Here is a 114,091-nt window from a genome sequence, read left to right on the forward strand (position 1 = left end):
CGGGTTGCTCGCGCAGTTCCCCGCGCCCCTGAGAGGGACTCTGAGCCGAGGAACCACGCGCGGGAGGGGGTGACTGCGCGTTGAAGGAGCGCTGCGGGGGTGCCGGGTTGCTCGCGCAGTTCCCCGCGCCCCTGAGAGGGACTCTGAGCCGAGGAACCACGCGCGGGAGGGGGTGACTGCGCGTTGAAGGAGCGCTGCGGAGGTGCGGGGTTGCTCGCGCAGTTCCCCGCGCCCCCGCAGGGGGCCCAGGGCCGAGAAGCCACGCGGAGAGGGGGTGACTGCGCGTCGAAGGGGTGCCACGGGGGTGCGGGGTTGCTCGCGCAGTTCCCCGCGCCCCTGAAGGGGACTCTGAGCCGGGGAGCCACGCGCGGGAGGGGGTGACTGCGCGTTGAAGGAGCGCTGCGGAGGTGCGGGGTTGCTCGCGCAGTTCCCCGCGCCCCCGGACGGGGAGCCCAGGGCCGAGGAACCACGCGCGGGAGGGGGTGACTGCCCGTCGAAGGGGCGCCACGGGGGTGCGGGGTTGCTCGCGCAGTTCCCCGCGCCCCTGAAGGGGACTCTGAGCCGAGGAACCACGCGTGAGAGGGGGTGACTGGCCGTCGATGGGGCGCTGCGGAGGTGCGGGGTTGCTCGCGCAGTTCCCCGCGCCCCTGAGAGGGACTCTGAGCCGGGGAGCCACGCGCGGGAGGGGGTGACTGCCCGTCGAAGGAGCGCTGCGGGGGTGCCGGGTTGCTCGCGCAGTTCCCCGCGCCCCTGAGGGGGTGCCGGATTTGCGGGACCTGAATGGTGGTCGGGTCGGGGATTCACTCGTTAGAGCGGGGGCCCGGTGGGGTGGGGCCCGGGTGGGAGCTGAGGGGGCGTCGGGGACTCAGCCGATCGGACGCCGCAGCGGGAACCCGGACGGCTCCCTGCGGATGCGGGCCCTTCAGGACCCGGCCTAGCGTCAGACATGTCGGGGGAATTTCCGAACAACACATGAGGTGACTAAAAGTGTCCAAGCGCATCGCGCGGGCTGCCGCCATCGTGACCCTTGCCGTGGCGTCGTCCGTGGTCTCGCTCGCCGGCACCGCGTCGGCCAACCCCGAGTCCTCCTACTCCTACCGTGGCGGCGGCCACGACGACTGCAACGAGGGCCACGGCCGCCACGAGGAAGGCCGTCGTCACGAGGAGCGCCGCGACATTCGGCGTTTCGACTCGCGTCGTGAGAACTTCCTCCTGGGCAACTTCGCCAGCTTCGGTGACCACGCGGTCATCGTCTTCTGACGGTTCGCCCATGCAGGGGCCCGGAGGCAGCCGCCTCCGGGCCTCTCTCACACCCCGGTGCCTGAAGGTGTCTCACCCACGAGCACCGGCGGACACCCGAGCACACCCGAGCACACGCGACGGCCGCCCGGCAGGTGCCGGGCGGCCGTCGGGGCAGCGGGGTCACATGGTCTCGATCTTGATGTACCGCCAGGTGTCGGGGGTCTGCACGATCAGCACCGCCACGGTGACGGCGGCCAGTACGCCCACCGTGAGGCGCACCGCCAGCGGCGGGATGTAAAGGTGGATGCCGTTCTTCATCGGATGCTTCCTTCCGCTGGGGCGGGCCGCGCCGCCGTTCGGTTGCGCAGTTCGGCGAGGAGGTCGCTGACGACCGCCTCCACCAGGGGTACGGCCTTGGCGACCGCCTCCCGTACCGGGGCGCTCAGGCCGGGGGTGACCTCGGGTTCCTCGCCGCTGGGGCAGGACTCCGGCTCGCAGCCGACGATCAGCACCCGGGGCAGTGCGCCGTCGGAGAGGCGGCGGGCCAGGGCGAGCACCTTGACCGGGTCCATGCCGTGCGCCTCGGGGGCGGCCCCGGCGGCCTCGCCGAGGTCGGGTTCGATGACGTGCAGGGTGCCTGGCGGTCGGCCGCGCGGGGCGGCGTCCACCAGTACGGCGGCGTCGTAGCCGTCAACCAGGGCGTACGCCAGGTCCATGCCCCGGATGCCGAAGTCCGCGACGTGCACGCCGGGCGGCAGCGGGCGGTCCAGCAGCGCGGCGGCGACCTCGGGCCCGAAGGCGTCGTCGCCCAGGAAGATGTTGCCGACCCCCGCCACCAGGACGCGCGGCTCGGGCCGGCCGCCACCGTCCGGCGAGCCGAGCGGTTCCAGCTCGTCGGGGGCGAAGAAGAAGCGGTGCGCGATCTGGGTGCCGCTGCCCAGGTCGCGGCCGGGGTCGCCGTCCAGCAGCACCGCGACGTGGGTGCGGCCCTCCAGGTCCTCCTCCACGGTGGCGACCTCGGCGGTCCGCCCGGTGAGGGCCAGGTCGAAGATGTCGGAGCGGTGGTGCGGCCTGAGCCGCACCCGGCTGCCCCGGCGGACCGGGACGCCGTCCACGGTGACCGCGCGATCGGCGGGGCCGGTGGGCTGCTGCCCGGTCGTCATGCGTCCTCCAGCGGTCGCTGCGAGCGGATGGCACCGTGCAGCGCCATCAGGTCGTCGGGGGTCAGGGCGGCGCAGCGCTCCAGGATCTCGCGGCCCCGGGGGTCGCTGGCCGCCATCTCCTGCTGCTCCTCCTCGGACATGCTGAGCACGCTGAGGATGAGCAGCTGGTCGATCTCGGTGCCGTCGAAGAGGTCACCGGGGCTCTCCGGGGCGATCCGGGGGTGGTCGTACAGGGTGATCGGTGAGGAGAGCACGGTGTGGCCGAAGGTGCCGCCGCCGGGCGGCCGGTCGCCGTCGTCGTCGCCCGCCAGGACCGGCCAGGCGCCCTGGTTGCGGCAGGCGGCGGCGGCTTCGCGCAGCCGCTCGGGCGGGTCGGCCAGCGAGGCGAAGCGGCCGTGTGCGGTGTGCAGCACGGTGTGGCTGGAGAGGAAGGCGTACCGGGACGCCTCCTCGCGGGCCCGGCCGGTGCCCGGGTCGGCGGGGGTCGGGCAGCGGGTGGTGTTGGCGATCCGTACCGTCAGCCGCAGGGTGGTGTCGCCGATCCGCTCGGCGGTGGTCGTGACGGTGCCGGTCAGCGGCTGCCAGCTGCGCTCCAGTACGCCGGCGGGCCGGCCGTCCCGGTCGGTGAGCTGTTCGCGGTCGGTGCCGCCGGGGAGGTCGAGCGGGGTGGTGCGGTGGCCGGCCAGCAGTGCGGCGGCGGTGGTGGGCGGCAGGTCGGTGCGGCGCTCGGTGGCCTCCTGCCAGCTGACGTGGCGGCGGCCGTCGACGGTGAGGGAGTCGACCGGTTCCAGGCCGTGCGGGCCGGGGCGCAGCACGGTGCGGTCGACCAGGTGCAGGAAGCGGACGCTGACGGCCAGGTCGAGGCCGGCCCAGGGGTCGGCCCTGCGGTCGGCCCTGCGGTCGGTGCCGGGGTCGGTGCCGGGGTCGGCCTCCAGCAGGACCTGGGTCCGCATCACCGCGTCCTCGCCCAGCGCGTCGGCGCAGGAGCGGGGGTAGACGCCGCCGAAGGTCCAGCGCTGGCGGTTCTTCAGGGTGGAGCGGCGGTAGGGCCAGAGCAGGTAGCCCTCGTACAGGCAGGTGCGGACGATCTTCTCGACGGTGTCCATCAGGCTCCTGCCGTGTCGGTGCGGATGCCGGCCCGGTCCAGGTCGAGCAGGGCGCGGGCGGTCTCGTCCCAGCCGCTGAGGGCGTGCTGGGCGCGGTAGGCGTCCAGGCGGTCGTAGCAGTCGCGGGAGAGCCGGACCCAGCCGCCGTCCGCGCCGTGGCAGCGGGTGGTCTCCTGCCAGAGCGCGGCGGGCAGCCGGTAGGTGGTGTCCTTGGCCCAGGAGATCTGCGCGGTGCGCAGCCGGCCGTCGGCGGCGCTGTGGAAGACGGTGCCGCTGAACAGGAAGTCCAGCGGCACGTCGCCTTCCTGTACGGCGCGGAAGTACTTGGTGACGGCGAGTTCGATGTCATGGCCGCACGGCACCGGGAGCACCACCGTGGTCCGCTCGTCGAAGGGCGGCACGACGGTGGTGGTCTGCGCCCAGCTGAGCGGGCGGATGCCTTGGGCCCAGCGCTCGGGGGTGCCGAAGACCTCGGCCAGGCGCTCCTGGGTGGCGCGGTCGTGGCGGCGGCGGGCCGGTGCGATCCGTACGACGGTGGTGAGCAGCACGGATCGGACCGGCCCGCCGCCGGTTCTGGCGATGGCCAGCTGGAAGTCCAGGGTGGGGACGGCCGTGAAGGGCGCGGGTCGGGCGCCGGTGACGGTGAAGGTGAGGTCGGGACTGCGGTGCCCGGGGGTCACCGGGGTCGCGGCGTGCGGCTCGGTCACGGTTCGTCTTCCCTGGGTGCGGTGCTGGAGCCTGGGTGCGGTGCTGGACTCTGCTTGCTGCGGTGCCGGGTCAGGCCGGGGAGAGGTTGGGCATGCCCGGCAGGATCGGGTTCTTGTGCCGGTCGCCGATGCCGGTGGAGCGCCGGGCGGTGGAGGTGCCGTCGGGGTGGTGGCCGGGCTGCCGCTTGGAGTTGCCCTCGTGGTTGCCCTGCCGGATGCCGGAGATGTGCGCGGGGAAGTCCACGCGGACGTCGGGCTTGCCGACCTTGATGTCGCTCATGTCTGCTGCTCCTTGCCGTCGAGCCGGTCGAAGAAGTCGTCGAGGTGCGGATGGACGTCGGGGCCGCCGCCGAGGCCCTTCCAGTGGGTGCGGACGATCGCGGCGAGCCGGTAGCAGTCGTCCAGCGGCAGCAGCCAGTGGCGGCGGGCGCCGCCGGTGCGGTCGACCAGCAGCGCCTCCACGTCGTCGGCCAGCTCCCGCAGGACCGGGTTGGCCCGCTCCAGTTCGGCCCAGGTCTGCGGCTCGACACTGGAGCGCAGGGTGCCCAGCGGACTGGGGTAGCGGGCGGTGATCCCCCCTTCGCCCGCTTCCCCGCCGGTCGAGGAGCGGACGAAGAACGCCAGGTCGACCGGGACGCCGAGTGCGGCCCAGAGCAGGTCGTCCAGCGCCAGGCCGTCGAGCCGGACCCTGCGGTCGGGCAGCAGCCGGTAGTGGCCGCCGCCCGCCGCCTCGCGGTCGAAGAGCAGGGCGCAGGCCCGGCAGGCGCAGGAGACCTCGTCGGCGGAGACGTCCAGCAGGTGCCCATGGGCGGGTGGCAGCGGTTCCGCGCACAGGTCGCAGCGCTCCTGCGCGTCGCGGGCGCCGCCGGGTCGCGGCGGCGGGTCGGGCGGGTCGGGGCGCCGGGCGATCCGGCGCAGCCCGGGGGTGGTGTACGCGGTGATCATCGCGGTCACCCGGTTCCGGCGACTTCGGCGCGGCGTACCCCGCTGAACAGGGCGTCCACCGTGATCAGCGGCTGCGGCGCGGCGTCCTGGACGGTCTCGACCCGGTCGATCTCGGGGGCGAGCCGGAGCACGGCGGCCTCCACGGCGGCGGTGAGGGCGGCCCTGGTGGAGCCGCAGCCGCCCTGGGTGCCGGGCAGCCGTACCCGGGCGGTGCCGCCGTCCACGCCGAGCAGTTCGGGGGCTTCGCCGCCCCGGCCCTGGGGGGCGGCGGCCTCGGCCAGGGCCCGGCGGACCCGCTGGTCGACCGGCTGCGGGTGCAGGTCGTGGACCAGCAGCAGGTGGCCGACCAGTTCGTCGTCGGCCAGCCGGTCGGCCAGCTCCGCCGCCGTGCTCTCCGGGTGTCCGGTGATCCGCTCCATGATGCGGGCCAGGCATTCGCCGTACAGGTCGACCAGTGCCTCGGCCGTCTCGGCGGCCCGGGTGCGGGCCGCCTCGTGCGGCAGCTGGTCCAGGGTGCTGAGCAGGGTCTCGACCCGGCTGACATGCTCGCGGGTCCGGTCGTCGTCCCAGGTCATCGCTGCCGCCTCAGGCCCGAGCGCCGAAGGTCGGGGAGTGGAAGCGTTCCAGGGTGCGGCCGCCGCCCAGGTACATGTGGACGCCGCAGGGCAGGCAGGGGTCGAAGCTGCGGACGGTGCGCATGATGTCGATGCCCTTGAAGTCCTCCGGCCCGTTCTCCTCGAAGATGGGCGTGCCCTGGACGGCGTCCTCGTACGGTCCGGGGGTGCCGTAGGAGTCGCGGGGGCTGGCGTTCCACGGGGTGGGCGGGTAGGGCTGGTAGTTGGCGATCTTGCCGCCCTTGATCACCAGGTGGTGGGAGAGCACGCCGCGCACCGCCTCGTGGAAGCCCACGCCGATGGCCTCCTCGGGCACCTTGAAGTCCTCGAAGACCTGGGTGCGGCCGGCCCGGACCTCGCCGAGCGCCTGCTCGCAGAAGTACAGCGCCATGGCGGCGGCGTAGGCGACGAAGTACATCCGGGCGCGGTTGCGCTCGATGGTGTTGGGGAACGGCGGCGGGGTCCACTCCAGGTTTGCCTCCGCCGTGGCGGGGGTCTTGGGGAGGTCGATCCTGACCGAGTGGCCGGTGGAGCGGACGTACGGGGTGTGGACCCGGTCGGCCAGCGCGGTGGCCCACAGCCGGGCGATCGGTCCGCCGCCGGTGTCCAGCGCCAGGTGGTCGCCGGACCGCTTGTCGTACCAGCGGGGGCTGACCACCCAGCTGTACTTGCCGCCGTCCAGGTCGCGCCGCTGCGGGGCGGGCAGGGTGGTCTGGTTCCACGGGTGGCGCTGGTCGATCGGGTTGCCGAGCGGGTCCTCCTTGACGAAGGTGTGCTCGTCGGCCCAGTCCTTGTAGTAGGAGCTGCCGAGCAGGATGCGCATGCCGAGGTTGATGTCGACCAGGTCGGTGGTGACCAGTTGGTTGTCCACGATGATGCCGGGGGTCACGAACATGGCGTTCCCCCACTCGTTCATGTGCCGGTAGTCGTAGTCGACGACCGCCGGGTCCTGGAAGGAGCCCCAGCAGGCGAGCAGGGTGCGGCGCCGGCCGACCTCCTCGTAGCCGGGCAGCGCCTCGTAGAAGAAGTCGAAGACGTCGTCGTTCATGGCGACGGCCTTCTTCACGAAGTCGACGCAGCGCATCAGCCGCACCAGGTAGTCGGTGAACAGCTGCGGGGTGGCCACCGTGCCGACGCCGCCGGGGTAGAGGGTGGAGGGGTGGACGTGCCGGCCCTCCATCAGACAGCACATCTCCCGGGTGAGGCGGCTCATCTGGAGCGCGGCCTTGTACATCTCCCCCTCGAAGGGGTTGAAGGACCGCATGATGTCGGCGACGGTCTTGTAGCCGTGCAGATGGCCGCGCGGCGCGGCGGTGGTCTCGGCGCGGGCCAGCACGCCGGGGTTGGTCTCCTTGACCATGCGTTCGCAGTAGTCGACGAAGACCATGTTGTCCTGGAAGATCGTGTGGTCGAACATGAACTCGGCGGCTTCACCGAGGTTGATGATCCAGTCGGCCAGCGGCGGCGGCTTGACGCCGTACGCCATGTTCTGCGCGTACACCGAGCAGGTGGCGTGGTTGTCGCCGCAGATGCCGCAGATGCGGCTGGTGATGAAGTGCGAGTCCCGGGGGTCCTTGCCCTTCATGAAGACGCTGTAGCCGCGGAAGACTGACGAGGTGCTGCGGCACTCCACGACCTCGCGGTTGGCGAAGTCGACCTTGGTGTAGATGCCGAGGTTGCCGATGATCCGGGTGATCGGGTCGAAGGCGACCTCGGTCAGCTCACGTGCGCCCGGCTGGGTCGTTGTCACAGGTGGGTCCTCTCTCCCGGCCCAGCACTCAGCCGACCGGCCAGCGCGGCGCGTAGCCGCTGGTGAGCTCGGAGCGGTTGTGCCGCCACTTGGGTTCCTTGTTGACACTGCGGTTGGTGATGGAGCGCATGGCGCGGATGAACGGCCCGTAGGCGGTCATCAGCGCCGAGGAGAGCGAGCCGCCGGGCGGCTCGTCCATGAACGGCATGAACTTGTCGGGGAAGCCGGGCATGGTGCAGCCGATGCAGATGCCGCCGACGTTGGGGCAGCCGCCGACGCCGTCCATCCAGCCGCGCTTGGTGACGTTGCAGTTGACCACCGGCCCCCAGCACCCCACCTTCACCTGGCACTTGGGCGAGTTGTAGTCCTTGGCGAAGTCGCCCTGCTCGTAGTACGCGGCGCGGTCGCACCCCTCGTGGACGGTCTTGCCGAACAGCCAGGTCGGGCGCAGCTGCTCGTCCAGCGGGATGGTCGGGGCCAGCCCGGCGGCCTGGTGGAGGACCCAGAGCAGGGTCTCCATGAAGTTGTCAGGCTGGACGGGACAGCCGGGCACATTGACGATCGGCAGCCCGCCGGCCGAGCGGAAGTCCCAGCCGAGGTAGTCGGCGAGCCCCATGCAGCCGGTGGGGTTGCCGGCCATCGCGTGGATGCCGCCGTAGGTGGCGCAGGTGCCGATCGCGACCACCGCCCAGGCGCGGGGGGCCAGCCGGTCGAGCCAGTCGTTGAGGGTGATCGGCTCGCCGGTCTCCGGGTCGTTGCCCATGGAGGTCCAGTAGCCGTCGCCGTTGATGTTCTCGTTGGGGATGGAGCCCTCCACCACCAGGATGAACGGCTCGGCCAGCTCGCCGCGTGCGGCCCGGTGGAAGATCTCCAGGTAGCGGTCGCCGGTCTCGTACGCGAGCACCTTGTTGTGCAGGTTCACCTTGGGCAGGCCGGGGATCGCCCCCAGCACCACGTCCTCCAGGCTGGGCAGTGACGCGGCCGTCACCGACACCGTGTCGCCGTCGCAGCTCATCCCCTCGGAGGTCCACAGGATGTGGACCTCGTCGAAGGGCGGCGTCTTCAGTTCAGAACTCACGGGCAAGTCCCTTCTGCGGCCGCCGTCGGGCGGGCCGCCGCCGATGGGCCTCGGCGGCGGTGGCGCCCGTGGATGCACCCGGCGCCACCTGGAGCACTTCTGCCCGCCGTACCGCGTTGATGCGGTGGCGGCCGGCGGTTCACCCGGTCGGACGTGCGGACCGGCCGGCCCGTGGGGCCTTCCGGTCCGCAGATCCTCCGGCCCGCAGATCCTCCGGCCGGCAGATCCGGCCGGTCAGCAGATCCGGGGCAGCTGCTCGCCCAGCGGCAGGTCCACGATCCGGGTGCCGCCCAACGCGGTGCGGGCCACCACCATCCCCGGGTGGTCCGCGACGCACTCCCCGATCAGCGCCGCGCCCCGGCCCTGCGGGTGGGCGTGCATGGCGGCGAGGACGGCGTCGGCCTGCTCGCGGGGGACGAAGGCCACCAGGCGGCCCTCGTTGGCGACGTACAGCGGGTCCAGGCCGAGCAGGGCGCAGGCCGCGGCGACCGGGTCGGGCACCGGCAGCCGGCGCTCCTCCAGCACCACCCCGGTGCCCGAGGCGGCGGCGATCTCGTTGAGCACCGCCGCGACCCCGCCCCGGGTGGCGTCGCGCAGGGCGTGCAACTGCGGGGCGGCGGCCAGCATCGCCTGGACCAGGCCGCTCAGCGGCGCGGTGTCGCTCTCCACCTCGGCGCCGAACTCCAGCCCCTCGCGGACGCTCATGATGGCCACGCCGTGCCGGCCGATCGGACCGCTGACGATCACCGCGTCGCCGGGTGCGGCGCGCTGCGGGCGGATGTCGACGCCCGGCGGCACCAGGCCGATGCCCGCCGTGTTGACGTACACGCCGTCGCCGTGCCCGGCGTCCACCACCTTGGTGTCCCCGGTGACGACGGTGACGCCCGCCGCGCTGGCGGCCGCGCCGATCGCCTCGGCCACCCGGCCGACCACGGCCAGCTCGGTGCCCTCCTCCAGGATGAAGGCGCAGGAGAGGTACGCCGGGACGGCGCCGCTCATGGCCAGGTCGTTGACGGTGCCGTTGACGGCCAGGTCACCGATGGAGCCGCCGGGGAAGAACAGCGGCCGCACCACATAGGAGTCGGTGGAGAAGGCGATCCGGGCGCCGCCCAGGCTCACCGTCGCGGAGTCGGTGAGGGCCGCCAGCTCGGGGCTGCCGTACGCGGGCGCGAACAGGTGCCGGACCAGCTCGGCGGAGAGCGCCCCGCCGCCGCCGTGCCCCATCACCACCACCGGGTGGTCGCGCAGCGGCAGCGGGCAGCTCCAGGCGGTGAGATCCGGCTGCGGTGCCGGTTCGGGCTTGGGGGTCAGGTCGAGGGTGTCAGCCAACGGGGGTCGCCTCCTGGGCGGGCCGCGCCGCGTGGTCCAGGCGGCGGTAGAGGTAGTAGGCGGCGCAGGCGCCCTCGCTGGAGACCATGGTGGCGCCCAGCGGGGTGCGCGGGGTGCACTGGGCGCCGAAGGCGGCGCACTCGTGCGGCTTGAGCAGCCCCTGCAGCACCTCGCCGCTGCGGCAGAGCGCGGACTCCCGGGTGGTGATGCCGCTGACGCCGAAGCGGTGCTCGGCGTCGAAGTCCCGGTACGCGTCGGAGAGCCGCCAGCCGCTGCCGGGGATGACGCCGATGCCGCGCCAGGCGCGGTCGGTGACGGTGAAGACCTCCGCCAGCATCCGCAGCGCCGCCGGGTTGCCGGCCGCCTGGACGGCCCGGGGGTAGGCGTTCTCCACCCGGTGCTCGCCGCGCTCCAGCTGGTGGACGGTGCGGCGGATGCCCTCCAGGATGTCCAGCGGCTCGAAGCCGGTGACCACGATCGGCACCCGGTACCGCTCGGCCAGCGCCGGGTACTCCCCGGTGCCCATCACGCTGCACACATGCCCGGCGGCCAGGAACGCCTGCACCCGGCAGCGCGGCGACTGCATGATCGCCTCGATGGCGGGCGGCACCAGGACGTGCGAGACCAGCAGGCTGAAGTTGTCCACGCCCAGCCGCCGGGCCTCGTGCACGGCCATCGCGTTGGCCGGCGCGGTGGTCTCGAAGCCGATGCCGAAGAAGACCACCTGCCGCCCGGGGTGCTGCCGGGCGATGGCCAGCGCGTCCAGCGGCGAGTACACCACCCGTACGTCGCCGCCCGCGCTCTTGACCCGGAAGAGGTCCCGGTCGGTGCCGGGCACCCGCAGCATGTCGCCGAAGGAGCAGAAGACCACGCCGGGCCGGGAGGCGATCTCCAGCGCCTTGTCGATCACCTCCAGCGGGGTGACGCAGACCGGGCAGCCGGGGCCGTGGATCAGCTCGATGCCCTCGGGGAGCAGCTGGTCGATGCCGTGCCGGATGATCGAGTGGGTCTGGCCGCCGCAGACCTCCATCATCGCCCAGGGGCGGGTGGCGGTGGCGTGGATGTCGTCCAGCAGCCGCCTGGCCAGGTCGGGGTTGTTGAACTCCTCCAGGTACTTCATCGTGCGCCCTCCTCGGCCGCCACCGCTCGGCCCGCCTCGGCCGCCGCGCGGCCCCAGGCGTCACCGAACTCCTCCTCCAACACGCCGAGCTGCTCGAACAGCTCCAGCGTGGCGCGGGCCGACTCCTCGTCCAGCCGTTGCAGGGCGAACCCCACGTGCACGATGGCGTAGTCGCCCACCTCGATCTCGGGCAGGTAGGCGAGGCAGACGTCCTTCACCACGCCGCCGAAGTCGACCTGGGCCATCCGGGTACCGTCGCGCTCCTCAATGCCGACCACTCTGCCGGGCACTGCCAGGCACATGGCTGTCCTCCTTCGTTCGTCTGGGTACGTCTGCTGTTCGCCCGCTGTCCGTCCGCTGTCCGTCCGCTGTCCGCCTGCTGTCCGTCCGGGTCCGCCCGGGTCCGCCCGGGTCCGCCGGCGGCGGCGGTCAGGGCGCCGCGATCCGGGCCGCCACCACCGCCTGGCCGAGCGCCAGCCCGCCGTCACCGGCCGGGACGACGCGGTGCCGCAGCACGGTGAAGCCGTCCTCGGCCAGCGCGGCGGCGCACGCCTGGTCCAGCAGGGCGTTGCCGAAGACGCCGCCGGAGAGCGCCGCCGTGCCCACCCCGGTCTCCCGGCGGGCGGCCCGGCAGACCGCGCGCACCGCCGCCGCGACACCCCGGTGGAACCGGGCGGCGACCACCGCCGCCCCGGCCCCGGCCCGCAGGTCGTCCACGGCCGCCCGGAGCACCGGCGCCGGGTCGAGCAGCATCGGCTGCCCGCCGGCGGGCGGCGTCGGCCGCAGGCCGAAGGCGTAGCCCGGCCCGGGGTCCCCGGCGGTCAGCGCGGCCGCCTCCAGCTCCACGGCGGCCTGCGCCTCGTACTGCGAGCGGTGGCAGACCCCCGCCAGCGAGGAGACCGCGTCGAACAGCCGGCCCATGCTGGACGTCGGCGCGCAGCCGATCCCCCGCTCCAGCTGGCGGCCGAGCACCCGCAGCTCGTCGGCGGTGCAGGCGGCGACGCAGGGCAGATCGCCGTCCCACGGCAGTCCGGCGGCCCGCAGGTGCGACAGCGCCATCCGGCACGGGTTGCGGACGGCCGCGTCACCGCCGGGCAGCGGTACGTAGCGCAGCTGGGCCAGGCGGCGGTAGCCCGCGTAGTCCGCGAGCAGCACCTCGCCGCCCCAGACCGCGCCGTCGTCGCCGTAGCCGGTGCCGTCGAACGCCACCCCGATGACCGGGGCGGTGCCGTCGCAGCCGTTCTCCGCCATGGCGGCGGCGACATGGGCGTGGTGGTGCTGCACCAGGGCGAGCGGGTGGCGGTCGGCGGCGCGGCGGCGGGCCCACTGGGCGGAGCGGTAGCCGGGGTGGCGGTCGGCGGCCAGCACGGCGGGGGTGACGCCGGTGAGCATCCGCAGATGGCGCTCGGCCCGTTCGAACGCCTTGAGGGTGTCCAGGTCGCCCATGTCGCCGATGTGCGCGGAGAGCCAGGCGGAGCGCCCCTCGGCCAGGCAGAGGGTGTTCTTCAGATCGCCGCCGACGGCGAGCACCGGCCGCACCGGCACCGGCAGCTCGATCCGGCCGGGGGCGTAGCCGCGCGAGCGGCGGATCGGCATCGGGCGGCCGTCGGCCCCGGCGCGGACCACGGAGTCGTCGCAGGAGACCCGGATGGCCCGGTCGTGCCAGAGCCAGGCGTCGGCCAGGCCCGCCAGCCGGTCGCGGGCCTCCCGGTCGTCGATGACCAGCGGCTCGCCGGAGCGGTTGCCGCTGGTGACGACGAGGACGCGGGGGCCGGGCGGGTCGCCGGGCAGGCCGAACAGCAGCCGGTGGACGGGGGTGTACGGCAGCATCACGCCCATGTCCGGGCTGCCGGGGCAGACGGCGGCGGCCAGGCCGTCGGGGGTGCGGCGGCGCAGCAGCACGATGGGGCGGCGGCGGCCGGTGAGCAGGTCGTGCTCGGCGGGGCCGATCCGGCCCAGGGTGGCGGCGGTCTCCAGGTCGGCGGCCATCACGGCGAACGGCTTGCCGCCGCGTGCCTTGCGGCGGCGCAGCTCGGTGACGGCGGCCTGGTCGGCGGCGTCGCAGACCAGGTGGTAGCCGCCCAGGCCCTTGACCGCCAGCACCGCGCCCGTGGTGAGCAGCCGCCGGGCGTGGGCGAGTGCCTGGTCGCCCTCGCGCTGCGGGGCGCCGCCGGGCGGGTGGCTGAGCGTCAGCCGGGGGCCGCAGGAGCGGCAGGCCAGTGGCTGGGCGTGGAAGCGGCGGTCGGCGGGGTCGGTGTACTCGGCCGCGCAGCGGGGGCACATCGGGAAGGCGGCCATGGTGGTGGTGGCGCGGTCGTACGGCAGTGCGGTGACGATGGTGAAGCGGGGTCCGCAGTGGGTGCAGGAGATGAACGGGTGCCGGTGGCGGCGGTCGCCGGGGGCGGCCAGCTCGGCCAGGCAGGCGTCGCAGGTGGCGATGTCCGGCGGTACCAGGGTGCGGCCCTCGCCCGGCTGCGAGGCGAGGATGGCGAAGCCGGTGGCGCCGCGTACCGGCTGCGGCTCATGGCTGACGGAGGTGATCTCGGCGAGCGGCGGGGCCTGGGTGGCCAGGCGGCGGCAGAAGTCCTCGACGGCGGGCAGCGGGCCCTCGACCTCGGTGACCACTCCGGTCGGGCCGTTGGCGACCTGCCCGGCCAGTCCGAGTTCGGCGGCCAGGGCGTGGACGAAGGGGCGGAAGCCGACGCCCTGGACGACGCCGCGTACGGTCACCCGGCGCCGGACCGGGCCGGCCGGCGGCCGGGCGGCGGTGGCCAGGGCCGCGCTGCGCACCGTGTCCACGGCCGGGCTACCGGGCCGCTGCGGCGGGCGCGGGGGTGGGGTGGGTGTGGCCGTGCCCGGCGTCGTGCGCGTGGGTGTGGCCGTGCCCGGCGTCGTGCCCGTGGTCGTGGTCGTGCCCGTGCCCGTGGTCGTGGGTGTGCCCGTGGTCGTGGGTGTGCCCATGGGCGGCGTGCTCACCGGCCAGCGGCGGGCGGTGCACCGGGGCTCCGTCGCAGACGGCGTGCACCCGGTCCCACAGCTCGGCCACGCCCTCGCCGGTGCGGGCGGAGGTGCGCAGCACCTGGACGCCCGGGTTGACCCGGCCGACGTTCCGGGTGAAGGCGTCGTCGTCGAAGCCCACCGGCTGCGCCAGGTCGGCCTTGGTGAGGACGACCAGGTTGGCCAGGCCGAACGCGGCCGGGTACTTCACCGGCTTGTCCTCACCCTCGGTCACCGACATCAGCGCGATGCGCAGGGTCTCCCCCAGGTCGTAGGAGGCCGGGCAGACCAGGTTGCCGACGTTCTCCACGAACAGCGCCCTGGTGTCCTCGGGCAGCCAGCCGTCGAGGTGGGCGCGCATCCGGTCGGCCTCCAGGTGGCAGAGGCCGCCGGTGAGCACCTGCTTGACCGGCACCCCGGAGCGGGCGAGCCGGCGGGCGTCGTTCTCGGTGGCGAGGTCGGCGGTGATCGCGGCGACCGGTACGCCGAGTGACCGGGCGTGGCCGAGGACGAGTTCCAGCAGCGCGGTCTTGCCGCTGCCGGGGCTGGAGAGCAGGTTGACGGCGATGGTGCCGCGTGCTGCCAGGTCGGCGCGGAGTGCGGCGGCCAGGTCGTCGTTCTTCGCCAGGACGGACTGCTGTAGGTCAACGACGCGGCACATCGGCGGCCGCCTCCTCTTCGTGGGGGGACTGCGGGTCGGCGAAGCGGACGCCGGTCAGCTCCAGCTCCCGGCCGGCGAGCACCTCCACGGCGGCACCGTCGCAGTGCGGGCAGTACAGGGACGGCGGCGAACCCACCGGAAAGCCGCTGTCGCACCGGGTGCAGCGGGCCCTGGCGGGCACCTCCTCGACCACCAGCCGGGCGCCGTGCAGCACGGTGCCCTCCTGGGCCACGGTGAAGGAGAACCGCAGGGCTTCCGGCTCGACCCCGGCCAGTGACCCGATCCGCAGCCGCACCTCTTCGGCGCGGTCCGCCCCGTGCTCGCGGGCCAGCTCCTCGACCGCCTCCACGACCGCCACCGCGATGGACAACTCGTGCATGGCGTTGTTCCCGTCCGTGGAGGTCGCTACCTGGTGACGCTACGCAATACTTCTCCCGCAAACCGTCACAGATACGGACGAACTACAGCATCCCACTCGGACAGCGCACACCTTTCCCACCGAGAGCCGCACCCACCCCCCTCCGCACCCGCGAACGCACGATCGAGACCCACCGCTACGCCGGCGGCCGGTCACTCGCGCAGTTCCGCGCGCCCCCGGCCGGGCCGCCCCCCAGCGGCGCCCCGGCCGCCGGAGCCGGTGGGCATCGTCGGGTGGCGGCCCAGGACGAAGACACCGGTCACCACGGCGATGAGCCCGATCACCTGACCGGCCAGCGCCGCCGGGGTGACCCGCAGCCGGTCACCGAGGAAGCCGATGCCGCAGGCGATCCCGGCCAGCGGCTCGGCGGCGGTCAGCGCGGGCAGCGACATCCGCAGCGGCCCCACCTCGAACGCGCTCTGCACCAGCAGCAGCCCGGTGACGGCCACCGCGACGATGGCGTACGGCTCCCAGCTGGTCACCAGCCCGGTGAACCCGGAGTCGCTCCAGATGCCGCTGGAGGTACGGGTCAGCGCGTCCTGCAACCCGTACAGCAGCCCGGCGGCGGCGGCCAGCAGCGGCGGCTCCTTGACGATCTGGAGGTGCCTGGCGACCGCGACCAGGACCAGGGCGGCGCCCACCACCGAGCCGAACACCAGCCAGTGCCGCAGGGCGCTGATCTCCGCGGCCGAGCCGCCCTCCGGGCGGCCCGCGACGATGAAGGCGGCCACACCCCCGCTGAGCAGCAGGACGCCGGTCCAGCCGGACAGGCCGAGCCGCTGGCCGCCGCGCCACCGGGCCAGGGCCATGGCGAAGAGCAGGTTGGTGGCGAGCAGCGGCTCGACATGGGAGAGGTCGCCCCTGGCCAGCGCCAGGACGCTGAAGATCTGGCCCGCCACCATGCAGCCCATGCCCCAGAGCCAGACCGGGATGCGGACCAGGTCGAGCAGCAGCCGGTAGCTGAGCATGTCCGCTTGCGGCGCCTGCTCGGCGGCATGCTGCTGGAGGACGAAGCCCAGGCCGATCAGGCACGCCGCGATCAGGGCGTATGTGTAGAGCACTCCGGAAACACCCCTGTCCGGTACCGGTGTCGAGTGGCATGGGTACCCCGTGGCGGCCGCCGGATACCGCCCGTACCGGTCACCGCCGCGCGCCGCCCGTTCGGCCGCTCTCCGGCTGCCCGGCGTCGGCGGGGCGGCCGGCGCCGCCCTGCTCGGCAAAGGCCGGGGCCCGGGTGAGGACCAGTACGGAGGCCGCCATCAGCACCCCGCCCGCCACCGCCGGCACCAGGTGCGGCAGACCGGTGCGGACCTGCTCGTCGAAGGCGAGGACGCCCCAGAGGATGGACACCAGCGGGTCCGAGAGGGTGAGCCCCGGCTGCGCGGCGACCAGGGTGCCCGCGTGCATCGCGGACTGGAGCAGGAACATCCCCAGCAGCCCGGAGGCGACCATGGCATACAGCGGCCAGCCGGTGAGGACCGCGCCGATCCCCTGGGCGTACCGGTCGGCCATCCCCTTGATGAGCGCAGCGGTGAGGCCGAACTGGCACCCCGCCGCCACCCCGAACGCGGCGGCCCGCCGCCCCGGGCGGCCCAGGCGGCCCCACTGGACGGCCGCCGCCACCACGGCGAGGTTGACCGTGCCGCCGATCGCCCACGCCTGCCAGGCCACGCCGTGCGGGCCGCCCGGCGAGGGCGCGAGGAAGTACAGCAGCGCGGCCAGCCCGGCGGTCATGCCCAGCGACGCCGCCCATTCGCGCCCGTGCAGCCGGGTGCGGAAGACCCGGGAGGCCAGCATCAGGGTCAGCGGCAGCTCGATGACCAGGATCGGCTCCACCACGGAGAGCTGCCCGGCGGCCAGCGCGGCGGCCTGGAGCACGAACCCGGCCGTCACCGCGGCCACCCCGGCGAACCAGACCGGCCGGTGCAGCAGGTCCGCGATCAGCCGCAGCCGCAGGCTGTCCTCGCCCGGCAGGTCCCGGTTGGCCTTGCGCTGGAGCACCGACGCCAGCGCGTTGGCGCAGGCCGCGAGCACGGCGAGGACGTAGACCAGCACTCCCCCCGCCTGCCCGGCCCGGTCGGCGGCATGCGGCACCCGGGAGCACTCGGCCCGCTCGGGCCCCGGTCTCAGCCGGAGCGGCCGTTGAACTCGAAGACGAAGCCGGCCACCCCCGCCGCCACCACCCCGATGCCGAGGACCAGCAGCCAGATGGCGAGCACGATGCCGAGCGCCGTCAGGACGGTGCCGGCGGCGGCCAGCACCGGGTAGGCACTGCGGGGCGGGAAGAAGTCCAGCGGTCCCGCGGTCTCCGCCACCTCGGCGCCCCGGCGGTCCTGCGGGCGCTGCCCGCGCCGCTGGTACTGCACCCAGAAGAAGAAGGCGACCAGGCTGGACATCAGGAAGGAGACCAGCAGCGTCACCGTCCCGGCGGTCTCGTGGGAGAGCCAGCCGTAGACCGAGGCGGTGACGGCGAAGAAGACCGCCACCCCCGTGAAGAGCACCGCCTCGCCCCTCATGAGCCGGACTCCAGCGGCTGCACGGTCGCCACGGCCTCGGGCGTGCCGACCTCGGGGTGGTGCAGGTCGAACGCCGGGGATTCGGAGCGGATGCGCGGCAGCGCGTGGAAGTTGTGGCGCGGCGGCGGGCAGGAGGTGGCCCACTCCAGCGAGCGGCCGTAGCCCCACGGGTCGTCCTCGGTGACCCGGGCGCCGTGCCGGGCGGTGCGCCAGACGTTGTAGAGGAACGGCAGCGTGGAGAGCCCCAGCAGGAAGGCGCCGATGGAGGAGACGGTGTTGAGCGTGGTGAAGCCGTCGGACGCCAGGTAGTCGGCGTACCGGCGGGGCATGCCCTCGGCGCCCAGCCAGTGCTGGACCAGGAAGGTGGTGTGGAAGCCGGCGAAGAGCGTCCAGAAGTGGATCTTCCCCAGCCGCTCGTCCAGCATCTTGCCGGTCATCTTCGGCCACCAGAAGTAGAAGCCGCCGAAGGTCGCGAAGACCACCGTGCCGAAGACCACGTAGTGGAAGTGGGCCACCACGAAGTAGGTGTCCGAGACATGGAAGTCGACCGGCGGCGAGGCCAGCAGCACCCCGGTGAGGCCACCGAAGAGGAAGGTCACCAGGAAGCCCACCGCCCAGAGCATCGGCGTCTCGAAGCTCAGCGAGCCGTGCCACATGGTGCCGATCCAGTTGAAGAACTTCACCCCGGTGGGCACCGCGATCAGGAACGACATCAGGGAGAAGAACGGCAGCAGCACCTGCCCGGTGACGAACATGTGGTGTGCCCAGACCGTCATGGACAGCCCGGTGATGCTGACGGTGGCGCCGATCAGCCCGTAGTAGCCGAAGGTCGGTTTGCGGCTGAAGACCGGCAGGATCTCGGTGACGATGCCGAAGAACGGCAGCGCGATGATGTACACCTCCGGATGGCCGAAGAACCAGAAGAGGTGCTGCCACAGCATGGCGCCGCCGTTGGACGGGTCGAAGACATGGGCGCCGAGCTTGCGGTCCGCCTCCAGACCCAGCAGGGCGGCGGTGAGGACCGGGAACGCCAGCACGCCCATCACCGAGGTGAACAGCACGTTCCAGGTGAAGATCGGCATCCGGAAGAGGGTCATCCCCGGCGCCCGCAGGCAGGTGATGGTGGTGATGAAGTTGACCGAGCCGAGGATGGTGCTCAAGCCCGCGACCACCAGGCCCATCACCCACAGGTCGCCGCCCAGCCCCGGGCTGCGGATCGGCCCGCTGAGCGGCGTGTAGGCGAACCAGCCGAAGTCGGCCGCGCCGCCCGGGGCGAGGAAGCCGCTGAGCACCATCAGCCCGCCGAACAGGAACACCCAGTAGGTGAAGGCGTTGAGCCGGGGGAAGGCCACATCGGGGGCGCCGATCTGGAGCGGCATAATGGCGTTGCCGAAGCCGGTGAAGGTCGGCGTGGCGAACAGCAGCAGCATGATTGTGCCGTGGATGGTGAACAGCTGGTTGTACTGCTCGGCGGTGATCAGCTGGAGGCCGGGCCTGGCCAGCTCGGCGCGCATCAGCATCGCCATCACCCCGGCGGCCAGGAAGAACCCGAACGCGGTCACCAGGTAGAGGTTGCCGATCACCTTGTGGTCGGTGGTCGTCAGCCAGCGTACGACGGCCGAGCCCTGGCGGATGTGCGGCTCCCCCGGGTCCGGCCGGTCCCGCTCCGGCCGGTCGGACGCCTTCTCCACCACCGCCACGGCAGACCCTCCCTCCGCTGCCGGGGCCGCCGCCCCGGACCCCGCGATCCGCCCGTGACCGGGCGGGGAACGGGCAATGCGTTCCCGACCCGGCCGATGTCAAACACGCTCCGTATCAGGGCCGGGCACTCGCCGTCACGGGCAGCCGGTGGCCGACGCCGTGTTCGACCAGCGGGCCCGGCTGCCAGCCCTGGCGGCGGCAGTGCGCGACCAGCGCCGGCAGGGCGCCGAGCGCGGCCCGCCAGGAGTCCGGTGCGCTGGTCCGGTCGGAGTCGTGCAGCAGTACGGTGCCGCCGCCGCGCAGGTCGCGCAGCAGCGCGGCCAGGACGGAGTCCGGCGTGGCGGCGGCGGTCCAGTCCCGCCCCCAGGCCGACCAGAGGACCGGCCGCAGCCCCGCCCGCCGGGCGGCGGCCCACCGGCCGCCGGTGAGGATGCCGTACGGCGGCCGGTACCAGCGGCAGTCCGCCCCGGCCGCCGCCCGGACCGCGTCGGCCGCGCGGGCGATCTCGCGGCGGTCCCGCAGCGGCGCGGGCAGCCACGGCCGGGTGTGGGTCCAGCCGTGTACGGCCAGTTCATGGCCGTGGTCGGCGATGGCGGCGCACAGTCCCGGGTACCGCCGGACGGCGTCCCCGAGGACGAAGAAGGTGGCCCGTACCGCCAGCCGGTCCAGGGCGGCCAGGAACTGCGGCGTGGAGCGCGGGTCCGGGCCGTCGTCGAAGGTGAGCGCCACATGGTCGGGCCGGCCCTGGCCGGACAGCCCCGGCAGCAGCCGCCGTACGGGGGGCAGCCAGCTGCCCGCCGGGCCGAGGTGCCCGGCCGCCGCCAGCAGCGGCAGCGCGGCGGGCAGCACGGCGCGGGCCGGTACGGGTGCCATCAGCCGAACCGGGCGGCCAGCCGGTGGTACAGCCCGGGGGCCGCGCCGCGCAGCCGGGCCGGCAGCCGCAGCCAGCCGGGGACGAACACCTCCGGGGTGCCGTGCAGCACCGCCGCCCGGACCGCGTCGGCCACCCGGGCCGGCGGGATCGGGCGCGGCCGGGAGCGCCGGTAGGGGGCGCCGCGCCGGGCGAAGAACGGGGTGTCCACCACGCCCGGGACGACCAGGGAGATCCGGACGCCCGTCCCGGCCAGCTCATAGCGCAGGCTCTCCGCGAAGACGCCGACGGCTGCCTTGGCGGCCGAGTACACCGCCTCCTCCCGTACCGCCACCGCGCCGGCGATCGAACCCACCAGCACCACCTGGCCGCTGCCGCGCGCCACCATCTGCGGCAGCACCAGCCGGACCAGCTGGACGACGGACGCCAGGTCGACGGTGAGCACCTGGTGGATCGCGGCGGCGGGCATCGCGGTGAACGGCCCGGCCCAGCCGACCCCGGCGCCGGCCACCAGCAGGTCCACCCGGCCGACGGCCGCCAGCGCCTGGTCGGCCAGCAGGGCGCAGCCGCCGGGCGCGGCGAGGTCGGCGGGCAGCGGGAGGCCGCCGGTGGCGGCGGCGACCCGGTCGAGCCGGGGGCGGTCGCGGCCGCTGAGCAGCAGCCGCCAGCCGCCGTCGGCGGCGAACCGGGCGGCGACGGCGGCGCCGATGCCCGAGGAGGCGCCGGTGATCAGGGCGACCGGCTGCCGGGCGGGCGGGGGGCCGGTGGGCGGCCGGGAGCCGCCGCCCGGGTCGGGTGCGGGGGCCGTGGCGGTGCCCGTGCCGTGGCGGGCCGGGGTGTTCCAGGACGGGTCAGCCCCCACGCGGCGGCCTCCTTGTCTCGGGCGGGTGCGGGTCTCGGGCGGGTGCGGGTCTCGGACGGGTGCGGTCCGGCCCGGGTCTCGGTCCGGCCCGGGTCTCGGGCGGGTCCGCAGGGGTATCCGCTGCGTGGCGGGTTAAACCCGCACGGCCACGGCGGGCGGTCCCGGGTTTCGGGGCCGCCGGGGTGGACACCCGGGTCCGATCGGTCCGCCGCCCGTCCGCGCCGGCGGCCGGTGCCGTACGCCCGCCTTGTCGAGAGGGGAGAGCCGGCCGTGGGACAGCGATTCCTGATCCTGAGCGCCCGCATGGGGGCCGGCCATGACGCGGTCGCGGCGGAGCTGGCCGGGCGGCTGGTGCGGCAGGGCCACCGGGTGCAGCGGGCGGACGTCCTCGACCTGCTGCCGGCCGGGCTCGGCGGCGCGCTGGAGGCCGGCTACCGGACGGCGGTCAGCCGGCTGCCGTGGGCCTATGCGGCGGTGTACGCGGCGTTCTTCCGCTCCGGCGGCGGCCGCCGGCCCGGCAGCGCCCCGCTGGCCGCGCTGGCGGAGGAGCGGCTGCTGGCGCTGGTGCGGCAGCAGCGGCCGGACGCCGTGGTGCCGGTCTTCCACCTCGCCGCACAGCTCACCGGCCGGCTGCGGGTCCAGGGCAGGCTGGCGGTGCCCAGTACGGTGCTGGTCACCGACTTCGCCGTGCACCGGCAGTGGCTGCACCCCGGCAACGACCGCCATCTGTGCGTCTGCCCGCAGGCCGCCGCCGAGGCGGGGCGGGCGACCGGCCGCCCGGTGGCGGCGCCGGGGCCGGTGGTACCGGCCGGGTTCGGGGGGCGGGCGGCCGGGGCCGACCGGTGGCGCTGGCTGCTGCGGGAGCGGGGGGCGGGCCGGGTGCCGGTGCTGCTCTCCGCCGGGCTGTGGGGCACCGGGTCACGGCTGCCGGGCACCTCCGTGCTGCTGCGGCGGGCCGGGTATCTGCCGGTGGTGCTGTGCGGCCGCAACGACGGGCTGCGGGCCAGGCTGGACCGGCTGCCGGGGGTGTGGGCGCTGGGCTGGGTGGCGGACCTGCCCGGGTTGATGGCCGCCTGCGGGGCGCTGGTGGACAACGCGGCCGGTCAGACGGCGGTGCAGGCGCTGGCGGCGGGCCTGCCGGTGGTCGGCTACCGGCCGATCCCGGGCCATGGCGCCGAGGGGGTGCGCCGGATGGCGGAGATCGGCGTGGCCGAGCAGCCGCGCGACCCGTGGGAGTTGGTGGCCGCCCTGGACGCCCTCTCCCCCGCCGGGGCCGTCCGCGACGCCCGGATCGGCAACGGCCGCGCGCTGTTCACCGGCGACGCGGCCGAGCTGCTCGCCGTCCCGCCGGGCGGCCTCGCCGCCGCCCGTGAGGGCGGTACGACCGGTACCGGCGGCCGGTGGCGCTGAGCGGGCGGCACGGCGCTCCCGGCCGCCGCCGGTGGTCACCCCTCCGGATACAGCGGGTGGGGGTGCGGAGGCTCCAGGTGGCTGATGATCTGGACCAGGGCGGCGCGCTGGTCGGGGTGCAGATCGCGGACCTGGTCGTGCTCCTTGATGTGGGCGCTCCTCAGCAGTTCGTGCGCGGTCAGCGCGCCCATCCCGGGCAGGGCCCGCAGCAGCGAGGAGACCGGCGCGGTGGCCGCCGTCTCGTCGCCGAGGTCGGCGTCGCGCAGTGCCCGGGTCAGGGCGAGCACCCCGTCGGTGGAGATGGCGCTGAGCAGCGCCCCACGGGTGTGCGGGTGGACGGCCGCCAGGGCGGAGGCCGCTTCGGAGTCGCCAGGATTGCGGTGGTTCATACCTTGCCTCCTTGTCGACTCAGCCCTACCCGGCTTCACCCGCCGCAAAGGTGCCACGCCGCACGCTCGGCACCCCTGCGGCGGGAGTGCGGGGCCGGTCAGAGCGCCCCGGCCTCGGAGGTGGCGGCGGGCACCTCGAACCGGGCGAGGCCACGGCCGGCGACCAGCCGGGCGCTGCCGTCGTCCAGCCGGTAGGAGAGCCCGACCACCGCTGTCCGGCCCGCTGCGACCTGCTCGGCCAGCACCCGGGAGCGCTCCAGCAGCAGGTCGACGGTGCAGCGGATGTGCTCGTCCACGATGTCGTCCCGGCGGGTGATCCCGGCCGCGCGCGCGGACAGCACGCTGGGGGTGACCCGCTCCACCACGTCCCGGACGTACCCGGGCGCCGGCAGCCCGCCCTCCAGCGCGTCGCACGCCGCACCGACCGCGCCGCAGGAGTCATGGCCGAGCACCACGACCAGGCGGCATTCCAGCAGGCTCACCCCGTACTCGACGCTGCCGAGCACCTCCGGGCCGAGGACGTGCCCCGCCGTACGGACCACGAAGAGGTCACCGAGCCCCCGGTCGAAGATGATCTCGGCGGCGAGCCGGGAGTCGGAGCAGCCGAAGAGGACCGCGAAGGGGTTCTGCACGGGCGCGAGCGAGGCCCGGCGCTCAGCGTCCTGGTTGGGGTGCTCCGGAGCGCCCGACACGAATCGCCGGTTGCCCGCGAGCAGCATCTCCAGTACGTCGTCCGGTACGGGAGTTCGAGAGATCGCCATACCCGCAGAATACGCAGGTCGGCGCCGGTTTGCCGGACATTCTCACTCTTCGAAGTCGGCGCCCTCGGCCTGCGAGGTGTCCTGGGCGTGGGCGGTCTGCTCCGAGGTGGTGTCCTCGACGGCCGGTTCGGTCGGCTGGTCGGGGGCGGATTCCGGCGCCTCGGCGGGCTGTTCACCTGGCTGCTGCTGGGTCATCACGCCTCCCGGGGGAGGTAAGAGGGACGGACTGACCCTTCCAGCATGCCTCTGCCGATCCGGTGGCCGCCACAGCCGCCGCCCGCGCCCGACGTGGAGGGTCGGCTCAGAAGTCGAAGGCGTCGCCCCGGGCGGTGAGCAGCGCGCAGCGGTTGTGGAAGGTCTCCCGGTAGGAGACCCGCCTGCCCTGCCACACGCCGTCGGCGGTGGCCGTCACCGGGTCGACCAGGGCCGGGCAGCGGCGCTGGCGCCCGTGCAGCGCGGCGGGGTCGCCGGCGGCGGCCCGCAGCGCGGTGCAGGCCCGCTGCGGCGCCGGGTGGGTGCCGGACGGGGTGGGGGCGCAGCTGAGCGTCACGGCGCGGGAGACCGGGGCGGCCGCGTCGCGGCCGTCGCCGGGTCCGACGGCCAGCACCAGGGCGGACGGCGGGTAGAGGGCGGTCGGGGCGGCGGCGGCCCCGGCGGTGCCCAGCAGGGGGGTGGTCGCCAGCAGGGCGGCGGTCAGGATCGTGGTGCGTACGCGGTCGCGCATGTCGGCCCCTTGTCGGCGGAAGGCTGCCAGTCTTCCGCCGGGCGGGGTGAGCGGCCGTCAGCCGGGGCCGCGCCGACCGGTGTTGACCGATGACGGTCGAAGCCGATCGGAGCCGACACCGGACGACCGTTCACGGGCGAGTGGGCGGGGCCTGGTCAGCCGGGCGCCCCCAGCGGGACCGTCCCGCGGGACTCGCTGTCGTAACTGCGGGCCGCGTCCAGCCCGCCGAGCAGGTCGGGGAGCCGGCCCAGTACCTCCAGCGCGGTGACCAGCTGCTCCGGCTCCAGCCGCCGGGTGAGGCCGAGGTGCGGCATCCAGCGGCCGGGCAGGTACAGCGGGTTGGGTTCGGTGGCCCCGTCCAGCGCCTCCCAGACCGCGCCGTGCAGCGCCAGCAGCTCCGCCGTGGGCACCAGGCCCCAGCTGAGCACCCGGCGGCGGCTGCGCGCGCTGAAGGACAGCAGCCCGGAGAGCCGCACCCGCAGCGGGAGCGCGGCCCCGGCGAGCAGCGCGTCGATCCGCTCGTGCGCCCCGGGCGGGAAGTCCACCGCCGCCGCCAGGGTGAGGTGCGGGCGGTGCGTCGGATGGGTGTTGTACGTGAGGCTGGGCAGCCCGGCTTCCGCGAGCCGGCCCCACACCGCCCGTACCGCACTGTCGAAGGCCGGGTCGCAGGTCAGCTCAACGGTACGCACGGAACCACGGTATCGGCGGGGTGACGGCTGCCGGTTCCGGGGGCGCGGCGCCCGGCGGCGGGGCAGGATGCAGGAGCAGGACGCGCCGCGATCAGCAGGAGGGAACCACCGTGAAGTTCGGGATCTCGACCTTCATCACCGACGAGGGCATCGCACCGACCGCGCTGGGCCGGGCCGTGGAGGAGCGCGGGTTCGACTCGCTGTTCATCGCCGAGCACACCCACATCCCGGTCCGCCGGGAGACGCCCTACCCCGGCGGCGGCGAGCTGCCGCGCATCTACTACCGCACGCTGGACCCGCTGGTGGCGCTGAGCGCGGCCGCCGCCGTCACCGAGCGGGTGCTGCTGGGCACCGGCATCGCGCTGGTCTCCCAGCGGGACCCGATCATCACGGCCAAGGAGTTCGCCTCGCTGGACCTGGTCTCGGGCGGCCGCGCGGTGTTCGGCATCGGCATCGGCTGGAACCGGGAGGAGATGCGCAACCACGGCACGGAGCCGCGCACCCGGGGCCGGCTGGTGGACGAGCGGGTCCGGGCGATCCGCGAGCTGTGGACCAAGGACGAGGCGGAGTTCCACGGCGAGTTCGTGGACTTCGACCCGGTGTTCAGCTGGCCCAAGCCGGTGCAGCGCCCGCACCCGCCGATCTACGTCGGCGGCGGCGAGGCGGCCTTCCCCCGGTTGGCGGAGTACGGGGACGCCTGGCTGGCCAACGGCGTACCGCCGCAGGAGCTGGCGCCGCAGCTGAAGCGGCTGCGGGACACCGCCGGGCGCGACGTCCCGGTCACCGTGTACGCGGTGTCGCAGCGGCCGGAGGCCGTCGAGGGCTATGCCGAACTGGGCGTCGAGCGGGTGCTGTTCTACCTGCCGACGCTGCCCGAGGGCGAGACCCTGGAGCGCCTGGACCGGCTGGCCGCGACCGCCGGCTTCCGCTGACGCCCGGCCGATGCCCACCATCGACGGGTCCGACGCGCGGGCCCGCTTCGCGGCCTGCCGGATCGCCCGGCTGGCCACGGCGGACGCGGAGGGGCACCCGCATCTGGTGCCGGTGGTCTTCGCGGTGGACGGCGACACCGTCCTGACCGCCGTCGACCACAAGCCCAAGCGGACCACCCACCTGCGGCGGCTCGCCGACATCGCCGTCAACCCCGCCGTCTGCCTGCTGGCGGACGGCGGGTACGAGGACGACTGGGCCCGTCTGTGGTGGGCCCGCGCCGACGGCCGGGCCCTGGTCGTCCCCGCCGACGGCGACCCGCAGCTGCGCGGCCGGGCGACGGCACTGCTGACCGCCCGCTACCCGCAGTACCGGGACCGGCCGCCGCAGGGGGCGGTCATCGCGGTCACCGTCACCCGCTGGCACGGCTGGCGGGCGTCCTGACGCCACGGACGAGCTGAGCCCAGGGGCGCGGGCAACCACCCACCGGCCCGCAGCCCGCGCCCGCCCCTGCCGGGGCAGGTGGACGGCTGAGCAACGAGAAGCGAGCACCCGGCAGCAGCGGGCTGAGCACGCGGTTCCCCGCGCCCCTCCCGGCGCACAGCACCCCCCAAGGGGCGCGAGGAACCGCGCGACCAACCACCCACCGGCCCGCGCCGCCGAAGACCGCGCCGCCCGCCGGGAGGGGCGCCCGCACGGGTGGGGGGCGCCCAATCGGGTCGTACCCGCCGGGGTCCGGCCGTGGCGCGCGCCGGCGGGCGGTCCGGTCGGCGACGGTGGAGGCGCGGCGGACAGCCCCGCCCCACCGTCAGCAGAAAGGGGTCCCCATGGACAGCCCGGCGCCCGCTCCCCCCACCGCGGCCATGCGACTGCGCGAACTGGCCTTCGGCGCCGCCTGCGCGGCGGCCGTCCGCGCCGCCGTGCGGCTCGGCCTGCCCGACGCCCTCGGCGACACTCCCACCACGGCCGGCGAGCTGGCCGCCGCGGTGGACGCCGAACCGCAGGCGCTCCGCCGCCTGCTGCGCGCGCTGACCTGCAACGGCGTCTTCGCGGAGGACGAGGACGGCCGCTATGTGCACACCGAGATGTCCCGGATGCTGCGCGAGGACACCCCCCGCTCGATGCGCTACGTCTCGCTGTGGACCACCGAGCCGTGGACCTGGGAGGCGTGGCCCCGGCTGGACGAGGCGGTGCGCAGCGGCGGCCAGGTCTTCGACGACCTGTACGGCAAGGGCTTCTTCGCGTACCTGCACGAGGACGCCCCGGAGTCGGCCGAGGTCTTCAACCGCGCCATGACCCACTCCAGCCGGCAGTCCGCGCAGGACATCGCCGAGATGCTGGACCTCAGGGGCGTCTCCAAGGTCGCCGACATCGGCGGCGGCCAGGGCCATGTGCTGGCGGGCCTGCTGGAGCGCAACCCGGATCTGCACGGGGCGCTGCTGGACCTGCCCGACGTGGTGGCGAAGGCCGACCCCCGGCTGCGGGAGGGCGGCGCGCTGGCGTCCCGGGTGGAGCTGGTGCCGGGCGACTGCCGGCGGGAGATCCCGGTCAGCGCGGACCTCTACATCATCAAGAACATCCTGGAGTGGGACGACGAGAGCACCCGCGCGACCCTGGCCAACGCGGTCGCGGCCGCGCGGCCGGGCGCACGGGTGCTGGTCATCGAGAACCTGGTGGACGACAGCGCCTCGATGCGCTTCACCACCGCGATGGACCTGCTGCTGCTGCTGAACGTCGGCGGGCGCAAGCACACCCAGGGCAGCCTGGTGGCGCTGATGGAAGAGGCGGGGCTGAAGGTCGGTGACGTCCGGCCCGTCAACCCCTACCTGCACGCCTTCGACAGCGTCGTACCGCAGTAGCGGCGTCGTACCGCAGGAGCGGCGTCGTACCGCAGGAGCGGAGCCGTACCGCAGGAGCGGAGCCGGCCCGGGGTGGCTCAGGCCGAGCCGTCCCGCTCCCAGCGGTAGAACTCGTGGGCCATGGCGTCCTTGGGCTCGCGCCAGGTCGCCGGGTCGTAGGCGGAGACGAACGGCTGGAGCCGTTCGCTGACGTCGCGGAACTCGGGGTGGCGGACGTGCTTGGCCACCTCGGGGCCCGGCGGGCGGTCGGCCTCGATCAGGTGCAGGTAGAGCTCGCCGAACTGGTACAGGCTGCGGCCGCGCACCCCGATCAGGTGCGGCAGCTCGCCCCGGTCGGAGGCGGCGAAGACCCCGGCGATGTCGGGGGCGGAGTCGGGCTTCATACGGGCGACGATCAGTGAGCGGTACACGGTGGGTGCCTCCTGGGGTGCGGGGGTGTCCGGACGGGCCCGGCCGACGGCGTGGTGCCGCCGTCGGCCGGGCCCGGCACACGGGCGGTGGGGGTCCGGTCAGCCGGTCACGGCCGCGGCCGGGCCCACGCCCAGCTCGTGGGCCCGCTGCTGGACCTTGTCGCGGATCAGCTCCATCTGGACGCGCGAGTTGCGGTTGATGTGCTCGGTCATGCTGCGGTCGTCGACCGGCGCCTCCGGCTTCATCGCGAAGTCCTGGACCCAGCGCATCCGGGTGCCGCCGGGAACCTCCTCGTACTCCCAGCGGATGTCCATGAAGCGGAACGGGCCGGTCTCCACCCGGCGGGCGGTGACGGTGCGGGTGCGGGGGTCGGGCTCGCGCTCGCTGACCCAGCTCCAGACCTGGTCGTTCTCGTCCGGGTGCATGGTCAGCCGGAAGGTGGTCTTGGCGCCCTGCCGCTCCAGCACCTCCACGGCGGCGTACTCGCTGAACAGCTGCGGCCACTTCTCCAGGTCGTTGGTGATCTCCCAGGTGAGGGCGAGCGGGGCGGCGATGACGATCTCGTTGTCGGTGTGTCCGACGGTTGCGGTCATGTTCACACTCCTGAGGTGAGCCGGTCGTTGGCCAGGGCCAGGAACTCGTGCGGGGTCTTGCAGGACTCGGCGCCCGGTCCGATCGGGGCGCTGTGGCGGTTCTCCAGGGCGGCGACGACGCCGAGCAGGCCGAGCGAGTCGAGCCCGAACTCCTCGAAGGTCGTGCCGGCCCGGGTCTCCAGCTCCAGGGCGTCGACGGTGACGCCCGCGCAGGACTTCATCAGCGAGGCCAGCTCGTCGAAGGTCAGCGGATCGTTCATCTGGGGTTCTCCTTCGGGTGGCGGCCGCGCGGCGGGTGGGCCCCGCTCACGGCCGGTCGGTGCCGCTGCCGCGCCGCAGGACGAGCGCGGCGTTGCAGCCCATCAGTCCCCGGCCGAGCACCAGCGCCGTGCGCAGCTCGGCGGGACGGGCGGTGCCGGTCACCAGGTCGAGGTCGTGGCAGACGTCCACGACGTTCGGGGTGGGCGGCACCACGCCGTGCTCCATGGCGAGGACGGCGGCGGCGGTGTCCAGGATCGGCCCGCCGCAGTACGCCCTGCCGATACCGGTCTTGGGCGCGGTGACCGGGAGTACGGCGGTGCGCGGGCCGAACACGTCGGCCAGCGCCAGCGCCTCGGCGCGGTCCGCGTCCAGGACGCCGAGGGCGTCCGCGAAGACCACGTCGACCTCTTCCGGCGCGCAGCCGGCCTCCGCCAGCGCGCCCCGGATCGCGTGCGTCAGCCCCTCCCGGGAGCGCTGCCAGCCGTCGGTGCCGGTGAAGGTGGCGGCATGCCCGGCGACCAGGGCGCGGACGGTCGCGCCGCGCTCGCGGGCGGCGTCCTCCTCCTCCAGGACGAGCATCCCGCCGCCCTCGGCGGGCGCGAACCCGCAGGCGTCGGCGGTGAACGGCAGGTAGGCGCGGTCCGGGTCGGCGGATCGGCTCAGCTCCTGGTAGCCGAGCTGGCAGACTGCCGAGTACGGGGCCAGCGGCGCTTCGGCGGCGCCGACGACGACCGCCCGAGCGCCGCGCCGGATGCCCCGGCGGGCGTGCGCGATGGCGTCCAGGCCGCCGGCCTCGTCGTCGGCGAGCACTCCGCAGGGCCCCTTGAAGCCGCCGCGGATGGAGATCTGGCCGGTGCTCGCCGCGTAGAACCAGGCGATCGACTGGTACGGGCCGACGAACCGGGGGCCGCTGCCCCACAGCTGCTGCAACTCGCGCTGGCCGAACTCGCCGCCGCCCGAGCCCGCCGCGGTGACCACCCCGATGTCGAAGGGCGAGCCGGCGGACGGGTCGAGCCGGGCGTCGGCCAGTGCCAGGTCGGCCGCCGCCATCGCGAAGTGGGTGAACCGGTCGGTCTGTACGACGAACCGGGGCTCCACCGCCTCCTGCGGCTGGAAGCCGCGGACCTCGCCCGCGACCCGCAGCGGCAGTTCCTCGCAGCCCTCGCGGGAGACCCGGTCCAGGACGGCGAAGCCCTCCCGGGTGGCCTTCCAGAAGGCGTCGGCGCCGATCCCGTTGGGGGCGACCACGCCGAGCCCGGTCACCACCGCGCGGCGGCCCGCGCCGGTCGGCGGGGTGTGCTGGGTGCTGCTCATGGCGTCCTCCCGTTGGCGTGCTGCAGGACCACCGCCGACTGGAAGCCGCCGAACCCGCTGCCGACCGAGAGCACGGTGCGCAGCGGCATCTCGCGGGCCGTGCGGGGCACGTAGTCCAGGTCGCACTCCGGGTCCGGGGTCTCGTAGTTGGCGGTGGGCGGGACCACACCCCGGGCCAGGGCCAGGGTGCAGGCGGCGAGTTCGATCGCGCCGATCGCGCCGAGCGAGTGGCCCACCATGGACTTGATGGAGCTCATCGGGGTCTCGTACGCGTGGGCGCCGAGCGACCGCTTCACGGCGGCGGTCTCATGGCGGTCGTTCTGCTGGGTGCCCGAGCCGTGGGCGTTGACGTAGTCGATGTCGCGGGGGTCGATCCGGGCGTGCCCGAGCGCGGTGTCGATGGCGTGCGACATCTCCAGGCCCTCCCGGGTGAGCCCGGTCATGTGGTAGGCGTTGCCGAAGGTGGCGAACCCCCGGATCTCGCAGAGGATGCGGGCGCCGCGCCGCCGGGCGTGCTCCAGCTCCTCCAGGACCAGCACCGCCGCGCCCTCCCCGAGCACGAAGCCGTCCCGTTCCGCGTCGAACGGCCGGGAGGCGTGCGCCGGGTCGTCGTTGCGGGTGGAGGTGGCCTTGATGGCGTCGAAGCACGCCACGGTGATCGGGGAGATCGGGGAGTCGGCGGCGCCCGCCACGATCACGTCCGCCTTGCCCTCCTCGATGGCGTGAAAGGCGTAGCCGACGGCGTCCAGTCCGGAGGTGCAGCCGGTGGAGACGGTCTGCACCGGGCCGTGGGCGCCGATGTCCTCGGCGACCTCGGAGGCCAGCGCGCTGGGCGAGAACGCCCGGTGCAGATGGGGCTCTGCCCGCCGGTGGTCCACCGCCCAGCGCTGTCCGGACCCGCTGACCGCCACGTAGTCGTGCTCCAGCCGGGTGGTGCCGCCGACCGCCGTGCCCAGCGAGACGCCGATCCGCCAGGGGTCCTCCGCCTCCCGGTCGAGCCCGGCGTCGCGGACGGCCTCACCGGCGGCCGCCAGGGCGAACTGCACATAGCGGTCGGCGCGCCTGGCCCGCTGCTGGTCCACGCCGCTCGCCGCCGCGTCGAAGTCGCACTCGGCGGCGATCCGGGAGCGGAAGCCCTCGGGGTCGAAGAGGGTGATGCCGCGGGTCGCGGTACGACCGGCGGTGAGCAGGTCCCAGAACGCCGGCACGCCCACGCCCCCGGGGGCGACGACACCCAGTCCGGTGACCGCAACCCGCCGGGTCACGCTCGGGCCTCCATGGGTCGGGCCGCGCTCGCGGGCGCGGCGGCGGTCTCCTCGGTGTCCACATGGCCCAGCTCGGGGCGGGGTGCCAGCGGCCCCAGGTGGAAGACCATCCGGGCCTCCACCCGTCCGACGTTGCGGAAGCGGTGCCGCATGTCGCGCGGGATCATCAGGCCCTGGTCGGGGCGGAGCGGGTGGGTGACCCCGTCGAGGTCCACCTCCAGGGCGCCGCAGACGACGTAGACGAACTCCTCGGAGTAGGGGTGGTAGTGCTCCCCGATCCGCTCGCCGGGCTGCACGATGGCCACGCCCATGAAGCCGCTGGTCGCGCCGGCGGTGGTGGGGGTGAGCATGGCGCGCAGGTCTCCGCCGCGCCGGCGGTTGGGCTCGATCTCGTGCAGGTCCACGATGCGTGGGGGTGTGCTGGTGGTGGTCATGGCCGTTGCCTCCGGATGGCGTACTGGCAGTGGGTGACGGAGCGTCAGGAACCCTGCGAGCTGCGGTCGGTGATCGGGCTCAGCTCGTACTCGGCGAGGAAGCGGCGCAGGCCGTCGACGGTCGACAGCAGCAGGTCCTCGCCCGGCTCCAGCAGGTGGGTGAGCTCGGCCGCGGCCGGGCCGCGCCCCACGCCCGCCGTGACGGCCGGGTCCTCGGGCGCGTCGCTGGACAGGTCGACCATCCGCACCAGCACGTCCTCGCGCTGGAAGACGGTGCTGCGCACCAGCGGGTTGGCGGAGTCCCGCACGGCCAGCTCGTCGTGCCCGGCGAGCAGCTTGGCCGCCACCTGGGCGCAGCCGCGCCGGACCGGGTAGAGCAGCGCCCGGCGCTGGAGCTCGCCCCGGGGCAGGTCGGCGGCCTCGGTGTGGTGGACGGCGGGCAGTGCGGCGCGGGCGAAGAACGACCGGGCGGAGGCCGGGTCGGCGAGGTCGCGCTCCTCCTCCAGGTACGGGTTGATGGCCTCCTCGACGGCGCGCACCTCGGGCTGCTGGGCGACGTGGCGCAGCGCGGCGGCGAGGTCGCCCTCGACCTCGACGGCGCGGACCACGCGGTTGCCGCGCATGAACAGCGAGGTGCGGCGCAGCCGGGTGGTGGCGTCGACCCGGGCGCGCGGCGAGCTGTAGCCGGCCAGGATCTCGGCGACGGTCTGCTCGCTGCCGGGCTGCACGGTGAAGGTGAGGGCGTGCCGGACCACGCCGCCGGGCTGGGCGGGGCCGCCGGGCCGCTGCGGTGCGCCGGCCGGCCGCTGGGCGCCGGCGGGGCGGCCCTGCGGGGCGCCGTTGCGGACGGCGACCGGCTCGGCGGCGGGCTCGGAGCCGGGGCGGGTCTCGGGGGTCTCGCGGGTGATGGAGAAGCGCAGCGAGCGGGTGTCGCGTACGCAGCCGTGCAGCGGCTTGACCAGCTCGCGGTGCTCGGCGCTGTCCACCCAGGTGAGGAAGCGCGCGGCGCTCTCCCACTCGCTGGTGATCAGCCACCGGGTGGGCTCCTCGATGGACTGGCACAGCTGGTCGCTGATGTGGCCGGGCACCGAGGCGACCTGGTGCCGGATCTGCTCGTACGCGTCGAGGAAGCGCTGCTGCTGGCCCTCGTGGACGTCGCAGAGCAGGACCACCCGGAGCCGGGCGTGGTCGCGGGCGGCGGTGGGGGGCGATTCGGACAGGACGGTCATGGTGCGGGTTCCCTTCGGGGCGTCCGGTCTGGAGGGCGGGCTGCGGGCCCGGCCCGGCTTCGATCGTGACCCCGCGTCGCGGATGCGGCGACGCTCGCGGTCCATATGGGCGAACACCGTGACCAACCCTCGGGAAACGGGCATGGAAGATCCAGGCGTCGCCGACGGCGGCGATGCGCCCCGGGACCGGAGCACGCGGCCCGGACCTCCGCACGCGCGCTGGAGATGATGATGAAACCGAAGATCGACGACCGGGTGCCGGTGCTGATCGTGGGCGGTTCCCTGGTGGGGCTGTCCGCCTCGCTCTTCCTGGGCCGACTGGGGGTGCGGCACCTGGTGGTGGAGCGGCACGCGGCCACCTCGGTGCACCCCCGGGGGCGCGGCAACAACGTCCGCACCATGGAGCTGTTCCGTACGGCCGGCGTCGAGCAGCGCATCCGCGAGGCCGCGTCGGTGCTGGCCGGGAACCACGGCATCCTCCAGGCGGGGACGCTCACCGGCGGACCCGAGGAGTGGCTGTTCCGGGAGATCGACCCGGGCGGCGCGCTGGCCCGCTTCAGCCCGAGCGGCTGGTGCCTGTGCAGCCAGAACGACCTGGAGCCGGTGTTGCTGCGCTCCGCCCGGGACCTGGGCGGCGAGCTGCGGTTCAACACCGAGCTGCTCAGCTTCGAACAGGACCACGAAGGGGTGACGGCGGTCGTCCAGGACCGGGCGAGCGGGGAGCGGCGCACGGTGCGGGCGGACTACCTGGTGGCCGCCGACGGGCCGCGCAGCCCGGTGCGGGAGCGGCTGGGCATCGGGCAGGTCGGGCCCGGCGACCTCTTCCACAACGTCAGCATCACCTTCCGGGCCAAGCGGATGGCGGACGCGGTCGGGGACCGGCGGTTCATCGTCTGCTACCTGACGGACCCGGAGGGCGCCGGGGCGCTGCTGCCGGTGGACAACGAGGCCGAGTGGGTGTTCCACGCGCCGTGGCACCCGGACCGGGGCGAGACCCTGGAGGACTTCACCGACGAGCGGTGCGCCCGCCACATCAGGGCGGCGGCCGGCATCCCCGACATGGAGGTGGAGATCACCGGGCGGGCGCCCTGGCACGCCGCCGAGCGGGTGGCGGAGCGGTACGGCTCGGGGCGGGTGCTGCTCGCCGGGGACTCGGCCCACGAGATGTCACCGACCGGCGCGTTCGGCTCCAACACCGGCATCCAGGACGCGCACAACCTGGCCTGGAAGCTGGCCGCCCTGCTGGGCGGCTGGGCGGGTCCCGGGCTGCTGGACAGCTACGAGGCCGAGCGGCGGCCGGTGGCGCTGGCCACCAGCGCGCGGGCGTCCGAGCGGTCGGCCGAGCACCAGCACCCCGGGTACGACGTCACACCGGGCAGCGGGCGGCGGGGCAATGTGCTGGGCGTGGTGCTGGGATACCGGTACCGGGCGGGGGCGGTGTGCGGCGCGGACCCGGCGGAGCCGACGCTGCCCGAGCGGTTCCGGCAGAGCGGTGATCCGGGGACCCGGGCGCCGCACCTGTGGTGTTACCGGTACGGGCGGCGGCTGTCCACGCTCGACCTGTACGAGCGGTCCATGGTGCTGCTCAGCGGGCCGACCGGGCGGGGCTGGCACGAGGCGGGGGCGCGGGTGGCGCAGCAGACCGGGGTCCCGCTGGACCGCTACCTGGTCGGCGACGGGCCGGACCACGACCTGGCCCCCGAGCGGGGCGCCCAGTGGGCCGAGCTGCACGGCACCGCCGAGGACGGCGCGGTCCTGGTCCGCCCGGACGGCTTCGTGGCCTGGCGGTCCGTCGCGGGCGCGGCCGACCCCGACCAGGAGTTGACGGCGGCCCTGCGCTCCGTCCTCAGCCTGGCCTGACACCCACCCAGCGGCGCGGGGAACTGCGCGAACACCGGCCCCTCCCCCGCGCCGGTTCCCTCGCGCAGTTCCCCGCGCCCCTGCCGGACGCCCACGCACGAGACCGACCGGCGCCCTCCCCCGCGCCGCACGCGGCCACCGTCCGACTTCGGCCACAGGCGGTGCCGGGTTCCTCGCGCAGTTCCCCGCGCCCCTGCCGGACGCCCCGGCAACAGACCGACCGGCACCCCCGCGCCCCACCCGGTATGCAGCTCCGACCTGCCGGTCCCCGGGGCGGGTCAGGGCGTGCGGGGCGGGGTGAAGTGGGCCAGCAGGAGGGTGCGGTCGTCGGCGGGGAGGCGGTCGGCGGTGGTGTGCAGAAGGGTGTCGCAGATGGCCTGGGGGGTGCCCTGGGTGGCCTGGAAGCGGTGGGCCAGGCGGAGGATGCCGAGGTCGATGTCCTCGTGCCTGCTCTCCACCAGCCCGTCGGTGTAGAGCAGCAGCATGGTGGGCTCCTCGATCCGCAGCACCGTCGGCTCGGCGGCCCAGGAGCCCAGCCCCAGCGGCAGTCCGGCGCCCAGCGGGGCCACCGAGGTGCGGCCGCGGGTGCGGACCAGCGGCGGCGGGTGGCCCGCGCCGACCAGGGTGCAGGTGCCCGCGACCGGGTCCCACTCCGCGTACAGGCAGGTGGCGAAGGAGGCGTCGGGGGTGTCGGCGGCCAGCGCGTCCAGGTGGCGGAGCAGTTCCTGCGGGGCGGTGTCCAGCGCGGCCAGGGTACGGACGGCGGTCCGTAACTGGATCATGGCGACGGCGGCCTCCGGCCCGTGGCCCATGGCGTCGCCCACGATCAGCCCGACCCGGCCGGAGGGGCGGGTCATGACGTCGAACCAGTCGCCGCCGACCACGCCGGTCGGCCCGGCCGGCTGGTAGGCGTGCGCCACCCGGCAGCCGGGCGGCGCCACCGTGGCGGCGGGCAGCAGGCTGCTGCGGATGGCCAGCGCGGTGCGCCGCTCGCGCTCGTACAGCCGGGCGTTCTCCAGCGAGATGGCGGCCCGCGCGGCGAGCGTCTCGGCGGCGACGGTGTCGGCCCGGTCGAAGGGGCGGCTGCCGGCGTGGCGGGTGCAGGCGAGGAAGCCCAGCGCGACGCCGCGCAGCATCAGCGGGACGACCAGGAAGGACGCGGCGTTCAGCAGCCCGTCGATCCGGGCGTCGCCCCGGCCGGCCTGGGTGAGGCGGTCGGCGGTGTGCGGGTCGACGGCGCCGAGCAGTTGCGGGCGGCCGTCGGCCAGGGCGCGGGCGCACGGGGTGTCGCGGGGGAAGACCACCACCTCGTCGACGGGGAGGATGCCGCCCCAGTCCTCCGGGGCGTCCGCGCCGACCCGGACGGCGAGCCGGCGGGCCTCGAAGGAGGGCGCGTCGGGGGCGGGCGGGGTCGCGTCCTCGGCGAGCCAGCGCTCCAGCAGGTAGAGCGAGGCGGCGTCGCAGAACTCGGGCGCCACCGCCCCGACCAGGTGGTTGCCGGTGAGGTGGAGGTCGAGTACGGACCCGAGCGCGGCGGTCGCGGCAGCCGTCGGCCGCCGATGGTGGGGCCGCGGGGCGGCGGCGGTGCCGACCGGGGCCGCGGCGCACTGGCGCACCTGGGGGTCGGGCGGATCGGCGAGCAGGGCGTTGCCTTTCGACAGGCCGTACGGGCGGGGGTGCGACGAATCGGGTGCCCCCGCGATCCCGCGGTGACCCGGCTCCGCCCCCCGTGCCGCTTCGGTCAGTAATTCTATGATAGACCGTCAATCCGCTTGTGGGCGAAGGGAGAGGCTGTGGAGGCCATCGACACGCTGCCGGAGGGCGTTGACCCGGACAAGGCCAGCGTCGCGCGCATCTATGACGCGATGCTCGGGGGCGAGCACAACTTCGCCATCGACCGGGAGGCGCTGGCGGCGTTCACCGCGATCGACCCGCAGGTGCGCTCGCTCGCCCGCGCCAACCGCGCGTTCCTCGGGCGGGCGGTGCGCTTCCTGGTGGACGCGGGGGTGCGGCAGTTCCTGGACCTGGGCTCGGGCATCCCCACCCAGGGCAATGTGCACGAGGTGGCGCAGGCCGCGGCGCCGGACGCCCGGGTGGTGTACGTGGACAACGACCCGGTGGCGGTGGCGCACAGCGCCTCCATCCTGGCCGACCGGCCGGGCACCGGGATCGTCAACGGGGACATCCGCCGGCCGGCCGAGGTGCTGGCGTCGCCGGGCGTGCGCACGCTGATCGACTTCGACCAGCCGGTGGCGGTGCTGATGATCACCATCCTGCACTTCATCACCGAGGAGGAGCGCCCCGCCGACCTGGTGGCGGCGTACCGCGACGCGCTGGCGCCGGGCAGCTGGCTGGCGCTCACCCACGCCACCAACGAGGACCGGCCGGACACCGCCGCCGCCGTGGGCAAGCTGTACCGCTCCAAGGCGACCTCGCCGGTCACCGCCCGCTCGCGGGAGGGCATCGCGGGCCTGTTCGACGGGTTCGAGCTGGCGGAGCCGGGTCTGGTGCATGTGCCGCTGTGGCGCCCGGACTCGGCCGCGGAGGTCCCGGAGAACCCCCGCGAGTACTGGGTCTACGCGGGGGTGGGCCGGACGGCCGGCTGAGCGGCGGCCGGGCCCGTCCGGCGGCTACGGCTGGTCCGCCCGCATCTCGACCTGGTCGGCCAGCCGGTCCAGGCTCTGGCCGAGGGCGGCCTCGACCTGGGCGCCGGGCGGGGCGGTGTCCGGGTCGAAGAACGACAGGTGGACGGTCACCTCGCTGGCCCCGGCGCCGATCCCGGCCACCTGGAGCCAGCCCGCGTAGTGCCCGTTGTCGCGGGTGCCCCATTCGACGCGCAGCTGGTCGTGCTCGGCCCGCACCAGGGCGCGTTCCCGCTCCGCCTCGGCGCCGTGGCTGACGGTCACGGCGGGCGGCTCCTGCGGTTCGATGTGCAGGTCGCGGGGCAGCCAGCGCTCCATGGTCCGCAGGTCGGCCGCCTCGTCGTAGACCAGTTCGGGCAGCGCTGCCATCGTCCTGGACGCTTCGTACTCGGTCACGGTGTCGGTCCTTCCCCAGCGGAGCGGTGGCGGCCGGCCGGGCCGCCAGCGGTCGGGTACCCGCCGGGCGTCCCGCGACACCCGTCCGGGGGTGTCGCGGGTGGGGGTGTCGCGGGCGGGGGTGTCGCGGGCGGGGGTGTCGCGGGCGGGGCGGTCCGGCCGCCGCGACGGGCGGGCACCATCGGAAGACGGGGGTCGCATGATGGGGGGTAGGAGAAGTTCGTCCCCCTCCCCGTACCGACAAGGAGTCGCCGTGGAGACCGAACGGTATGAGTTGACCTTTCACCACGCCGGAACGGACCCCGACCCCTCGGAGGACGACGTGGTCGTGGTCCACCGGACCAGCGCGACCGGACCGGGCGGCAACCCGGTCTACAGCGACGACACCGGGATCGTGCAGGCCGAGATCAGCAGCGGCGGCGAGATCCGGATGCTGGCCACCGGCAGCCACCAGGCACTGCGCCGCCCGACCGCGACCCGGCTGCTGGACTGACCCGGCCGCCGGACCGATCCGGCCGCTGGACTGACCCGGCCACTGGACTGGCCCGGCCACTGGACCGAGCGGTCCGATCCCCGCCCCGCACGCATCACCCGGCGCAGACCGGGGCAGGCGGAAGTCAGCCCGGCCGGGGCGGTGTTCCCCCCTCAGCGCCCCGGTCGGGTCCCGCCGCCGCCCCCGGCGGCGGCATCGAAACCAGGACGGTCGCTGAACCGTCTACTACTGCACACCGTACGTCGGCAGCGTCCGCGCCCACCGGTCCCACCGGTGGGCGCGGACGACTGCTCCGGCCCATCCGGCTCCGGCTCACCAGAAGGAGGAGGCACCGCCCCCCGCGTGGCGGCGCCGTGCAGCAGATGACGTGTCCCAACTGCGGTTCGATGATGCGCCAGGGCCCGGCGGGCGGCTGGGCCTGCGGCAACTGCGGTGCGGTGCGCCGCTTCCGGGCGGCGGTGGCGCGCTCGGTTGGCAGCCAAACCGATACCAAAGCCGTATCCACCGACAAAGCGGGCAGACATATCCTGGCAAGAGGGGCGCTCCGGTCACGCAGGCCAACTCCTGCGAGCCATCGGCGCCCGACGTACGACCCTGTGTCTTCCCTCAGCAGGAGGTGGTACTGGTGTCCACTCCGACGAGCATGGAGCACCATCCCGACATCATGGAGATGCGCGCACGGTACGAGCGGGCGGCCTCCACGCCCCGCGCGCAGATGATCGAGGCCCTGGGCCTGATCACCGGTCTGTACCTCGCACTCTCGCCGTGGATCGTGGGCTTCAGCGGCTTCACCGCGCTGGCGATCTGCAACCTGGTCACCGGCATCGCGTTCGCGCTGCTGATGGCGGGCTTCGGCTCGGCCTACGAACGCACCCACGGCATGGCCTGGGCGGCGGCCTTGATCGGTGTCTGGACGATCATCGCGCCCTGGGTGATCGCCGGACACTTCCAGACCACCCGGACGATCACCAGCAATGTGATCGTCGGAGCGGTGGCCCTGCTGCTCGGACTGGCCGCGGCCGCGGTCGCGAGCGCCGGGCGCCGGCGGTCCGGCAGGGAGCACGGACGGGAGCACGGACGCCAGGGGCGGATGCGCCACGGGTCCGAAGGGTCGCCGGGTTCCGGGGCACGACTCTGAGGCACCCCGGCCTCTCCACGAGGCACCCGGCCGCTCCCGGTCGCCGCACGGCGGCCGGGAGCGGTGCGTTTGCGCCGGTGGCGCGCCTCGGGCGGGCACGATGGGTCCATGGCCCTGCGACTGCTGATCGTCTCCGACACCCACCTGCCCCGGCGGGCCCGCGACCTGCCGCCGGAGGTCTGGCAGGCGGTGGCCGAGGCGGATGTGGTGCTGCATGCGGGCGACTGGGTGGACCCGGCGCTGCTGGACCGGCTGGAGGAGCGCAGCCGCCGGCTGGTGGGGGTGTACGGCAACAACGACGGGCCCGCGCTGCGCGCCCGGCTGCCGGAGGTGGCCCGGGTCGAGCTGGACGGGCTGCGGACGGCGGTGGTGCACGACAGCGGACCGGCCGGCGGGCGGGAGGAGCGGTGCGCGGCCCGCTTCCCCGACACCGACCTGCTGGTCTTCGGGCACAGCCACATCCCCTGGGACAGCACCGCCGCCGGCGGGCTGCGGCTGCTCAACCCCGGCTCCCCCACCGACCGCCGCCGCCAGCCGTACCGCACCTATCTGACCGCGCGGGCGGACGGCGGCGCGCTCACGGACGTCGTACTGCACCGCCTGCCGCCGCGCACCGGGCCCGGCGCGTGACACTACCGGGCGGCCCTCAGCGCGGCGGGTCCGCAGCCGGCTCGGGCCGCAGCAGCAGCACGGCCATGTCGTCGTCGCGGCGGCCGGACTGCTCGGCGTGGCCGACCAGCAGGTCGGCCAGGTCCTCCAGCGGCCGCTCCCCGGCCCGGTCCACCTGGTCCGCCAGCGTGGCGACCGCGTCGTCCAGGTCGACGCCCGGCCGCTCGACCAGGCCGTCGGTGTAGAGCACCAGCAGGCTGCCCGGCGCCAGCGGCAGCCTGACCAGCGGATAGCGCACGGCGGGCTCGATGCCGAGCAGCAGCCCGCCCGGCACGTCCAGCACCCTGGTCCGCCCGTCCGGCGCGCGCAGCAGCGGCTGGGTGTGGCCCGCGCTGGCCAGCAGCACCCGGCGGGCGCGCAGGTCCAGATGCAGATAGAGGCAACTGGCGAACAGGCCCGGGTCCAGGTCGGTGAGCAGCCGGTTGGTACGGGCCAGCACCTCGGCCGGGTCGGCGCCCGCCGTGGCGTAGGCGTGCACCGCCGTACGCACCTGGCCCATCAGCGCGGCGGCGGTGACGTTGTGGCCCTGCACATCGCCGATGACGGCGCCCACGGTGTCCCGGCCGAGCCGGATCAGGTCGTAGAAGTCGCCGCCGATGTCCATGCCCCGGGTGCCGGGCAGATAGCGGGCGGCGGCGGCGAGCCCCCGGGTCAGCGGCAGTTCGTGCGGCAGCAGGCTCTCCTGGAGGCCGTGGGCGAGCTCCAGCTTGGCGTCGTACAGGTGGGCGCGCTCCAGCGCCTGGGCGATCAGACCGCCGAGCGAGGTGAGGACGGTCCGCTCCTCGGCGTCGAAGCGGTGCGGGCGGGCGAAGGCCAGGACGCAGCTGCCGACCGCGCGGCCGTAGGCGACCAGCGGCAGGAACGCCCAGGCGCCCATCCCCTCCCAGAGGCCGGTGCGGGCCGGGAAGGCGTGCTCCAGCTCCTGGCGGCAGGCGAAGAAGGCGGGCGCGCCGGAGGTCGCGGTCCGGGCCTCGGGCGCGGGCGCCGACAGCTCGCTGCGGTGCAGCCGCTCGATGGTCGTCTCCGGGCAGCCGTGGTGGCCGACCACCCGCAGCCGGCCGTCCTCGGCGGCCAGCAGCGCGAGGCCCTGGCCGCCGAAGGCCGGCACGATCTGGCCGGCCAGCAGGTCCACCACGTCCTGGACCCCGGTGGCCTCGGTCAGGGCGGTGGCCAGGTGCAGGATGTGGTGCAGCGCCCCGGCCCGGATCGGCGCCGGGGGCGGTACGGCCACCGCCGGGGCGTCGCCGTGCGCGACCCGGGCGCGGGTGATCCGCACGCTCAGGCCGGAGGCGTCCGGGTGCAGGTCGAAGGCGAGCCAGCGGTCGGGCGGGCAGAGCGCCACGAAGGACGCGGGCTGCCTGCTGAGCATCGCGGCCCGGTAGCGGCCCTCGTACACCGGGTCGCGCAGCCACGGCAGCACCGTCCACGGCAGCTCCCCGAGCAGCCGGTCGACGGGCTCTCCGAGCAGTTCGGCCGCGGTCGGGGAGACGAAGGTCAGCCGGCCGCCGGTGTCCAGCGCGCACAGGCCCTCCGGCAGCCGGTGCAGCAGCGCGGCCAGCACCTCGGGCGGCTCGGTCCCGCCGGGCCGCCCGCTCACCACCCGGGGCTCCTCGCCGGCCCGCAGCGGGGCGCCCGCGCGGCGGGCGGCGCGGGCCAGTTCGCCCGCCAGCCGGTCCGCGAGGCCGGTGAGGCCCCGGGTCTCCTCGGGTGAGAGCCGCGTCGAGTGGGTCCCGGGCCAGAGCAGCATCACGGCGCCGCTTCCGGCGGGGGTGGCCACCGGCGCCGCGGCCATCCCGAACGGGTACGGCACCGCGACGGCGACCCGGGGATAGCGGCGGGCCATCTCCTCCTCGCCGCCCACCCATACCAGCCGCCCGGTGCGGACGGCCTCGGCCGACGGCACCGGCGCGGAGAAGCCGACCCGCTCCCAGGGCCGGGCGAAGTCGCGCGGCAGGCCGACCAGCACGGCCAGCTCCATCACGGGTTCGCCCGGCAGGGGGAGGTAGAGCGCGCCGACGTGCGCCCCGAGCCGCTCCACCTCGCGGGAGAGCAGTTCGGCCAGGGCGTCCAGCGGGTCGCGGGCCGCCGCGTCGGCGGCGCCGGGGCGGGCGTCGGCGGCGGCGGACCTCCGACCTGCCACTGCGACCACCCCGTTCTCGGCGGCGGGCGGCGATCCGCCACCCGCCGGACCGGCCGGCTCGTTGCTGTCCCGCCCCGCTTCCGCGAACTCCTCCTCGGGGTTCCGGGGGCGCTGCTCGGCGCCGGTCCTGCCGCCGGTTCGGCGGCGGGGCGCGGCGCCGTGAGGTTCTTCGGCGTCTGCCCGAGCGGCACCGTTCCAAACCCGCTGTGACCAACCACACCCACGGCGGCCGACACTGCGGTGACCTGCGCAATCGCGGCTGCGGGCGGCTCCGCTCCGGGGACGGGAGCCCCGCCGGGCGGGGTCGGCTTGGCAGACTTGTCCGGGCCGCTGCGGAACCGTCCGAGGACGCCGCGCCGCCTGTCCGACGCCCCCGTACCGCCCTCAGGACGCTCCCCCGTGCCCTTTCCCACCCTGCCCGCCCGTCGCACCGCCCGCCCCGACCGGTCGCCCTGGCGCTGCCTGCGCCACCCCTCGATGCGCTGGTGGTCGCTGGCCAACCTGGTCTCCAACGCGGGCACCTGGATGCAGCTGACCGCGCAGAACCTGCTGGTGCTCCAGCTCACCGGGTCGGCCGCGCTGACCGGCGCCTGCCTGGCCGTACAGGCCGCTCCCGGTCTGCTGCTCGGACCGGCGGGCGGTGCGCTGGTCGACTCCTGGCCGCGCCGCCGCACGGCGGCGGTCAGCCAGGGCCTGCTGGCCGTGGTCGCGCTGGTGACCGCCGTGCTGCTGGCCACCGGGCTGCTCGGGGTGCCGGCGCTGCTGGTGCTGGCCGCGCTCACCGGCTTCATCGCCACCGTCGACGGGCCCGCCTGCGCCCTGCTGGGCAACGACCTGGTCCCGCGCCGCGACCTGCCGTCGGCCATCGCGCTGGGCTCGGTGGTGCACAGCGCGGGCCGGCTGGGCGGGGTGGCGCTCGCCGGGGTGGCCACCGCCGCGCTGGGGGCGGCCGCCGCGTACGCCGCCAACGGGCTGTCCTTCCTCTTCGTCGCCGCCGTGGTCCCCTTCCTGCGCATGCACCCGGCGGAGTCGGCCGAACCGGCCGCTCCCCCGGCGGCCGGGGCCAAGCGGCGGTCCGGCACCCGGGAGGGGCTGGCGTTCTTCGTCGGGCGGCCCCGGCTGGTCGCGCTGGCCGTCATCTCGGCGGTGAGCGCCGTGCTCGGCCGCAACTACGCGCTGACGCTCGCCTCCCTGGTCACCGGCCCGCTGCACGGCGGCGCCGGGGCGTACGGCGCCATCTCGACGGTGCTGGCGGTCGGCGGCATCGCGGGCGCGGTGCTGGCCGGGCGGCTACAGCGGCCCTCGGTGCGGCTGATCGCCGCGCTGGCGGCGGCGGGTGCGGTGCTCCAGGCCGTGGCGGCGTTCTCCCCCACGCTGTTCCTGCTGGCGCTGCTGGTGGTGCCGATGGCGGTGGTGGAGACGGTCAGCGACACCGCCGCCACCACGGTGCTGCAGACCGACCCGCCCGCGCACATGCGGGGCCGGGTGCTGGGGACGTGGCGCAGCATCAGTACGGCGTGGGGGCTGGCCGGGCCGCCGCTGCTGGGGCTGCTGCTCCAGACGGCCGGGCCGCGCGGTGCGCTGGCGCTCGGCGGGCTGGTCATCGCGGCGGTGATCGGTGCCGGGGCGCTCGTCCACCGGCGGCGGGCCGGGCGCGCGCTCCCCGGTGCGTCGGGCGCATCGGCGGGGGCTCCGGTGGGGGCTCCGGTGGGGGCTTCGGCGGGGGCCGAGGTCGCGGTGGCGGCCTGACGGCAGCGGTCCGGCCCGCTCCGGGGTCTCCCGGGGCGGGCCGGAGCGGGTGGCGGTCAGCTGGTGATGCTGTAGCTGTCGCCGTACACCTTCCACTTGAGCGGCGGGTCGAGGTCCAGGTTGCCCGCCTGGAGGAAGACCCGCTGCTCGGTGTCGACCCTGGTGGTGTCGCTGTGCGCCTCCTCCCGCTTCATGGCGGCCTTGCGGGCGTCCAGGAAGGCGCCCAGGTACGCGGTCTCGTCGCCGCCCTGGGCGGGGGTCTTGGCCTTGCCCAGCGCGGTCTTGCGGATGCCGCCGAAGCTGTCCTTGTCGTTGCCTGGGCCGTGCATCACGATGGCGTCGTAGTAGATGAACTGGCCGAGCGCCCGCAGGCCGTCCGCCTTGGCCTGCTGGACGGCGGGGTCGAAGTAGACCCGGTCGCGCTCGTCGTTCTGCGCCTGCTGGAAGACCGGGTCGGCGGCGGCCGTGCGCCAGTCCTTGGTGAAGTTGGGGTCGAGGCCGCTGTGCGAGTCGCTGCCGTCGACCTTGCGCAGCGCCGGGAGGTACTTGGCCAGCACATTGCCGGGCGCGCGGTCGGTGTAGAGCTGGACCAGGTCGAGCATGTCGCCGGTGCCGGAGCAGAAGCCGATGATCCCGGCGGTGTAGCCGCGGCCGTCGTCGATGTCCTCGATGTACTTGTACTGGGCCTTCCAGTCCAGCGAGGAGTTCTCCGCGCTGGAGACCAGCTGCATCGCGATGTCCTTCTTGTGCGCGTCGGTGAGGTCCACCGACGCCGCCGCGGCCGCCGCGCTCCGCGCCCCCTGGACGGGCGTGGCGTGCCCGGTCCCGGCGAGGGCGAAGGAAGCGGTGCAGGCGGCGACGGACGCCGCCACCAGAACGCGGACGACCCGGCCGGAGGGGCGGATCGCGGGGCTGACCCTCATGTGCTTCTCCCGTCGTGCGACGCTGCCATGGGCAGCAGCCTTGTTAGGAAGCTTTCCTAACTGATTGAAGCACCCGCGCCCGTCGCCCCTCAAGGGTCCCGGCGAAGTGATCATGACAAATCTCACCGTCGAATCCCGCCCGCCGGGTTCGCCTCGGCCGCCGTCGGCCGGGTAGCCTGCCGCGGTGCTGACTGTCTCCACTGTGAATGTCAATGGGCTGCGAGCCGCCGCCAAGAAGGGCTTCAGCGCCTGGCTGGCCGCGACCGAAGCCCAGGTGGTGTGCCTCCAGGAGGTGCGCGCCGAGCCCGACCAGCTGCCCGCCGAGATCCGCGACCCGGAGGGCTGGCACACCCTGTGGGCGCCCGCCGCCGCCAAGGGCCGGGCGGGGGTGGCGCTGCTGTCCCGGCAGCGGCCCGAGCGGCAGCAGATCGGATTCGGCTCGGCCGAGTTCGACACCTCGGGGCGGTACGCCGAGATCGACCTGCCCGGCCTCACCGTGGTCAGCCTGTACCTGCCCTCGGGCGAGGTCGGCACCGAGCGGCAGGACGAGAAGGAACGGTTCATGAAGGAGTTCATGGTCCACCTGATCGACCTGCGGACCCGGGCCGAGGCAGCCGGCCGCGAGGTGCTGGTGTGCGGCGACTGGAACATCGCCCACCGGGAGGCGGACCTGAAGAACTGGCGGGCCAACCAGAAGTCGTCCGGCTTCCTACCCGAGGAACGGGCCTGGCTCACCCAGGTCTTCGACCAGGCCGGCTACGTGGACGTCGTCCGCCGCCTCCACCCGGACCGCCCCGGACCGTACTCCTGGTGGTCCTACCGGGGCCGCGCCTTCGACAACGACACCGGCTGGCGGATCGACTACCAGATCGCCACCCCGGGCCTCGCGGACACCTGCGTCGAGGCCCACGTCGAGCGCGCCCCCTCCCACGCCGAACGCTGGTCCGACCACGCCCCCGTCACCGTGACCTACACCGACCACGCCTAGCGAAGCCGCGGCAGCACCTCCTGCCGGCACGCCCGGACGCGATCCCCAGCTGCTCGGCGCACTCGCTACCGAGGACGGCCTCACCCTCCGGGGTGTCGCCCGGGAGGTCGGGGTCGCGCCGGCCAGTGTCCACGGGCACTTCCGTGACGAGTCCGAGTTGATCGACGCGGTGCTCGACCATGAGTACGACCAGCTGATCACCCTGATCCGGGAGTCCCGGGCCACCGTCGACGCCACCGATCCACTGGGGCGGCTGCGGGTGCAACTGCACGCGTTCTGCCGCTACCCGATGGCCAAGGGTGATGTTCGGGGTGCGCCACGGAGAAGGAGGCCGCGCGCACCTCGGGAGGGTGATCGGGGAGTTGACGGCTGTGCTGACGCAGGTTCCTGGGCCGTGACGATCGGGCGGCCTTGTCGCCGTCTGGGCCAGGCTTCGGTCGGCCGGGACCGCCCGTCACTTTCCTGCGGCCAGGTCGCGATCCACGACCACCGCCACCTTGCCTGGTGTGCCACGGCCGGCCTTGAGCGACTGCAGTCCCGTATTGATCGCGTCAACGGTGCTGTCGATGGTCTGGCTGATGTGCGGGACCACAAGCCCCTGTGTCGCCCACTCCATCGCCAGAGCCATCCCGCGCTGGAGAAGGGCACGCGCCTCGCCGTCGAGCGTGGCCGGTTCGGAGAAGTAGCGCAGCAGATTGACGTTGACCTGGTCGGCGCCGCGCTCGGCCAGGATGGCGTCCACCGGGCTGCGGGTTTCGACCAGGCGTGTCGTCTTGCCGGGGCCGACCCCGAGCACGGTCCACCTGCCGCCCCGCCTGACGGTCCTCGCGCTCTCGGCGAAGCCCCGCTCGCTGTAGGTGGCGTCGAAGACGAGGTCGACGCCCCGGCCACTTGTCAGCCCGGCGACTGCGGCCGGGATGTCGTCGCGCTTGTAGTCGAAGACGTGGTGGGCGCCGGACTGCCGGGCCAGTGCGATCGATTGCGGCGTGCTGCCGCTGCTGATGACCAGACCGGCCCCCAGGGCCCGCGCCGCCATCTGCACGGCGAGATGGCCGACGCCGCCCCCACCGCCCGGGATGTAGACCGTGTCGCCGTCCTGGACGGCCCGGTAGAGACCCGCGAAAGCGGACAGGAAGGCCATCGGCAGCGCCGCCGCATCGCGGAAGCCCAGGGACGGCGGCTTGCCGGCGGTGAGGAAGCGGTAGGCGACGGCATAGCCGCCTTCGCTTCCGCTCCCGCCCGTTGCGGCCCAGCCGCCGTCACCGTTCAGATCGGCCATGGCGGCCACCGCGTCGCCGACGGCTACGCCGCTCACCCCATGGCCGACGGCGACCACCACGCCCGCGAGGTCAAAACCGAGAACGACCGGGGGCGTCCGTCCCATGAAGTTGAGGTCGGCCAGCTTGTACTCCAGCGGATTGAGCGACGAGGCGGCGACGCGGATCAGAACCTGGTCGGCAGCCGGCTGCGGGACGGGGACACGCACCGCCTCCAGCGGCAGCCCAGCCCGGTCGCTGGTGTAACCGACGCCGAGAAACGCCTTCGGAGTCGTCTGAGTCTGCTGCATGTTCCGCTCCCATCTGATGACAGGTCCGGCCGCGACGGCGCCGACAGGACGGGCGCGATTTCGCGAGAGGTCTTCGAGGAGCACCCGACCGAACAGCCGGCCCGCCATGAGGTGCTTCAGGGCCTCCGCCGCGCACTCGAACGGGAATGTCTTCGCGACAATCGGCGGAACCTCCCGCGCGGGAAGCCGGACAAAACGGGCGAACCTCAACATCACCACACCACGCACCGGGAGAGGCCATCGGCGCGCCCAGCGGACATCGCCCATCGCCCGTTCGTGCGCACCCACTGGTCTTCGTCGTCGCCTACCGGCTCTGCCGCACTTGCCCGCCGGCTCCGTGGGGTCTCCGGGCAGGCGTCTGTGGACAGGTCGGTGGTCGATTTCGACCAGTGGGGGGAGCCCTCCCGGGTGCGCGGAGGAGAGGGGGCCGCCGTGCACCCGGGAGGGCCCCGTTATCGGGGGCTGGTGACTCAGCCGCCGCTCTTGCGGCGGAAGGAACGCTGGCTCGACGCGGGACCGTGGGCGCCGTGGATCTTCGACTGGTCCGCGCCGGGGCCTCCCTTGTCGGAGGCGGTGCGCAGGCCGCGCTTGCGTGCCAGCGCTTCCTCGAACCTGCGCTTCACATCGTCGATGCCGGCTTCCCCCACCTGCCCGGGGGCCTCGGCAGGGGTCGGCTCAGGGGTTTCCTGCGACGCGGGCTCGACGGCCATGATGACCTCCAGGGATCGGGGTGGTTGCAGGGCAAGCCTGTCATGCCCGGCGCCCTGCCTTCCCCCCGCCGCCGCCGGCTTCCGCCAACCGTCCCGATCCGGGTGCCACTTCGGCAGGATCGGAGGGTCGCCGGGCCGGTCCCGTCGGCGGAGTGCGGGGGTCCGATACCGCGTGGCCGGCGTGCCCGTCCGGTGTCGGCCGACGCATCGCACTGTCCCCGGCGGGGAGGTCTCCCGAACCGCTCGTGGGTGCGGCGTCGCGTCGCGCTCGATGAGACGGGACGACTCGGTCGGGGGTCAGGCAGGGGTGAGGGGTGCCAGCTGCCGGCTGAGCCTGAGGACGTCGTCGACCAGGTGCCTGTCGGTGCTCTTGCGCAGGGGAGGGACCGGGCGGGCCTGGGGTCCGATGAGCAGACCGGTCCGGCCGTCGAGGGAGGCGTCGGTGGCGGCGAAGACGGACGGCCGGGCGGCCACTGACGCGGGGCCGGAGGTGGAGCGTTCGAAGGTCCGCCGGACCAGCGGCCACAAGAGGCGCAGCCCCGGGGAGACGATCTCGGGTGAGCGAAGGGTGCCGTTGGTCATCTCGGTGGCGGCGCCGCCGGGGTCGGCCGCGAAGACCGAGACGCCGGTGTCCCGCAGGCGCTCTGCCAGGTCGAGGGTGTAGGCGAGGTTGGCGAGCTTCGCCCGCCCGTACCAGTGGAAGCCGTAGTAGCCGCCTGGCGGCTCGACGGCTTCGAACCTGGGCTTGGCGGTCCGGACCGCCCCGGAGCTGACGTTCACGATCCGGCTCGGTGCTGCGGCTCGCAGCGGTTCGAGCAGGAGTTCGGTCAGTAGGTACGGCGAGAGGTGGTTGACGGCGAACGACGCCTCGATGCCGTCGACGGTCTGCCGGCGGTCCGCGAACATCGCGCCGACGTTGTTGACCAGAACCTTCAATGGCCCCTCGGCTGCGAGCCGTGCGGCGAGCGCTCGTACGTTGTCGAGCGATGCGAGGTCGGCCGCCAGGAACACCGGCTCCGTTTCGGTGGCGACCGCTTTGATCCGCTCCAGCGCGTGGGCGCCGCGCTGGGGGTCGCGGCCGACCACGGTGACGGTGTAGCCGGCTGCCGCCAGTCCCATCGCGGTCTCCAGACCGATTCCTCCGGTGCCGGCCGTCACTACTGCCCGTCGGTCCACGGGTCTGCCCTCCGTCGCACTCTCAAGCGGATATGTATCCGGTTACGAGCGGAGACGCTAGCACAGTCGGATAGTCATCCGGTTAATGAGTCGGGCATGTGCGGGCCGGGGCGGCCGGCCGCCGGGTTCAAGCGCTGCCGACTCAGCGCGGGGGGCGCAGGCCCGCAAGAAGGACGTCGAGGTAGACCTCGACACACCTGGGACCGCTGTCCCCGGAACGCACGGCGTGCTCGATGCCGCACAGCAGGCGGCGTACGTCGTCCGCCTCGATGTCACGCCGGATGGCGCCGACGTGGCGGGCGCGATCGAGCAACTCCGCGACCGCGCGGTCGAGTTCGGCCTTCATCGCCGAGGTCTGCGCCTCGGCGTCGCTGGCGGATTCGAGCACGGCCGCGAATCCGGGGTCCTCCAGGGAGCGTGCGAGAGTGAACCGCAGCAAGCGGTGCAGACCTGCGAGGGCGTCCTCTTCCGCAGCCGCCGCCTGCGCCTCGCCGACAAGCTCCCGGAAGCGCTCCACCGACAGGGCTTCCACCAGTGCGTGACGGTTGGGGAAATGCCGGTACACGGTCCCCACGCCGACCCCTGCGAGCCGGGCAATGGCGTTCAACTGGAGGGAGTCGTCACCTGCGGCCATCTGCTCACGGGCGACCTGCAACACCCGAGCGCGATTGCGCGCGGCATCCGCGCGCAACGCTGTTCCCCGCTCGGCTCTCGGTGTCACAAGACCCAGCATAATGACGAGCTGCCACGGCTACGGCACGCGGTTCCGGCGGACGACCCGCTCGCAGCGGCGGTGCCGCCCGCGCCCCGGGAGCGCCCCTGCCGGTACTACCGCACGACACACCCCCCGGGCTGCCGGGCCGGTCGACCGGCGCCGTTCGACCGGAAGGGCGGTGATACCGGACGTGTCCATCAACCCGCCGGTACGGGATGAGAGTTGCCCTGAACTGATGACATTCGCCGGGACACGCCCGGCCGGCGGTCCCGGTGCTGCCAGGATCGCCGCACCGACCACGACGACACGTTCGAACACCTCGGGAGAGCCATGTCCTCAGGCACGTCCCACTCCGGCCCGCCGGGCGTTCACCGCGCACCGCCGGGGGAACGGGTGAGCGACGGCTGGTTGCCGCCCGAGCAGTACGCCGAGACGGTCCTCAAGGCAACCGCGTTCGCCTGCGTCTACTTCACCGACGAAGACGACCGGCCGCTCCAGTTGCACTCCGTCTACTCCCCCGCCCATCCCTGGCAGATGGTCGGCGGAACGATGGACCCGGGTGAGCGGCCCTGGGAGACGGCCGTGCGCGAGTGCCGGGAGGAGACCGGCCTCGCGCCGCCCGGACCGCCCCGGCTCCTGGCCACCGTGTACGGGCTGCCCGGCGCCGAGTGGCCCTACAGCACGATCGGCTGCGTCTTCGACGGCGGCCGGCTCACCACCGCGCAGATCCGCGGCATCACCCTGGCCCCGCAGGAGCACGACGAGGTCCGCGTCCTGCCCCTGGCCGAGTGGAAGGCGCTGATGCCGCCTCGCGACTTCGCTCGCCTGAGCGCGGTGGAAGAGGCCCGCCGTACCGGCGAGGCCGCGTACTTCGGCACCTGGGACTGGGGGGACGAATGAGCGGCAGCATCGATACCCGCAAGCGCGCTGCGGAGCCGGGGCCTGCGCCCACGTGCGGCACGGGCTCCTCGACCGGCTGCTGTTCGTGGCGGGCTGCCGACCGCCTTCCGGCCCAGGTCGTACGGCGACCGCTACCGGGCGCGTGCCGCCCCGTACGGGCCCGTCGCACCGCCGTCGCCGCACCGTACCCGCCCGCCTTTCACGCATGAGGAGCGATCTGTGGCCTACACCCGGGCCGAGTGGTCCGAGCACTACGCCGGCGGCCGTGGCTTCCAGCGGCTCGGGGACGAGGAGAAGGGCCTGCTCAGCGAGCATGCTCCGGCGCCCGTGGGCGGCCGCGCGCTGGACGTCTGCTGCGGCACCGGCGAGATGGCGGCCTTCTTGGCCTCACTCGGGTACACCGTCGACGGCGTCGACTTCGCCGAGGGCGCCCTCGCGCGGGCCCGCACGGAGCACGCCGAGGCGGACGGGGTGCGCTGGCTGTGCCTGGACGTGGAGCACGACGACCTGGCCGACCTCGCCGCGGACGGCTACGACCTGATCACCCTCCGGCTCGGCATCGCCTTCATCCGCGATCGCGCCCGCGTCCTGCGCCGCCTGGCAGCGCGGCTGCGCAAGGGCGGGGCGCTCGTCGTCATCACCCCCGTCGTGGACACGCCCGAGGAGCGGCGTCACATCGCGCTGGACGAGGACGAACTCGCCCTGCTCACCGACGGGTTCGAGGTGGGCGAGCGGTTCGACGCGGGGGGCCTGGCGATGCTGGTCCTGCGCGGCCCGGGAGGGTCGTTCAGCGCGGAGGAGAAAGCGCGACCCGATCCGCAGGCCGTGTTCGGTGCCGCGGTGGTGGTCACCGACGCGTGCGGGCGGGTCCTGCTGGGCCGCTCGACCCGGGGCGCGGGACCTGCTCGCGGCGGACGAACGGCGTGCCTGACTCAGCCGAGCCGATCCCCGCGTCCGTACCGGCCCGGCCGGCCGGGGCGCACCGCGCGTCGAGCCGAGCTGCCGCACCCTCACCTGGGCCGGAGCCCCCTCGCCCACGGTTCGTGGTGCTGCGCAGTGCGTTTGTCGCGGGTCGGGCGGCGGGTAGTTGACCGGGATGTAGGCCGGGCGCTGTGGGCCGGCGGTGGCCCGGTGGGAGAGTTGGTGCGGTCGTGCTGAGCGAGACGGTGTTCCGGAGCGAGGACTTCGCGGTGGGTGACCGGTTCGACGCCTGGCAGGAGTGCACGAGCCGGATGCACGCGCCGTTGGAGCTGAGTCGCGACCACACGGGCGACTTCCGGGCGGACGCGCGGCTCATCCGGCTCGGTGCGGTGTCGGTGTGGCCGGCGGCGTTCGAGCAGCATGTCTGGCGGCGGACGCCGAAGCTGATCCGGCAGTCCGACCCCGAGCTCTACCACCTCTCCCTCGTCCTGCGCGGGGAGGCACGGGTCTCGTGGGGCACGCGGAACGTCACCCACCGGGCGTACGACTTCCACACGAACGATTCCGCCCGGCCGTGGGAGATCCGGACCAGCGACGGGCTGATCAAGTCCGTGGGCATCGAGGTCCCCAAGGCGCTGCTGCCATTGCCCCGGCACCAGGTCGACCGGGTGATCGGACAGCGGATGTCGGGGAGGGAGGGGATCGGCTCGCTGCTGGCGCAGTTCGTCACCCGGCTGGTGGCGGACACCGACTCGTACCAGCCCGCGGACGCACCCCGCATCGGGACGGTCCTGAGTGACCTGGTCACCGCGTTGTTCGCCCAGATCCTGGACGCGGACGCCTCCCTGCCGCCGGAGACTCACAGCCGGGCCCTGACGCTGCGCATCAAGGCGTTCATCCGCCGGCATCTGCACGACCCCGAACTGACGCCGGGCGCCATCGCCACCGCGCACCACATCTCGCGCAGCTACCTCCACCGCCTCTTCCAGGCGGAGTCCGAGACGGTGGCCGCGTACATCCGCCGCCTGCGCCTGGAGGCCGCTCGCCGCGACCTCACCGATCCGGCCTGGCGGACCGCGCCCATCCACGCCATCGCGGCCCGCTGGGGGTTCTGCCGCCCGGCCGACTTCAGCCGCGCCTTCCGCATCGCCTACGGCATCTCGCCCAAGGACCACCGCCACCAGGCGTTCCAAGCCCAGCCGGGGTGACCGGGGAGCTGCGGGCGCTGTGGACGCATTGCGCGGGGAGTTGTGGACTCTGCGCTGATGACGTGGATCGCAGGGCAGGGCAGTCTTGGGTCCGGACGAAGGCCAGGGTCACCATCGCGGAGCAGCCGGACCGCACCACGACGGCCCCGGCGCAACCGACAGGGTCTGCCTCTGCGCCGGAAGCGCGCCGGAAGTGCGGACCGAGCAACGGACCACCCTGGACGGAACGTCCGCCGAGCCGGACAACCGGACGTCGGCGGTTGAGCGATGGGGAGACGGCGGCGACAGGGGAGCCGCCGTCTCCCCGTCCCCCGCCGCGGGGTAGGCACCGAGCAGCGCGGCCTCAGCCACCGGAGCTTCGATCGTCGGCAGCGACCGCCCTTGCAGCGGCGCATCCACACGGTGGTGCCGAGTCCTGGTGGCCGCGCCGAAGGAGGGCTAGAGGAAGTCGGCCAGCCGGGTGCCGAGGGCGAGGGTGTCGGCCCTGCGGCAGGCGAGCGCGGCGACGGCGAGGTCCAGGATGCCCAGTCCGAACGGGGAGTAGATGGTGACGCGCTCCTCGTCGCGCTTCCGGGGATGGTCACCGAGCAGCAGGTCACCGATCTCGGCGCTGATGAAGTCGCGGTTGCAGCGGAGCTGTTCCGCGAGGTGCAGCGAGGTCGCCTCGCGGCAGACGTGGTCGGCGTCGTCGACCACGTTGACCCCGGCGAGGACGGTCCTCGGGGTCAGGTCGCGCAGCGAGAGGTGCAGCAGCAGGGTGCCAGGGCGGCAGGCCGAGGTGGTCAGGTGCGGTACGGCGGCGGTGGTGGCGAGGCAGACCAGCCGGTGCGCGGCGAGCGCGTCCTCGACGGTGTCCGCGACGAGGAGCTTGAGTTCGGGCCAGAGTTCGGCGCAGCGCTCGGTGAAGGATGCGGCGCGTGCCCGGTCGAGGTCGAAGAGGGTGACCGTGCCGAGCTCGGGCAGGGCGGCGCGGAGGAAGCGCAGCACCTCGAAGTTGATGACTCCGCAGCCGATCAGCGAGGCCCCGGTCTCCGAGGTCTCCGAGACGAGGGTGGTCGCGGCGAGGGCGGCGCTAGCGGCGGTGCGCCGGGCGGAGATGGTGGAGGATTCGAGCAGGGCCTGCGGCCGGCCGGTGGCCATGGAGTTGAGGATCAGGGCCGCCGAGGCCCGCTCCAGGCCTTCCGTGACGTTGCCGGGGAAGGAGGCGATCCACTTCACCCCGGCCACGGGGGTGTCGTCGCCGAGGTATGCGGGCAGGGCGATGATCCGGTTGCGCTGGTCGTCGGGGAAGCGCAGGAAGACGGAGTGGGGTACGGCTGTCCGCCCCTGCGCGTGCAGCAGGTAGGCGCGGCGGACCGCTTCGATGATCTCGTGCTCGGCGCCGGCCAGGGCCTGGCGGACGTCCTCGGCTCCCAGGATCAGCATGGTGTCGCCTTCATCGCGGTCTCCGGCTGCTTCCACAGGTGGGCCACGTCACCGAAGTGCCGGGTGACCCAGTCGTCGTCGTAGATCGTGTCGAGGTAGCGCTCTCCCCGGTCGGGCAGGACCAGCACGCAGGTGGCGCCCGCCGGGATACGGTCGGCCATCAGCTCGACGGCGGCGACCAGTGCTCCGGAGGAGCCGCCGGCCAGGATGGCCTCGCGGGCGGCGAGGCGCCGGCAGCCGACCACGCAGTCGAGGTCCGGGACATGGACGACCTGCTCGGCGAGGCCGTCGCGGTACAGAGCCGGCCGGACGGCGGCGCCGTGGCCGGGGATCAGCCTGGGGCCGGGTGGCCGGCCGAAGATGGCGCTGCCCTCGGCGTCCACCGCGACGACGGTCACGGGCAGCCCTTCTTCCCGTGCGTACTCCGCGCAGCCGCGCAGGGTCCCGCATGAACTGGTCGCGCAGAACAGGTAGTCGAGGCCGTCGGGCAGGCTCTCGACGATCTCCCGCATGGTGCGCCGGTGGGCCTGCGGGTTGAGCGGGTTGGCGTACTGGTTGGGCCAGTAGGCTCCGGGTATCCGGGCGGCGAGTTCATGGATGCGGCGAATCCGGACGGGCAGGTACTCGCCCGTCGCCGGGTCGGTCTCCCGGACGACCTCCACCTCGGCGCCCAGGGCCCGCATGATGGCGATGTTCTGCCGGTTGGTGCGCGGGTCGACCACGCAGATGAACCGCATCCCGTAGTAGGCGCACACCTGGGCGAGGCCGATGCCCAGGTTGCCGGAGCTGGACTCGACGACGACCGACCGGCCGGGGACGAGTCGGCCGGAGCTGATCCGCTCGCGGAGCATCTCCAGCGCGGACCGGTCCTTCATGCTGCCGCCGGGGTTGTACGCCTCCAGCTTGGCGTAGGTCTTGAAGTGCCTGGCCGGGGCCAGCCTGGTCAGTTCGACGAACGGCGTCCCGCCGATGGTGCCGAGCACCCCGGCCGGGACATCGTCAGATGCCGGCATGGTGGCTTCTCTCCGTACGGTCGGGGCGCGGCCCGAGCATGGTGCGGAACACGCTTGTTCCTCCTTGGTCGTGCACCGGCTTGGTTGGGCACCGGCCTGGCTGTGCCCGGCTTGGCTGTGCCCGGCTTGGTTGGGCACCGGTTGAGCGTTCGCGTAGCTGGGGCCTGGCCGGTCAGCCGTCGGCCGGGGCGGCGGTGGTGCCGCGTACCGAGGGCGCGAGGGTGGCGGCACCGGCCAGCAGCACCATCCAGACCGCCAGCGCCGTGGCGGCGGGCCGGGGTCCGGCGGTCGAGAGCAGCACGCCGCCGGCCAGCGAGCCCAGCGGCAGCGCCCCGCTGGAGAGGGTGCTCATCGCCGCGAGGACCCGGCCCCGCAGCTCGTCCGGGGTGATGCTCAGCTGGTAGCTGCCCAGCGCGACGTTCCACACCGGGCCGACGAACCACATCGCCGCGTAGGCGGCGGCGAGCGAGTAGGGGTCGTGGACGAGGGCGATCACGGCCATCAGCACGGCCCAGGCCCAGTTGGCCGCGATCACCAGGGTGGCGAGCGGGAAGCGGTTCCTGAACCAGGGGGCGGCCAGTGAGCCCAGCACCCCGCCGCCGCCCGCGACGCCGACCATCACGCCGATGCCGGTCGATGAGGCGCCGACCTCGCCGGCCAGCACGATGGCGACCAGGAAGAGGGCGCGGAACATCAGGTTGCTGCCGGCCACCAGCAGGGTGGTGGTCCGCAGGAAGGGGCGGTGCCAGAGCCAGCGCAGCCCCTCCCTGACCTGGTCGGTGAGCCGGCCGGCGCGGGCCGCCGCCGGGTCGGCCTGGAACTCCTTGCGGATCAGCAGCAGCCCGGCCATCGACGCCAGGTAGGACAGGGCGTCGGTCAGGAACGGGATCGCGCGGCCCAGTCCGAACAGCAGGCCGCCCAGCGGTGTGCCGAGCATGACCGCCGCCCGCCCGCGTGCCTCGTTGCGGGACAGCGCCAGGGAGACCTGGCTCTTGGGGACGACGTTCGGCACGGCCGCGTGGGCGGCCAGCCCGTAGAAGACCGTCAGAGCGCCCTCGGCGAAGCTGACGGCCAGGATCTGCGCGAGGCCGAGCCCGCCGAGGGCCGCGGCCAGCGCGATGCTCCCGACCCCGAGGCAGCGCAGGGCGTCGCACCAGATCATCAGCCGTCTGCGGTCCCAGCGGTCGACCAGCGCACCGGCCGGCAGTTGGAGCAGCAGGCCGGGCAGCAGGGCGACGGACCCCGCCAGTCCGGCGGAGAAGGCCGAACCGGTCAGGGCCAGCACCAGCAGCGGATAGGCGATGGTGGACGCGGTCGAGCCGATCAGGGAGACGGCCGATCCGCTCCACAGCAGCACGAAGTCGCGGTTGCGGTGGAGCGGGGTGACCGGCTCTGCCTCGGCCGTCACCACGGTGGCGGCCTCCACCGCGTCCTTCGGGTCCGGCTCCGGGCCTGACCGGGTCGTTTCCAGGGTCGTCATCAGTCATGCACCTCGGTGAGTCGGCCCGTCCGGGTGGCGGCTAGCCGCGCGCCGCCCGCTCCATCTGGCGGCGCAGGCCGGCCGGACGCATGTCGGTCCAGACCGTGCCGATGTGGGTCAGGCAGTCCTCCCGGCTGCCCTCGGTGCCCTCGGCGTACCAGCCGAGCGGCAGCGCGCGGTCCACGGGCCAGACGGAGTACTGCTCCTCGTCGTTCACGACCACCCGGTAGGCGCGTTCGTCGGTGTGTTCCTCGGCCATGGCGTGCCCTCCCTGGGCTCCTGCCGCGTCACGAGCGTCACGTGATCGGTGGCGGCAGAGGCGAGCCTGCCGGGTGGCCGGGGCTGACTGAAGAGAAGAACGCGCAGTAAGCCGGGCACGGGTGCTGCCGACAGCGCTGCCGGTTGTTCTCTCGCCGCGCGCGGATGGTGGCGCGAGCCTGAGGCGCATGACTGCGAACCCCTGCGACCCGGCCCCGCGCGCGGTCTCCACCGCGGACAGCGCGCTCCCCTTCATCCTGTCGGCCCCCACGCCCGGCCTGCCCGTGGCCGAGTACCTGCCGGCCACCCGTCCCCTGATCCGCCGGCGCCTGCGCGAGCACGGCGCCGTCCTGCTGCGCGGGTTCGACATCGGCGGGGTGGACGGGTTCGAGGGCGTGGTGCGCGCGGTGTCCGGCGAACCGCTGGCCTACGCCGAGCGCTCCTCACCGCGCAGCACCATCAAGGGGCAGGTGTACACCTCGACCGACTATCCGCCCGCGGAGGAGATCTTCCTCCACAACGAGAACTCCTACCAGGCGGCTTGGCCGCTCACGCTGTTCTTCCACTGCGTACAGCCGCCGGAGACCCTCGGCGCCACGCCGCTGGCCGACACCCGGCGGGTCCTCGCCGCGATCGACCCCGTGGTGCGCGCGGAGTTCGCCGCCCGGGGCTGGATGGTGGTGCGCAACTTCACCGACGGCTTCGGGGTGCCCTGGCAGCAGGCGTTCAACACCGAGAACCGGGCGGAGGTCGTGGCGTACTGCGCGCGCAACGGCGTCGAGGCCGAGTGGACGGCCGGCGGCCTGCGGACCCGCGCGCGCCGCGAGGCCGTGCACCGGCACCCGGTCACCGGGGAGACGGTCTGGTTCAACCACCTCACCTTCTTCCACGTGACCACGCTCGCCGCGGACGTGTGCGCCGCGCTGCGCGAGATGTTCGACGACGAGGACCTGCCGACCAACACCTACTACGGCGACGGGAAGCCCATCCCGGACGAGGTCGTCGCCCACCTGCGCGCGTGCTACCGCGCCGAGCAGCGGCGCTTCGACTGGCAGCTCGACGACGTGCTGCTGGTCGACAACATGCTGGCGGCGCACGCCCGCGAGCCGTTCACCGGCCCGCGCAGGATCGCCGTGGCCATGGCCGAGCCCTCCTCGGCCGTCCGGAACTCCGACGCCCTCGTGGAGGCGACCGATGCCGACCGGTGACAGCGGCTACCCGCTCTCCTTCGCCCAGGAGCAGCTCTGGTTCGTCGAGCAGCTCCGCTCCGGCGGCTCGACCGAGTACCTGATGTCCGAGGCCTACCGCGTCCGGGGGCCGCTCGACCGCGAGGCCCTGTCGGCCGCCCTGACCGAGATCGCCGCGCGGCACGAGGTGCTGCGCACCCGCTACGGCACGGTGGACGGCGCCGGGGTGCAGATCATCGACGACCCCGCGCCGGTGGACCTCACCCTGGTGGACCTCACCGGGGTGCCGGCCGCCGAGCGGGAGCCGCGCCTGCGCGAGCTCCGCGCCGCCGAGTCCCGGACCCCGGTCGACCTGCGCGGGCAGGGCCCGTGGCGGCTGACCCTGGTGCGGCTCGGGCACCAGGACGCGGCGCTGCTGGTGACGGTGCACCACATCGCGTTCGACGGCTGGTCCTGGGGCATCCTGGCCCGTGAGCTGCACGATCTGTACGGCGCTCTGGCCTCCGGCGCGCCCTCGTCCCTGGAGCCCGTTCCGCTGCAGTACCTGGACTTCAGCCAGTGGCAGCGTGAGAGCTGGGACGCGGCCGCCGAGACGATGGAGCGCAGGCGCGGCTTCTGGCGGGAGCGGCTGGCGGGCCTGGAGCCGCTGGAGCTCCCCACCGACCGCCGGCGCCCGGCGCGGTGGGAGGCGGCCGGGGACAGTGTGGCCTTCACCGTGCCGGCCGGCCTCGCCGGGCGGCTGGCGGCGGTGGGGCAGCGCCGCGCCGCGACGCCGTTCATGGTCTACCTCGCCGCGTTCCAACTGCTGCTCGCCCGCTACTCCGGCCAGCGCGACGTGGCGGTCGGGGTGTCGGTCGCCGGCCGCGACGAGGCCGAGTTGGAGCAGCTGATCGGCATGTTCCTCAATACCGTGGTGCTGCGGACGGACCTCTCCGGCGACCCCGCCTTCCTCGACCTGCTGGCCCGCGTCCGGGAGACCACCCTTGACGCGTACGAGCACCAGGACGTGCCGTTCGAGCGGGTGGTGGCCGACCTCTCCCCCGAGCGGGACCTGTCGCGCAACCCCGTCTTCCAGGTCGGCTTCGGATTCCACAACGCCGAGCGCCGCCCGATCCGGCTGCCGGGCCTGGAGGTCACCAAGTACGAGACGGCCAGCCGGAGTTCGGCCTTCGACCTGTCGCTGCACCTGGCCGAGCTGGCGGACGGCTCGCTCGGCGCCACGCTCGTCTACCCGGTCGCGCTCTTCGACCGGGCGCGGATCGAGCGGATGGCCGGCAACCTGCTGCGACTGCTGACAGAGCTCGCGGACCGGCCGGAAGCGCCGGTGCACGGGCTGGAGTTCGCCGCCGAGGCGGAGCTGGAGCGGTTCGCGGAGTGGAACCGCACCGAGCACCCGCGCCCCGAGCAGTCGCTCACCGAGCTGTTTTTCGCCCAGGCGCGGGCCACCCCCGACGCGGTCGCCGTGGTCTCCGACGCCGGGCCCACCCGGTACGGCGAACTCGCCGGCCGGGTACGGGCCCTCGCCCTCCGCCTGCGCGCCGAGGGCGTCAGCCGGGAGACGCCGGTCGGCGTGGCCCTGCACCGCGGCACCGACCTGGTCACCGCGCTGCTCGCCGTGCCGGCGGCGGGCGGCGTGTATGTGCCGCTGGCCCCCGAGCACCCGGCGGAGCGCCTGGCGTTCATGGTCGAGGACGCCGGGGTGGGCCTGGTGCTCACCGAGGAGTCCCTGCGCGACCGGCTGCCCGCACACCCGCGCACGCTGCTGCTCGACTCCGACGGCGAGGCGCCCGGACCGGCTTCCCCGGAGAGCGGCTTGCCGTCGGTCGGCGGCACCGACGCCGCCTATGTGATGTACACCTCCGGCTCGACCGGGCGGCCCAAGGGCGTCGTCGTCCCGCAGGCGGCGATCCGCAACCGGGTGCTCTGGTCGGTGGAGCGGTACGGGCTCGGCCCCGGCGACCGGCTGCTTCAGAAGACCACCATCGGCTTCGACGCCGCCGTGTGGGAGTTCCTCTCGCCGCTGGTGTCGGGCGCGACCGTCGTCATGGCCCCGCCGGAGGCGCACCGCGACCCGGGGGTGATGGCCCGCGCGGTCGCCGAGCACCGGGTCACCGTGCTACAGCTGGTGCCGTCCGTGCTGCGGCTGCTGCTGGCCGAGCCGGGCCTGGCCGCCTGCACCTCGCTGCGGCTGGTCTGCTCCGCGGGTGAACCCCTTCCGGCGGACCTCTGCGCCAGGCTGCGTGAGACCGTCGACGCGGAGGTGTTCAACACCTACGGCCCCACCGAGTGCGCCATCGACTCCACCGCGTGGCGGTACGACCCGGACGAGGCCGGCGAGCTGGTGCCGATCGGCCTGCCGCTGCCCAATGTCCGCACCTACGTGGTGGACCCCGAGGACCGGCGGGTGCCCCTCGGGGTGACCGGTGAGCTGTGCGTCGGCGGCGTCCAGCTGGCGCGCGGCTACCTCGGGCGCGGCGACCTCACCGCCGACCGCTTCACCCCCGACCCGTACGCCACCGAGCCGGGCGCCCGCTGGTACCGCACCGGCGACCTGGTCCGACGCCGGGAGGACGGCGCGCTGGAGTACGTCGGGCGGATCGACGACCAGGTCAAGCTGCGCGGCGTCCGGATCGAGCCCGGCGAGATCGAGGCCCGGCTCACCGCCCACCCCGCAGTCGCCGCCGCCGTGGTCGCCGTCCACCGCCCCGAAGCCGGCGAACCGGAGCTGGTCGCCTACACCGTGGCGGCCGACGGTCCGGGCATCGCCCCGGAGCAGCTGCGGGAGTACCTTGCGGCCCGGCTGCCGGAGGCGATGGTCCCCTCCGTCTTCGTCGAGCTGGACGCCGTCCCGCTGACCGCCAACGGCAAGGTCGACCGCAGGCGGCTGCCGGCCCCCGGGGAGCGCGAGCAGCCCGCCGCCGAGCGCTGGGTCGCCCCGCGCACCGCCGTCGAGCGGACCGTCGCCGAGCTGATGGCCGAGATCCTCGGGCTGGAGCGGGTCGGCGCCGAGGACGACTTCTTCCTGCTCGGCGGGCACTCGCTGCTCGCCATCAAGCTGGTGCTGCGGTTGCGCCGCACCTTCGGCATCGAGCTGACCGTCGGGGAGCTGTTCACCGCGCGGACCGTCGCCGCGCTGGCCGCCCTGATCGACACCGCCGACGACGACGGCCAGGACGGTATCCGGCCGGTGGGCCGCGATCGTGAGCTGCCGCTCTCCTTCGGCCAGCAGCGGATGTGGTTCCTCGACCAGTTGGAGCCCGGCAGCGCCGAGTACATCGTCCCGATCGCGCTGCGGCTGCTCGGCCCGCTGGACGTCGACGCGCTGCGCCGCGCGGTCGACGAGACCGCCGCCAAGCACGAGGTGCTGCGCACCCGCTACCGCCCGAACGGCGGGGACCCGGTGCAGCTCGTCGACCCGCCCGCGCCGGTCGCGTTCACCCTCACCGACCTGACCGACGTGGCCGGTGAGGTCGGTGAGGAGCGGGCGCGTGAACTGCTCCACGAGCTGGCGCGGCGCCCCTTCGACCTGGAGCGTGAGCACCCGCTGCGCGCCACCGTGATCCGCACCGCGCCAGAGGATCACCTCCTGGTGCTGACGATGCATCACATCACCTTCGATGCCTGGTCGATGGGCATCTACCTGCGTGATCTGGACGCCGCCTACCGCGCCTTCGCCGCCGGTGCGCCCTCGCCGCTGCACCGGCAGCCCGTCCAGTACGCGGACTTCGCCGTCTGGCAGCGGGAGCAGGAGTCCGCCGGTGCGACCGGGCAGCAGCTCGCCTACTGGCGCGACCGGCTCGCCGGCCTCACCCCGGTCGAACTGCCCGCCGACCGGCTGCGCGGCGCGGTGCGCGACACCCACGGCGACAATGTGATCGTGGACGTGCCGCCGGCGGTCGGGCAGGCCCTGGCGGGCCTGGCCGGGCGGCACGGCGCGACCCCGTTCATGCTGCTGCTGGCCGCCTTCCAGGTGCTGCTGGGCCGCTACACCGGACGCGAGGACCTCACGGTCGGCACCCCGGTCGCCGGGCGGACCCGGCAGGAGACCGAGGAGCTGGTCGGCTTCTTCAGCAACAACCTGGTGATCCGCAACGACCTCGGCGGCAACCCGGTCTTCACCGACTTCCTCGACCAGGTGCGCCGGGTCACGCTGGAGGCCTTCGCCCACCAGGACGTGCCGTTCGAGCGCCTGGTCGACGCCTTGCGGCCGGAGCGCGACCTCTCCCGCAACCCGCTGTTCCAGGTGATGTTCGAGCACCAGCACCTGGCGGGCGTGCCGGGCCGGCTCGGTGAGGCCGTGATCGAGCCCGTGCGGGCCGGCCTGGAGGTGGCCAAGTTCGACCTCACGGTGACCGTCAAGGAACGGCCCGACGGGCGGCTGCACTGCTGGTTCGAGTACGCCACGGCGCTGTTCGACCGCGCCACGGTCGAGCGGATGGCCGGGCACTACCTGACCCTGCTCGGCGCCATCGCCGCCGAGCCCGGCGCGCGGATCACCGAACTCGGCATGCTCACCGAGGCCGAGCAGCGGGACATCCTCACCGTGTGGCCCGACCCGGAGTCCGCCCGCGCCGCGGTGCTCGACCCGGCCGAGGAGCACGAGCTGACCGTCCCCGCGCTGTTCGAGCGGCAGGTCGAGCGGACGCCCGACGCCGTCGCCGTGGTCTTCGGTGGGCAGCAGCTCACCTACGCCGAACTCGACGCCCGCGCCGACCGGTTCGCCCGGCATCTCGGGTCGCTCGGCGTCACCGCCGAGACCGTCGTCGGGTCCTGCCTGGAGCGCGGTGTCGAGGCGGTCGTGGTGCTGCTCGGTGTGCTCAAGGCGGGCGGCGTCTATGTACCGTTCGACCCGCAGCACCCCGCCGAGCGGCTGGACTTCATGCTCACCGACGCCGGCGCCGAGGTCGTGGTGACCACCGGGGCGTTCACCGACCGGCTCACCGGCCCGTACCGGGTGCTCCGGGTCGACGGGGAGTGGGAGCGGGCCACGCCGGCCGACGCGGCGCCCGTCCGGGTGCGGCCGGGCAACCTCGCCTACGTCATCTACACCTCGGGCTCGACCGGCCGCCCCAAGGGCGTGATGATCGAGCACCGCTCGTACGCCCACCACTGCCGGGTGATCGCCGACGCCTACGGCATCGCGCCCGGCGAGCGGGTGGTGCTGCTGTCCGCGCTCACCTTCGACGTCGCCATGGACCAGATCGCCGCCACCCTGGTGGCCGGCGCCACCGTCGTGGTCGGCGCCCCGGAGTTCTGGACGCCCGCCGAACTGCCCACCCGGCTCGACGAACTCGGGGTGACGATCGTCGAGATCACCCCGTCCTACTACCGGGCGATGCTGGAGTCGCCCGACCTGCACCGGCTGACCTCGCTCCGGCTGATGAACGTCGGCAGCGACGTGGTGACCGGCCTCGACGCGCAGCGGTGGGCCGCGACCGGCCTGCCCGGACGGTTCCTGTGCAACTACGGGCCCACCGAGGCGACCGTCACCTGCCTGCTGCACCCGGTGGACAAGGCGCCGGAGGCGGCCCGCGAGGCCGCCGCGCTGCCCCTCGGCCGGCCCGTCGCCGGCACCCGGGCGCACATCCTGGACGCCGACCTGCGGCCCGTCCCGGTCGGCGTCCCCGGCGAACTCTGCCTCGGCGGCGTCCGGTTGGCCCGTGGCTACCACCGCAGGCCCGAGCTGACCGCCGACCGGTTCGTCCCGGACCCGCTGGCCACCGAGCCCGGACAGCGGCTCTACCGGACCGGCGACCTGGTCCGCTACCGGCCCGACGGCACCATAGAGTTCCTCGGCCGGATCGACACCCAGGTCAAGGTGCGCGGACTGCGCATCGAGCTGGGCGAGATCGAAGCGGCCCTGGCCCGGCACCCCGCCGTCCAGGAGGCCATCGCGGTCGCCGCCGAGACCGCGCCCGGCGAACGGCGGCTGGCCGCCTACCTGGTGGCCCGGCCGGGGGCCGCCGTGCCCGGCGTCGAGGAGCTGCGCGGCCATCTGCGCGCGCTGCTGCCCGAGTACATGATCCCCTCCCTCTGGGTGCCCCTGGACGCCTTCCCGCTCACCGCCAGCAAGAAGGTCGACCGCAAGGCGCTGCCCGACCCGGTGCTCGCCCGCACCGACGGCGCCCGCGAGTACCTGGCCCCGCGCGACCCCGCCGAGGAGCTGGTCGCCGCCGTCTGGGCGGAGGTCCTCGGCCTCGAACGCGTCGGCGCCCACGATGACTTCTTCCTGCTGGGCGGCCACTCGCTGCTCGCCACCAGGGTGCTGGCCCGGCTGCGCGAGGCGTTCGCGGTCGAGCTGCCGCTGCGTCGGCTCTTCGAGGCCACGACCGTGGCCCTGCTCGCCGAGGCGGTGTCCGAAGCCGTCGAGGCCGACATCGCCCGACTCTCCGACGACGAGGTGGCGAGCCTGCTCGCCGAGGAAGGTGTCCGATGACCGACAGCGTCGACCGCGCGGAACTGCGGAACGAGCTGCTCCGCCGCCGCCTCGCCGGCCGGACCGCGCCCCGGCCGGCCAAGGGCCTCACCCGGGCCCCGCGCACCGGCCCGCTGCCGCTCTCCTTCGCCCAGCGGCGGCTGTGGATCCTCGACCGGCTCCGCCCCGACACCACCGAGTACCTGCTCACGGCGGCGCTGCGGCTGCGCGGTGACCTCGACCGGCAGGCGCTGCACACCGCACTGGACGGGATCGTCCGACAGCACGAGGTGCTGCGCACCAGGTACCCCGTCGTCGACGGCGAGCCGGTGCAAGCCGTCGACCGGCCCGGCCCGGTGGCCCTCACCGAACTGGACCTGAGCGCCCTGGACCGCGCGGCGGCCGACGCCAGGCTGGCCGCCCTGGTCACCTCCGAGCGGCGCCCGGTCGACCTCGCCGAGGGCCCGGTGTTCGCACCGACCCTGGTCCGGCTCTCCGACGACGAGCACGCCATCCTCCTGACCGTCCACCACATCGCCTTCGACGGCTGGTCCGAGGAGATCCTGATCCGCGAGCTGACGGAGCGGTACTCCGCGGCCACCGCCGGACGGGCCGCCGCCTCGGACCGCGAACTCCCCGTCCAGTACGCCGACTACGCCGTCTGGCAGCGCGACCGGCTCTCCGGTGAGCTGCTGGAACGGCAGCTCGACTACTGGCGCGAGCAGCTCGCCGGACTCCCCGCCCTGGAGCTGCCCACCGACCGGCCGCGCCCGCCGGTGCGCGACGCGGCCGGCGGTCAGGTGCCGCTCACGGTGCCCGCCGAGACCGCGGGCCGGCTGACCGCGCTCGCCCGCGAACACGGCGCCACGCCGTTCATGGCGCTGCTCGCCGCCTACGCCCTGCTGCTCGGCCGGTGGAGCGGCCAGCAGGACGTGGCGGTCGGCACCCCGGCTGCGGGGCGGCACCGGCCGGAGGTGCAGGACCTGGTCGGCCTCTTCCTCAACACCGTGGTGCTGCGCACCGACCTCAGCGGCTCCCCGTCCTTCGCGGAACTCCTGCGGCAGGTCCGGGAGTCCGCCCTGGACGCCTACACCCACCAGGAGCTGCCCTTCGAGCAGCTGGTGGACGAGCTGGCGCCGCAGCGCGACCCCTCCCGCAACCCGCTGTTCTCGGCGATGCTGCTGTGGGAGGACGGCAACGGCTCGGCCGCCCCGGCGGCGATGGGCGGCCTCGGGGTCGAGCGGCTGCCGGTCGGTGAGAGCACCGCCAAGTTCGACCTGACCCTCGGCCTGGCCGAGCGGGCCGACGGCTCGCTGGCGGGCGCCGTCAACTACGCCTCGGCCCTGTTCGACCGGAGCACCGTGGAGCGGTTCGCCGCCCGGTTCACCCGGCTGCTGGAGATGGCCGTCGCCGCGCCGGACACGCCGGTCGAGCAGTTGGAGATCCTCCCCGCCGAGGAGCAGCACCTCCTGCTGCGGCAGTGGAACGCGACCGGTCGGAAGTACCGGCCGGGCACCCTGCCGCTGTTCTTCGAGGACCAGACCGCCCGTACCCCGGACGCCACCGCCGTGCGGTTCGAGGGCGCCGAGCTCTCCTACGCCGAACTCAACCTGCGCGCCAACCGCCTCGCCCACCACCTGCGGTCGTACGGGGTCGGCCCGGAGTCCGTGGTCGGCGTCTGCCTGAACCGCAGCCTCGATCTGGTGGTCGCCCTCCTCGCGGTGCTCAAGGCCGGCGGCGCCTACCTCCCGCTGGACCCGGACTACCCGGCGGACCGGCTCGGCTTCATGCTCACCGACTCCGGCGCCGACGTCGTGATCACCGACGCCGGGCTGGCGCCGCTGGTCGCCGGCCACGCGCGGTTCCTGGTCGACATCACCGAGGAACTGCCCGACCGCTGGACCCATGACCCCGTGTTCGCCGCGGCCCCCGAGCACACGGCGTACGTCATCTACACCTCCGGATCGACCGGCCGCCCCAAGGGCGTGCTGATCGAGCACCGGGCCATCGTCAACCGCCTGCACTGGATGCAGGAGGCCTACCGGCTGGACGCGACGGACCGGGTGCTCCAGAAGACGCCGTACAGCTTCGACGTCTCGGTCTGGGAGTTCTTCTGGCCGCTGATCTCCGGCGCCACCCTGGTCCTCGCCCGTCCGGGCGGCCACCGCGACCCGGCCTACCTGGCCGAGCTGATCGCCACCGAGCGGATCACCACCCTGCACTTCGTCCCCTCCATGCTCCGCGCGTTCCTGGCCGAGCCGCTGCCGCAGCTCCCCTCGCTGCGCCGGATGGTCTGCAGCGGCGAGGCGCTGACCGCCGACCTGGTCACGGCCGTGGCGGAGCGGATCGGCTGCGAGTTGCACAACCTGTACGGCCCGACCGAGGCCGCGGTCGACGTCACCACCACCCGCTGCGAGCCCGGACTCCCCGTCACCATCGGACGGCCGATCGCCAACACCCGCACCTACATCGTCGACGGCGGGCTGCGGCCGCTGCCGATCGGCGCACCGGGCGAACTGCTGCTCGGCGGCGTCCAGCTGGCCCGCGGCTACCTGAACCGGCCCGAGCTGACCGCCGACCGCTTCGTCCCCGACCCCTTCGCCACCGAGCCCGGCGGGCGGCTCTACCGGACCGGCGACCTCGCCCGGTACCGGGCGGACGGCAGCATCGAGTACCTGGGCCGGCTCGACCAGCAGGTGAAGATCCGGGGCCAGCGCGTCGAACTCGGCGAGATCGAGGCGGTGCTGACCGAGTCCGCCGAGGTGGAGGCCGCCGCCGTCACCGTCCACGACCAGCAGCTCGTCGCCCACCTGGTGCCCGCCGACGCGGACGTCGAGCGCGTCCTGCGGCGGGTGCGCGACCGCCTCCCCGAGCACATGCACCCGGTGCACTGGATGCTCCTGGACGCGCTGCCCCTGACGCCCAGCGGCAAGGTGGACCGCAAGGCCCTGCCGGTGCCCGACGGCAGCCGGTCGGCGCTGGCCGGCGAGTACGTCGCGCCCCGCAGCGACCTCGAACGGACCATCGCGGACGCCTTCGCGACGGCGCTCGGCACCGACAAGGTGGGCGTGCACGACAGCTTCTTCCAGCTCGGCGGCGACTCCATGCGCGCCATCCGGGCGGTCGGTGCCCTGCGCGGCCTGGGCCTGGCCCTGGCGGTCCAGGACGTGTTCGCCCAGCAGACCGTGGCCCGGCTGGCCGAGGTCGCGGCCACCGCCCCGGCCGCCGCCCCGCAGACCGCCACGATCGGCCGCTTCGAGCTGCTGGCCCCGGCCGACCGCGCGCGGCTGCCCGAGGGCCTGGTCGACGCCTACCCGATGGGGCAGGTCCAGGCCGGCATGGTCTACGAGATGCTCGCCGACCCCGAGCGCAACACCTATCTCAACGTCTCCAGCTTCCAGATCGTCGACGACGGGCCGTTCTCCGCGGAGGCGCTGGACGAGGCGGTCCGGCTGCTGCTGGCCCGCCATGAGATCCTGCGCACCTCCTTCGACCTGTCCGGGTACTCCGAACCCCTCCAGCTGGTGCACGCCGAGGTCGAGCTGGACATCACCGTGGCGGACCTGCGCGGTCTGACCGCCGAGGAGCAGCAGGAGGCCGTCCGCCGCTTCCGGGCCGAGGCCCAGCGGACCCCGTTCGACGTGGGCCGCGCCCCGCTGCTGCGGTACCACGTCCACCTCACCGGCGAGCGGGAGTGGCTGCTGACCCACGTCGAGTGCCACGCGATCCTGGACGGCTGGAGCCACCACTCCGTCATCGCCGAGCTGCGGGCCTCCTACCGGGCGCTTCGCGACGGTGCGGAGACCGGGCTCTCGGCGCCGCCGCAGGTCCGCTACGCCGACTTCATCGCCCTGGAGAAGCAGTCCCTCGACTCCGCCGCCGACCAGGAGTTCTGGCGGCAGCGGCTCACCGGCTTCGACCGGCTGCGGCTGCCCGCCGACACCGCCCCGGCCGAGGCCCGGCTGCCCGCCACCGAGGTGCGGCTGCCCTGGCGGCACCTGGAGGCGGGGCTGCGCACACTGGCCGCCGACACCGGCACCTCGCTCAAGACGGTCCTGTACACCGCGCACCTCAAGGTGCTGGGCCTGATCTCCGGCCAGCACCGTTTCCTGGCGGGCGCGGTGGCCAACGGGCGCCCGGAGCTGCCCGGCGGCGACCAGGTGCGCGGCATGTACCTCAACACCGTGCCGTTCGCCGTCGACCTGCGCCGGCCGAGCTGGCGCGAGCTGCTGCGGTCGGTCTTCGCGGAGGAGCTGGCCCTCTGGCCGCACCGGCGCTACCCGCTGCCCGCCATGCAGCGTGCCTGGGGCGACGGCACCCCGCTGGTCGAGGTCGTCTTCGGCTACCTCGACTTCCATGTGCTCGACGACCTGAAGTCGGACATCGGGACGATCACCGACGACAGCCCCAACGAGTTCACCTTCGACGTGTGGACCTTCCCCGGCGAGCTGCGGATGACCTGCCGGCCGGGCTGGGTCGGCCGGGACCGGCTCGCCGCGATCGCGGCGGCCTACCTGGACGTGCTCACCGCGATGGCCACCGACGCCGACGCCGACCCGCGTGCCTTCCGGGCGCCCGAGCTGGACCGGCCCACCGTGCCGCAGCGGACCGCGACCCGGCTGCCGGACGTCTCCGTACCCGAGCTGGTCGCGGCGCGGGGCCGGCCCGACGCGGTGGCCCTGGCGTACGGCGACAGTCAGCTGACCTACCGGGAGCTGACCTACCGGGAGCTGGACGAACGGGCCAACCGGCTGGCCTGGCTGCTCCGGTCCCACGGGGTCGGCCCGGAGACACCGGTCGCCGTCTGCCTGGAGCGCGGGATCGAGGCGGTGGTGAGCCTGCTCGGGGTGCTCAAGTCGGGCGGGTACTACGTACCGCTGGACCCGGAGTACCCCGACGAGCGGATCGCCTACGTGCTGGAGGACACCCGGGCCCCGGTCCTGGTGACCGGGCCCCGGCACGCGCACCGCTTCGCCGGGCGCCCCGGGCTGGAGACGGTCGCGGTGGACGAGGCGTGGTCGGCGCCGGCCGACCAGCCGGCCACTGCGCCGGACCTGCGGATCGGCCCCGACAACCTGGCCTGCCTCATCTACACCTCGGGCTCCACGGGCCGGCCGAAGGGCGTCCAGCTGAGCCACCGCGCGCTCGTCCGGCTGGTCGAGGACCCGAACTACGCCGACCTCGGCGCGGACCAGGTGCTGCTGCTGCACTCCCCGTTGGCCTTCGACGCCTCGACCTTCGAGCTGTGGGGCGCGCTCTGCCACGGTTCCCGGCTGGCGATCAGCCCGCCCGGCGTCACCCCGGCGGCCGAGCTGGCGGAGCTGCTGGACCGGCACAAGGTGACCACCCTGTTCGCCACCACCCTGCTGTTCCAGCACATGGTGGAGAACCGGCCGGACGCGCTCGCCGGAATGCACCAGGTGCTCACCGGCGGCGATGTGCTCTCACCGGTCCAGCTCCGCACCGCGCTGGAGCACGGCGTCACGGTCAGCAACCTCTACGGCCCCACGGAGTGCACCACCTTCGCCACCGTACGGCGGGGCCTGACCGCCGAGGACGCCGACCGGGGCGTCCCGATCGGCGGGCCGGTCTCCAACACCTACGTCCTGGTGGTCGACGAGGAGCTGCTGCCGGTGCCGTTCGGCGTGCCCGGCGAGCTGCTGCTCGGCGGTCCTGGACTGGCCCGGGGCTATCTGGGCCGCCCGGAGCTGACGGCGGAGCGGTTCGTCCCGGACCCGACCGGGACGCGGCCCGGCGCCCGGCTCTACCGCACCGGTGACATGGTGCGGCAGGACCCCGACGGCACCCTGCACTTCCTCGGGCGGCGCGACCACCAGGTCAAGATCCGGGGGCACCGCGTCGAACTCGGTGAGGTGGAGGCCGCGCTCAGCGGCCTTCCGCCGGTCCGCGCCGCGGCCGCCGGCGTCGAGCGCGGGACGGACGGGTACAAGCAGCTGGTCGGCTATGTCGTGCTGGACCCGGAGAACCGGGTCGGGACGGGCGCCCTGCGCGGCCTGCTGCGGCAGCGCGTGCCCGACTACCTGGTGCCGACGCACTGGGTGGTGCTGGAGGAGCTGCCGCTCAACGGCAGCGGCAAGATCGACCGGGCGGCCCTCCCGGCGCCGTCCGCGGTCGGAGCCGAGCGGGAGTCCACCGCGCCGCGCACCCCCGGTGAGCGGGCCATGGCGGAGATCTGGGCCGAGGTGCTGGGCCTTGAGCAGGTCGGCGTGCACGACGACTTCTTCCTGATCGGCGGGCACTCGCTGGTGATCCTGCGGATCATCGCCCTGCTGCGCGAGCGCTACGGCATCGAGCTGACCGTGCGCTCCTTCATGGAACACCACACGGTCGCGGAACTGGCCTCCGCTGTGGAGTCCGGCCTGCCCGCCGCCGCGGCCCTGACCTGGCTGCGGCGGGCCGGGACCAGGCCGGTGCTGTTCTGCGTCCACCCCGGCGGCGGCAGCGCCCACTGGTACCGGCCGCTGGTCGAGGAGCTCGACCCCGATCAGCCGGTCGCCGCCTTCGCCTGGCCGGGTCTCCAGGCCGAGGACGGCGGCCCGGCGCCCTCGACCGAGCAGATGGCCGCCCGCTACCTCACCGAGCTGCGGGCCGCCGCGCCCGAGGGCCCGTACCGGCTGTTCAGCTGGTGCGGTGGCAGCGGCATCGTCAGCGAGATGGCGCACCGGCTGGCGGCGGAGGGCGAGGAGGTGACCTTCCTGCTGCTCGACCCCGGCCTGGACAGCCACGACCGCCCGGGGCTGTGGAGCGAGTACCGGCTGATCGAGCGGTGTGTCCAGAAGCTGGAGGCGCTGGCCGCCGCACGGCCCGACGAGGACACCTCCGCGCTCCGCCAGGAGACGCTGGACCTGCTCGACCACCTGGTGGACGACGTCGATCCGGCGGTCGGGATCACCCTGCCCGAGCACGGGGCCGGCGAGGTCTGGCTGCCGTCCGCACGGATGTGGCGCGAGGTCATGGAGATGTGCCTGACCTACCGGCACCGGCGCTACGCCGGACGCCTCCAGCTCATCATCAGCGACGAGCTGGCCCAGGGCGAGCACGAGGTCGCCTCCGGGCAGTCGTTCCCGGACTACCTCGCCCGGTGGCGGGAGCTGACCGCGGAGCTGGAGGTGCACCGGGTGCCCGGGGACCACTTCGGGGTGATGAAGGCCCCGAACCTCGGCGTACTGGCCCAGGTCATCACCAGGCTGATCGACGCGGGCTGACCCCGGCCCGGCACCACGGGTGGTGGGACGCCGACGGCGGCCCACCACCTCGGCGTTCCCCGGAGGCCACGGCGGCCGCACCGCCGAACGGGCCGGGTCCTGCTGGTCGGGACCCGGCCCGTTCGGCGGTGCGGTGTGTGCAGCTCCTCCGGCTCGGGCCAGGTCGCTGCCGGGACTCGTTACCGGGACTCGCTGTCGGGACTCGCTGTCGGGGCGGGAACGGGCCCGCTGCCGGATGAGCTGGCCGGCGGGCGGGCCGCGCGCACGAAAGCACCGCCCAGGGAGTCGACTCCCTGAGCGGTGCCCGCAGCCTTGCGGTCAGTCGGTGACGGCGACGATCCGCAGCTCCGAGGTGTAGGTCTCGCCCTGGTCGTCGGTGAGCCAGGACTGCTCGGGGGTGGGAAGCATCTCGGTGATCGTCATCCGCGCCGCCGGGTCCTTGCGGACGAGGCGCCGGACGGCCTTGGCCAGGATGTTCACATACACCGGGCTGTCGAAGTCGACGAAGAACGGCCGGGGCTCGGCCGGCGAGACCACGAAGACATAGCGCGGCAGCTCCTGCGTGTCCCGCCAGCGGCGGGCCCGGACGAACCGGCGGGCCTCGCTCTTCTCGTCCGCGAAGTCCAGCGCCGCACCGGTGAACCGCCAGGTCTCCCGCGCCACCACCAGGCGGTCGAGCGTCACCCTCGGGGTGTGGTCGCCCGGCGGGGCGATCAGGAAGCGGTCCATCACCAAGGTGGTCAGCACATGCGAGAAGACCTCGACCGCATCGAACACCGCTCCGTCGGGCAGCACCACCACCAGCCGGCCCGACCGCTCCTCCACCGTGGCGTCGGCGCTGAGCGCGGTGCGCGGGCGGTGCGGGTCGGCGGTGTTGTCCAGCAGGGCGACGTGGTAGTCCTGCGGCCGGACCAGCGAGTGCCTGATCCGGGTGGAGAGCCGGGACTTGTGCTCCTTGGGCAGCAGCGGCATCAGCCGGGGCCCGGGGTGGTCGTCGTCGGTCCGGGCGAAGAGCTGCTCCGGAGCCGGGTGCTGGCTGACGAAGAGCGAGTTGCCCAGGGTGTTGGCGGCGAGGTGCAGTTCGCCGAGCACCAGCGTGAACTCGCCGCGTGCCACGGCCTCCGGGCCCTCGGCGGCGATCATCAGATCGGGGCAGATGTAGCGGGCCGCCGTCCAGCCGGCCCGCTCGGCGCCGAAGGCCTCGGCCACCCGGTCCTCGAGCAGGGCCCGGTCGAGCCGGACCCGGGTCGCCCCCTCCGGCAGGCGCAGGATCTCCCGCCAGCGCCGCTGGAACTCCTCCTGGATGCCCTCCACCTCGGCCACCGCGGAGCCGTGCAGCACGGGCATGCAGGCGAACCAGAAGGTGGCGAGGTCCACCCGGTCCCCCGCTGCCGCCGCCGCCCGCAGCCGGTCGTAGACCTCCCGGGCCCGGCGCATCACCCCGGCGGCCAGCTCCGAGGTCAGCCACTTCGCGCTGGTCAGCAACAGGTCCAGCGGCTCCAGGGCGGCCAGCACCGTGCCACCGATCCGGGCCTGCGCGGAGCGCCGGCAGTCGGAGTAGACCACGGACCGGCAGGGCGCGGTGGTGGCGCTCTTCTCCCGCTTCGCCGCCTCGTCGGTCAGCGCCTCGAACGCCGCCTCCAGGTCCGCCAGCGCGGCCACCAGCCGCTCCGGATCGTCCGCCGCCGCGCGGACGGCGTCCCGGCCGCGCTCCAGGGCGTCCAGCCGTTCGAGCGCCTGCTCGCGTACGGCATCGTCACCGATCCGCTCCAGCCACTCGCGCAGCCGCCGCTCGGGGCGGGTGTCGGCGGGGACGTCGAGCCGCCAGGTGACCCACCGCAGCCGTACCAGCTCCCGCAGGGTCGCGGTCACATCGGTCTGCGGCCCGACCTCCTGCTGGATGGCGCGGGCGGAACGCGTACCGTCGCACAGCCGCAGGACGTGCAGCAGCGCCGGCGCGGCCGCTCGGACCGGGCGGCCCGGCAGCCGCACCGCCTCGGCCTCGACGCGGACGAAGGGCACCCGGCGCGGTGGGATCCACTCGCGCACCCGGGGGTCGGCCTCGACCACCTTGGCCAGCACGTCGATCGACCAGCTGGAGAAGAACACCTCGGAGGCGGACACCAGGCCGGTGCCCGGGGTGATCTCCACCCCGGGCACCGAGGGGTCCAGCCGGCCCCAGCCGACCGGGCCGAAGAAGCCGATGGTGTCGTTCTTGACGCAGAACCGCTGCCAGTAGTGCGCCATCAGCTCCTCACGCTGGCGCGCTTTGTAGGTGCGCCCCTCGGTGGCGGGGCTCCAGTTGAGGAACGGCCGGACCGCCGAGTCGAGGAGGCCCCGGTTCTGCCAGGCCACCGCGGCCCGGAACCGCCCGGACGCCGCGATCTCCTGGGCGGCCTCGGAGGTGCGGACGGCCGCCTCCTCGAACACCCCCTCGAATTCCTTCCACTGCGCTCCCGAGAGCGCGTCCCGGGGGCCGAACTTGTCGGCGGCCGCCGCCAGGCCCTCCGGTGCCAGCCGGAGCACGCCGGCCGCCGGGAAGCCGGGGCCGCGCACGGCGATCTGGTCCCACAGCCGCCAACGCGGGCTCAGAGGTAGGGAGTTGTCGCTCATGGCACTCCGCTCCTAGGCCAGCGCGGCGGCTTCGGCGGCCAGGTCATCGATGATGACCGCCGCGAGCTCCGACGGGGACGGGTAGGTGAAGACCAGCGCGACGGCGAGTTCGACGCCGACCAGCTCCTGTAGCCGGTCGATGATCTGGAAGGCGGAGAGCGAGTCGCCGCCCGCCTCGAAGAAGTCGCTCTCGGCGTCGAGACCGTCGTCGCCGAGCGTCTCCCGGTAGAAACCGGCGACGCGCTCGGTGAGTTCGGCGGCGTCGATGGTGATCATGTCGTTTCCCTTCGATGGTGAGTGATGGACGACCCGGGGCCCGCTCCGTCGGACCGCGCCGGGCGCTGATCCGCTGTGCTCCGCAAGAGCGGCCCTAGTGGGCGGCCAGCGCCGCCGTGGTGTTGCCGCCGGAGACGATGACGGCGGCGGTGCCGGTGGCTTCGGTCTGGAGGGCTCCGGCGAGGGCGACGCTGCCGCTCGGCTCCGCCTCGATCCCGGCGCGGCGCAGCAGCTCCATGGCGCGGACGACCGCCTCGTCCGAGACGGCGATCAGTGCGTCCACCCTCCGCCGGACGATCGGGAAGGTCACCTCGCCGGGGCGCTGGCCGCGCAGCCCGTCCGCGACGGTGTCGCACGGCGGCAGCTCGACGGGGCGCCCGGCGGCGATCGAGCGGGCGTAGCGGGGGACGCGGTCCGGCTCGACGCCGACGATCCGTACCGGGCCGGGCAGTCGGGCCGCCGCGAGGCACACGCCCGCGAGCAGACCGCCGCCGCCGGCCGGGACATAGATCGTGTCGGTCTCCGGAGCGTCCTGGAGGATCTCCAGGCCGACCGTGCCCTGTCCGGCGACGACCAGCTCATGGTCCGAGGAGGGGATGAACTCCGCGCCGGTCCGGACCGCCAGCTCCTGGGCGCACCGCTCGCGTTCGGCGACACCGCCGGGCACCCGGACGACCTGGCCGCCCAGCCGGCGGATGGCGTGCTCCTTGGCCTCGCTGGCTCCGGCGGCCATCACCACGGTGACCCGCACGCCGAGGGTGCGGCTGAGCGCGGCCACCGCGATGCCGTGGTTCCCGGACGAGCCGGTGACGATCTCCCGGGCTCCCAGGGCGAGCATCGCGTTGGCGGCGCCGCGCAGCTTGAACGAGCCGCTGCGCTGGAGGTGTTCGGCCTTGAACAGCAGGCCGGGCAGGGCGGCGGAGCGGAGCAGCGGGGTCCGCCGCACATGGGGCGCGATCCGCTCGGCCGCGCTGAGCACGTCCGCCGGGCCGAGCCGGACGCCGGCGGCCGTCATGACGCGGGCTCCGCGACGGGCCGGGCGCGGCGCAGCAGCGCGGCGCGGTCGGCCTTGCCGCTGTGGGTGACGGGCAGCCGCTCGATCCGGGTGAACCGCCTCGGCATCATGTACGGGGGCAGGGTGGTGGCCAGGTGGGCGCGGAGGGCGGCGTCACCGACACCGTCCAGCGGGCCGGTGACGTGGGCGCTCAGCCAGACCCTTCCCCGGTCGTCGGTCTCGGCGATGACCGCCGCGCCGGTGATCCGGGGGTGGCCGAGCAGTGCGCCCTCGATCTCCGCCGGATCGACCCGGTAGCCGCGGATCTTGATCTGGCGGTCGGCCCGGCCGAGGTACTCCACGGTGCCGTCGGGCCACCGCCGGGCGAGGTCGCCGGTGCGGTACATCCGGGCACCCGGTGCGCCGTACGGGTCGGGCAGGAAGCGGTCGGCCGTCCGGCCGGGCCGGCCGCCGTAGCCGCGCGCGACGCCCAGGCCGCCGATGTGGATCTCGCCGACGGAGCCCTCGGGCACCGGGTGCAGCCGCTGGTCGAGCAGGTGGACGGTGGTGCCCTCGATCGGTGTGCCGACCGGGTCGGCGGAGGTGCCGGGGTCGGCGGGCACCTCGTAGCGGGTGGTGGTCATGGTGCATTCGGTGGGCCCGTACTGGTTGACCAGCCGACCGGTCAGCAGGCTCCGGCCGCCGGCGGCGAGGAAGGGCCGCAGGGACTCCCCGCTGCACGCCAGCAGGCGGATGCCGCGCAGCCGTTCGGCGGCGTCGGGGTGCTGGGCCAGGAAGGTGAGGAAGGAGGGCGTGGTGCTCAGGATGGTGTCGACGCCGTACTCGTCGAGGACCTGGGTGAGGGCGTCGGCGCGCATCAGCCGGGCGCGCCGCACCAGGACGAGCCGTCCGCCGGCGGCCAGCGGTGCGAAGGTGTCGCGGATGGAGGCGTCGTAGCCGAGCGGGGCGAGTTGGAGGGCGATGGTGTCGGGGCCGAGCCCGTTGTCGCGGACGACCGAGCGGAGGTAGGAGGACAGACCGCGGTGTTCGATCAGCACCGGGTTGGGTGTGCCGGTCGAGCCGGAGGTGTGGCTGACGTAGGCGAGGGCGTGCGGATGGAGGTCGGGGTCGGGCAGCGGGGTGGCGTCCGGTTCGGGTGGCCGGTCGAGCAGCACCGTCGGGCCGTCGACGGGCAGCGCGAGCCGTTCCGCGAGTGCGCTGCGGGTGAGCAGGCAGCGTGCTCCGCCGCCGGTGGCGAGGGCTGCCAGCCGGGGGGCGGGCAGGTCGATGTCCAGGGTGAGGAAGGCGCCGCCGGCACGGGCCACCGCGGCCATGGCCACCACCGCGTCGACGCCGCGCTCGACGGCGACCGCGCAGACCTGCTCGGGCCCGAGTCCGGCGGCGCGCAGCTGCCGCGCGAGCTGCTCGATCCGCTCGGCCAGCTCCCCGTAGCCGACCTGGTCCTCGTCGGTGACGATCGCGATGGCGTGCGGGTCGCGGGCGGCCTGGGCCAGCAGGTCGTCCGCGAAGGTGGGGCTGGTCATGCCTCCGCTCCCGTCTCGGCGGTCCGGTCGACGGTCCGGTCGGCGGCGACGAGGCGCAGTTCGCTGGTGTAGGTCTCGCCCTGGTCGTCGGTGAGCCAGGCCTGTTCGGGGGTGGGAAGCATCTCGGTGATCGTCATCCGCGCCGCCGGGTCCTTGCGGGCGAGGCGGCGGGCGGCCTTGGCCAGGATGTTCACGTACACCGGGCTGTCGAAGTCGACGAAGAACGGCCGGGGCTCGGCCGGCGAGACCACGAAGACATAGCGCGGCAGCTCCTGTGCGTCGCGCCAGCGGCGGGCCCGGACGAACCGGCGGGCTTCGCTCTTCTCGTCCGCGAAGTCCAGCGCCGCACCGGTGAGCCGCCAGGTCTCCCGCGCCACCACGGTGGAGTCGATGGTGATCCGGGGCGAGTGCTCGCCGTCGTGCTTGAGGGTGAAGCGGTCCATCACCCGGTTGGTCAGCGCGTGGCAGTACACGTCGATCAGGTTGAAGACGGGGCCGTCGGGCAGGACCGCGACGAGGGCTCCGTCGCGCTCCTCCACCAGGACGTCGCCGCAGCGGACGGTGCGCGGGCGGTGCGGGTCGGCGGTGTCGTCCAGCAGCGCGACGTGGTAGTCCTGCGGGCGGATCAGGGACTGCCTGCTGCGGGCGGACCACTTGAGCGGCATCTCCTTGGGCAGCATGGGGAGCAGCCTGGGGCCGGGGAAGTCGGTGGTGGTCTCGTCGATCAGCTGCTCGCGGTCCGGGTGCTGGTGGACGAAGAGCGACTGGCCGAGGGTGTTCATCGCGACGTGCAGTTCACCGATCACCAGCTCGAACTCGCCGCGCTCCACGGCGTCCAGGCCGTCCGCGATGATCATGAGGTCGGGGCTGATGTACCGGGCCAGCGACCAGCCCCGACCGGGCTCCTCGAAGGCTTCACGGACCTGGGCGGCGATCGCGGCGGAGGTGAGCCGGACGCGGCGGGCGCCTGCCGGGGCGTCGATGATCCTGGCCCAGCGCTCGCGCAGCTCGGCCTGGATGCGGTCGATGTCGGCGATCGACTCCGGGTGCGGGGAGGGGAGGGTGGCGAACCAGAGGGAGCCGAGGTCGACGGTGCCCTGCCGCTCGCGCAGCCGCTGGTACGTCTCCCGGAGGCGGCCGCCGATGGCCTCGGCGTAGCGGTTGGTCATCCAGCGGGCGCCGGTCAGGCACAGCTCCAGCGCGGTGAACTGCTCCACGACGGCCGTTCCGACGGTCGCGGTGGCGGAGCGGCGGCAGTCGGAGTAGACGAGGGCGCGGTTGGGGGCCGTGCGGGCGCCCTTCTCCCGCTGGGCGGAGACCTCGGTGAGCGCGGCGAAGTCGGTCTCCAGCGCGGCCAGGGCGGCGCGGAGTTCGTCGGCGTCGAAGCCGGCCCGGCGGACCCGGTCCCGGCCCTGCTCCAGCACGGAGAGCTTGGCGAGGGCCGACTCGCGCACCTCGGGGTCGCCGATCCGCTCCAGGACGGTGCGCAGTTCGCGCTCCGGGAAGGTGCCGGCCGGGACCTCGACCTTCCACACCACCCAGCGGCGGGCGACCAGCCACTCCAGGGCGGCCGTGACCTCCTGTTCGGACAGCTCCCTGCCCTCGACCCGGCCGGCCTCGGCCGCGATCTCGGGCACCGTCCGCCTGCCGTCGCTGAGTTCGAGGACGGTCCGGGTCTCCGAGGGCACCGCCTGCGGCGTCCGGCCCGGAACGCGGACCGCTCCGTCGACCACCCGCACGAACGGCACCCGCTGCGGCGCCACCCAGGCGCGCACCCGGGGGTCGGCGTTGATCACCTTGGCCACGGCGTCCATGGACCAGCTGGAGAAGTACACCTCCGAGTCGGCCACCAGCCCGGAGCCCGGGTCGACCTCCACCCCGCGTTTCGAGGTGTCGAACCGGCCCCAGCCGACCGGGCCGAAGAAGCCGATGGTGTCGTTCTTGACGCAGAACCGCTGCCAGTAGTGCGCCACCAGCTCCTCGCGCTGGCGCGGCATGCTGGTGCGCCCGGCCACCGAAGGCGTCCAGTTCAGGAACGGCTTGATCCCCGAGTCCAGCACCGCGCGGTTCTGCCAGGCCACGGCGGCCCGGAACGGTCCGGAGGCGGCGATCTCCTGGAGGATCTGCGCGGTGCGTACGGCGGCCGCGCCGAAGGACTCCTCGAAGGCCTCCCAGTCGGCACCGGCGAGCGCCTGCTCCGGGGTGAACTTGTCCGCGGCCTCGGCCAGGCCCTCCGGGGCCAGCCTGAGCACCCCGGAGACGGGGAAGCCGGGCCCGCGGAGCGCGAAGTGCGTCCACAGCCGCCACCCACCACCGGGCAGCAGTACGGTATCGGACATTGCTGAGCTACCTCCCATGGGAATGTGTCCTCCTGACGCCGCGTCAGTGACGGGCCGGCTCAGCCGGCCGGGATGCCGTGCAGGCACCACTCCAGGACGGCGCGCGCGCTGTGGTACTTGTTCTCGGCCTGCTCGAACGCGATGCTGTCCGGCCCGTCCAGCACCTCGGCGGTGACCTCCTCCCCTCGGTGCGCGGGCAGGTCGTGCATGAACACGGCCCCCGGGCTGGCGGCCAGCACGGCGGAGTCGACCTGGAACGGCGCGAAGATCCGCCGCCAGTCCGGGTCCGGCTTGACCGTGCCGGTGGTCTGCCAGCGGGTGGTGTAGACGACGTCCACCTGCGGCAGGTCGGCCATGTCGTGGCGTTCCTCGATGTGCGCGCCCGAGGCCTTGGTCTGGGTGCGGGCCGACTCCAGGTAGGACGGTTCCAGGCCGTAGCCGGCCGGGGTGCGCAGGTGCAGTTCGGTGCCCGGGAAGCGGGAGAGCGCCAGGGCGAGCGCCGAGGCGGTGTTGTTGCCCTCGCCGACGTACAGCACCCGCAGCCCCTCGACCCGCCCGAACCGGCCCACCAGCGTGGTGAGGTCGGTCAGCGCCTGGGTGGGGTGCTCGGCGGCGCTCATCGCGTTGACGACGGCCATCCGCTGCTGGTCGGCGTAGGCGCGCAGTTCCTGCTCACTGCCGACGGTGCGGGCCACCAGCACGTCGAGCATCCGGGAGAGCACGGCGGCGGTGTCCTCGGCGGTCTCGCCGGTGTTCTCCTGGAGGTCGCCCGGCCCGTAGGTGATCAGCCGGGCGCCGAGGCGCAGCGCGCCGGCGGAGAAGGCGGTCCGGGTGCGGGTCGAGGTCTTGCGGAAGAGCACGCCGACGACGGCGTCGTTCAGCGGGCGGGCGTTCTCGCACTCCCCGGCGGCGTACTGGGCGCCGCGCTGGACGATCCAGCGCAGGTCGCGGTCGGTCAGGTCGTCGATGGAGATCAGGTGGCGTCGCAGCGGGCGGGGCATCGGGGTCCTCCTTCGGACGAGGCGGGGCGGGGCCGGCGGACGAGGCGGGCGGGGCCGGGGCCGGTCAGGCGGCGAGCAGCCCGTCCCGGAGCACGCCGAGGCCCGCGTCGAGCAGGGCGGGGTCGATGGTCAGCGGCGGCATCACCTTGAGCACCTCGTCCTGGCGGCCGCAGCACTCGACGATCAGGCCGTGGTCGAAGGCGTACCGCTGGACCCGCGCCGCGCGTTCGGGCCCGCCGGCCCGGCCGGTGTCGATGCCGAGGACCATGCCCCGGCCGCGCAGACCGAGCGCGGGGTCGAGGGCGCCGAGTTCGGCGCGGAACCGGGCGAGGTGCTCGGATGCCTCGCGCAGGCCGGTCCGGAAGGCGGGCTGCTGCCAGATCTCGCAGACGGCGGTCGCGGCGACGAAGGCCAGCTGGTTGCCACGGAAGGTGCCGGTGTGCTCGCCCGGCGCCCAGACGTCGAGTTCGCGGCGGAAGAGGGTGAGCGACAGCGGGAGGCCGTAGCCGCTGATGGACTTGGAGACGGTCACGATGTCGGGGATGATCCCGGCGTCCTCGAAGCAGAAGAACCGCCCGGTGCGGCCGCAGCCGGACTGGATCTCGTCCAGGATCAGCAGCACGCCGTACCGCTCGGTGACCTGGCGCAGCGCGCGCAGCCACTCGCGGCTCGCCGGGTAGACGCCGCCCTCCATCTGCATCGGCTCGACGATCACCGCGGCGGGCAGCTCGGTCCCCGAGGAGGAGTCGGCGAACAGCCGCTCGACCAGCCCGATCGAGTCGAACGGGCCGAGCGGACCGTCCTCGTACGGGACGAAGGTCACGTCCTGCCCGCTCACCCCGCCCGCCCGCCGGGCGCGGCGGCTGCCGGTGACGGCCAGGGAGCCGTGCGACATGCCGTGGTAGCCGCCGGTGAAGGCCATCAGGCCGGACCGGCCGGTCGCCTTGCGGGCGAGCTTGAGGGCGGCCTCCACCGCGTCGGTGCCGGTCGGGCCGGTGAACTGCATCTTGAAGTCCAGGCCGCGCGGCTGGAGGACGATCTCGTTGAAGGAGGTGAGGAAGGACCGCTTGGCCGCGGTGTACAGGTCGAGGCCGTGCATGATGCCGTCGTCGGCGAGGTAGTCGAGCAGCCGCCGCTTGATGAACTCGTTGTTGTGCCCGTAGTTGAGGCTGCCGGCCCCACAGAAGAAGTCGATGAAGGTCCGCCCTTCCTCGGTGCGCAGCTCGGCGCCCTTGGCCCGCTCGAACACCACGGGGAAGGTGCGGCAGTACATCCGCACCTCGGACTCCAGCTTCTCGAAGACGGCGGTGTCGGGTTCTGCTGACGTGGTCATCTGAGAGTCCTTTCGGTTCACGGTGCTGCCGGATCAGCGGGAGACGGGCTCGCGGTTCGGCTGGGGCTCACGGTTCGTCCGGGGCCGGGCGGTGAGCCGTGGCATCGGGCGGTCGCCGGTCAGCTTCGGGTAGCCGTCCAGGGCCGAGGTCAGGGCGGCGACGGTGGTGTGGTCGAAGAGGGCCCGCACCGGGACGTCCACGCCGAGGGCGGCCCGCAGCCGGACCGACACCCGGGTGGCGAGCAGCGAGTGGCCGCCGAGCCGGAAGAAGTCGTCGTGGGCACCGATGCCGGTGATGCCCAGCACCTCCTGCCAGACGTCGGCGACGGCGCGCTCCCTCGGGGTGCAGCGGGCGGGCGCCTCGGACGGCTGGGCGGGCCGGAGTTCGGGCAGCGGCAGGGCGAGGCGGTCGACCTTTCCGTTGACGGTGGTCGGCAGCTCGGCCAGCGGGACGAACGAGGCCGGCACGAGGTAGTCGGGCAGCGTCTGGAGCAGCAGGGCGCGCAACTCGGCTTCGGCCGGGGGCTCCGCGCCGTCCTGCGGCACGAGGTAGGCGGTCAGCTGCTGCCCGCCCGCACCGTCCGGCGTCGGATGGACCACCACGGCGCGGACACCGTCCATCGCGAGCAGGGCGGCCTCGATCTCGCCGGGTTCGATCCGGTGGCCGCGGATCTTCACCTGGTGGTCGACGCGGCCCAGGATCTCGATCGAGCCGTCCGGCCGCAGCCGGCCCAGGTCGCCGCTGGCGTAGAGCCTTCCGCCGGGGACGGCGCTGTGCGGGTCGGGGAGGAAGGCGCCGGCCGTCTGCGCGGGACGCCCCTGGTAGCCCCAGGCCAGGCCCGCGCCGCCGATGCAGATCTGGCCCACACCGCCCTCGGCGACGGGTTCGAAGCGGGCGTCGAGCACCCGGACGGTGGTGTTGTCGACGGCGGCCCAGTCCAGCACCTCCCCGTCGGCGGCGTGGCGGGCGACGCTGGTCCAGATCGTGGCCTCGGTCGGCCCGTACAGGTCCCAGACCCGGGCCCCGCCGGCGCCGAGGGTCCGCACCAGGTCGGTGTGGAGCTTCTCGCCGCCGGCGAGCACGGTGAGGTCGCTCGGCGGGGTCCAGCCGACGTCGGTCAGCATCCGCAGCACGGAGGGGGTGGCCTGGAGCACGGTCGGCCGGGTGGCGCCGATCAGATGGACCATGCGCTGCGGGTCCCGGGCCTGCTCGGTGTCGGCGAGCACCAGCCGGGCCCCGCCCAGCAGCGGCAGGCACAGCTCCAGCATGGAGGGGTCGAAGCAGACCGTGGTCAGGCCCATGACCGCCTCCCCCGCCCGCAGCTCCAGCCGATCGGCCATGGAGAGCAGGAAGTTGGCCAGCGCCCGGTGCGGGATCAGGACGCCCTTGGGCATGCCGGTCGAGCCCGAGGTGTGGAACATGTAGGCGAGGTCCTGCGGACCGGCCGTCCGGGCGGGGCGGTCCGCCGGCTGCGCGTCGATCTCGGCCCGGTCCCGGTCGAGCAGGACGGTCCGGACCGGCGCTTCGGCCACGTTCCCGGCCAGTGCCCGTTCGGTGACCACCACCCGGGCGCCGGTGTCGTCCAGCAGGTAGCCGAGCCGCTTGGCGGGGTGGATCGGGTCGAGCGGAACGTACACCCCGTCCGCCTTGAGCACGGCGAGCAGTGCGACCAGCAGCCCGGTGCCCCGCTCCAGGTGGACGCCCACCCGCACCCCGGGGCCGACGCCGAGTGCCCGCAGCCGGTGGGCCAGGCGGTTGGCCCGCGCGTCCAGCTGGGCGTAGTCCAGCTCCCCGTCGGAGGAGGCGACCGCGACCGCCTCCGGGGTCGCGCGCACCTGCTGCTCGAACAGGTCGGTGAAGGTCAGGCCGGGTTCGGCCCGCTCGGCTCCGGCGCCGAGGGCCAGCAGCCGGCTCCGCTCCCGGCCGGGCAGGGCGGCGAGCCGCCCGGCGACCTCGTCCACCGGCTCCTCGGGCGCGGCGAGCAGGCCGCGTAGCAGCTCGACGTAGCCCGCGCCGAACTGTGCCATGGTCTCCGGCTCGAACAGCGCGGCGGCGTACTGCAGGCGGCCGGTCATCCCGCCGTCGGGGGCGCCCAGCAGGTCCAGCACCAGGTCCAGCGGGGTGCCGCCGGTCGGGGTGGGCACCACCTCCACGTCCAGGCCCGGGAATGCGGGTGCGTCGGCCACGGAGTTGAGCAGCAGGAAGGAGACCTGGAACAGCGGGTTGCGGGCGAGGTCCCGTTCGGGGGCCAGCTCGGTGACCACATGCTCGAACGGGGTGTCCGCGTGCGAGAGGTCAGCGAGCGAGGCGGCGCGCACCCGGCGGACCAGCTCGGTGAAGCCCGGTCGGCCGGAGAGGTCGGCCCGCAGCGCCACGGTGTTGACGAAGAGTCCGATCAGGTCGCGCAGCTCGGCCCGGCCCCGGCCGGCGACCGGGGTGCCGACCGCGAAGTCGAGCTGCCCGCTGTACCGGCCCAGCAGGGCGTGGAAGGCGGCGAGCAGCACCATGAACCGGGTCGCCCGGTGCGAGCGGGCCATCCGGTCCACTTCAGCGACCAGCTCGGCGGGCAGCGCGAACCGGGTGGTCACCGCCTCGCCGTCCCACACCGCCGGGCGGGGGCGGTCGGTGGGGAGCTCCAGCGGGCCGAGGCCGGCCAGTCGGGAGCGCCAGTAGGCCGTCCCCTTGGCCAGCTGGGCGCCGGCCAGCCGCTCGCGCTGCCGCGCGGCGAAGTCGGCGTACTGGAGCGGGAGTTCGGGGAGGTCGGGGACCTCCCCGGTGGTGCGGGCGCGGTAGGCCGCGGCGAGGTCGCGGGTGAGGATGCTCCAGGAGGAGAAGTCGAAGGCGATGTGGTGGACCACGACGATCAGCAGGTGGTCGTCGGTGCCCAGCTCGGCCAGGGTGGCCCGGAGCGCGGGGGCGGTGGCGAGGTCGATCGGGCGGCGCAGTTCACGCTCGACCAGGGCGGGGACGGCCGCCTCGCCGTCCGAGGTCGCGTCGACCCGGCGCAACCGGACCTCGGCCCCGGGGACGACCTGCGCGGCCGGCTCCCCGTCGACGGCGACGTACCGGGTCCGCAGCACCTGGTGCCGGTCCAGGACGGCGGCGAACGCCTCGGTCAGGGCGGCGGCGTCGAGGGCGCCGTGGATGCGCAGGGCGAGGGGCAGCAGATAGTCCGCCGAGCCGGGCCGGAGCTGGTCGAGAAACCACAGCCGCTGCTGCGAGAACGACGTCGTCCGGCTGTCACCGTGCTCCACCGGCTTCACCTCCAGGGGTAGGGGTTCGTGGCACGTCCCCGGCGGTCGCGGGGTCACACCGGGAGCTTCCCGGTCGGGCCCGGGAGGCGGGTAGGGAAGGAGCGGCAGCGCTCGGCCGCCGGATTCACTGCGCTAACGTCTCTGTTCGCCCACGCTGACTGACGTACCGTCAGATGAGTCCGGCGCGGACGGCGTGCGCCACGGCGTGGGCGCGGTTGTGGACCTGGAGCCGGCCCATCAGGTCGTAGATGACGTTCTTCACGGTGTGCTGCGAGCAGTCGAGGGTGCGGGCGATGGCGGCGTTGTCGTGTCCTTCGGCGACCAGCGAGAGCACCGTCGTCTGCCGGGCGGTCAGCGGGGAGGCGGCGGTCCGGCGGTGGGTCGGCCGCTCGGCGTCCGCCCCGCCGAGCAGCCGGGTCAGCACGCCCTGCGGCAGCCGGCCCTCGCCGTGGTAGGCGCAGCGGACGGCGGCGAGCAGCCGGTCCGGGCTCGCCTCGGAGGACTGCATCATCGCGACCGCTCCGACGCCGACCGCACGGCGGACCCCGGCTCGGGTGAAGGTGTCCGCGACCAGCAGCAGCCGCGCCCCGGCGGGGCGGCCGGTGGCCGGGCAGCCGTCGAGCGCCTCGTCGACCGTACGGGCCGCGGCCACCAGCACCGCGTCCTCGGACCAGCTGCCGACCAGCTCGACGCCCGCCCAGTGCAGGCTGGCGGCGACGGCGTCGCGCGTGGCTCCGCCGGCCGCGGCGAGGTGCACCCGAGGGCCACCCGGCCGGCCGGTCTCCGTCCCGGGGCGGACCGGTGCCGCGAGGCCGATCACAGCAGACCCGCCCGGAGGGCGTACGCCACCGCGTGGGCGCGGTTGCGCAGGCGGTACCGCTGCGTGATGTCGCGGATCACCGTGGTGACGGTCCGCGTCGAGTAGCACAGCTGCCGCGCGATCTCGTCGGTCTCCCGGCCGTCGGCGACCAGTCGCAGCACCGCGAGCTCCCGGTCGTCCAGCCCCCAGCCGGTCGCGTGCCGCCGCGCCGCGCCCTGCGGCTGCGCCTGGACGCCGTGCTCCAGGAGGCGGTCGATCAGATCGGGCGGCACGGTGCAGTCGCCCACGGCCGAGGTCAGCACGGTGCGCACCAGCCGGTGCGGGCTGGCCTCGCGCCGGCGGAGCAGCCCGCGGGCGCCGGCCGCGATGGCGCGCAGTGCCTCGGCCGGTGCCAGGTCGGTGGCCACCAGGACCACTTCGGGGCGGTGGGCCGCCGTCCGGGTGGAGCTGATCAGGTCCAGCTCCTGCTGGGTCACCTGGTCGACTATCACGACGGCCACTCGGGCCGTCCCGTCCGGCGGTACCACCGAGATGTCAGGGCTGCTGGACAGGGCGCTCGTGGCTCCGGCTTCCAGCACCGGATCCAGAGCGACGACGTTGACGGGCAGGGGGTCGCCCATGAACAACTCCTCGATCGGTGTGCGATTGAGCTCTTCACCGGGAGTCTCAGCGAACGCCGCACCGCCTCACATGGGTTCGGACCCCCCGCATTCCCCGCGCGTCGTGTCCCCGGGGATCGGTGTGCTGCTGACGGCCGACCGGCTGCCCGCAGGTGGGTCGGACCCGGCGGGTCGGCAGCGGCCGCCCGGGGGCCGCCCGGCTCCCCGGCCCCCCGGTGCACCGGCGGCCACGGCGGGCTCCTACGCGGCCGGGCAGGTCTTGTGGGTAGTCCGGCGCGGAATATACGGGCCTTCCCCCATAGGCGGGTCCCCACCGTCCCTGCCAGGGTTGCCACCGTGACCTTCGCCACCTCAGCCGGTTTCCTCGCCGCCCCCGAAGCGGGCCTGCCACCCGCGTGGTGGGCCCGCGCCACGGCGCTGCGCGAGAGGCTCGCGGCCCCGCAGCCGCCGCAGCCGCTCGCGGGCGACGCGGCAACGCGCCGGGTGGACGGGCCGGAGGGCGAGCGGCTGGCACGGCTGGGCCTCGGCCCGGAGGCGTGGGCCGCGCTCGCCGGCGAACCAGCGGAGCGGCTGGCGGCTCGGACCGGGAAGCCCGGCTGGGCGGTGTTCGTCGAGGAGGCCATCGCCTCGGCCCCGGTCGCGCCCGAGTTCGCTCCGCCCGTGGCGGCCGACTCCGCGGCCGTCTTCGCCCCGGTCTTCCGTCCCTTCGTCGACGCGGCGGTGCGCCGGCTGGCCGCGCAGGCCGGCGGCGCGGAGCCGGCCGAGCTCACCTTGCTGGCCGAGCGGTTCGGCGACTGGCTGGGTGGCCGACTCGTCGGGCTGGCGGCGCGGACCCTGGTCGCGGAGCTGGGCGCGGCCCGCGCGGCCGACCGGCTGACCGGCGGGCGGCCCGCCGACCGGTTCGCCGACTTCCTCGCCCGGGTGGGGAGCCGGGCCGGCCTGGCCGCCCTCTGCGCCGACTACCCGGTGCTCGCGCGGCTGCTCGGCCAGACCTGCCTGCGTACCGGCCTCGCAGCGGCGGAGCTGCTGGTCCGGCTGGCCGGCGACCGGGCCGCGATCGTCGCGAAGCTGCTCGGCGGCACCGACCCGGGCCCGCTCACCCGGGTGGAGCTCGGCCGGGGCGACCCGCACCAGCAGGGCCGGTCGGTCGCGCTGCTGCGGTTCGCGAACGGCTCCACCGTGGTCTACAAGCCGCGTACGCTCGCCCAGCACGTCTTCCTGGACCGGATGGCGGCCTGGCTGGACACCAAGGTCCCCGGCCTGGGGCTGCGGACCCCTCGTACCGTGCCCGGCGAGGACTACGGCTGGGTGGAGTACGTCGAGTACGCCACCTGCCGGTCGCTCACCGAGGTCGACCTGTTCTACCGCCGGCACGGCGCGCTGCTCGCGCTGGCCTACACCGTCGAGGGCGTGGACCTGCACTGTGAGAACCTCGTCGCCCACCGGGACCAGCCGGTGCTGGTCGACGTCGAGACCCTGCTGCACCCGACCCTGTGCGAGGCGACGAACATCGGCCCCGACCCGGCCGCCGCGGCGCACAGCGCCTCCGTCCACCGCACCTGCCTGCTCCCGCAGCTGATGGTCGGTGAACTCGGCGCGGTGGATATCTCCGCGCTCGGCGGCGCACCCGGCGGGGACTTCCCGAACGCCAGGATGGCCTGGGAGGACGCCGGAACGGACACCATGCGGCTGGTCCGCCGCCCGGCGCCGTTCGCCGGTGCGCGCAACCGTCCGCGCGGCTCCACCGGTGGCGGGCCGGCCGACCACCTGGAGGCGCTGCTCACCGGCTTCCGGGTCGGGTACGAGGCGATCGTCGCGCACCGGGACGAACTGCTCGCCCCGAACGGCCCGCTGGCCGGGGCGGCGGACGCGGTCGGCCGACTGGTCGCCCGTCCGACCATGCTGTATGCCACACTGCTGGAGGAGTCGACCCACCCGGACCTGCTCCGCGACGGGCTGGGCAGGGACGCCGTGCTCTCGGTGCTGTGGACCGAGTCGGCCGATGACCCGGCCCGCCGGCGACTGGTCGAGCACGAGATCGCCGACCTGTGGGACGGCGACGTGCCGCTCTTCCAGCACCGGCCCACGGAGACCGTGCTGCGGGCCTCCGACGGCACCCGGGTGGGCGATGTGCTGGAGACCTCGGGGCTGGACTCCGCGCTCAGCAAGATCGCCGCGATGGGCGCGCTGGACCGCCACGACCAGGAGTGGATCATCTCCGCGTCACTGGCCGCCACCCGGCCGGACGCCGCGACCCCGCACCACCGGTCCGCCTCCCCCGCCCACCCGTCACCCGCCGCCGTACCGGACCCCTCGAAGCTGCTCGCCGCCGCGTGCGGGCTCGCGGACGAGATCGCGGCCCGCGCCGCCCGCGCCGACGGGCGCGCCAACTGGCTGGGCCTGGAGCCGGTCGACGCGCACTGGACGGTGCTGCCGATGGGGGCCGGGCTGGCCCAGGGCTACTGCGGAGTGGCCCTGTTCCTGGCCCAACTGGGTGCCCTGACCGGCTCCGCCCTGTACACGGACCTCGCCCGGCAGGCGGTCGCGCCGGTGCCCGGCCTGGTCGCCGCGCTGGCGGCCGACCCCGAGCTGAGCCGGGCCGTCGGGCCGGGCGGCTTCGAAGGGCTGGGCGGGATCGGCTACGCCGTCGCCCGACTGGCGACGCTCGTCGACGACGGGATCGCCGACTGCCTGCCCACGGTCCTGGACGCCCTGGCCGTGGCCGCCCTCGACGACCCGGACGCCAGGGCGGACGTCTCGGCCGGTCTCGCCGGCGCGCTGGCGGCGCTGCACACGATCCACCGTGAACGCGCGCTGCCGGCCGCCGCCGCCCTGGCGGACCGGGTCGCGGACCGGCTGCTGGCCGCCGCCCGCCCGGACCGGTCCGGCCGATGTCCTTCGGCCGAGCCCGGCTTCATGCTCGGCTCGGCAGGCGTCGGCTGGGCGCTGCTGCGTCACGCCCGGCTCACCGGCGACGGGGCCCGGCAGCACGGCGACGCCGGACGCGAGCTGCTCGGCGCCGCGTTCGACGCGGCGCCGGCGGAGAACCTCGGCTGGTGCTCCGGCCTGTCCGGCGTCCTGCTGGCCGCCGCAGACGGGATCGGCCCAGACAGGTTCGGCCCAGACGGGTTCGGCCCAGGCGGGATCGGCCGGTTCGACGCGCCCGTCCGGCAGCTCATCGCCCACCCGCCGCTGGCCGACCTCAGCCTGTGCCACGGCGAGCTCGGCCTCGCCGAGGCGCTCGCGGTACTCGCCGACCGGGGGCACCAGGGCGCGCGGACCGGCCTGGCCTCCCGCGTGGGCCTCGTCCTCGGCACCCTCCGGCAGCAGGGCCACCGCTGCGGGACGCCCGGCCATGTGCCGACCCCCGGGCTGCTCAACGGCCTCTCCGGAATCGGCTACGCCCTGCTCCGGCTGGGCTTCGCGGAGAGCGTCCCCTCCGTCCACCTCCTCGACCCGACCCCTCCCGACGGGCCATCAGGCCTTCGGCCGCAGCGGGCCTGAGCCCGCCGCACACAGCTCCTCACCGCCTCGTCCACGATGAAGGGACTCCCATGCTCCAGTCGCCGCAGAACGCCGTGTCCGCCGTCCTCGACGAAATCACCGACTCGACCGCCGTGGCAGCCGACCCGGCCGGTGCGATCCGGCTGCTGCGACGGAACCAGGCGTTCACCCGGACCCGGGTCCTGGCCGGTCTGAAGCCCGGCAGCGGGGTGGTGGTCGACGCCCTCACCTGCAACACCGTCAGCGTCTCGCTCTGACCGGGCCCACCTCCCGGGAGAGAACAGAACAGGAGTACCACTACTCCCCGTTCACGGAGACCTACTACGATTCGGGATTATGCGTGTACGCGCCATAGATCTCGTTGGACGTGACACAGAAGTCGCCCTCCTCAAGGGTTCCCTCGGCAAGGTCCAGGAAGGGCACGGGTGCGCCGCCTTCCTCGTGGGCCAAGGCGGGATCGGAAAGTCCAGACTCGTCGCCGAGGTCGCCGGCGCCGCGGTCGACACCGGGATGCGCGTCCTCAAGGGCCGGAGCAGCACCATCGGATCGATGGTGCCGCTCCGGCCGCTCACCGAGGCGCTGATGCCGCTCTCACGCGGCGGCGAACCGCTCGACGAGGCGGCGCTCGGCCCGTACCGGCCGGTGCTCGGCCGGCTGATACCGGACTGGAACACCGGCACCCAGGACCAGAGCTCGATGGTGGTCCTCGGCGAAGCGGTGCTGCGGCTGCTCGCCGCCACCGCGCGCGGCCGGGGCTGCCTGCTCGTCCTGGAGGACCTGCACGACGCCGACACCGAGACCCTGGCCGTCGCCGAGTACCTGATCGACAATCTGGACCAGTTTCCGGTCATGCTGCTGGTCACCGTCCGCACCGAACCGAGCGACGCCCTGGCCCTCGCCGAGTCGGCCATGCGCCGCCGCTCCGGAACGGCGCTCCGGCTCGCACCGCTGACCAGGGACGAGACCGCCCGGATGATCGCCTCCTGCCTCGGCACCGACCCCGCCGCAGTGCCGGGCGAGGCGCTCACCCGGATCTGGGACGACAGCGCGGGCAACCCCTTCCTGATCGAGGAGTTGCTCCAGGGGGTGATCACCGGCGGCTCCCTGGTCCGCGACGGCGAGGGCTGGCAGGTGGTCGGCAACCTGCGCCGCGAGGTGCCCAGGGCGCTCCTCCAAGGCGTCATCCACCGAATCGACCAGCTCGGCCCGCAGGGGCAGCTGCTGCTCTCGGCCGCCGCCGTACTCGGCCGCCGCTTCCCGCTCTCCGTCCTCCAGCGGATGACCGGCATCGACGACCGCAGCCTGCTCAGCCACCTGCACGCCGGGGTCGCCGCCCAGCTGGTGATCGCCGACGAGCCCGCACCCGACTGGTACGCCTTCCACCACCCGCTCACCGCCGAGGCCCTGCTCGCCCAGCTCACCCCGGGCGGCCGGGCCGACCTCTCCGCGAAGGCGGCCGAGAGCGTCGAGGCACTCCACCCGGCCCTCGAAGGCGAGTGGTGCGCCCTGGCCGCCTCCCTGCACTCCGACGCCGGGGACACCGCCCGCGCCGGCCGGCTCTTCACCGAGGCGGGCCGCCGCGCCCTGGCCGGAGGCGCCATCGGCTCGGCCGTGGCCCTGCTCGACCGCGCCGAACGCCTGCTGGCCGCCGGCCCCGACTCCACCGCCCGCGCCGAGGCCCTGGAGGCGCTGCTGCCCGCGCTCGCCGAGACCGGCGACATGGTGCGCGCGCTCAGCCTCGCCGACAGCCTCCGGGAGCTCGTCGGCGCCGGACTCGGCGCCCCCCGGCTCGCGGCCCTGCACACCCGACTCGCCCAGGTCGCCTACATGGCGGGCCGCTGGCCGGACGGCAACGACCAGATCGAGCGGGCCCGGGTCCTGCTCGGCCCCGAGCCCGACGAGATCCACACCGCGCCGATCGACGTGGTCGCGGCCTACCTCTCCCTCGACACCCCCGGCCCCGACCGCACCCAGCGCGCCGAACAGCTCGCCCGCCGCGCGATCGAGGCCGCCGAACGGCACGACCTGCCCCTGGTCGCCTGCCAGGCCTGGGAACTCCTCGGCGTCATCGCCCGCGAACGCGACCTCAACGAGGCCGCCGCCTGCCTGGAGCAGGCGATGACCACGGCCGAACGGCACAGCCTCCCCCTCCAGCGGACGTACGCCCTCGCCCGCCTCGGCGGCAGCCACTGGCTCGCCGAGGGCGAGACCACCACCCTGGAAGCCGCCCGCGAGGAGGCCAGACGACTCGGCACCGTCACCGTGCTCTACACCCTCGACGGCATCATGGCGCTGCACCACGTCCTGCTCGGCCGGTTCACCGAGGCCCGGACCCTCGGTGACGACTGCCTGACGATGGCCACCCGGCTGAAGCTCACCCCGGTGGTGCGCTACGTGTTGATGGCCAAGGCCGTCCAGGCCGCCCACCAGGCCGACCGGGCCGCGATGGACGAGGCCCTCGCCGAGTTCGGCCGCTGGGGTGGCAGCGGCTCCCCGGAGGAACCCCTCGCGCTCGGCCTGGCCCGCGCGTTCTGCGCGCTGCTCGAAGAGGACCGCCCCAGAGCCGCCCGCGACCTCGCCGGGCTGCACGCGCTGGAGGCCGAGAACCCGACCACCTTCCACCTCAGCGGGCGTCACGGCATCGGCCTGCTGCTGGACGTCCTGGCCGACCGCGCCGACCGTGACCGGCACGACCGGGTCGCCGCCAGCTCGGCCGGCCGCATGCGGTGGAACCGCCAGTTCGTGCTGCTCGCCGAGGCCGTCCTGCTCGGCCGGGAGGGCCGGCCCGACGCCGCCAACCGGGCCGCCCAGCTGGCCCGGGAAGCCGCCGCCCCCTACCCCACCGCCCGCCGCCTGGCCCTACGCCTGGTCGCAGAGGAGGCGCACCGCGACGGATGGGGCGACCCGGAGGGCTGGCTCCGCGAGGCCGAACACCACTTCCGGCAGCTTCCGGCCCCCGCCGTCGCCGGCGCCTGCCGCACCCTGCTCCGCGCCATCGGCGCCCCCGTCCGTCAACACCGCACCGGTAGCGGCCGCATCCCCGCCCAGCTGCGCCTCCAGGGCGTCACCGTCCGCGAGTACGAGATATTCGAACTCCTGGCGGAGCGGCTCAGCAACAAGGCCATCGCCGACCGCCTCTTCATCTCCCCCCGCACAGTCGAGAAGCACATCGCCAGCCTGATCTCCAAGACCGGCCAGCCCAGCCGCTCCGGCCTCTGCGAACTCGCCGCCCTGAAATGAACTCGCCGCCCTGAAATGAACTCGCCGCCCTGAAATGAACCGGCCGGCCACCCCTGGCCGTGGAAGCGTGCTCACCCGAATGTGTCTCGCCGGACCGGGCACCGAGCTTTTCCGGCTCTTCGCAGTCGAGGGTGTAGCGCCGGACGTGGGGCGGTGTCGGCGATGCGGGGTAGCGTGGCCACCGCCACGCAGCTGCCCGGGAGGTTGACGATGCACTCGACGGTCCATTCGTTCCGCACGCCCGAAGGCATCACGCTCGGGGTCGAGCACTTCGGTGATGCGGCGGCGCCCCTCGTACTGCTCGCGGGCGGCACGACCATGCTGTCGTGGCCCGACGCGCTCTGCGAGTCGCTCGCGCGCGGCGGACGTCACGTCGTGCGCTACGACCTGCGCGACTCCGGCGCGTCGACAACCGTCGACCCCGAGGCGCCCGCGTACACGCTCCGGAATCTCGCCGCCGACGCGGCCGCGCTCGCCCGTGGGCTCGACAACCGGCCGACGCACCTGGCGGGCATCAGCGTCGGCGGGATGGTCGCCCAGGTCGCCGCGCTCGACCACCCGGACGCGTTCTCGGCGCTCACCCTCGCCGGGACGCGTCCCGTCGCCCCCGGCCCGGTCGACAACGATCTGCCCGACCACGACAAGGCAGTCATGGAGCGACGGTTCGCGCTCCCGACACCCGACTGGTCCGACCGCGCTGCCGTGGCGGAGTTCGCCGCCGCCAGAGCGGAGATCCTCAGCGACGATCCCGCAGCGGCACGCGCGACCGCCGAGCGCGTCTTCGACCGCACGCCGGGCACGGAGCCCGCGGTCCAGACTGCTCTGGACCGGAGGGTTCAGGCCGCGACTACACCCCGGATCATCAAGAGTCGCATTTCCCCGCATCACAAGTCGTCCGATCTCGACTCGCAGCTGTCCTGAAGGCGATTCGCCGCGTTGGGCGGTCTACGCTGTGACCGCCGCCCATGAATTCAACGGCGCAGCCTCCTTGGGAGGAAGCCTCGAAGCGTTCCCAGGTCCCGGATCGCTCCGGCCGCCTGCAGAAGGGACAGCCCGATGCATCCTGATATCCGGACCAGAGCCGCGCTTGAGGAGCACTGGCGGGCATCGGAACGCGGGGATACCGAGGCCGAGCACGCCATCTACGCTGCGGACGCGATCCTCGACTACCCCCAGTCAGGTGAACGGTTCCGGGGCCGCGCGACGATTTCGGCACAACGTGGCGGGCACCCTGCCGATCGGCACTTCACCGTCCACCGGATCGTCGGCAGCGGGGACCTGTGGGTAAGCGAGTGTGTCATCACCTATGACGGGGTGCCCACCTACTCCGTGAGCATCATGGAATTCGCCCACGAGCATGTGGTGCACGAGACGCAGTATTTCGCGGACGCCTTCGGTGCGCCCGAATGGCGGACAGCACTCGCGGAGCCGATGCCGGGCAGGAACATCGCCAGGGCCTGACCCGGGGCTGAGCCGTGTTCTCCCCGGGCGCGGACCCGCTGGTCGGAGTGGTTGTGCCCGTTCTTCCGGTCACACGGATCGCCCCCGGCCGGGCGGCGGTGCGCGGTCCTCGACATCCGCCGCCGGCGGTCCGGTCCGCTGCGGAGGGGAAGGAGCCGTCGGTCGCCTCGGGCCACCGGGTACTCACCGAGGCCGAGGAAGCCGCCCAGCCGGGAGCGATTCCTGTCAGAGGGTGCCTGACCTCTCGATCACGATCTTCTGCGAGGTCTTGCCGCTCTGCGAGCCCAACGCCTCGACCTTCTTCACCACGTCCATGCCGGAGACGACCTCGCCGAAGACGACGTGCTTGCCGTCCAGCCAGGAGGTGACGGCGGTGGTGATGAAGAACTGGGAGCCGTTGGTGTTCGGGCCGGCGTTCGCCATGGACAGCAGGCCGGGCTTGTCGTGCTTCAGCTGGAAGTTCTCGTCCGCGAACTTGGCGCCGTAAATGCTCTTGCCGCCGGTTCCGTTGTGGTTGGTGAAGTCACCGCCTTGCAGCATGAACTGCGGGATGACGCGGTGGAAAGTGGAGCCCTCGTAGCCGAAGCCGTTCTGGCCGGTGGCCAGCTCACGGAAGTTCCGAGCGGTCTCGGGCACGACATCGTCGAACAGCTTGAAGGTGATGGTGCCGAGGGGTTCGCCGTTGGCGGAGAGTTCGAAGTAGACCATAGGTTCCATGATCCAAGCATGGCACGGGAACAGGTTCCGGCGTGACACAGCAGAGCTGGAGGCGCCGGAAGCCACCCGGCCGACCGGGCACGGGCCGGTCGATGGACCCCGCCTGCCCCGCCTGCCCCGCCTGCCCCACCTGCACCGCTTGGTCAGCCGGCAGGTGGGTCCGGGGCGACTGCTTGCTTGATCTCCTCGGCACTGGCAGGCGGGGACCGGCACCACGCGGCGGCGGGTGCCTGGTCGGCGTACCCGCCTGTCAGGAGGTGGTGCAGCCGGGAGGGATGGCGGGGGTGCCGAGGGTCGGCTCGGCGTTGAAGAAGCAGGGGAAGGCGGCCGGGGAGGAGATGGCCGCCTGGGCGGGGGCGGCCATGGCGGCCAGCCCCAGGAGAGTGGCGGCGATGCCGAGAAGGGCTGCGGTGACGATGCGCACGTTCGTACTCCTTGACGTCGAGGTGCCCGGTCGTCCGGATACGGCGAAAGCCATACCCCGACGCGGATCTCTCGGTCCAGGGCTGGGGTGGGTATCACCTGATGGTGTGGTGTGTCGGCGTACCCGTGCCCAGGCCGGGTGCTCGCGGAGCCGGGCCGGCGAGACCACCGTGGCGCGGAGATTCCCGGCCCTTCCCTCCGCCGAAGCCTGCTGATCGAGTCACGGCCGAGCGAGGCCGCAGGCGGACGGCGCGGCCGGGACGGGCGCCAGCCGGCAAGAGCCGACGCGGGACGGCTGTACGAGTGTGCTTGCCGTATCCCCGCCCTACGCAGTTCGTCTGCCACGATGCGCAGTGCGGTGCGGGCCGTGTGCGGCAGGATCAAGCCCTGGCGGTCCATCCACACCCGGGGCACCGTGGCGTCGACGGCACCGCAGATCCGGACGGCCGGGACCACGGGCGGACCGGGGAGCGGCCGGGAGACGGTCCCGGGGGCAAGGAGAGGCCGGTCCGGCTCCGGCCTCCCCCGGCGGTTCACTGCGGCGACGGGCTGTGTGGCCGACACGTCTCCTGGTCGTCGATCTCCTGACCGGTCATGACTCCCCGCCATGTCCAGTACTGGTCCTCCGACAGCTCCTTGGAAGACGCCTCCTTGATCTGCACGGTGTCTCCCGTGCCTTCATGGTCGGCATTCCAGTAATCGATGTCCAGCCGATCGGGAAGGTTTTCCAATGGCGCATTGACTTCGTTCTTCGCGAAGCCCCCGGTTGCCCATCCGCGATCCTTCCAGATGGTGACGGCGCCATGCTCTGCGGAGGCGTCACGCGGATTTTCCGCGCGCCAGTAGGCCGGGGGGTCCGCCTTCGCCGGGTCGGCGTCGCGAACGCTGATGCTCAGCACCCTCTCCTTCGGGCACAGCGGGAGCCTAACGACCACTCCACCCCCGGCCACCCGCACTCCGAACGCAGCCGGGGGCGGATCGGAGGGTGCGAAGCACGCCGACGAAGTCGCCGCCAGCACGATCGACATGGCGACCATCCGCAGCCTCCGCAGGTGTCCGATGAAGGTCTCCTGAGCTCCCTGGCCGACACCGGTCCCGCCCGCCGCGCGTCGCCATCGCCGGCGGTCGGGCGGATCGTCTGCGGCCGGAGCGGAAAAGGATGGGTATCGAGCCGTCCGTCCTATTGCGTGAATCGGCATTTCATGTCCTGTTCCGGAGGCCGGTACGGTCGGATTCATGGAATGGAATTTTCAGACGGCCGAAGAACTCGCGACTGCCTTGCGTGCCGGTGAAGTGACCTCGGCGGAACTGACCGACGCGGCAATCGCCCGTATCGAGCGGGACGACAAGGCGATCAACGCGATCTGCACGCCGGACTTCGACCGTGCGCGGGCCGCCGCCCGCGGTGCCGACCGGGCGCGCGCCCGCGGTGAGGACCGGCCGCTGCTCGGCATTCCGGTGACGGTCAAGGAGTCCTACGACATCGCCGGGCTGCCCACGACCTGGGGCATGCCGCCATACCGGAACTACATGCCGGCCGAGGACGCGGTGCAGGTGTCGCGGCTCAAGGCCGCCGGCGCGGTGGTGCTCGGCAAGACCAATGTGCCCTTGGGGCTGCAAGATCTGCAGAGCTTCAACGCGATCTACGGCACCACCAACAACCCGTGGGATCACAGTCGCACGCCGGGTGGCTCCTCCGGCGGATCGGCGGCGGCCCTGGCGTCCGGATTCGGCGCGCTGTCCATCGGCTCCGACATCGCCGGTTCGCTGCGCACCCCCGCGCATTTCTGCGGTGTCTACGCGCACAAGCCGACACTCGGGCTGGCGGCGAGCCGCGGCATGGTCCCGCCACCCGGGCCGGCCCTGCCGGCCGAACCCGACCTCGCCGTCGTCGGTCCGATGGCGCGCACTGCCCGCGACCTCACGCTCCTGCTCGACGTCATGGCCGGACCGGACCCGCTGACCCTCGGGGTGGCGCATGACGTGACGCTGCCGCCCGCGCGCCATGAACGGCTCCGCGACTTCCGGGTCCTGGTCCTCGACGAGCATCCGCTCCTTCCGACCGGGGCCGCAGTGCGGGCGGGCGTGAACCGGGTGGCCGACGCGCTTGCCGACGGGGGCGCCCGCGTCGAACGGCGCAGTCCGCTGCTGCCCGATCTGACCGAAGCCGCGCTGATCTACACGCAGTTGCTGATTTCGGGCTCCATCGCACGCTTTCCCGTCGAAGCGTACGAGCAGTTGCAGACCCGCGCCGCCGGGCTGAGCCGGGACGACCAGAGCCTCGCTGCGGTGCGGCTGCGCGGCATGGTGTTCAGCCACCGCGACTGGATCGAGGCGAACGGCCGTCGCGAGCTCCACCGCCACGGCTGGCGGCAGTTCTTCGCCGAGTTCGACGCCGTGGTGTGTCCGATCACGCCCACTCCCGCCTTCCCGCACGACCACCACCCTGATCCGAGGGAACGCCTGATCGACATCGACGGCGTCGGGTACCCGTACTTCGACCAGCTCGTCTGGGCCGGTCTGGCCACCATGCCCGGCCTCCCCGCCACCGCCATACCCGCGGGCCGATCCCCCGAGGGTCTGCCGGTGGGAGTGCAGCTCATCGGTCCGATGTTCGAGGACCGTACCCCGCTACGGCTGGCCGAACTGCTCGAGCGGAGGATCGGCGGCTTCCAGGCACCGAAGTAGGGCCTACCACCGGGTGTCCGTCGAGGACAAGGCCCTCGCGGTGCCGTACGGCCGCGCGGCCGCCGCCATGAGCGAGTCGTCCACCACCCGATCCGCCGCCGGGAGGCGGGGGTCGGGCCGGGTGCTCGGCGCCGACCCCTCGCGGGCGGTGTGCGGCGGCCGTCGCCCCGAAGCCGGGGTACCGGAACGGCCGCCGCCGCTCCGGCGACCGCTCCTCGGCGGACCTACCGCTTGACGCCCACCCCGCCGTACAGGGAGATCACGTCCGAACCCTCCGGCAGCGCGCCGTCCGGCCGCCACCGCGGCGCCTGCACCAGGCCGGGCTCCACCAGCTCCATTCCGTCGAAGAAGGACTCCACCTCACTCCGGCCGCGCGGCACGAACGGCGCCGTCGCCCTGCTGTAGACGTCCTTCCCCGCCGTCACCGCCTCCTGCGACGCATAGTCCATCGTGGCGTGCGTCAGGATCAGGGCCGACCCGGGCGGCAGCGGGGCCAGCAGCTTCCGCACGATGTCCCCCGGCTCCTCCTCGTCCCGCAGGAAGTGCAGGATCGCCACCAGCATCAGCGCCACCGGCTGGTCGAAGTCCAGCAGCTTCCGCGCCTCGGCCGCGATCGCCTCCGGGTCGCGCAGGTCGCCCAGCATCACCTGGGTGCGCTGCCCCTCGTCCGCGTGCGCCAGCAGCGCACGGGCGTGGCTCAGCACGATCGGGTCGTTGTCGACGTACAGCACCCGCGCGTCCGGCGCCACCTCGTGGGCCACCTCATTGGTGTTGCTCTGCGTCGGAATGCCCGTGCCCACGTCGAGGAACTGCCGGACCCCCAACTCACCCACCACGTGCCGGACGGCCCGGCCCAGGAACGCCCGGTTCGCCAGCGCCGTGATCCGGGACGCCGGATACGCCCGAATGACGGCCTCCGCCGCCTCGCGGTCCGCCGGGAAGTTGTCCTTCCCGCCCAGGTAGTAGTCGTACATCCGGGCGGGGTGCGGCACATCGGTACGCAGATCCCCGAGCACCCGCCCCTCCCACTCCCGCCAGTCCTGCTCGGCCACGCCAAGTTCCTTCCGTCGCAACCGCATTCCGGTTTCGGCGAGCCTACCCGGCTGGGCCGTCCCCGTGCCGTCGTGATCCCCGTCGTGGGCCGGGTCCTGACGGCGACTCAGGGACGCGCCGGCGGCCGCCGCCGGCGGACGGGGCAGACCCGCAGGTCAGGCCCTAGAGTGCCCCGCATGGCGATTTCCCACGCAGTGCTGTCCTTCGCCCTGGTGGTCGGACTGCTGACGCTCACCCCCGGCCTCGACACCGCCCTGATCCTGCGGACCGCAGCCACCTCCGGCCGCCGCCGGGCCTGGGGGGTGGTGCTCGGCATCCAGAGCGGCACCCTCCTCTGGGGCACCTTCACCTCGCTCGGCGTCACCGCGCTGCTCACCGCCTCCCGACTCGGCTACGAGATGCTGCGCTGGGCGGGCGCCTGCTACCTGGTGTGGATGGGCGGCCGGATGCTGCTCGGCAGTCTCCGCCGCAGCCCCGCCGAGCCGGACCCCGAGCCGGACGGCGACGGCCCGGCCCACCCGGCGGAGGGCTTCGCCGGGGGCCTGCGGCGCGGCCTGCTCACCAATCTGCTCAACCCCAAGGTCGGGGTCTTCTACGTCGCCGTCCTCCCCCAGTTCATCCCCGCCTCCGCACCCCAACTGCCGATGGGGGTGCTGCTCAGCTGCGTCCATGTGGCCGAGGGGCTGCTCTGGTCCGCCGTCCTGGTCGGCTTCGCCCGTACGATGCGGGGCTGGCTGCGCCGCCCGGCGGCCCGGCGGCTGCTGGACCGGGTCACGGGGCTGGTCGTGGTCGGCTTCGGGGTGCGGCTGGCCACCGGCGACTGACCTGCCGACCGCCCGCACACAGCGGCGGGGACGTCCAGGGCAGCGAAGCCCGGACGACGCCGCCAAGGCCCCGGCGGGCGTCGCCCATCCGTCGTGATGTGTCCGTCTGAGCAGTTCGACAGCGCGGCCCCCGGGAAGGGCGGCGCACCGGCCTCACATTCCGGTGCGCTGTCTTGTCGAACTGCTGAGCGCAGCTGCGACCGAGGGAGCCGTCGGCACCATGACCATCCGATCCGGGCCAGGAGACGGCCACCCCCATCCGGGGCTGGACGCGATCATGAGCGAGCGGCGTCAGCTGATCAATATCGCCTACCGGTTCCTGGGCTCCCTGGCCGAGGCCGAGGACGCCGTCCAGGAGACCTACGCCCGCTGGTACGCCATGTCCCCGCAGCAGCAGGGCGCCATCGCATCCCCCGGCGCCTGGCTGACGACGGTCACCAGCCGCATCTGCCTCAACGTGCTCGGCTCCGCCCGGACCCGGCGGGAGACGTACGTGGGCGACTGGATTCCCGAGCCGCTGCCCGAACGCACGGAGTGGATCAACGGGCGGCCGGGCGGCACCACCGCCGACCCGGCCGACCGGGTCACCCTGGACGAGTCGGTCGGTATGGCCTTCCTGATCGTGCTCGAATCGATGACCCCGGCCGAACGCGTCGCCTTCGTCCTCCACGATGTCTTCTGCCACTCCTTCGCCGAAGTGGCCGAGATCGTCGGCCGCACCCCGGCGGCATGCCGCCGGCTGGCCTCGTCGGCCCGGCGCCGCATCCGGGCCTCGCGGCCTTCCGCGACCCCGGCGGCCCAGCGGGCCCGCATCGTCAGGGACTTCAAGCAGGCATGGGAGGCCCAGGACATCGGCGCCCTCGTCGGTCTGCTCGACCCCGAGGCCACGGCGACCGCCGACGGCGGCGGCCTCGCCATGACCTTCCCGCACCCCATCGAAGGCGGCGGGCGGATCGCCCACGCCTGGGTCGAGATCGCCCGCCGGAGGCCCGGCGGCACGGTACTCCTGGAGCGTACGGTCAACGGTCAGCCCGGCCTGGTGGCCCAGCAGGACGGCGTCACCGTGACGGTGTTCGCGTTCGACGTCGCGGGCGAGCGGATCAAACGCATCTGGGTGATACGCAACCCCGAGAAACTCCGTCGCTGGACGGCGGGCTGAGACGCGTCTTTGGGGCCGACCCGGCGCGAGGGCCGGTGATGCGCTTCACACCGTCCGCAGGGGTGGGCCGTCACGCGTAGTTGCGCAGCTCAGGCCACATCTCGCCCCAGGGGCGGCGGGGGTCGGTGCAGACGTAGACGTGGCCGCCCCACTCGATGTTGTGCACGCCGTAGGGGTTGGCGAGGGTGGCGGCCACGCGGACCTGCCCGAAGTACCGGCGCAGGTAGGCGTCGTAGTCTGGGGCGTAGTCGGGGCCGGGGGCGATGGCCACCACGGTCGTGGCGTGCGGGTTGCCGGGGCCCCACCACCAGTCGGAGTTCTGGGCGCCCGCGACGGTGGGCAGCCCGGCGCTGCGGCCCAGTTCGTTGATGGCGCCGGCCTCGCCGTAGTCCGCCGCGAAGATCACCGCGTTCGCGCGCTGCTCGGGCGGGAGCTCGGTCCACACCTGCCGCACGGTGCCGACCAGTTGGGGCCAGCCCAGGGTCTCCCCCGATGTCGCGCTGATGCCGTACGTCCAGGCCACGTCGGAGGGCGGCAGCACCGGCAGCACGATCACGGCGGACACCGTGGCCGAGACGGTGGTCGCGATCGCCAGGGTGCGCAGCTGGTCCGGACGGGAGTGCAGCCACCCGTCGAGTGCCACCGCCCCGGCCGCCAGCAGGCACACGTACAGTCCGCCCAGGTAGTACACCTGCGCTCCGGTCGTCACAGCGAACAGCACGAACAGCACCGCGTACGCGATCACCAGGCACCGCCACAGCGGCCGGCCGGACCGCCGCAGGAACCGCAGGCCCGCCACCCAGAGCACCGCCATGGCCAGGCAGGCCATGCCGAGCTGCCCCGCGACCCAGGTGAGGATGTTCCCCGGGCCTCCGTGCTCCGCGTTCAGCGCCCGCGTCATCGGGAACATCGCCCAGCCGTGCCGCGCCTGCCACCACAGGTCGGGCAGCATGAGCAGCACGGCGATCGCGGCACCCGCGAGGAGTCGGCGGTCGGCCACGGTCCGGCGGGCCGGGCCGAGCAGCGCGGCGGCCAGCAGGACGGTCCCGAAGATCGCCGCGAGGTGGTTGAACTCCGCGCCGATGCCGACCAGTGCTCCCACGGCGAGCCACCACCGCGTGTCGCCGGTGCGGCCGATCCGGACGACCACGAACGCGATCGCCGCCCACGCCAGCACCTCGTACGGCGTCGTGTTGGCGACGTGCCCGCTGCCCAGCACCACGGGCATGGTGCCGGTCGCGACCGCCGCGAGCAGCTGGGACCGCCGCGCGCCGCCGAACTCCCGCGCGGTCAGCGCGCCCACGACCACCGTGCCCGCGGCGGCCAGCGCGGCCCAGAGCCGCAGGCCCGCCGCCGAGACCCCGAACAGGGACAGCGAGACCCGGGCCAGCAGCGGTGCCAGCGCCGGCTGGTCCACATAGCTCGCCTGGAGGTGCCGGGCCGAGTCGAGGAAGTACAGCTCGTCGCGGTGGAAGCCGTAGCGAAGGGACAGCGCCATCAGCACGGCGAAGACCACCCCCGCGACGGCGAACACCCGCCGGTCCAGCGGTGCGATCCGCCCGCCGTCCTCCCCCACCTCGTCCGCACGCTCCACGTCGGCCACGTTCGCCGCGTCCGCCATCCCCGTACCCCCGGTCCTCGGCCCCTCGGACCCCCGGTCGCGTCGTCCGCGCGGCCAGGGCGGCCCGGCGCGCACGGCTCCCGGGCCGCTCGTACCCTACGCGCCCGGTCCACGCGCGGCGAAGCGCCCCCGGTCAGCGCTTCCGGACGCGGCGGGCGGGCGGCTCGTGGCGGACCGGGTGGGCCTGCCGCCCGTGGCGGTGCGGGGCCCCGTGCCGCTCGGGGGCGGTGGCTTGGGCGGAGACCTGTTGTCACTGACGGCTCGTCAGGATCGGTTGCCACTCGGCCCGGTCGGCCATGGGCACCTGCATGCGGCTGGTCCGAACCGGCGCGGACGGCGCATTAGGGGGCGGACGCGCCGGGGCAACGACCCGTTCGGACTCTGCGCGCCCTACCGATGGCCATGGGCCGCAGCAATGATGAGCAGACCGCAGGTGATCCAGGCGACTCCGCACACCTGCCCCTTGGCAGGTGGACATGCGGTGGAAGGAGCCCACATTGTTGCTTCTCATCTCCCCGGACAGCGTCGAAGAGGCCCTCGACTGCGCGAAGGCGGCGGAGCACCTCGACATCGTCGATGTCAAGAAGCCCGACGAGGGCTCGCTCGGCGCGAACTTCCCGTGGGTCATCAGGGAGATCCGCGGTGCGGTCCCGGCGGACAAGCCGGTGTCCGCCACGGTGGGGGACGTACCGTACAAGCCCGGCACGGTGGCCCAGGCGGCGCTCGGCGCGGCCGTCTCCGGGGCCACATACATCAAGGTCGGCCTCTACGGGTGCACCACGCCCGAACAGGCCATCGATGTCATGCGAGGGGTCGTCCGGGCGGTGAAGGACTACCGGCCGGACGCGTTCGTCGTCGCCTCGGGCTACGCCGACGCCCATCGGATCGGCTGCGTCAACCCGCTCGCACTGCCCGACATCGCCCTCCGCTCCGGCTCCGACGCGGCCATGCTCGACACCGCGATCAAGGACGGGACACGGCTGTTCGACCACGTTCCGCCGGACGTCTGCGCGGAGTTCGTCCGGCTGGCCCACGAGGCCGAGCTGCTCGCCGCCCTCGCCGGCAGCGTCAAGGTGGGGGACCTCGGCGAGCTGACCCGCATCGGCACGGACATCGTGGGGGTGCGCGGGGCGGTCTGCGAGGGGGGCGACCGCAACACCGGGAGGATTCAGCCGCAGCTGGTGGCCGCCTTCCGAGCCGAGATGGACCGGCATGCCCGGGAGTACGCAGCTGCCGTCACCGCCGCGAGCTGACCGCCGGCATGCCGACACGTCAGCCCCATCGCGCACCTGGGACCCGCAGCGGCCGCTTCGCCGTCCTCGATCCGGCCGTGGGTGAGGCCTTCGACGAGGCTCCCGACCAGCAGCCGGACGAATTGGACGCCCTTGTCGACCGGGCTCACAAGGCATGGCTGAGCTGGCGGGCCGACCCCGTCGCCCGCAGCACCGCGTTGCTCGCGGCGGCCGACGCCGTGGAGGCGGCCGGGGGCGACCTGGCTCCGCTGCTCACCCGTGAACAGGGCAAACCCCTGGCCGAGTCCTCCGCGGAGATCGCCCGTACGGCGGCTCGCCTGCGCTACTTCGCCGCGCTGGACGCCGGGCCCCAGCCGATCGCAGACGGTCGGCCGGTGCGCAGCGAGGTCCGCTGGCGCTCGCTGGGGCCCGTCGCCGCGATCGTCCCGTGGAACTTTCCCCTCCAGCTCGCGTCGGCGAAGTTCGCGCCCGCGCTCGCCGCAGGCAACACGATGGTGCTCAAGCCCTCCCCGTTCACGCCTCTCGCCACCCGGCTGCTGGGGTCCGTCATCTCCACCGCCCTCCCCGAGGACGTCCTGACGATCGTCACCGGTCGCGAACCCCTCGGGGCCCGCCTCGCCTCCCATCCGGGGATGCGCCATGTGACCTTCACCGGTTCGATTCCCACCGGACGGGCCGTCGCGGAGGGCGCGGCGGCCTCGCTCGCCCGGGTCACCCTGGAGCTGGGCGGCAACGACGCCGCCATCCTGCTGGAGGACGTCGATGTGGAGCGGGTCGCGGACCGGCTGTTCTGGGCGGCGTTCCGCAACTGCGGGCAGGTCTGCATGGCGGTCAAGCGCGTCTATGCCCCGGCCCGGCTCTACCCGCAGGTGGTCGAGGCCCTCGCGCAGTGCGCCAAGAGCGCGGTCGTCGGGGCCGGGCTCGACCCGGGCTCGCAGCTGGGGCCGGTCAACAACGCCCCGCAACTGGCCCGGGTCGAGCGCTACACGGCCCAGGCCCTGGCAGACGGCGCCCGAGCCGTGGCCGGTGGCCACCGGCTGGACCGACCGGGCTACTTCTTCGCCCCGACGATCCTGGCCGATGTCCCGCCCGACAGCCCGGTGGTGACGGAGGAGCAGTTCGGTCCCGTCCTGCCAGTGCTGCCGTACGGGAGCCTTGACGAAGCCGTCGCGGCGGCCAACGGCACCGGCTTCGGGCTGGGCGGCTCGGTATGGGGGACCGACCTCGACCGGGCCGAGGCGGTGGCCGACCGGCTGGAGTGCGGGACGGCGTGGATCAACCACCACGCCGAACTGTCCCTCGCCCAGCCCTTCGCGGGCATCAAGGAGAGCGGTGTCGGCGTCGCGGGCGGGCCGTGGGGGCTCTACGGGAACCTCAGGCCGTTCGTGGTGCACCGTCCGGAGGAGACGCGACCATGAGGTTCGACGCGGCGGTGCTGCGCTCGTACGAGAGCCGATTCGCCGTCGAGGAGGTGATCCTGGACGCGGGGCCGGCCGACGGCGAGATCCTGGTCAGGATCGCGGGCTGCGGGATGTGCCGGACCGATCTCGCGGTCCGGCGTTCGGCGGGCCGCTCGCCGCTGCCGGCGGTGCTCGGCCACGAGGGGGCCGGGGTCGTGGTGGAGACGGGCGGCCCGGACACCGGCCTGAGCGTCGGCGACCATGTCGTGCTGAGCTTCGACTCCTGCGGACACTGCCGGAGCTGCATGGCCGCGGCTCCCGCCTACTGTGACTCCTTCGCCTCACTCAACCTCTTCGGAGGGCGCAAGGAGAACGCGGCGCGGTTCACCGACGCGACCGGGGGCGAACTGGCCCCCCGGTGGTTCGGCCAGTCCTCGTTCGCCGGGTACGCGATGGTCCAGGCCCGCAATGCCGTCCGGGTCGACTCCGCACTGCCCGTCGAACTGCTCGGACCGCTCGGCTGCGGCTTCCTCACCGGCGCCGGAGCGGTCTGGAACTCCTTCGGCGTCGGCCCCGGCGACACCATCGCGGTCTTCGGCGCGGGAGCGGTGGGCCTGGCCGCGGTGATGGCGGCCACCGCCGCCGGGGCGGTGGCCGTGGCCGTCGACCGGCACCCCGAACGGCTGGTCCTCGCCGAGCGGTTCGGTGCGCTCCCGCTGCACGCCGCATCGGGCGACCTGCCCGACCGCATCCAGCGACTGACCGACGGTGGCGCGCAGTACGCACTGGACACCACGGGCTCCGCCCAGCTGATCAACGACGCGCTCCGGGCCCTGCGCCCGACCGGCCACCTCGGCCTGGTGGCGCGGCTCCACACCACGCTGCCACTCGAACCGGGGGCGCTGGACCGGGGCCGGAGGATCTCCCACATCTGCGAGGGGGACGCGGTGCCAGGACTGCTGATCCCACGGCTGACCGGGCTGTGGCAGGCCGGGCGGTTCCCCTTCGACCAGCTGATCCGGACGTACCCACTCGCCGACATCAACGAGGCCGAACGCGACTGCGAGGAGGGCCGCGTGGTCAAACCCGTCCTGGTTCCGGAGGGGAGGAGCCGATGAGCGAGGCATTCAACGCCGCTGCTTGTCTGTCCTGACTTCTTGTCTGTACCGGCTGCTTGTCTGTACCGACTCCGAACGACCGCCCCCCGACGGTCGGCCACGGACACCGCACCGCCGTGGCCGACCCGCGCGGCGAACCGCGCACCGGGGCTCCCTGACGGCGGAGCTACGGCCGAGGCTTGTTCGCGAACACCCACCGGTTGCCCGCCAGCGCGTCGTTCTGCTCGGGCAGCGGGCCGCGTCCAAGCTGCCGGGTGAAGTCGAAGGGGGTGTGGACCGATGTGGACCAGCCCTTGTCCGCCAGATCACCTGCGGAGTCGGGCCGCGACTCTCCGTCGAACAGGTCGAGCAGGTCAATGCCGATCTGGTTCTTTGTCGAGGTGTAGATCGGGCTGTCGCGGTATTCCAGCAAGTCCTTCTCAAGCTTGACCTCGAATGCGAGAGCACTTCCCCCCGCGCTCAACCGGTCCACCATGTCGATGAGGTACGTCTCGGCGGCATTGGGCAGGTAGAACAGCAACCCCTCGGCCAGCCAGACGCTCGGTGCGGCCGGGTCGAAGCCGGCGCCGGTCAACGCTTGGACCCAGTCGGCGCGCAGATCGATCGGGATCGGTACGCGCGCCGCCTTCGGGGTGGCCGACAGCCCGCCGAGCACCTTGTGCTTGAACGCCAGCACGCCTTCCCTGTCGATCTCGAAGATCACGCAGCCGGGAGGCCAATCGAGTCGGAACGCCCGCGAATCCAACCCCGCCCCGAGGAGGACCACTTGGCGGGCGCCGGTGTGCACCGACCGGAGGAGAAAGTCGTCGAGCACCCTCGTCCGCAGGCCGAAGTAGCGCGCGAATCGCCCCCACAGCGGGTCCGCATCCCCGTCCGGAACCTGTTGCAAATGGATCGGCCAGCCCGCGGATGCCGGTGCGGCACGCACGAAGTGCTCTGCGTAGACGTCCTGTGCCAGGCTGTCGCGGCGGTGGGTCTCGATCGCCCGTGCCGCGGCGACCAGGAGAGCGGTCAGGCCGACACCCCCTTCCACGCCTTCCACACCGGCGCTCTGATGCGCTGTGCCGACCATGTGTCCTCCCATGGGGTGACTTGAGACCACGAACAGCGAGGAATACGAAATCTGTTTATCCGCAGTGAACGCAGGAGCCGATTCGGATGGCGCAAACGGAATGCGGTAGCGATATGCCACCGCATTCCCGATCCGGGTCCGAACTCGGACTTCCCGCAGTCCCCCCACTATCCAGCCGGTGATCGCCCCCCGCCCGAGAAATCCAACATGGTTCACTCGAACAGGTGAATCTCTGGCTCGACCACCGGCCCGGCGTCCGCCGACCACGCACGGTCGACGAGCCGACGCGCCCGGGGCACCGCGAGACGGCTCACCCGGGTTCACCGACAAGAGCCAAGAAAATCGGACGCCGAAGTCGAGAACCCGTGGCCGGCTCCGTCACCGTAGGGGACGTTCGTCCGGTACGACGGCGAGGGCCGCCCGCCGGTCACCGACGGCCCGTTCGCCAAGACCGAGGACCTGATCGCCGGCTGGATGGTGATCGACGTCGACAGCTACGAGCGCGCCATCGAGCCGGCCGGGGAGCTGTCGGCCGCCCCCGGGGCGGGCGGGAGGTCATCGTCGACGAGGAGCCGGCGCCCGGACCCACCCCTGCGGTGGACGACACGCTCCAGCTCTACTTCCTGTGCGCCCACCCGTCGCTGACCCGGTCGTCCGCAGTCGCGCTCACGCTGCGCGCGGTCGGCGGGCTGACCACCCGCCCCGATCACCCGGGCCTACCTGGTGCCCGAGGCGACCATGGCGCAGCGCACCAGCCGGGCCAAGCGCACCGTCTCGGGCGCGCGGTTCGACCAGCCCGGCGATGTCGCCACCGTGCTGCGCGTCCTCTACTTGGTCTTCAACGAGGGCTACTCCGGGGACGTCGACCTCGCCGCCGAGGCCATCCGGCTCACCCGGCAGCTCACGGCCGCGATCGACCACCCCGAGGTGGCGGGGCTGCTCGCTCGCTGACAGCGCGGACGGTCATGCCGAGAGCGCGAGAGCCGAGGGCCGTGAACCCCGTGGTGCTCCGCCAGGAAGGAAGCCGGAGCAGCGGGTTCAGAGCTTCGGCTCCCACACCACCAGCCACACGTCGTCGGCCGCGCCGTTCGGGGAGCAGGTGTACTGGACGAGCGGGCGGCCCGAGCCGACGCCGTCCTTGACGTTCAGGCACTTTCCGGTGGACCTGACCACCAGCTGGTAACCGGTCCCCTTGGGCACAAGCTTCCACTGGGCGTTGAGGGCGGTCTCGGAGCAGGTGTGGTTGATGACCAGACCAGCGGATCAGTAAGCACCAGGCCCGGGTCAGCCGCTGCGGACGAGGAGGCTCACGACGCCTCATGCGACGAGGCCGGTGGCGGGGGTGGCGCCGCCGCGTCCGTACGGGTGGCGGTGGGCCCCGCCGCCGTCTCTTCGTTCGTGTACAGGGCTAGGTTGCTGAGCGACCCGCTGCGGCTTCCCGGAGGACACCGATGGCCATCCCCGCCCTGGACCACTCAGCAACCCGTTACTCCCTGGCCCACGCCTACTGGATGGCGCGGGCGGCCGGGCTGGCCTCCCAGGACCCGGACGGCATCGAGAACCAGGCGCACGCATGGGGCTTCGGGCAGGTGCGGCACTTTGAGTCGACGCACCGGATGCCGTTCCCGATCGAGGACACCCAGGCCTATGTGATGGCCAGCGACCGCATGATCGTCACCGGGTTCCGAGGCACCGAGGTCCTGAAGATCTACGACTGGCTGACCGACGTGGACACCCCGCCCGTCCCCGGGCCGGCGGACAAGGGCTTCGTCCACTACGGCTTCAACCAGGCCCTGCGGTCCGTCTACCCCCAGATCCGGGACACCGTCCAGGAGCTGCGCACCAACGGGCAGAGCATCTGGTTCACCGGCCACAGCCTCGGCGGCGCCCTCGCCATGCTGGCCGGCGCCCACTTCTACTTCGAGGACCCGCGCCGACTGCCCGACGGCGTCTACACCTACGGCCAGCCCCGGACCTGCGAACGGCTGCTCACCGCCGCGCACAACACCGCCTTCAAGGACCGCTGCTACCGCTTCGTCAACAACAACGACATCGTTCCCCAGCTCCCGCCCGAGCCGGCCTACACACACGTCGACACCCTGCGCTACTTCGACGCCAACGGGAAGCTCCACGAGACCATGCCGCTCGTGGCGGGGTTGAAGGACCGGGTCACGGGCTTCCGCCAGGACATGTTCGCCCCCGAGACCGACGGCATCAAGGACCACCACCTGCCGAACTACCTGGCCGCGTTCGAGAAGAACCTCGCCGTGTCCGCCTGAGCCCCGGGAGCGGCGAACGCGAGCGTCCGCCCGGCGGTCGGTCGGGAAGACCGGCGGTGAAAACCACTGCGGCGGTGACGGTGCCGGATGCCATGCTGCGGAGGACGAGGGCCCCGCAGCCGCAGCCGCAGCGGCCCGCCGACGGTCCCGGACCGTCGGCGGGTGCTGCCGCCGCTACCGGGCCGGGGTGTCGAAGCGGGGAGCGGTTGCGAGCAGGTGGGACACGTCGGTGCCGGTGGGGAGTTCCCGCGGCGGGCGGGTGCGGGTGAAGAGGCGGGCGGGGCGTTCGCCGTCCACCTGGGCGTGGTCCCCGGTGACGCGCAGCCAGGAGCCTTCGCGCAGGCCGAGGACGGGGACGTCGTTCTCCTCCAGGAACTCCGTCAGCCGCTCCTCGCGGGTCTCGCCCTTGTGGGTGCTGTGCGGGTCCGGGTCCAGGTAGTGCGGGTTGATCTGGAACGGGACCAGGCCCAGCGCGTCGAAGGACGGCGGCTGGACGATGGGCATGTCATTGGTCGTACGGAGCGTGGGGGCGGCCATGTTGGTTCCCGCGCTGGCGCTGAGGTACGGCGTCCCGGCGCGCACGGCGGTGCCGATCGCGTCCCGCAGTCCGGTGCGGTACAGGGCGCTGAGCAGCCGGAAGGAGTTGCCGCCGCCGACGAAGACCGCGTCGCAGGAGGCGAGCTCGCGGACCGGGTCCGGGCCCTCGTGGACGCCGCGCACGGTGATCCCGGCCGGTTCCAGGGCGCCGCGCACCCGGGCGGTGTACGTGTCGTGGTCGGCCAGCGCGTACGGGACGAAGGCCAGTCGGGCGGCGGGGGGCAGGAAGGCGGTCACGGCCGCCATGGCGTGTTCCAGGTAGCCGTGGCCGTGCTGGGTGGAGTTGGAGAGCAGCAGAAGGTCCATGGGGGTGGTCCTCACGGGGCGGTGGGGTCGGTGGTGGTGGGGGCGGGCTGTGGGGGCCCGGTCAGCTCCGTGGCCGGCGGCGGGTGTGCTGCGGCGGTGTGGTGAGCCGCTTCTCCAGCAGCTGGGCCGAGCGGCGCAGCGCGGCGAGGCGGTCCTCGGGGCCGTTCGGGAAGCGTTCCGGGGTGCCGCCCAGGCTGAGGCTGCCGTAGGGCTCGCGTCCCAGGAACACCGGCACCGCGACGGTGGCGATCCCGGCGTCGTACTCACCGACCGTCCAGGCGTAGCCCTGGGCGCGGACCTGTAGGAACTCCTGCTCCAGCTGGTCGGCGTCGGTGACCGTGCGGTCGGTGAAGCGGGCCATGGGCCGGCCGCGGAAGAGCCGGTGCCGCTGCTCGTCCGGCAGGAAGGCGTAGAAGGACTTGCTGGTGGCGCCGGCGTGCGCCGGATAGAGCTCTCCGACCAGCGGGTAGTAGCGCAGCGGTCCGGCCACGCCCTCCTCCGCCGCCACGCAGCGCATGTGGAAGCTGTCGGGCAGGCAGAACAGGACGGTGTCGCCGGTGGTCCTGCGCAGGTCCGCCAGGACCGGCCCGGCCAGTAGTTCCAGTGATCCGGAGCGTTCCCAGAGCCGGCCCAGGCGCAGCACGGCGGGGCCGATGCGGTAGCGGCGGGTGGCCGGGTCGGAGACGAGGAAGCCGCGCCCGGCGAGGGTGGCGAGCAGGCGTTGGGCGACCGAGGTGTCCCAGCCGAACTCCTGGGCGATCTCGGTCACGCCCCAGTCGGGCCGGTTCCGTTCGAAGGCCAGCAGGACGAGCAGGGCCCGGTCGACGGTCTGCAGGGCGCCTGCCGGCGTCCGCCGGTCCATCCGGTCGGCATCGGGTTCGGCCATCGCCATCTCACCATCTCACCATTCAGACTTGTATTGCAGATAACGGGAAACTGTTGTGCTCAACGCTATCCGATCCCGAATCTGCTTGTCAGTACCTGCCAGGCACCCCGGCCGGAGTTCCGCCGGAAGTCCTGCCGTCGGAAGTCCTGCCGTCGGAAGTCGTGCCGCCGGGAGTCCTGGATGAGTGAGAGAAGCCGCCCATGTTGAAGTACGTGCTGGACATCGTGGATCTGCTGGACGATCCGGGGGCCTCCGGCAAGCAGGTCGTGGAGTACCTCGACGGCGTCGCGGGCGCCGAGGGGTCGGGTGCCGAGGTCACCACCGTCTCCGGTGAGCGCGGCTCCACCGACTTCGTCCTGCTGCGCGTTCCCGGCCACCGGGGGCGCGCCGCCGGTGGCAGTGCCCGTACCCTCGGTGTGATCGGCCGCCTGGGCGGGGTCGGCGCCCGGCCCGGTGTGACCGGCCTGGTGTCCGACGCCGACGGTGCCGCCGCCGCGCTGGCCGCCGGTGCCAAGCTGCTGGACATGCGCCGCCGCGGCGACCGGCTGCCCGGTGACGTGGTCGTCGCCACGCACATCTGCCCCAGCGCGCCGACCGAGCCGCACGACCCGGTGCCGTTCATGGGCTCGCCCGTGGACATCGCCACCATGAACCGGCACGAGGTGACCGGCGACATGGAGGCCGTGCTCTCCATCGACACCACCAAGGGCAACCGGATCGTGAACCACAAGGGCCTGGCCCTGTCCCCGGTGGTCAAGGAGGGGTGGGTGCTGCGGGTGAGCGAGCAGCTCGGTGAGCTGCTGGCCGTGGTCACCGGTGAGCCGTTGGTCACGTTCCCCGTGACCACGCAGGACATCACCCCGTACGGTATCGGGGTACATCACATCAATTCGATTCTTCAGCCGTCCACCGCCACGACCGCCCCCGTGGCCGGTCTGGCGATCACCTCGGCGGCGGCCGTCCCCGGCTGCCAGACCGGCGCGAGCCACGAGACGGACATCGCGTCCGCCGCCCGCTACGCCGTCGAGGTCGCCAAGTCCTACGGCGAGGGCCGGCTCGATTTCCACGACGCGGCGGAGTTCGGCAGCCTCGTCAACCGCTACGGGTCGCTGGCCCACCTCCAGACGTTCGGCCACGAATCCCGGGA

95 protein-coding genes and 2 pseudogenes (1 of these 97 cut by a window edge) are annotated in these 114,091 nt (G+C 73.9%); 33 read left to right on the forward strand and 64 right to left on the reverse strand.

All coding sequences use genetic code 11. The features are described 5' to 3' along the window. Positions 1-987 precede the first annotated feature (987 nt). On the forward strand, positions 988-1,260 hold the full coding sequence (locus tag ACIQGZ_RS19015; RefSeq protein WP_402603130.1) for a hypothetical protein: 273 nt from the start codon (positions 988-990) through the stop codon (positions 1,258-1,260). Between the two features lie 162 nt (positions 1,261-1,422). Here ACIQGZ_RS19015 and ACIQGZ_RS19020 read toward each other — a convergent pair whose 3' ends face one another. The 21 genes from ACIQGZ_RS19020 to ACIQGZ_RS19120 form a co-directional block, all read right to left on the reverse strand. After that, positions 1,423-1,560, reverse strand: a complete 138-nt coding sequence (locus tag ACIQGZ_RS19020) for a hypothetical protein (RefSeq protein ID WP_402603131.1) — start codon at positions 1,558-1,560, stop codon at positions 1,423-1,425. Beyond that, positions 1,557-2,405: a hydrogenase maturation protease gene (locus ACIQGZ_RS19025; protein WP_402603133.1), complete on the reverse strand. Its 849-nt coding sequence runs from the start codon at positions 2,403-2,405 to the stop codon at positions 1,557-1,559. Before ACIQGZ_RS19025 ends, ACIQGZ_RS19020 begins: the two co-directional genes overlap by 4 nt. Continuing rightward, positions 2,402-3,511, reverse strand: coding sequence for a hypothetical protein (locus ACIQGZ_RS19030; protein ID WP_402603135.1), 1,110 nt, complete (start codon positions 3,509-3,511; stop codon positions 2,402-2,404). Before ACIQGZ_RS19030 ends, ACIQGZ_RS19025 begins: the two co-directional genes overlap by 4 nt. Beyond that, the gene (locus tag ACIQGZ_RS19035) at positions 3,511-4,218 is read right to left on the reverse strand and encodes a DUF6084 family protein (protein WP_402603136.1); all 708 of its coding nucleotides are present in this window, start codon (positions 4,216-4,218) and stop codon (positions 3,511-3,513) included. The genes ACIQGZ_RS19030 and ACIQGZ_RS19035 overlap by 1 nt, the downstream gene beginning before the upstream one ends. Before the next feature lie 70 nt (positions 4,219-4,288). Beyond that, the gene (locus ACIQGZ_RS19040; protein ID WP_402603138.1) at positions 4,289-4,498 is read right to left on the reverse strand and encodes a hypothetical protein; all 210 of its coding nucleotides are present in this window, start codon (positions 4,496-4,498) and stop codon (positions 4,289-4,291) included. Next, positions 4,495-5,163 carry a DUF5947 family protein gene (locus ACIQGZ_RS19045; protein WP_402603412.1) on the reverse strand — a complete coding sequence of 223 codons (669 nt, stop codon included), beginning with the start codon at positions 5,161-5,163 and terminating at the stop codon, positions 4,495-4,497. The genes ACIQGZ_RS19040 and ACIQGZ_RS19045 overlap by 4 nt, the downstream gene beginning before the upstream one ends. Positions 5,164-5,168: 5 nt before the next feature. Beyond that, a complete protein-coding gene (locus ACIQGZ_RS19050; RefSeq protein WP_402603139.1) occupies positions 5,169-5,738 on the reverse strand; it encodes a NifU family protein in 570 nt (189 codons plus the stop codon). A gap of 10 nt (positions 5,739-5,748) precedes the next feature. Continuing rightward, the gene (locus tag ACIQGZ_RS19055) at positions 5,749-7,527 is read right to left on the reverse strand and encodes a nickel-dependent hydrogenase large subunit (RefSeq protein WP_402603140.1); all 1,779 of its coding nucleotides are present in this window, start codon (positions 7,525-7,527) and stop codon (positions 5,749-5,751) included. Positions 7,528-7,555: 28 nt separating this feature from the next. After that, positions 7,556-8,611, reverse strand: coding sequence for a hydrogenase expression protein HypE (locus tag ACIQGZ_RS19060; RefSeq protein WP_402603141.1), 1,056 nt, complete (start codon positions 8,609-8,611; stop codon positions 7,556-7,558). A 228-nt stretch (positions 8,612-8,839) separates the two neighbouring features. Then, the gene (gene hypE / locus ACIQGZ_RS19065; protein WP_402603414.1) at positions 8,840-9,829 is read right to left on the reverse strand and encodes a hydrogenase expression/formation protein HypE; all 990 of its coding nucleotides are present in this window, start codon (positions 9,827-9,829) and stop codon (positions 8,840-8,842) included. Positions 9,830-9,926: 97 nt separating this feature from the next. Then, entirely contained in the window at positions 9,927-11,054 is a 1,128-nt protein-coding gene (hypD, locus tag ACIQGZ_RS19070; RefSeq protein WP_402603143.1) for a hydrogenase formation protein HypD, read from the reverse strand. After that, the gene (locus ACIQGZ_RS19075) at positions 11,051-11,356 is read right to left on the reverse strand and encodes a HypC/HybG/HupF family hydrogenase formation chaperone (protein ID WP_402603144.1); all 306 of its coding nucleotides are present in this window, start codon (positions 11,354-11,356) and stop codon (positions 11,051-11,053) included. Before ACIQGZ_RS19075 ends, hypD begins: the two co-directional genes overlap by 4 nt. Before the next feature lie 127 nt (positions 11,357-11,483). Continuing rightward, positions 11,484-13,853, reverse strand: a complete 2,370-nt coding sequence (hypF, locus tag ACIQGZ_RS19080; protein ID WP_402603146.1) for a carbamoyltransferase HypF — start codon at positions 13,851-13,853, stop codon at positions 11,484-11,486. Between the two features lie 7 nt (positions 13,854-13,860). After that, positions 13,861-14,712, reverse strand: a complete 852-nt coding sequence (gene hypB, locus ACIQGZ_RS19085) for a hydrogenase nickel incorporation protein HypB (RefSeq protein ID WP_402603147.1) — start codon at positions 14,710-14,712, stop codon at positions 13,861-13,863. Beyond that, the gene (gene hypA / locus ACIQGZ_RS19090) at positions 14,696-15,091 is read right to left on the reverse strand and encodes a hydrogenase maturation nickel metallochaperone HypA (RefSeq protein ID WP_402603149.1); all 396 of its coding nucleotides are present in this window, start codon (positions 15,089-15,091) and stop codon (positions 14,696-14,698) included. The genes hypB and hypA overlap by 17 nt, the downstream gene beginning before the upstream one ends. A gap of 191 nt (positions 15,092-15,282) precedes the next feature. Beyond that, positions 15,283-16,191 carry a DMT family transporter gene (locus ACIQGZ_RS19095; protein WP_402603150.1) on the reverse strand — a complete coding sequence of 303 codons (909 nt, stop codon included), beginning with the start codon at positions 16,189-16,191 and terminating at the stop codon, positions 15,283-15,285. A 79-nt stretch (positions 16,192-16,270) separates the two neighbouring features. Continuing rightward, positions 16,271-17,224 carry a DMT family transporter gene (locus ACIQGZ_RS19100; protein ID WP_402603151.1) on the reverse strand — a complete coding sequence of 318 codons (954 nt, stop codon included), beginning with the start codon at positions 17,222-17,224 and terminating at the stop codon, positions 16,271-16,273. A 32-nt stretch (positions 17,225-17,256) separates the two neighbouring features. Next, positions 17,257-17,646, reverse strand: a complete 390-nt coding sequence (locus ACIQGZ_RS19105; RefSeq protein ID WP_402603153.1) for a cytochrome c oxidase subunit 4 — start codon at positions 17,644-17,646, stop codon at positions 17,257-17,259. Next, a complete protein-coding gene (gene ctaD, locus ACIQGZ_RS19110) occupies positions 17,643-19,280 on the reverse strand; it encodes a cytochrome c oxidase subunit I (protein WP_402603416.1) in 1,638 nt (545 codons plus the stop codon). The genes ACIQGZ_RS19105 and ctaD overlap by 4 nt, the downstream gene beginning before the upstream one ends. A 181-nt stretch (positions 19,281-19,461) precedes the next feature. Continuing rightward, complete coding sequence (locus tag ACIQGZ_RS19115; RefSeq protein WP_402603155.1) at positions 19,462-20,220, reverse strand: polysaccharide deacetylase family protein; 759 nt, start codon at positions 20,218-20,220, stop codon at positions 19,462-19,464. Further along, positions 20,220-21,080, reverse strand: coding sequence for an SDR family NAD(P)-dependent oxidoreductase (locus tag ACIQGZ_RS19120; RefSeq protein ID WP_402603156.1), 861 nt, complete (start codon positions 21,078-21,080; stop codon positions 20,220-20,222). Before ACIQGZ_RS19120 ends, ACIQGZ_RS19115 begins: the two co-directional genes overlap by 1 nt. A 270-nt stretch (positions 21,081-21,350) precedes the next feature. On the opposite strand from ACIQGZ_RS19120, the gene ACIQGZ_RS19125 reads away from it, so the two are divergent. After that, complete coding sequence (locus tag ACIQGZ_RS19125; RefSeq protein ID WP_402603158.1) at positions 21,351-22,490, forward strand: galactosyldiacylglycerol synthase; 1,140 nt, start codon at positions 21,351-21,353, stop codon at positions 22,488-22,490. A 35-nt stretch (positions 22,491-22,525) separates the two neighbouring features. Here the strand turns inward: ACIQGZ_RS19125 and ACIQGZ_RS19130 are convergent, their stop codons facing one another. The 5 genes from ACIQGZ_RS19130 to ACIQGZ_RS19150 all read right to left on the reverse strand — a co-directional run bounded on the left by ACIQGZ_RS19130 (position 22,526) and on the right by ACIQGZ_RS19150 (position 25,053). Then, positions 22,526-22,879, reverse strand: a complete 354-nt coding sequence (locus ACIQGZ_RS19130) for a hypothetical protein (protein WP_402603160.1) — start codon at positions 22,877-22,879, stop codon at positions 22,526-22,528. A 98-nt stretch (positions 22,880-22,977) separates the two neighbouring features. Continuing rightward, positions 22,978-23,640, reverse strand: coding sequence for a carbonic anhydrase (locus ACIQGZ_RS19135; protein ID WP_402603162.1), 663 nt, complete (start codon positions 23,638-23,640; stop codon positions 22,978-22,980). Positions 23,641-23,682: 42 nt separating this feature from the next. Further along, complete coding sequence (locus tag ACIQGZ_RS19140; protein WP_402603164.1) at positions 23,683-23,835, reverse strand: hypothetical protein; 153 nt, start codon at positions 23,833-23,835, stop codon at positions 23,683-23,685. A gap of 106 nt (positions 23,836-23,941) precedes the next feature. Next, the gene (locus tag ACIQGZ_RS19145) at positions 23,942-24,364 is read right to left on the reverse strand and encodes a subtilase-type protease inhibitor (protein ID WP_402603165.1); all 423 of its coding nucleotides are present in this window, start codon (positions 24,362-24,364) and stop codon (positions 23,942-23,944) included. 155 nt (positions 24,365-24,519) lie between these two features. Beyond that, entirely contained in the window at positions 24,520-25,053 is a 534-nt protein-coding gene (locus ACIQGZ_RS19150; RefSeq protein ID WP_402603167.1) for a 2'-5' RNA ligase family protein, read from the reverse strand. A gap of 110 nt (positions 25,054-25,163) precedes the next feature. On the opposite strand from ACIQGZ_RS19150, the gene ACIQGZ_RS19155 reads away from it, so the two are divergent. The 3 genes from ACIQGZ_RS19155 to ACIQGZ_RS19165 all read left to right on the forward strand — a co-directional run bounded on the left by ACIQGZ_RS19155 (position 25,164) and on the right by ACIQGZ_RS19165 (position 27,842). Then, positions 25,164-25,985, forward strand: coding sequence for an LLM class F420-dependent oxidoreductase (locus ACIQGZ_RS19155; protein WP_402603168.1), 822 nt, complete (start codon positions 25,164-25,166; stop codon positions 25,983-25,985). Between the two features lie 10 nt (positions 25,986-25,995). Beyond that, positions 25,996-26,427, forward strand: a complete 432-nt coding sequence (locus tag ACIQGZ_RS19160; protein ID WP_402603170.1) for a TIGR03668 family PPOX class F420-dependent oxidoreductase — start codon at positions 25,996-25,998, stop codon at positions 26,425-26,427. 383 nt (positions 26,428-26,810) lie between these two features. After that, positions 26,811-27,842, forward strand: a complete 1,032-nt coding sequence (locus ACIQGZ_RS19165) for a methyltransferase (protein ID WP_402603171.1) — start codon at positions 26,811-26,813, stop codon at positions 27,840-27,842. A gap of 77 nt (positions 27,843-27,919) precedes the next feature. Here ACIQGZ_RS19165 and ACIQGZ_RS19170 read toward each other — a convergent pair whose 3' ends face one another. The 7 genes from ACIQGZ_RS19170 to ACIQGZ_RS19200 form a co-directional block, all read right to left on the reverse strand. Beyond that, the gene (locus tag ACIQGZ_RS19170) at positions 27,920-28,252 is read right to left on the reverse strand and encodes a TcmI family type II polyketide cyclase (RefSeq protein ID WP_402603173.1); all 333 of its coding nucleotides are present in this window, start codon (positions 28,250-28,252) and stop codon (positions 27,920-27,922) included. Between the two features lie 99 nt (positions 28,253-28,351). Further along, positions 28,352-28,846, reverse strand: a complete 495-nt coding sequence (locus tag ACIQGZ_RS19175) for an SRPBCC family protein (protein ID WP_402603175.1) — start codon at positions 28,844-28,846, stop codon at positions 28,352-28,354. Positions 28,847-28,848: 2 nt separating this feature from the next. After that, the gene (locus ACIQGZ_RS19180) at positions 28,849-29,106 is read right to left on the reverse strand and encodes a phosphopantetheine-binding protein (RefSeq protein WP_402603176.1); all 258 of its coding nucleotides are present in this window, start codon (positions 29,104-29,106) and stop codon (positions 28,849-28,851) included. Between the two features lie 46 nt (positions 29,107-29,152). After that, positions 29,153-30,421 (reverse strand): beta-ketoacyl synthase N-terminal-like domain-containing protein, encoded by a 1,269-nt coding sequence (locus ACIQGZ_RS19185; protein WP_402603177.1) that lies wholly within the window; start codon positions 30,419-30,421, stop codon positions 29,153-29,155. Next, entirely contained in the window at positions 30,418-31,686 is a 1,269-nt protein-coding gene (locus ACIQGZ_RS19190) for a beta-ketoacyl-[acyl-carrier-protein] synthase family protein (protein ID WP_402603178.1), read from the reverse strand. Before ACIQGZ_RS19190 ends, ACIQGZ_RS19185 begins: the two co-directional genes overlap by 4 nt. Then, entirely contained in the window at positions 31,683-32,120 is a 438-nt protein-coding gene (locus ACIQGZ_RS19195; protein WP_402603180.1) for a cupin domain-containing protein, read from the reverse strand. Before ACIQGZ_RS19195 ends, ACIQGZ_RS19190 begins: the two co-directional genes overlap by 4 nt. A gap of 44 nt (positions 32,121-32,164) precedes the next feature. Then, on the reverse strand, positions 32,165-33,349 hold the full coding sequence (locus ACIQGZ_RS19200) for a SchA/CurD-like domain-containing protein (protein WP_402603182.1): 1,185 nt from the start codon (positions 33,347-33,349) through the stop codon (positions 32,165-32,167). A 231-nt stretch (positions 33,350-33,580) separates the two neighbouring features. On the opposite strand from ACIQGZ_RS19200, the gene ACIQGZ_RS19205 reads away from it, so the two are divergent. After that, on the forward strand, positions 33,581-35,209 hold the full coding sequence (locus ACIQGZ_RS19205; RefSeq protein ID WP_402603184.1) for an FAD-dependent oxidoreductase: 1,629 nt from the start codon (positions 33,581-33,583) through the stop codon (positions 35,207-35,209). 278 nt (positions 35,210-35,487) lie between these two features. Here the strand turns inward: ACIQGZ_RS19205 and ACIQGZ_RS19210 are convergent, their stop codons facing one another. Continuing rightward, complete coding sequence (locus ACIQGZ_RS19210; RefSeq protein ID WP_402603186.1) at positions 35,488-36,825, reverse strand: PP2C family protein-serine/threonine phosphatase; 1,338 nt, start codon at positions 36,823-36,825, stop codon at positions 35,488-35,490. A 177-nt stretch (positions 36,826-37,002) separates the two neighbouring features. Between ACIQGZ_RS19210 and ACIQGZ_RS19215 the strand changes: the two genes are divergently transcribed. Further along, positions 37,003-37,815 carry an SAM-dependent methyltransferase gene (locus ACIQGZ_RS19215; protein ID WP_402603187.1) on the forward strand — a complete coding sequence of 271 codons (813 nt, stop codon included), beginning with the start codon at positions 37,003-37,005 and terminating at the stop codon, positions 37,813-37,815. A 24-nt stretch (positions 37,816-37,839) separates the two neighbouring features. Here the strand turns inward: ACIQGZ_RS19215 and ACIQGZ_RS19220 are convergent, their stop codons facing one another. Continuing rightward, positions 37,840-38,247, reverse strand: a complete 408-nt coding sequence (locus tag ACIQGZ_RS19220) for an SRPBCC family protein (protein ID WP_402603188.1) — start codon at positions 38,245-38,247, stop codon at positions 37,840-37,842. Positions 38,248-38,500: 253 nt separating this feature from the next. On the opposite strand from ACIQGZ_RS19220, the gene ACIQGZ_RS19225 reads away from it, so the two are divergent. The 3 genes from ACIQGZ_RS19225 (at position 38,501) to ACIQGZ_RS19235 (ending at position 40,508) form a co-directional block, all read left to right on the forward strand. Next, positions 38,501-38,740 (forward strand): DUF6296 family protein, encoded by a 240-nt coding sequence (locus tag ACIQGZ_RS19225; RefSeq protein ID WP_402603189.1) that lies wholly within the window; start codon positions 38,501-38,503, stop codon positions 38,738-38,740. Positions 38,741-39,365: 625 nt separating this feature from the next. Further along, positions 39,366-39,878: an SPW repeat protein gene (locus tag ACIQGZ_RS19230; RefSeq protein WP_402603191.1), complete on the forward strand. Its 513-nt coding sequence runs from the start codon at positions 39,366-39,368 to the stop codon at positions 39,876-39,878. 114 nt (positions 39,879-39,992) lie between these two features. Continuing rightward, complete coding sequence (locus ACIQGZ_RS19235; protein WP_402603417.1) at positions 39,993-40,508, forward strand: metallophosphoesterase family protein; 516 nt, start codon at positions 39,993-39,995, stop codon at positions 40,506-40,508. 16 nt (positions 40,509-40,524) lie between these two features. Here the strand turns inward: ACIQGZ_RS19235 and ACIQGZ_RS19240 are convergent, their stop codons facing one another. Beyond that, positions 40,525-42,687, reverse strand: coding sequence for a SpoIIE family protein phosphatase (locus ACIQGZ_RS19240; protein ID WP_402603192.1), 2,163 nt, complete (start codon positions 42,685-42,687; stop codon positions 40,525-40,527). Positions 42,688-43,086: 399 nt separating this feature from the next. On the opposite strand from ACIQGZ_RS19240, the gene ACIQGZ_RS19245 reads away from it, so the two are divergent. Then, positions 43,087-44,436: an MFS transporter gene (locus ACIQGZ_RS19245; protein ID WP_402603194.1), complete on the forward strand. Its 1,350-nt coding sequence runs from the start codon at positions 43,087-43,089 to the stop codon at positions 44,434-44,436. Positions 44,437-44,492: 56 nt separating this feature from the next. Here ACIQGZ_RS19245 and ACIQGZ_RS19250 read toward each other — a convergent pair whose 3' ends face one another. Beyond that, complete coding sequence (locus ACIQGZ_RS19250; protein ID WP_402603196.1) at positions 44,493-45,359, reverse strand: chitosanase; 867 nt, start codon at positions 45,357-45,359, stop codon at positions 44,493-44,495. Positions 45,360-45,543: 184 nt separating this feature from the next. On the opposite strand from ACIQGZ_RS19250, the gene ACIQGZ_RS19255 reads away from it, so the two are divergent. Beyond that, the gene (locus ACIQGZ_RS19255) at positions 45,544-46,347 is read left to right on the forward strand and encodes an exodeoxyribonuclease III (RefSeq protein WP_402603198.1); all 804 of its coding nucleotides are present in this window, start codon (positions 45,544-45,546) and stop codon (positions 46,345-46,347) included. Positions 46,348-46,801: 454 nt separating this feature from the next. Here the strand turns inward: ACIQGZ_RS19255 and ACIQGZ_RS19260 are convergent, their stop codons facing one another. The 4 genes from ACIQGZ_RS19260 to ACIQGZ_RS19275 form a co-directional block, all read right to left on the reverse strand. After that, complete coding sequence (locus ACIQGZ_RS19260; RefSeq protein ID WP_402603200.1) at positions 46,802-48,181, reverse strand: zinc-binding dehydrogenase; 1,380 nt, start codon at positions 48,179-48,181, stop codon at positions 46,802-46,804. 203 nt (positions 48,182-48,384) lie between these two features. Further along, entirely contained in the window at positions 48,385-48,624 is a 240-nt protein-coding gene (locus ACIQGZ_RS19265; RefSeq protein WP_402603202.1) for a DUF5302 domain-containing protein, read from the reverse strand. A gap of 297 nt (positions 48,625-48,921) precedes the next feature. Then, entirely contained in the window at positions 48,922-49,800 is an 879-nt protein-coding gene (locus ACIQGZ_RS19270) for an SDR family NAD(P)-dependent oxidoreductase (protein ID WP_402603203.1), read from the reverse strand. A 142-nt stretch (positions 49,801-49,942) separates the two neighbouring features. Further along, the gene (locus tag ACIQGZ_RS19275; RefSeq protein ID WP_402603205.1) at positions 49,943-50,521 is read right to left on the reverse strand and encodes a TetR/AcrR family transcriptional regulator; all 579 of its coding nucleotides are present in this window, start codon (positions 50,519-50,521) and stop codon (positions 49,943-49,945) included. Between the two features lie 387 nt (positions 50,522-50,908). Here ACIQGZ_RS19275 and ACIQGZ_RS19280 point away from each other — a divergent pair, with 387 nt between their 5' ends. The 3 genes from ACIQGZ_RS19280 to ACIQGZ_RS19290 all read left to right on the forward strand — a co-directional run bounded on the left by ACIQGZ_RS19280 (position 50,909) and on the right by ACIQGZ_RS19290 (position 53,544). Further along, entirely contained in the window at positions 50,909-51,415 is a 507-nt protein-coding gene (locus tag ACIQGZ_RS19280; RefSeq protein ID WP_402603207.1) for an NUDIX domain-containing protein, read from the forward strand. A 219-nt stretch (positions 51,416-51,634) separates the two neighbouring features. After that, positions 51,635-52,573, forward strand: coding sequence for a class I SAM-dependent methyltransferase (locus ACIQGZ_RS19285; RefSeq protein ID WP_402603208.1), 939 nt, complete (start codon positions 51,635-51,637; stop codon positions 52,571-52,573). Then, positions 52,567-53,544, forward strand: a complete 978-nt coding sequence (locus ACIQGZ_RS19290) for a helix-turn-helix domain-containing protein (protein ID WP_402603210.1) — start codon at positions 52,567-52,569, stop codon at positions 53,542-53,544. Before ACIQGZ_RS19285 ends, ACIQGZ_RS19290 begins: the two co-directional genes overlap by 7 nt. Before the next feature lie 438 nt (positions 53,545-53,982). Here ACIQGZ_RS19290 and sbnB read toward each other — a convergent pair whose 3' ends face one another. The 4 genes from sbnB to ACIQGZ_RS19310 all read right to left on the reverse strand — a co-directional run bounded on the left by sbnB (position 53,983) and on the right by ACIQGZ_RS19310 (position 57,721). Continuing rightward, positions 53,983-54,969 (reverse strand): 2,3-diaminopropionate biosynthesis protein SbnB, encoded by a 987-nt coding sequence (gene sbnB / locus ACIQGZ_RS19295; protein WP_402603212.1) that lies wholly within the window; start codon positions 54,967-54,969, stop codon positions 53,983-53,985. Beyond that, positions 54,963-55,982: a 2,3-diaminopropionate biosynthesis protein SbnA gene (gene sbnA / locus ACIQGZ_RS19300; protein ID WP_402603214.1), complete on the reverse strand. Its 1,020-nt coding sequence runs from the start codon at positions 55,980-55,982 to the stop codon at positions 54,963-54,965. Before sbnA ends, sbnB begins: the two co-directional genes overlap by 7 nt. A 172-nt stretch (positions 55,983-56,154) precedes the next feature. Continuing rightward, on the reverse strand, positions 56,155-57,462 hold the full coding sequence (locus ACIQGZ_RS19305; RefSeq protein ID WP_402603215.1) for an MFS transporter: 1,308 nt from the start codon (positions 57,460-57,462) through the stop codon (positions 56,155-56,157). A gap of 40 nt (positions 57,463-57,502) precedes the next feature. Then, complete coding sequence (locus tag ACIQGZ_RS19310; protein WP_402603217.1) at positions 57,503-57,721, reverse strand: MbtH family protein; 219 nt, start codon at positions 57,719-57,721, stop codon at positions 57,503-57,505. 187 nt (positions 57,722-57,908) lie between these two features. Here ACIQGZ_RS19310 and ACIQGZ_RS19315 point away from each other — a divergent pair, with 187 nt between their 5' ends. Genes ACIQGZ_RS19315 through ACIQGZ_RS19325 form a run of 3 tightly spaced genes read left to right on the forward strand, consistent with a single transcriptional unit; the run spans position 57,909 to position 72,548 of the window. Then, a complete protein-coding gene (locus ACIQGZ_RS19315) occupies positions 57,909-58,928 on the forward strand; it encodes a TauD/TfdA family dioxygenase (RefSeq protein ID WP_402603218.1) in 1,020 nt (339 codons plus the stop codon). Further along, positions 58,915-65,343, forward strand: coding sequence for an amino acid adenylation domain-containing protein (locus ACIQGZ_RS19320; protein ID WP_402603220.1), 6,429 nt, complete (start codon positions 58,915-58,917; stop codon positions 65,341-65,343). Before ACIQGZ_RS19315 ends, ACIQGZ_RS19320 begins: the two co-directional genes overlap by 14 nt. Then, complete coding sequence (locus ACIQGZ_RS19325) at positions 65,340-72,548, forward strand: amino acid adenylation domain-containing protein (protein WP_402603221.1); 7,209 nt, start codon at positions 65,340-65,342, stop codon at positions 72,546-72,548. Before ACIQGZ_RS19320 ends, ACIQGZ_RS19325 begins: the two co-directional genes overlap by 4 nt. Positions 72,549-72,866: 318 nt before the next feature. On the opposite strand, the gene ACIQGZ_RS19330 is transcribed toward ACIQGZ_RS19325, so the two are convergent. From ACIQGZ_RS19330 to ACIQGZ_RS19375, 10 genes are all read right to left on the reverse strand, one after another. Then, positions 72,867-75,161 carry a lantibiotic dehydratase gene (locus ACIQGZ_RS19330; protein ID WP_402603223.1) on the reverse strand — a complete coding sequence of 765 codons (2,295 nt, stop codon included), beginning with the start codon at positions 75,159-75,161 and terminating at the stop codon, positions 72,867-72,869. Between the two features lie 12 nt (positions 75,162-75,173). Next, positions 75,174-75,437, reverse strand: a complete 264-nt coding sequence (locus ACIQGZ_RS19335) for a phosphopantetheine-binding protein (RefSeq protein WP_402603225.1) — start codon at positions 75,435-75,437, stop codon at positions 75,174-75,176. Between the two features lie 94 nt (positions 75,438-75,531). Beyond that, positions 75,532-76,452 (reverse strand): threonine/serine dehydratase, encoded by a 921-nt coding sequence (locus tag ACIQGZ_RS19340; protein ID WP_402603227.1) that lies wholly within the window; start codon positions 76,450-76,452, stop codon positions 75,532-75,534. Then, positions 76,449-77,975 carry an amino acid adenylation domain-containing protein gene (locus tag ACIQGZ_RS19345; RefSeq protein WP_402603228.1) on the reverse strand — a complete coding sequence of 509 codons (1,527 nt, stop codon included), beginning with the start codon at positions 77,973-77,975 and terminating at the stop codon, positions 76,449-76,451. The genes ACIQGZ_RS19340 and ACIQGZ_RS19345 overlap by 4 nt, the downstream gene beginning before the upstream one ends. Beyond that, positions 77,972-80,314 (reverse strand): lantibiotic dehydratase, encoded by a 2,343-nt coding sequence (locus tag ACIQGZ_RS19350; RefSeq protein ID WP_402603229.1) that lies wholly within the window; start codon positions 80,312-80,314, stop codon positions 77,972-77,974. Before ACIQGZ_RS19350 ends, ACIQGZ_RS19345 begins: the two co-directional genes overlap by 4 nt. A 59-nt stretch (positions 80,315-80,373) precedes the next feature. Continuing rightward, positions 80,374-81,315, reverse strand: a complete 942-nt coding sequence (locus ACIQGZ_RS19355) for an ornithine carbamoyltransferase (RefSeq protein ID WP_402603231.1) — start codon at positions 81,313-81,315, stop codon at positions 80,374-80,376. 64 nt (positions 81,316-81,379) lie between these two features. After that, positions 81,380-82,648 carry a diaminobutyrate--2-oxoglutarate transaminase gene (ectB, locus tag ACIQGZ_RS19360; protein WP_402603233.1) on the reverse strand — a complete coding sequence of 423 codons (1,269 nt, stop codon included), beginning with the start codon at positions 82,646-82,648 and terminating at the stop codon, positions 81,380-81,382. Between the two features lie 33 nt (positions 82,649-82,681). Then, entirely contained in the window at positions 82,682-85,903 is a 3,222-nt protein-coding gene (locus ACIQGZ_RS19365; protein WP_402603234.1) for an amino acid adenylation domain-containing protein, read from the reverse strand. 169 nt (positions 85,904-86,072) lie between these two features. After that, positions 86,073-86,660 carry a LuxR C-terminal-related transcriptional regulator gene (locus ACIQGZ_RS19370; protein ID WP_402603236.1) on the reverse strand — a complete coding sequence of 196 codons (588 nt, stop codon included), beginning with the start codon at positions 86,658-86,660 and terminating at the stop codon, positions 86,073-86,075. A 59-nt stretch (positions 86,661-86,719) separates the two neighbouring features. After that, entirely contained in the window at positions 86,720-87,343 is a 624-nt protein-coding gene (locus ACIQGZ_RS19375; RefSeq protein ID WP_402603238.1) for a response regulator transcription factor, read from the reverse strand. A gap of 336 nt (positions 87,344-87,679) precedes the next feature. Here ACIQGZ_RS19375 and lanM point away from each other — a divergent pair, with 336 nt between their 5' ends. From lanM to ACIQGZ_RS19400, 5 genes are all read left to right on the forward strand, one after another. Continuing rightward, complete coding sequence (gene lanM / locus ACIQGZ_RS19380) at positions 87,680-90,847, forward strand: type 2 lanthipeptide synthetase LanM (protein ID WP_402603239.1); 3,168 nt, start codon at positions 87,680-87,682, stop codon at positions 90,845-90,847. Between the two features lie 50 nt (positions 90,848-90,897). Beyond that, positions 90,898-91,104, forward strand: coding sequence for a hypothetical protein (locus ACIQGZ_RS19385; protein WP_402603240.1), 207 nt, complete (start codon positions 90,898-90,900; stop codon positions 91,102-91,104). 79 nt (positions 91,105-91,183) lie between these two features. Beyond that, positions 91,184-94,087 (forward strand): AAA family ATPase, encoded by a 2,904-nt coding sequence (locus ACIQGZ_RS19390; RefSeq protein WP_402603242.1) that lies wholly within the window; start codon positions 91,184-91,186, stop codon positions 94,085-94,087. Between the two features lie 210 nt (positions 94,088-94,297). Continuing rightward, positions 94,298-95,008, forward strand: a complete 711-nt coding sequence (locus ACIQGZ_RS19395; RefSeq protein ID WP_402603244.1) for an alpha/beta fold hydrolase — start codon at positions 94,298-94,300, stop codon at positions 95,006-95,008. A 135-nt stretch (positions 95,009-95,143) separates the two neighbouring features. Beyond that, on the forward strand, positions 95,144-95,548 hold the full coding sequence (locus tag ACIQGZ_RS19400) for a nuclear transport factor 2 family protein (RefSeq protein ID WP_402603245.1): 405 nt from the start codon (positions 95,144-95,146) through the stop codon (positions 95,546-95,548). Between the two features lie 225 nt (positions 95,549-95,773). Here ACIQGZ_RS19400 and ACIQGZ_RS19405 read toward each other — a convergent pair whose 3' ends face one another. The 3 genes from ACIQGZ_RS19405 to ACIQGZ_RS19415 form a co-directional block, all read right to left on the reverse strand. After that, positions 95,774-96,265 carry a peptidylprolyl isomerase gene (locus ACIQGZ_RS19405; protein WP_402603247.1) on the reverse strand — a complete coding sequence of 164 codons (492 nt, stop codon included), beginning with the start codon at positions 96,263-96,265 and terminating at the stop codon, positions 95,774-95,776. Positions 96,266-96,515: 250 nt separating this feature from the next. Next, positions 96,516-96,689: a hypothetical protein gene (locus tag ACIQGZ_RS19410; RefSeq protein WP_402603248.1), complete on the reverse strand. Its 174-nt coding sequence runs from the start codon at positions 96,687-96,689 to the stop codon at positions 96,516-96,518. A 532-nt stretch (positions 96,690-97,221) separates the two neighbouring features. After that, a complete protein-coding gene (locus ACIQGZ_RS19415) occupies positions 97,222-97,587 on the reverse strand; it encodes a hypothetical protein (protein ID WP_402603250.1) in 366 nt (121 codons plus the stop codon). A gap of 337 nt (positions 97,588-97,924) precedes the next feature. Here ACIQGZ_RS19415 and ACIQGZ_RS19420 point away from each other — a divergent pair, with 337 nt between their 5' ends. After that, the gene (locus ACIQGZ_RS19420) at positions 97,925-99,376 is read left to right on the forward strand and encodes an amidase (protein WP_402603252.1); all 1,452 of its coding nucleotides are present in this window, start codon (positions 97,925-97,927) and stop codon (positions 99,374-99,376) included. 224 nt (positions 99,377-99,600) lie between these two features. On the opposite strand, the gene ACIQGZ_RS19425 is transcribed toward ACIQGZ_RS19420, so the two are convergent. Beyond that, the gene (locus ACIQGZ_RS19425) at positions 99,601-100,428 is read right to left on the reverse strand and encodes an SAM-dependent methyltransferase (RefSeq protein WP_402603254.1); all 828 of its coding nucleotides are present in this window, start codon (positions 100,426-100,428) and stop codon (positions 99,601-99,603) included. A 177-nt stretch (positions 100,429-100,605) separates the two neighbouring features. On the opposite strand from ACIQGZ_RS19425, the gene ACIQGZ_RS19430 reads away from it, so the two are divergent. Then, positions 100,606-101,253 carry a LysE family translocator gene (locus tag ACIQGZ_RS19430; RefSeq protein WP_402603255.1) on the forward strand — a complete coding sequence of 216 codons (648 nt, stop codon included), beginning with the start codon at positions 100,606-100,608 and terminating at the stop codon, positions 101,251-101,253. 220 nt (positions 101,254-101,473) lie between these two features. Then, positions 101,474-102,412 carry an RNA polymerase sigma factor SigJ gene (gene sigJ / locus ACIQGZ_RS19435; RefSeq protein WP_402603256.1) on the forward strand — a complete coding sequence of 313 codons (939 nt, stop codon included), beginning with the start codon at positions 101,474-101,476 and terminating at the stop codon, positions 102,410-102,412. Between the two features lie 70 nt (positions 102,413-102,482). Here the strand turns inward: sigJ and ACIQGZ_RS19440 are convergent, their stop codons facing one another. Then, positions 102,483-104,033 carry an ArnT family glycosyltransferase gene (locus ACIQGZ_RS19440; RefSeq protein WP_402603257.1) on the reverse strand — a complete coding sequence of 517 codons (1,551 nt, stop codon included), beginning with the start codon at positions 104,031-104,033 and terminating at the stop codon, positions 102,483-102,485. Positions 104,034-104,509: 476 nt separating this feature from the next. Here ACIQGZ_RS19440 and ACIQGZ_RS19445 point away from each other — a divergent pair, with 476 nt between their 5' ends. The 3 genes from ACIQGZ_RS19445 to ACIQGZ_RS19455 are packed head-to-tail and all read left to right on the forward strand — an operon-like array spanning position 104,510 to position 107,804. Continuing rightward, entirely contained in the window at positions 104,510-105,286 is a 777-nt protein-coding gene (locus tag ACIQGZ_RS19445; RefSeq protein ID WP_402603258.1) for a (5-formylfuran-3-yl)methyl phosphate synthase, read from the forward strand. An 8-nt stretch (positions 105,287-105,294) separates the two neighbouring features. After that, positions 105,295-106,704 (forward strand): aldehyde dehydrogenase family protein, encoded by a 1,410-nt coding sequence (locus tag ACIQGZ_RS19450; RefSeq protein WP_402603259.1) that lies wholly within the window; start codon positions 105,295-105,297, stop codon positions 106,702-106,704. Then, positions 106,701-107,804 (forward strand): NAD(P)-dependent alcohol dehydrogenase, encoded by a 1,104-nt coding sequence (locus ACIQGZ_RS19455; protein WP_402603261.1) that lies wholly within the window; start codon positions 106,701-106,703, stop codon positions 107,802-107,804. The genes ACIQGZ_RS19450 and ACIQGZ_RS19455 overlap by 4 nt, the downstream gene beginning before the upstream one ends. Before the next feature lie 166 nt (positions 107,805-107,970). Here ACIQGZ_RS19455 and ACIQGZ_RS19460 read toward each other — a convergent pair whose 3' ends face one another. Further along, a complete protein-coding gene (locus ACIQGZ_RS19460) occupies positions 107,971-108,876 on the reverse strand; it encodes a class I SAM-dependent methyltransferase (RefSeq protein WP_402603262.1) in 906 nt (301 codons plus the stop codon). A gap of 387 nt (positions 108,877-109,263) precedes the next feature. Between ACIQGZ_RS19460 and ACIQGZ_RS19465 the strand changes: the two are divergent. After that, positions 109,264-109,521: pseudogene (locus ACIQGZ_RS19465) on the forward strand (YciI family protein); the annotation flags it as partial. Beyond that, positions 109,416-109,821: pseudogene (locus tag ACIQGZ_RS19470) on the forward strand (DUF6596 domain-containing protein); the annotation flags it as partial. The pseudogenes ACIQGZ_RS19465 and ACIQGZ_RS19470, both read left to right, overlap by 106 nt. 93 nt (positions 109,822-109,914) lie before the next feature. Here the strand turns inward: ACIQGZ_RS19470 and ACIQGZ_RS19475 are convergent. Then, positions 109,915-110,130, reverse strand: coding sequence for an RICIN domain-containing protein (locus ACIQGZ_RS19475; protein WP_402603418.1), 216 nt, complete (start codon positions 110,128-110,130; stop codon positions 109,915-109,917). A gap of 197 nt (positions 110,131-110,327) precedes the next feature. On the opposite strand from ACIQGZ_RS19475, the gene ACIQGZ_RS19480 reads away from it, so the two are divergent. Further along, positions 110,328-111,155 (forward strand): lipase family protein, encoded by an 828-nt coding sequence (locus tag ACIQGZ_RS19480; RefSeq protein WP_402603263.1) that lies wholly within the window; start codon positions 110,328-110,330, stop codon positions 111,153-111,155. A 174-nt stretch (positions 111,156-111,329) separates the two neighbouring features. On the opposite strand, the gene pepE is transcribed toward ACIQGZ_RS19480, so the two are convergent. Beyond that, positions 111,330-112,058, reverse strand: a complete 729-nt coding sequence (gene pepE / locus ACIQGZ_RS19485; RefSeq protein ID WP_402603264.1) for a dipeptidase PepE — start codon at positions 112,056-112,058, stop codon at positions 111,330-111,332. Positions 112,059-112,119: 61 nt separating this feature from the next. Then, the gene (locus tag ACIQGZ_RS19490; protein ID WP_402603266.1) at positions 112,120-112,950 is read right to left on the reverse strand and encodes an IclR family transcriptional regulator; all 831 of its coding nucleotides are present in this window, start codon (positions 112,948-112,950) and stop codon (positions 112,120-112,122) included. A gap of 194 nt (positions 112,951-113,144) precedes the next feature. On the opposite strand from ACIQGZ_RS19490, the gene ACIQGZ_RS19495 reads away from it, so the two are divergent. Further along, positions 113,145-114,091 carry the 5' portion of a DUF1177 domain-containing protein gene (locus ACIQGZ_RS19495; protein WP_402603268.1) on the forward strand. It continues 7 nt past the right edge of the window, so the window shows 947 of its 954 coding nt (coding positions 1-947); it begins with the start codon at positions 113,145-113,147; the stop codon falls past the right edge of the window.

This window comes from Streptomyces sp. NPDC092296 (assembly GCF_044755465.1).
Lineage (GTDB): Bacteria > Actinomycetota > Actinomycetes > Streptomycetales > Streptomycetaceae > Peterkaempfera.

What these genes read in the sequence shown, in the direction of transcription:
- ACIQGZ_RS19140 (WP_402603164.1), bottom strand. Translation starts at nt 23,835, where the DNA reads ATGACCCAGCAGCAGCCAGGTGAACAGCCCGCCGAGGCGCCGGAATCC.
- ACIQGZ_RS19180 (WP_402603176.1), bottom strand. Translation starts at nt 29,106, where the DNA reads ATGAACGATCCGCTGACCTTCGACGAGCTGGCCTCGCTGATGAAGTCC.
- ACIQGZ_RS19185 (WP_402603177.1), bottom strand. Translation starts at nt 30,421, where the DNA reads ATGAGCAGCACCCAGCACACCCCGCCGACCGGCGCGGGCCGCCGCGCG.
- ACIQGZ_RS19250 (WP_402603196.1), bottom strand. Translation starts at nt 45,359, where the DNA reads ATGAGGGTCAGCCCCGCGATCCGCCCCTCCGGCCGGGTCGTCCGCGTT.
- sbnB (WP_402603212.1), bottom strand. Translation starts at nt 54,969, where the DNA reads ATGCTGATCCTGGGAGCCGAGGACGTCCGCCAGGCCCTGGCCGGCGCC.
- ACIQGZ_RS19075 (WP_402603144.1), bottom strand. Translation starts at nt 11,356, where the DNA reads ATGTGCCTGGCAGTGCCCGGCAGAGTGGTCGGCATTGAGGAGCGCGAC.
- ACIQGZ_RS19200 (WP_402603182.1), bottom strand. Translation starts at nt 33,349, where the DNA reads ATGACCGTCCTGTCCGAATCGCCCCCCACCGCCGCCCGCGACCACGCC.
- ACIQGZ_RS19050 (WP_402603139.1), bottom strand. Translation starts at nt 5,738, where the DNA reads ATGACCTGGGACGACGACCGGACCCGCGAGCATGTCAGCCGGGTCGAG.
- ACIQGZ_RS19335 (WP_402603225.1), bottom strand. Translation starts at nt 75,437, where the DNA reads ATGATCACCATCGACGCCGCCGAACTCACCGAGCGCGTCGCCGGTTTC.
- hypA (WP_402603149.1), bottom strand. Translation starts at nt 15,091, where the DNA reads ATGCACGAGTTGTCCATCGCGGTGGCGGTCGTGGAGGCGGTCGAGGAG.
- ACIQGZ_RS19320 (WP_402603220.1), top strand. Translation starts at nt 58,915, where the DNA reads ATGCCGACCGGTGACAGCGGCTACCCGCTCTCCTTCGCCCAGGAGCAG.
- ACIQGZ_RS19325 (WP_402603221.1), top strand. Translation starts at nt 65,340, where the DNA reads ATGACCGACAGCGTCGACCGCGCGGAACTGCGGAACGAGCTGCTCCGC.
- ACIQGZ_RS19440 (WP_402603257.1), bottom strand. Translation starts at nt 104,033, where the DNA reads ATGGCGGACGCGGCGAACGTGGCCGACGTGGAGCGTGCGGACGAGGTG.
- ACIQGZ_RS19430 (WP_402603255.1), top strand. Translation starts at nt 100,606, where the DNA reads ATGGCGATTTCCCACGCAGTGCTGTCCTTCGCCCTGGTGGTCGGACTG.
- ACIQGZ_RS19115 (WP_402603155.1), bottom strand. Translation starts at nt 20,220, where the DNA reads ATGGCACCCGTACCGGCCCGCGCCGTGCTGCCCGCCGCGCTGCCGCTG.
- ACIQGZ_RS19305 (WP_402603215.1), bottom strand. Translation starts at nt 57,462, where the DNA reads ATGACGACCCTGGAAACGACCCGGTCAGGCCCGGAGCCGGACCCGAAG.
- ACIQGZ_RS19160 (WP_402603170.1), top strand. Translation starts at nt 25,996, where the DNA reads ATGCCCACCATCGACGGGTCCGACGCGCGGGCCCGCTTCGCGGCCTGC.
- ACIQGZ_RS19330 (WP_402603223.1), bottom strand. Translation starts at nt 75,161, where the DNA reads ATGAGCGACAACTCCCTACCTCTGAGCCCGCGTTGGCGGCTGTGGGAC.
- ACIQGZ_RS19020 (WP_402603131.1), bottom strand. Translation starts at nt 1,560, where the DNA reads ATGAAGAACGGCATCCACCTTTACATCCCGCCGCTGGCGGTGCGCCTC.
- hypE (WP_402603414.1), bottom strand. Translation starts at nt 9,829, where the DNA reads ATGGGGCACGGCGGCGGCGGGGCGCTCTCCGCCGAGCTGGTCCGGCAC.
- ectB (WP_402603233.1), bottom strand. Translation starts at nt 82,648, where the DNA reads ATGACCACGTCAGCAGAACCCGACACCGCCGTCTTCGAGAAGCTGGAG.
- ACIQGZ_RS19205 (WP_402603184.1), top strand. Translation starts at nt 33,581, where the DNA reads ATGAAACCGAAGATCGACGACCGGGTGCCGGTGCTGATCGTGGGCGGT.
- ACIQGZ_RS19490 (WP_402603266.1), bottom strand. Translation starts at nt 112,950, where the DNA reads ATGGCGATGGCCGAACCCGATGCCGACCGGATGGACCGGCGGACGCCG.
- ACIQGZ_RS19405 (WP_402603247.1), bottom strand. Translation starts at nt 96,265, where the DNA reads ATGGAACCTATGGTCTACTTCGAACTCTCCGCCAACGGCGAACCCCTC.
- sigJ (WP_402603256.1), top strand. Translation starts at nt 101,474, where the DNA reads ATGACCATCCGATCCGGGCCAGGAGACGGCCACCCCCATCCGGGGCTG.
- ACIQGZ_RS19260 (WP_402603200.1), bottom strand. Translation starts at nt 48,181, where the DNA reads ATGGGCGATGTCCGCTGGGCGCGCCGATGGCCTCTCCCGGTGCGTGGT.
- ACIQGZ_RS19400 (WP_402603245.1), top strand. Translation starts at nt 95,144, where the DNA reads ATGCATCCTGATATCCGGACCAGAGCCGCGCTTGAGGAGCACTGGCGG.
- ACIQGZ_RS19315 (WP_402603218.1), top strand. Translation starts at nt 57,909, where the DNA reads ATGACTGCGAACCCCTGCGACCCGGCCCCGCGCGCGGTCTCCACCGCG.
- ACIQGZ_RS19310 (WP_402603217.1), bottom strand. Translation starts at nt 57,721, where the DNA reads ATGGCCGAGGAACACACCGACGAACGCGCCTACCGGGTGGTCGTGAAC.
- ACIQGZ_RS19195 (WP_402603180.1), bottom strand. Translation starts at nt 32,120, where the DNA reads ATGACCACCACCAGCACACCCCCACGCATCGTGGACCTGCACGAGATC.
- ACIQGZ_RS19385 (WP_402603240.1), top strand. Translation starts at nt 90,898, where the DNA reads ATGCTCCAGTCGCCGCAGAACGCCGTGTCCGCCGTCCTCGACGAAATC.
- hypD (WP_402603143.1), bottom strand. Translation starts at nt 11,054, where the DNA reads ATGAAGTACCTGGAGGAGTTCAACAACCCCGACCTGGCCAGGCGGCTG.
- ACIQGZ_RS19420 (WP_402603252.1), top strand. Translation starts at nt 97,925, where the DNA reads ATGGAATGGAATTTTCAGACGGCCGAAGAACTCGCGACTGCCTTGCGT.
- sbnA (WP_402603214.1), bottom strand. Translation starts at nt 55,982, where the DNA reads ATGCCGGCATCTGACGATGTCCCGGCCGGGGTGCTCGGCACCATCGGC.
- ACIQGZ_RS19355 (WP_402603231.1), bottom strand. Translation starts at nt 81,315, where the DNA reads ATGCCCCGCCCGCTGCGACGCCACCTGATCTCCATCGACGACCTGACC.
- ACIQGZ_RS19135 (WP_402603162.1), bottom strand. Translation starts at nt 23,640, where the DNA reads ATGGCGATCTCTCGAACTCCCGTACCGGACGACGTACTGGAGATGCTG.
- ACIQGZ_RS19030 (WP_402603135.1), bottom strand. Translation starts at nt 3,511, where the DNA reads ATGGACACCGTCGAGAAGATCGTCCGCACCTGCCTGTACGAGGGCTAC.
- ACIQGZ_RS19395 (WP_402603244.1), top strand. Translation starts at nt 94,298, where the DNA reads ATGCACTCGACGGTCCATTCGTTCCGCACGCCCGAAGGCATCACGCTC.
- ACIQGZ_RS19175 (WP_402603175.1), bottom strand. Translation starts at nt 28,846, where the DNA reads ATGACCGCAACCGTCGGACACACCGACAACGAGATCGTCATCGCCGCC.
- ACIQGZ_RS19145 (WP_402603165.1), bottom strand. Translation starts at nt 24,364, where the DNA reads ATGCGCGACCGCGTACGCACCACGATCCTGACCGCCGCCCTGCTGGCG.
- ACIQGZ_RS19025 (WP_402603133.1), bottom strand. Translation starts at nt 2,405, where the DNA reads ATGACGACCGGGCAGCAGCCCACCGGCCCCGCCGATCGCGCGGTCACC.
- ACIQGZ_RS19375 (WP_402603238.1), bottom strand. Translation starts at nt 87,343, where the DNA reads ATGGGCGACCCCCTGCCCGTCAACGTCGTCGCTCTGGATCCGGTGCTG.
- ACIQGZ_RS19045 (WP_402603412.1), bottom strand. Translation starts at nt 5,163, where the DNA reads ATGATCACCGCGTACACCACCCCCGGGCTGCGCCGGATCGCCCGGCGC.
- ACIQGZ_RS19040 (WP_402603138.1), bottom strand. Translation starts at nt 4,498, where the DNA reads ATGAGCGACATCAAGGTCGGCAAGCCCGACGTCCGCGTGGACTTCCCC.
- ACIQGZ_RS19350 (WP_402603229.1), bottom strand. Translation starts at nt 80,314, where the DNA reads ATGTCCGATACCGTACTGCTGCCCGGTGGTGGGTGGCGGCTGTGGACG.
- ACIQGZ_RS19450 (WP_402603259.1), top strand. Translation starts at nt 105,295, where the DNA reads ATGCCGACACGTCAGCCCCATCGCGCACCTGGGACCCGCAGCGGCCGC.
- ACIQGZ_RS19130 (WP_402603160.1), bottom strand. Translation starts at nt 22,879, where the DNA reads ATGAACCACCGCAATCCTGGCGACTCCGAAGCGGCCTCCGCCCTGGCG.
- ACIQGZ_RS19460 (WP_402603262.1), bottom strand. Translation starts at nt 108,876, where the DNA reads ATGGTCGGCACAGCGCATCAGAGCGCCGGTGTGGAAGGCGTGGAAGGG.
- ACIQGZ_RS19340 (WP_402603227.1), bottom strand. Translation starts at nt 76,452, where the DNA reads ATGACGGCCGCCGGCGTCCGGCTCGGCCCGGCGGACGTGCTCAGCGCG.
- ACIQGZ_RS19445 (WP_402603258.1), top strand. Translation starts at nt 104,510, where the DNA reads ATGCGGTGGAAGGAGCCCACATTGTTGCTTCTCATCTCCCCGGACAGC.
- ACIQGZ_RS19455 (WP_402603261.1), top strand. Translation starts at nt 106,701, where the DNA reads ATGAGGTTCGACGCGGCGGTGCTGCGCTCGTACGAGAGCCGATTCGCC.
- ACIQGZ_RS19265 (WP_402603202.1), bottom strand. Translation starts at nt 48,624, where the DNA reads ATGGCCGTCGAGCCCGCGTCGCAGGAAACCCCTGAGCCGACCCCTGCC.
- ACIQGZ_RS19105 (WP_402603153.1), bottom strand. Translation starts at nt 17,646, where the DNA reads ATGAGGGGCGAGGCGGTGCTCTTCACGGGGGTGGCGGTCTTCTTCGCC.
- pepE (WP_402603264.1), bottom strand. Translation starts at nt 112,058, where the DNA reads ATGGACCTTCTGCTGCTCTCCAACTCCACCCAGCACGGCCACGGCTAC.
- hypB (WP_402603147.1), bottom strand. Translation starts at nt 14,712, where the DNA reads ATGTGCCGCGTCGTTGACCTACAGCAGTCCGTCCTGGCGAAGAACGAC.
- ACIQGZ_RS19165 (WP_402603171.1), top strand. Translation starts at nt 26,811, where the DNA reads ATGGACAGCCCGGCGCCCGCTCCCCCCACCGCGGCCATGCGACTGCGC.
- ACIQGZ_RS19345 (WP_402603228.1), bottom strand. Translation starts at nt 77,975, where the DNA reads ATGACCAGCCCCACCTTCGCGGACGACCTGCTGGCCCAGGCCGCCCGC.
- ACIQGZ_RS19390 (WP_402603242.1), top strand. Translation starts at nt 91,184, where the DNA reads ATGCGTGTACGCGCCATAGATCTCGTTGGACGTGACACAGAAGTCGCC.
- ACIQGZ_RS19480 (WP_402603263.1), top strand. Translation starts at nt 110,328, where the DNA reads ATGGCCATCCCCGCCCTGGACCACTCAGCAACCCGTTACTCCCTGGCC.